This is a genomic window from Colwellia sp. 75C3 (assembly GCF_002836255.1).
GTDB lineage: Bacteria > Pseudomonadota > Gammaproteobacteria > Enterobacterales > Alteromonadaceae > Colwellia.
In genome coordinates this window covers 461,372-576,714 of record NZ_PJAU01000032.1, presented here as the reverse complement: position 1 = coordinate 576,714, position 115,343 = coordinate 461,372, and the positions used below count along the sequence as shown (strand labels likewise).

Here is a 115,343-nt window from a genome sequence, read left to right as displayed (position 1 = left end):
GCATTAGTTGATACTTGTAAAAATTTACGCGGATCAAATTCACTTGGGTTTTCAGCTAAGAATTTACGAATAGAACCCGTAGCAGCAAGACGTAAATCAGTATCTATATTGATTTTACGAACACCGTGTTTAATACCTTGCTGAATTTGCTCAACAGGTACACCGTATGTTTCAGGGATTTTACCGCCAAATTCGTTAATAATCGCTAGCCATTCCTGTGGTACAGATGAAGAGCCGTGCATTACTAAATGAGTCTGTGGAATACGTTGATGAATCGCTTTAATGCGGTCAATCGCTAAAATGTCACCAGTAGGTGGACGAGTAAACTTATAAGCACCGTGAGAAGTACCACAAGCAATAGCTAGTGCATCTACTTGGGTTTTATTAACAAAATCAGCAGCTTCTTCAGGGTCTGTTAACATTTGCTCTTTTGTTAAGATACCTTCAGCACCAACACCGTCTTCTTCACCAGCCATACCGGTTTCAAGAGAGCCTAAACAACCCAATTCGCCTTCAACAGAAACACCACAAGCGTGTGCCATTTCAACAGTGCGACGAGTTACGTCAACATTGTATTCATAACTGCTTGGTGTTTTACCGTCATCCATTAAAGAGCCATCCATCATTACTGATGAAAAACCTAATTGGATTGAACGTTGACAAACCGTAGGAGAAGTACCGTGATCTTGATGCATAACCACTGGAATATGTGGAAACTCTTCAATCGCCGCTAAAATCAAATGACGTAAAAAAGGTGCGCCGGCGTATTTTCTGGCACCAGCAGAAGCTTGCATGATGACAGGGCTATCAGTATCACTAGCGGCAAGCATAATTGCACGTACTTGCTCTAAGTTATTTACATTAAATGCTGGAATACCGTATTCAAATTCTGCCGCATGATCGAGCATTTGGCGCATTGAAATTAAAGCCATTTACTTACTCCTAGATAAGTTTTGTTGCTGAGGGTGAAAGTTTTTATTTTGATTACAAAATTATAGCAAATAGCACCCTTATCTGACAGGTTAATTTGATTAAAGTTGTCTTTTAAACAGAAATATAAATAAATACTGAATTTTGTGCGAATATTACAACATAATTGTGTTTTACTGGCTGAATCAGTACGTTTTTTGAGGTTGTGATTGTAAGTTTACTACAATAACTTTGCAAGAAGTTTCGTTTATATTTCGACTTTGTTTCGTTTTGATGGTTTTATTAGGGTTAGAGTTTCGTTTTTCTTTCTTTTACGTTACATATCTTTAGTTTTCGATATTTTAGATAACAAAAAACGAGTACCTTTGGTAAGGCACTCGTTTTTATTTTATTACTTATTAGCCATTAAGGGCTCATAAGTATATTTATACCTTAGCGCGTTGCTCTAATATTTCTACAGCAGGTAATACTTTACCTTCTAAGAACTCTAAGAAAGCACCACCGCCGGTTGAGATGTAAGATATTTTATCGGCAATATCATACTTATCTACAGCGGCTAACGTATCGCCACCACCAGCAATTGAGAAGGCTGAACTATCAGCAATGGCTTGGGCGATGACCTTAGTGCCTTCACCGAATTGATCAAATTCAAATACGCCTACTGGACCATTCCAAACGATGGTGCCAGCGTTAGCGATAATTTCAGTTAATGCTTTTGCTGTTTCAGGGCCAATGTCAAAAATCATTTCGTCAGCATTAACTTCATTTACTTGTTTTAAAGTCGCTGTCGCTGACGGCGAGAATTCAGTGGCGACAACAACATCAGTAGGAACAGGGATATTGCCGTTGTTAGCTTGCGCTTGTTTAGTTAAACGAGCAGCTTCTTCAACTAAATCTGCTTCAAATAATGATTTTCCAACATTATGTCCATCAGCTGCAATAAACGTATTGGCAATACCACCACCGACTACAAGCTGGTCAACAATACCTGCTAAAGAGTCTAATACGGTTAATTTAGTCGATACTTTTGAGCCACCTACAATAGCAACAAGTGGTCTAGCTGGATTGTCTAAAGCTTTACCTAATGCTTCTAATTCACCCGAGAGTAATGGGCCAGCACAAGCAGTAGTCGCAAATTTTGCTACGCCATGCGTACTTGCATGAGCGCGATGAGCAGTACCGAAAGCATCCATAACAAAAACGTCACATAAAGCGGCTAACTTTTTAGCTAAGCCGTCGTCATTTTTCTTTTCACCAACATTAAAACGAATGTTTTCAAATACCACTAATTCGCCAGCAGCAACTTCAACACCATTTAGGTAATCAGTAACTAAACGAACTGGGTAGTTTAAGGCAGCACTTAAATAATCTGTAACAGGCTTAAGTGAAAATTCTTCTTCTGGTTGGCCTTCTGTTGGGCGACCTAAGTGAGACATAACCATCACTTTTGCACCCGCTTCTAGGGCAAGCTTTAAAGTAGGTAATGCTGCGCGTAGACGGGCATCTGATGTGATTTTACCATCAGCTACAGGTACATTTAAATCTTCACGAATTAACACGCGCTGGTTAGCTAATGTTAGATCAGCCATTTTGATAATAGACATTATTATTTCCTGTTTTCACTGTTGGTGAATTATGTGCAATATTATTAAATATCTACTAAGAATATTTCTTAATAAATATTCGTCTTTAAAGTGTTTTAACTTTCAGCTTGATGCATTGCCATGGCAGTATCTAACATGCGGTTGGCAAAGCCCCATTCATTGTCACACCAAACAAGCATTTTAATTAAGCGCTTATGGCTGACACGGGTTTGGTTACCATCAACGATACAAGAGTGAGGGTCATGATTAAAATCGACCGAAACCAAAGGCTCTTCGGTATACCCTAATACGCCATACAAGTCATGGTTGCTTGTTGCATCTTTTATCGCTTGGTTGATGTCGCTAATGCTGACATCATTATTAACAGTCAGACTTAAATCCATAGCGGTAACATTAATTGTCGGTACACGTACTGCAATCGCTTCAAAGCGGCCTTTAAATTTAGGTAATATTCGCTCGATGCCCGCAGCAAGTTTAGTATCTACTGGAATGATCGATTGACTGGCAGCACGAGAGAGTCGTAGATCTTTATGATAAGCATCAATGACTTGTTGGTCATGCATTGATGAATGAATGGTGGTGATACTACCACTTTCTACGTCGAATGCTTCATCGATTACTTTGATCACAGGTACTATACAGTTCGTTGTACAAGAGCCATTTGAGACAATACGATCATCTGGGGTTAATATCTGATGATTAATACCATAAATGATGGTTGCATCAATATCTTGACTACCAGGATGAGAGAATAATACTTTTTTAGCACCTCGATTAATATGGCTTAAACCATCAGCTCGATTGCCATACTTACCCGTACAATCAAGTACAATATCAATATTTTGTTGTTGCCAAGGTAGGCTATTTAAGTTGCCAATATGCGTTAACGCTATTTCATCGCCATTGATAACTAATTGGTCTTCTTTTTGGCTGACACTGAAAGGAAATCGGCCATGAGTACTATCATATTTTAATAGATGCGCTATGCCAGAAGCAGGTGCTAACTCATTGATTGAAACTAGGGTGAATAAATCTGTCTTGCCACTTTCATATAGCGCTCTAACGACGCTGCGACCGATACGGCCAAAGCCATTAATGGCAATTCTAATTGTCATAATTTTACTGCATTTACGGATGGTTTTAATCGATAAATTAGTACTAACTTATCGGAGTAATGCGGATTAATGCGGACCATAACGCCTGTTTATTAGACGTTGTAGCCCGCTTAATTCATTTACTTATAGCTCGTTTACTGTATTTACAACATTGTCTACAGTGAAACCAAAGTGCTCAAGTAATACATTACCTGGAGCGGATTCACCAAATGTTGTCATACCAACAACTGCGCCATTTAGACCAACATACTTAGCCCAAAAATCAACGTGAGCTGCTTCAATAGCAACACGCTTGATTACGCTAGCAGGTAAGATTGACTCTTTATATTCTTTGCTCTGCTTATCAAACACATTGGTTGATGGCATAGAAACAACACGTACTTTTTTACCTTGCTCAGTTAATGCTGTTGCAGCATTTACTGCTAAAGCTACTTCAGAGCCTGTTGCCATTAAAATAACATCCGCAGTACCGTCACAATCAACCAGTACATAAGCACCTTTTTCAATCGCACTTACTTGCGTTTGAGTACGAGTCATTGCTGGTAAACCTTGACGTGAAAATATTAAGGCAGTTGGTGCCTTTTGACTTTGCACCGCAGCTTTCCAAGCAACAGCAGACTCAGTTGCATCACATGGGCGCCATGTTGTTAAGTTTGGTGTAGTTCTTAAGTTAGTTAACTGCTCAATAGGTTGATGCGTTGGACCATCTTCACCTTGACCAATAGAGTCATGAGTGTAAACAAAGATATTTTGAATGCCCATTAATGCTGACATACGTACAGCGTTACGTGCATATTCCATAAACATCATGAATGTTGCGCCGTAGTTTACAAAACCACCGTGTAGCGAGATACCATTCATAATACTGCTCATACCAAATTCACGTACACCGTAGAAGATGTAGTTACCAGCAGGATCAGTTTCAATACCTTTAGAGCCAGACCATAAAGTTAAGTTAGAACCAGCTAAATCGGCAGAGCCACCTAGCATTTCAGGTAATACTGCACCAAAAGCTTCGATAGCATTTTGTGATGCTTTACGTGAAGCAATGTTTTCACTGCTCTCGTGACACTGTTGAATGAAAGCATTCGCTTTTTCTTCAAATTCAGCAGGTAATTCACCTTTAATTACACGACGTTCATATTCGCTGGCAAGTGCTGGGTGTGCTGCTTGGTAAGCGGCAAATTTATCATTCCAGCTAACTTGGCTTGCTTGGCCTTTTTCTTTTCTGTCCCATTGTGCGTAAACGTCACTTGGAATATCAAAAGGAGCATGAGACCAGTTTAATCTTTCACGTGTTGCAGCAATCTCGTCATCACCTAGTGGTGCGCCGTGACAGTTATGAGTGCCTTCTTTATTTGGTGAACCAAAACCGATGATAGTTTTACAACAAATCATACTTGGCTTATCAGTCACTAATTTAGCCGCTTCAATAGCGTGAGTGATAGCTTGTGGATCATGACCATCAACACAAATAACATGCCAGCCATAAGACTCAAAGCGTGCGGGAGTATTATCAGTAAACCAACCTTCAACGTTACCATCGATTGAAATGCCATTGTCATCCCAAAAGGCAATAAGCTTACCTAAGCCTAAAGTACCAGCAAGTGAACAAGACTCATGAGAAAGACCTTCCATTAAACAACCATCGCCTAAGAAGCAATAAGTGAAATGGTCAACAATCGCGTGATCTTCACGGTTAAACTGTGCTGCTAATGTTTTTTCAGCAATAGCCATACCAACAGCATTAGCAATGCCTGCGCCTAATGGACCTGTAGTTGTTTCAACGCCTGGCGTGTAACCATATTCAGGATGACCAGGTGTTTTTGAATGTAATTGACGAAATTCCTTCAAATCTTCAATAGATAAATCGTAACCCGATAAATGTAATAAAGAATAGATAAGCATTGAACCATGGCCGTTTGATAAAACAAAGCGATCGCGGTCGGCCCAGTTAGGGTCAGTTGGGTTATGCTTTAAAAAATCACGCCATAATACTTCGGCAATATCTGCCATGCCCATAGGGGCACCAGGGTGTCCTGATTTTGCTTTTTGTACGGCATCCATACTTAATACACGGATAGCATTTGCTAGCTCTTGACGCGATGACATAATAGCTCCAGATCTGATAGTCTTGAAAGAATAAAAATTGCGCGTATTTTCGCTTACCAAAGCACGTAGCGCAAACTAAATTGTACAATTTTTTATATTATTTTGTATGGTGGTTAATTATTCGGATACTATAGTTGAAACCTAAGAAGAATATTTACAATTGATTAACGGACTCACAATGCCGATCTTAAATAATTACCTATGATAAAACTTCACCTATCACGCTTTTTTATTTCTGCCATTTTATATATTGCCATTTGTTTTGGTGCGATATGGTTTATTAATCCACAATCACTGGTAAATTTTGTTGGCCCTTCTGCGGCACTTATTAGTGGTTTATTACTGATTTGGGGCATTACGCCACTTATTGCGGTATTACTGATTAGCCCTGTATTGGCATTTGTTTTTGGATATTATTTTCAGTTAGATGCAGATTTAGCTGTGATGACTATTGCCGTGCTCGCCATAATTTTGCAAGGTTTTTGGACTAAGCAGCTTGTTTTTCGGTTTATTCATTATAAAAAATGGCTAACATCAAGAAAGCACCTGTTTTTCTTTTTATTACGTATTGGGCCTATTGCAAGTCTAGTCTCTGCCAGCTCGGTATTGATTATGTCTATGCTGGACAACCAAGTAATACAAGGCACTTTTTTCTATACTTTTATTCACACTTGGTCGACGAGTATGTTAGTGGCAGTCTTTTTTATTCCATTATTATTGTTGGTTAAAAATGCTGAACAGCTTAAATTAGCTAAGCGACTCTTTGTGGGCTTTACGTCTTTATTGGGTGGTTTGGCTATTTTTCTATTACTCAAAGCCTCTCAATATGAACAACAACAATATAGGCAAGCGCTATTTAACCAATCGAAAGTAGAAGTAGAGCGGTTAATTATCGAAGAGGTGAACTCGGTAGTTGATAATGTCAGTAGTCTTTCGGCATTATTTAAAGCCAGTGAGCATGTTTCATTAACAGAGTTTAATTTGTTTAGTAAAAGCATTTTTAATAGAGATTCAAGTGTCAGAGCATTAGAGTGGGCTCCCATTATTTCTTTTGCTCAGCGAGCAAGTTTCGAGCAACAAAGTTCAAAAATACTGGATCAGAATTTTCAAATTAAAGAGCTTACAGCAAACGGAGATATGACCTTAGCTGAGTCACGTAATCAATATGCCCCTTTATATTATATATACCCGCAATATGGTAACCAGGCAGCTTTAGGTTTAGATGTTTATAGCAACCCTAAGCATATATTGTCTATGCAAACCGTTATTGATAGCGAAGAGACTATTGCAAGTGCGCCAATCACCTTAGTGCAAGACCAGCTAGCTATGCCGGGTATGTTATTTAGCAAAGCTATTTTTTCACCGCTTGAAGGGCGTGAATCATCTCAGGCATCAGGGCAACAGAAGTTATCATTAATAAAAGAAGGTAAGTTATTAGGTTTTGTTGTTGCCGTCGTTCAATTTGACCGCTTTTTCGGGCACCTGGCACAACAAAAAAATCAAGAGGTTAGTTTTTTTATTCAGGATATTTCAAACGGTAAAGCCCATATTTTGTTTGGTCAGGCATTACCTACTGCAAACAGGCATATTGATACAATATCTATTGAGGTGTTTTCCCGTCTTTGGCAAATTAATATAGTGGAAAAGCAACCATGGTTTAGTCAGGCTAAAAGTTGGCAAGCATGGGCTGTACTTATTGGTGGCACATTGGGGGCATTGTTATTTCAAATGTTGGTATTGATGATGGCTGCTTACTCAAGTGAATTAGGACAGCAAGTAAACAGTAAAACCAGAGCGCTTATTTTAGCTAAAGAAAGCTCGGAGCAAAAAAGCTTAGCTAAAAGCAACTTTTTAAACAACCTAAACAAAGAGTTACGTGTTCCCTTATTAGCCGTAAAAGCGTTTGTTGAACAATTAAAGAAAAAAGGCATTAATAATAAACAAGTGACAGGAATAAGCCATGCGGGCAACAATGTTGCTCTGCTACTCGATACTATGATGGATTTATCTGATATCGAGTCAGGTAAAATTACCGCCAAAGAAGATTGTTTTGATTTTTATGGTTTTTTACAACGCAGCGAATCGGTACTTAAAGCAAGTAATGTCTATGAAGGGAAGTCAATTTTCTTCCTTATCGATACTACTGTACCTCACTATATAAACAGCGATGAATTGTATATACAAAAGTTACTCAATGCGCTGATTGAAAGTGCCCATCATTTGTTAAAAACAGATGCACTGCGTTTATCAATAAAACTTCATAAGCATAAGTTAGCAGAGGCTAGTTTATTTTTTACGCTGGTATCACAAAATCCTATTAGCACCGATATAAATGATCCAGCTTTTAGCCAGCACAGAGATGATAAGTTAACAGCAGACAGTACTGCATTAGCTATGGCTATTAAATATAGCCAGTTATTACGAGGCGATACTAATTTAGGTGCTTTGAGCTCAGGTGCTGGTGTACTAAATGCTTCGATTCGAGTGACGATATCATCCAGTGACCAACAAGAAGCCCAGCAAGGATTAACATTTGATTTATTGAGCTAATTTTTTTTAGTAAGAGAAAAATATTGTTAATAAACAATATTAAAATACAAATTTAAAAAAACTTGTAAAATAAAGGTTAATGGTTTAGTGTCTTTGTGCCTGTTCACAAATAGTACAAATTAATAATAAATCAAACAGGCTGCTACATAGGTAAAACAATGAATAATTCATCCTCGCGAGGGTTCAAATTAACAAGCGTGATATTTGCAGTAATTATCATGGCAGTGAGTGCAATGCTGAGTGGTAACTCAGTCGCAGATGACATGGATGTAGAAATAACGCAATCTGAAGAATAGCTTCGTATTTGATTGCCATGAAAAATTTAAGCTCCACTACTGAATTATTATAGGTAGTGGGGCTTTTTACTTTTATGTAGTCAGAAATTGGCTACCAGAGTGTTACTGTTTTTTATGTTGAAAATGTTCGAATCTCATGATTTAGAGATTAAATAAAATTTAAGCAGATCATTCTAACCACATTGTCGTTCCTGAAAAACGCATCAATCTAGTTTATAAATGTGTTCACGTTACTGAAAGTTCCTGCACACCTACTCGTAATGTTTTATGGCCTAAAAGCATTTACATATTGAACATCATGTTAACAAAACTATTAGCATTACCATTCGTAGTGTTTAGATTTAACCTACTGTTAATTATATAATTAACAGTAGGTTAAAAAAAACACTATTGGTCACAAAATAAACTTCTAAAAATCATCTCCTATTTGTTGGGTATTTGTCCAAAAGCCGTCTAATATTTCTTAAGCGTTAATGCAATAAATTCTGATTTATTGTTGCATATTAAAACAATTATATTTAATAGGGACTTGTTTCATGCAATACATTTTCAAATATTTGTCTAAAACTATCAATATTTTATTCATAACCTTATCTATTTTTGCTATTTATGGTTGTGGTTCTGACTCTAAAACAGAAGAAAAAAAACCACCTGTTGTTCAACCGGAGCCTATACCTGATCCAGAACCTGAACCAGATCCAGAACCTGTAGAAATAACTATAACAGGGAGTGCAGTGAAAGGTCCTTTAGCTTTTGCCGATGTTAAGGTTTATGCGATAGACTCAACTCAAACAAATTTTGTAGGTGTAACTGTTGGAACGGGTAATACCGATGCAGCTTCACAAATTGAAAACTTATCTTTACCCTTTCCTATATCACCGCCATATATTCTAGAAATTAGCGCAGTTGAAGACACCATTGATATAACTACCGGGCAATACCCTGTTATCGAAGTGATGAAAACTTTGCTTACTGATGAAATGTTATCTGGAGGTAAGCAAGTTTTTGCGACTCCTTTAACTGATATGACAGTTTCATTAATATTTAAAAATGCTGATTCTAATGTACTTCCGTATACCGGTAATTTAGATGGCACAACAACTAATGCAGAAATTTTGGCCGCTATTGCACCGGCCCAAGAACAAGTGAAGTCTACATTAGGTTTTGGTCTTGAAGACAATGTTGATTTATTCAATACTCCTCCCTTAATTAATGAGGATACCAATTCGGCTGATGAGCAAGCATCTACAGCGGCATACCGTAGTGCTGTTGAGGCACTAACTGCGGTTGTTTATGAAATTAAACAGCTGAGTGGTGACAGTGATGTTAGTACTGATAATATTCTTGATGATTTAGCTGCGGATTTATCTGATGGTGTTATTGATGGCACTGCTGATGGTGTTGTTACCGAAAGTTATCCAGAGAATGCGCTAGAAATATTAGAACAAGACCCTTCTACATTACCCATTCCAAATGATCCGGATGGCCGTACCGTTGCTGATGTTAAAGAGTTAATTATTGCTGAAACGGTACAAACGGGCAATACCGCAACAGATACAGCTGCTTTTGTTGCTAGTGAAGAAGTCATTGTTTTAGCCCCAGCAGAACTTTCACCAGATATTGATGGTGATGGTGTATTCAATTCATTAGATGCTTACCCTGAAGATGCTGCAGCTGATAGTGATTTCGATAACGATGGCATGCCCGATGTAGCATACATAGTTGTAGATGATTTAAGGACAGTTGTAGTTGATGCTGAACGTTCAGACAATGATGATGATAACGATGGCGTTATCGATGAAAATGATGCATTTCCATTTGATGCATCAGAAACGACTGATACCGATTCAGATGGTACCGGTAATAATGCTGATACTGATGATGATAACGATACTGTATTAGATACAGCAGATGACTTTCCCTTAGATAGCACACGCTCTAATGCGATAGATCAAGATAATGATGGTTGGCCTGTAGGGCAAGACTCAAATGATAGTGATGTAAATAGTCCTGATATTACTTTTGTCGATACTGATGGTGATGGCCAAGCTGACACAGGAGGTTTAGCCCCTGATAGTGATGATGATAACGATGGTGTTATTGACCTTGATGATGTATTTCCGTTAAATGCTAGTGAAAGCAGTGATTTAGATTTCGATACTATTGGTGATAATACGGATACAGATATTGATGGTGACAATGTTTTAAACGAAGATGATTTATTCCCATATGATGCATTGGAATCAATTGATACTGATGGTGATGGTATTGGTAACTATCGCGATGAAGATGACGACGGTGATAGTTTAAAAGATGAAACTGAAGCCTTACTTGGCACTGATCCACTGAAAAGTGATACGGATGGTGATGGCGTTTTTGATAATGCAGATGCCTTACCGCTTGATTCTTCGGAACGTTTCGATACAGACAAAGATAATATAGGTAACAATTCTGACAATTGTCCGCTAATCGCTAATACATTCCAAATTAATAGTGATAATGATGCATTTGGTGATGCTTGCGATACTGATGACGATAATGATGGTGTATTAGATGATGCCGATGATTTCCCTACCGATGCGACTAAATTTAATGCAGTAGATGCAGATAACGATGGCTGGCCAACAGAGCAAGACTCTGATGACAGTAATGCGGCAGTGCCAAGTGATATTTTTGTAGATACAGATTCTGATGGTCTGGCCGATAGTGGTGGTTTAACACCTGATACAGATGATGATAATGATGGTGTTATTGATAATGATGATGCATTCCCGTTAGATGTAAATGAATGGCTAGATACTGATAGCGATGGTCTTGGTAATAACCACGATTTAGATGATGATAATGATCAATTCTTAGATGTTGATGAAATTGCAGCTAACTCTGACCCATTAGACTCTACCAGTACACCAGCCGATTTTGATGGTGATTTAATTGCTGATGTTAGTGATGCAGATATCGATAATGATGGTGTATTAAACGCGCAAGATGCCTTTGATTATGATGCATCTGAAACCCTTGATACAGATGGTGATGGTGTTGGTAATAATACCGATACTGATATTGATGGCGATGGTGTTGATAATACTAATGACGCATTTCCTAATGATGTTAATGAGTCTGTCGATACCGATGGCGATGGTAAGGGTGATAATGCTGATACGGATTTAGATGGTGATGGTGTAAATAATGCCACAGATGCATTCCCTAGAGATTCGTCTGAAACAACAGATACCGATGGTGACGGTACAGGTGATAACGCCGATGAATTCCCTAATGATGCGACTGAAGTTGTAGATACTGATGGTGATGGCACGGGTGATAATGGCGATGCATTCCCAAGTGATCCGTCTGAAGTAGCAGATAGTGATGGTGATGGTACAGGTGATAACGCCGATGTATTCCCGAATGATGCGACGGAAATTACCGATACTGATGGCGATGGCACTGGTGACAATGGCGATGCATTCCCAAGTGATCCGTCTGAAACTGCAGATAGTGATGCTGATGGTACAGGTGATAACGCCGATGCATTCCCGAATGATGCGACGGAAACTACCGATACTGATGGTGATGGAACGGGTGATGTTGCGGACAACTGTCCAATCGATGCCAATGAAGATCAATTAGACATTAACGGTAATGGTAAAGGTGATATTTGTGAAAATGAATTATTCGAATTTAGTTATACCTTCCTAACTGGCGAAGTATTAACGGGTGTCATTAATGGTGTTGTATTAGCTGATACCGATACGGTTCAAATTAACTCGTTTATCTCTGTAAAATTTGATAATGAAAGCTTCTTAAGTATTGAAAATGATGAAGTAAGAGCAACATTAATTACCGATACTCCTAGCATGAGTTTCTCTGGCAATGTACTCGATTTTTGGGTCTGCCCAGCAGGCTTTACCGCGCAATTCCTTGGTGGCGGTGATTGTAATTTTAAAAATGAAAGCGGCTTCTTATTAACTCACAGTATTGAATTTGCAGTCGATGGCTGGGCAGCAGCAGGCCCTGGTGATAGTGTGAATAAACCATCGGAAATGGGGATAACCACAGCTAACTGGACCTTAGCGCCACTAGATACTGATGATGACACTGTTCTTGATATCGACGATAACTGTCCGCTTATTCCAAACATCGACCAAGCAGATAGTGATGGAAATGATATTGGTGATATTTGTGATAATTACACTTTTGACTTAAATGGTCACTGGTTAATTGAACAAACATATACGCAAACAGGAGTTAACGGACAGTGTCAACCAGAGCCTGTGGAAGCGGACATTATCATTGCAACGATGAGTGCATCTCAATTGCACTTTGTTGGTCATAAGGACGCAGATGTCGAAGATGAAGGTATATATGGCATCATTAAATCTGACGCAACTTTTACTTTCAGTGACGGTACATTTATAGCTGACGATGGCGTATATGAGCCTAGTACTGATTCCTTCACTTTCTCGTTTACTGAATTTGATAACGAAGAAAGCTGTACCGAAGTAGGTAATATTTACGCTACTCGTATAACTCAAGTGAATGAACAAACTTCAATGGTTGGTGGTGTTAGTTGGTACGAAGGTGATATTGAAGGTAATAATGGCCAAATCTCGAGTGTACTCTTTGAGAAAGGCGATGTTACAGATGGTCAATTAGAAGTTTTCTATGAATATGATACACAGTTGAGTCAATGGACTGAAAGCAATGCTGGTAGTTCAGATAAGCTAGTTACTGACATCGGTATAGTCACAGGTACAGATATTTTAACTGCTTCGGGTTATGTTAATACTGGTGAAACATTGATTTTATCTAATTCAGAGGAGATTCTGCACTTAGATTTCCAAGAGATGAATTTAGACGGTTATTCAATTACTGGTATTTTAGGTGACGAGTTTTCGTCGGTGATATCTTCTGATGCTACCTTTACTGCCGCTTCAAAAGCCTTCTTTACAACAATCACACAACAAACAGATTCTTATGAATTTTGGTGTGATGATAATTGGGATGCTTGGTTTGAGGCAAATCTAGAGTGTAATAATGCTATTCCTATTGCTTGGGATCCTGAATTTACACCAGCTGAAACCATGGCTGACATTATTAACCTTTCTAGTAACCCTCTTACCGATCTAATTGGTGGGATTTGGTTAGGTGATAATGGCCAAGTAAATGTACAAGCATATTTAGTTTCAGATAATGGTGATATTGATGGAGCTAACTTTAAAGCTGTGATCATTGAGAATGCGAATAGTCTATGGGAGCCAACGAAGATAGCGGAAGCAGGGCTTATTATTAAAAGTGTTGGCAGTAATATTGTTTATAGCTTTATAGTTCCTGAAAATGTGCATGTAGACTTAGAAAGAGATTCCGACGAAAGATACATATTCTTAGTTGAAGATAGTGAAACTGAGCCAGGTCTGACGATAGTACGTCGTGGTAATTATTTACCTGTAGGACATATAGAATCGGCATTATTGTTTGATGCAACAGCGAAAGCTGAAATTGAAGCTGCGTTCAATTATGTTGATACAGATTTTGATAATATCCCTGATTCACTCGATCCCGACCAAGATAATGATGGTGTTGCTAATGAAGATGATACTTTTCCTCTAGATGTTACCGAGTGGTCAGATTTAGACGGTGACGGTACGGGTGATAATGCAGATATCGACCGTGATGGTGACGGCGTTAATAATGATATAGATGTAGCACCAGATGATGCTGATATTTCAGTAGCACAAACATTTACCAGTGCTGAATTAAAAGCTCAATATATTACTTTACCTTTAAGCCATGGTGATGAACCAAGCTTTAGGTTAGGTGTAGGCGCAGGTACTCAATACATGTTTAATGCTGGTCTTGGCGACATGGTCAGCGGCTCAGGTTCAACGAGCTTTAGTTATTCAATAGTCAATGATGAACTATTGATGAGCGTTGATGCGCCAGTGCAAAGTACAACGTACTTAACACCTTCAGATATGGCCGATATGGGCATTGTGAGCCAACAAGCAGCGGATGACTTTATTAATAGTAACGGTAATTATCAAATAGAAATGTTGAGTACAGTTAATGAACGTCGTTGGCTTTTAGCTGCAAGCGATATCAGTACACAAACATTCTGGCAAACCTCAGTAACGGACTATAGTTTTGTCCAAGTATGGGAGCAAGAGCAGTTAATCGGTTTAGGATCTAATTTAGTAACTATTGAATACTCAGGTAGTCTCTTATTAACTGATATGTCGACTTTAAACGCAACAGCGTTTACTGAAACTGAGTTAATCGCTGGGAACTGGGCAATGCCATCGAATTTGGATGAGTTCAGTACCGATATTCAATTCCGTTTGGCCGCAGATATGGCTACTTTGAACGCCGATTATAGTGGCTCTAATACAATCAGTGGTAGTACGTTTACTTGGTCACTTGATGCGGGAACCTTGGAGTTATTTTACCCCAATGGTGGATATGTGCGCATGACACGTTACCAGGACTTTGCAGAAATTGATGAGGTGTTAGTCGAGACAGATAATGCTGGTATTAAGAGCAGCTCTTATCAGATGGTGGCACCTTTTGTAAATGCTACATTAGATCCACTAATTAATCAGTTTGCGCAAAATAGTTTCTCACTAACTAACCCAGATGCTTACGATAATGAAGGTAACTATGATCTCACGGACGTATTTGGTTACCGCCTACAGGACAATGGCGTAGCAACACGAGTTTGGAGTGGCGATGGCGATTTCAATTTCAACGATTATGGCTCAGGTTGGGATACTTGGCAGTTGAACTGGGGAGATTTTGGAGCCGCTGAAATGACTGCTTATATGGACGGGAATGGCACTTGGCATTCAGATTGTAATCCAGATGACTGGGAATGTAGTCCTGTACGTAAACGTGTATGGGTTCCAATTCAGCAAGTAGGCAATCGTGTTTATGTCATTGAGTATGAAGAACGTAATTCAGAAGCATGGAATTACGGAGCTGATCCGGTTTGGTACATGCAGATCGCCCCACGTATTCAATTCTATGAAGTATTGGATATAGGTTTAGATTCTGATTTTGATGGCACAATTGATAGTCTTGATGATGATATGGATAACGATGGTTTCACCAATGATGTCGATGCATTTGTGCTTGATGCTAATGAATGGCTTGATGGTGATATGGATGGTATAGGTGATAACGCTGATGCCGATCTTGACAACGATGGTGTTGCTAATGAAGATGATGCTTTTCCTCTAGATGTTACAGAGTGGTCAGATTTAGACGGTGACGGTACTGGTGATAATGCAGATATCGACCGTGATGGTGACGGTGTTAATAACGATATAGATGTAGCACCAGATGATGCTGATATTTCAGTAGCACAAACATTTACCAGCGCTGAATTAAAAGCTCAATATATTACTTTACCTTTAAGCCATGGTGATGAGCCAAGCTTTAGATTAGGTGTAGGCGCAGGTACTCAATACATGTTTAATGCTGGTCTTGGCGACATGGTCAGTGGCTCAGGTTCAACGAGCTTTAGTTATTCAATAGTCAATGATGAACTATTGATGAGCGTTGATGTACCAGTGCAAAGTACAACGTACTTAACACCTTTAGATATGGCCGATATGGGTATCGTGAGTCAACAAGTTGCGGATGACTTTGTTAATAGTAACGGTAATTATCAAATAGAAATGTTGAGTACAGTTAATGAGCGTCGTTGGATTTTAGCCGCAAGCGATATCAGTACACAAACATTCTGGCAGAGCTCGGTAACGGATTATAGTTTTGTCCAAGCATGGGAGCAAGAGCAGTTAATCGGTTTAGGGTCTAATTTAGTAACTATTGAAGATTCAAGTAGTCTTTTATTAACTGATATGTCGACCTTAAACGCCACAGCGTTTACTGAAGCAGAGTTAATCGCTGGTAACTGGGCAATGCCATCGAATTTGGATGAGTTCAGTACCGATGTCCAATTCCGTTTGGCCGCAGATATGGCTACTTTGAACGCCGATTATAGTGGCTCTAATACACTCAGTGGTAGTACGTTTACTTGGTCACTTGATGCAGGAACCTTGGAATTATTTTATCCTAATGGTGGATATGTACGCATGACACGTTACCAGGACTTTGCTGAAATCGATGAAGTGTTGGTTGAGGCGGATAATGCTGGTATTAAGAGCAGCTCTTATCAAATGGTGGCGCCTTTTGGTAATGCCACATTCGGCCCATTAATGAATAAATTTGCGCAAAATAGTTTCTCACTAACCAACCCCGATGCCTACGATAATGAAAGTAACTTCGATCTCACGGACGTATTTGGTTACCGCCTGCAAGACAATGGCGTAGCAACACGAGTTTGGAGTGGCGATAGCGATTTCAATTTCAATGTTTATGGCTCAGGTTGGGATACTTGGCAGTTGAACTGGGGAGATTTGGACTCAGCAGTAATGACGTCATATCTCGACGGCGCTAAAAATGGGGCATGGCATTCAAATTGTGATCCTAGCAACTTGGATTGTAGTGAACATCGAAAACGAGTATGGGTTCCCATTCAACAAGTAGGTAATCGTGTTTATGTCATTGAGTATGAAGAACGTAATTCAGAAGCATGGAATTACGGTGCTGATCCGGTTTGGTACATGGAGATTGCCCCACGTATTCAATACTACGAAGTAATGGATATTGGTTTGGACAGCGATTCTGATGGTATTAATGACACTGTTGATAATGATATGGATAACGACGGTTTCACCAATGATGTTGATGCGTTCGTGTTTGATGCTAATGAATGGTTAGACTCCGATGGTGATCTTACCGGTGATAATCAAGATGCATTCCCGTTTGACGCGAATGAACAGTATGATTCAGATGATGATGGTGTCGGCGATAATGCGGATGATTTTCCGTATGATCCAACTCAAACAATAGGTACTCCAGTAAATGGCATTTCATTTATTGATGTAGAATTACAAAACTGTGTTAATGATATTGGTGCTACCTTTGTAGAAGATATTACTAGTCTTGATTGTAGCAACCGAAATCTAAGTGATATTTCAGATATTAGTCAACTTGCAAGCCTTCAAGACGTTAATTTAGTTGGTAATAAAAATATCTCTGACTTTAGTTCATTAGCACTTATTTCTAGTCTGATTCACGTTGATGTATTTGATACAAACTTTGCAGATAGTGACTTTTCAGCTTTTGCAGGGCACAGTACTATTGAACGTATTGCCTTAGACAGTAATTTAGTGACCAGTATTGCTGATGCAGCAAGTATGCCTAATTTACGTGGCTTGCACTTGTGGACGGAGAATATTTACGATTTGAGTGTTCTGACAGGTTTAGCTAATTTTAATGAGTTAGCAATATCGGTAACTCAAGTCGTAGACTTCAGCATATTTACTCAGTTAAACCTTGAGCACCTCTGGTTAAACGGCGAGCTGGAACCATGGCAAGTCGATATCATTTTAGGGTATTCGAACATGCAACAGCTGTCTCTAGGTTGGAATAGTTATTTAAGTAATGATCTATTGTCGCAATTTATTAATAACAATCCAAACTTATCTACATTAGGTATTGAAAATACGCTAATTACTGACTTATCTTCCTTGTTTGTTAATGGTGAATCTTGGAATGAGTTAGTGATCCCTTTAGAGTATATCAATGTAGATAACTTAGCCGTACTTGATGGTATTGACCTTGGTACGCAAGTACAAGAGTTGATGAATAAAGGTGTTCAGGTAGAAGGCGAGTTAGCTTATGGTTGGTTAATTGCTGATGCGTTAGCTGAAATCAATGATGCTGAACTTAAGCAATGTTTACTTGAACATACACAAGGTATGACGGTTACAGGTCAACTTAAAAGTTTAGACTGTGATGGTCGTAATATTCATGACTTATGGGGGCTATGGGTTTTTGATAATTTACGAACACTTATATTAAATAATAACCCTATTATGGATTTAGGTGGTGAGTTAGATAGTATGCAATTCTTACAAGAGCTGCATCTTCATAATGCATTGGTTGCTGACATCAATACCTTGTGGAATAACCCTGAACTTTCTTATCTCGGTGTTAGTAATTTACCGCTAAATGATCCGGAACAAGTGAATAATTTATCAAGTAATATCTTTGTTGATGGAGTAGTGCAAGCCACTGTTGCGTTAAGTAGTATTACTTTTAATGATGTTCAATTACAACAATGTGTTGATGACACACTATTAATCAATATTAGAGAGCTAACCGATTTAGATTGTAATGCTTATGGTATTAGCGATATTTCAGATATTAATCAATTAACCAATTTATTTAACTTAAACCTTAGTGGTAATAGCGGTATTGTTGATTTAAGCCCTTTAACACAACTAGCGAGCTTAACGGTTATAAGGTTAACTGACCTGTTGATAAGCGATGGGCAAATGGGCAATATAGCTAATATTATGCGTCTTGAAGATTTAGACATCTCAAACAATGACACGCTTACTGACTTAGGGCCTTTAAGTAATGCTCGTCAATTAAGAGCTGTCCATTTATGGGGCACTAATAGCTACGATTTAACACCACTTACAGATATGCCTATGTTGCATATGGTGGCGTTAGATTATGCACAACTTAGTAACGGTGTTGAGATATTTACGCAAATGCCAGCGTTAAACGGCTTATATTTGAATGGGGATATTCCATATGTCGATTTTGAAACATTAATGACAAGTGTATCTCTTAGTAATCTAGGTCACCGTGGGAACAGCCTATTTGATGATACCTACTGGCAACTAATTATATCTAACCAGCCAAATCTTAACTTTTTAGAGATTACCAACGTGTCTGTCTCTGGTTTAACAGGTATAGATACATTGCTTAATCTCAATCATTTGGGTATCAACAATACCCAAGTTAATGATATTCAACTGTTAATAGACTTACGTAATGCGCAAGATGTTTTATTTTCCAACGACGTAGATCAATCTCGTTTGAGCTACGTAAATATTGACGCCATTCCTTTAACTGATGCAAACCAAAAAACGACCTTAGAAGGTTTAGGTGTACTAGTTGATGGCATCCCTCAATAAAATAATATTGAGTAAATAAAAAGGGATAGCAATATCCCTTTTTTATAGGAATAAACAATGAAAAAAATAATCTTATCATTAGTCGTTGGTTTAGTTGCAGGATACGGCGTAACTAACGCTCTTGAAAGTGACCAAATATCAAAGTTGCACGCTGAAAACAACAAAGCTAACCAACAACTATCAAAATTGTCTGAGCAGTTACTTGTTTTACAAAAGCAAAAGAAGCAATCACTACGCATAGCTCAGGGCCAAGTAGTGAAACGATCAGCTAAAAGTTTAACGAGTAATTCATTACATAAATCAAAGCCAACGAAACCGAGTCAAGAGCAAATGTATGCTCAGCGTAAGCAAGCTATAGAGCATATAACTACTCAACAAAAGCAGCAAGCGCAACAAAGCAATAATGAATTGAAGGGAAGTCAGGTAAAAACCACTGAAAATGGTACTGTATTATAAAATATGGTGGGTTTTTAATAGAGTAAGTCAAAAAGGTAGAGTATAAAATCTCTGCCTTTTTTTATGAGTTAAAATAATCGCAGTAAACGATTATTTTGAGACGAGCACTGACGTTTCATTAACAAGTTTTTAAGTGCTTAGAGGGATTTAAGTGATAATAAAAAGAGAAGTAAATGTGTAAGAAAAGTCAAAGCTACTTACCTATTTTTTCTAAGTCATCACGTAAAGTATAGTTGGCGTCCCCACCGGGACTCGAACCCAGAGCAGCGGCTTAGGAGGCCGCAGTTTTATCCAGTTAAACTATGGAGACATAGCGCTAACTCCTCTATTTTAAACATACTTTTTATCGTTTGTTAATTTTTTATTCTATTTTTTTGTGTTTTTATAGCCTTAACTCCTTCTTACTATTATTTAATCGCCTGTCACCGCCTAAGTTGATTGTTTTTTGGTCTTTTATTCGACTTTCATTGATCTGTATCCTTGTCTTAAAGGTCAGGGGTTTTACAATGAATTATTTGCTATACCTCACTATTAATGAAAAAGGAGTTCAATTATGAAAGCAGCGGTTAATCATAAATTTAAGGGAAAACTTGAAATTCAGCAACTCGACAAACCAACTATCTCTAGTAAAGAAATTTTAGTTAAGATCCATGCCTGTGGTGTCTGTCATACCGACCTACATGCGTGCCATGGTGATTGGCCTGTTAAACCTAAAATGCCATTGGTACCAGGTCATGAAGGTGTTGGTGAAATAGTTGAAATAGGTGAGCACGTTAAACACTTAAAACTAGGTGACCGTGTTGGTATTCCTTGGTTGTATAGTGCATGTGGTTATTGTGATTATTGTTTGTCAGGCGATGAAAATTTATGTTTATCTCAACAAAACGCGGGTTACTCAGTTGATGGCAGTTATGCTGAGTATTGCAAAGCCGATGGCGATTATGTGGTTAAAATCCCTGATGGTATTGATTATGTTGATGCGGCCCCCTTATTTTGCGCAGGCGTTACTACCTATAAAGCATTAAAGGTTTCTACCGCAAAACCGGGTCAATGGATCGCCATATTTGGCATTGGTGGTTTAGGGCACTTAGCCGTGCAATATGCCGTTGCCATGGGATTAAATGTTATTGCTGTTGATACTGGCGTTGAAAAATTACAGCTTGCTAAAAGCCTTGGTGCGACTCTATGTTTAGACTTTAAAGAAGATGATGTTGTTGCGAGGGTCCTTGCTGAAACTGGCGGCGTGCATGCCAGCATATGTACAGCGGTTAGTAAAAGCGGCTTTGAGCAAAGCTATAAGGTCATTCGTCGTGGCGGTAAGTGTGTCTTAGTTGGTTTGCCTGCTGAAGATATGCCATTACCTATTTTTGACACTGTTCTTAATGGCGTTAGTGTTATTGGCTCTATTGTTGGTACACGTAAAGACTTAATCGAGTGTTTAGACTTTGCCGCTCGTGGGAAAGTAAAAGCGATTACCATTGAAAAGTCACTTGAAGATATTAATGATATTTTTGAAGACATGATTAATGGCGATATAACGGGTCGTGTGGTGATGAAGTTTTAATGCCTGAACACTTTGTTTGTTAGTTATTACTGTTAGCTATAAGCATCAGGTATAACACATAGTTATGAAAAAGCCCTTTACCGTATTATTCGGTAAAGGGCTTTTTTATGCACAGAGTTTAGTTCTACAGGCAGGTAGCTAGACGTTTTGTCTATCTAATGAAAATAAAATTAATTTTTTCAAACTATTTTGCTAACCAACACTACTTTATAGTAGAACCTAAGTAAGAATGAAGCTTATGTTACCGATGATGACATAATCAAAATGCTAATAATAAGTATCACTATAAATATAAATAGGAGCCTTTGTGTTTGAAAAAAGCGATAAAACGCTCATAGCGCTAGCGCTAAAAGGGAAAGAGTCTGCATGGCTAACACTGGTAAAGCGTTATGAGAAAAATCTCTATAACTATGCTTTACGTATGGTAAATAACCCGACAGACGCCATGGACTTGATGCAAGATATTTTTATAGCGTTATTTCGAAGTTTGGACAAATTTCGAGGTGAATGTCCTTTTAAAAATTGGCTGTTTAAAATTGCTCATTATCGTTGTCTTGAGTTTTATCGACGAAAACGGCCGATGCAATCCCTTGATGATGTGCCTGAGCAGGAAGATGCAGACACAGTTTGCCTAGAAAAGGATTTACATATTCAGCAACAAAGTAGCGCCTTGTTAGAGGCTATGCAGAATTTACCGGTAAAGCAAAAGTTAGTGGTGGAACTCAAGTTTTTCCAACAATGTACTTTTGAAGATATTAGTCAGCAGTTAGGCATATCAACTAATACGGCAAAATCACAACTTTATAGCGCACTCGATAAATTAAAAATGCAATTAACAGATGATTCAATTCGTAAAGTAGAGGTGGAGTATGTCTGAAAATAAATCAGTTGATGCTCGAATGAGTGAAAACGACAGAGCATTATTCAGCGAAAGCCTTGCCCATCAAGCAAGCGTTGAGATAGAGCAAGAGGTGCCTGATTGGCATAGATCACAAGCTTTTGAACAGCATTTCAAAACTGAAAAAAGCACAGTACAAGGCCATTCAATTAATTGGCGAATGTGGTTGGGTGTTCCCACATTATCAATGGCGTGTTCAGCCGTTGCTATCACCATAATAATGACATTTATGCAGGGTAAGCCTTTTGATCAACAAGCATTTGATCAGCAAGTAGCTACCTTAATTGACCAACAAGTTCAGCAAAAGGTAGCTGCCCAGTTAACTCGTTCGTTAGGAAACTCATTATCAAACAAAGACAATAAAGATATCGAAACCTTAGTGGATTTAAAATTACGTGAATTTGCCGCTGAGCAACAAGTTATTTTAGCTAATTACCGTGTTGATATGAGTACGCAGCAGCAGAGCAATAACCTTGCCTTAGCTGGTTATGTGATTGGCGCTTCGAGAAAAGAACGTAAAGAAGATATGAGTGACTTTATTAGTTTCTTTAATGCACAACGACAAGATGAACAATTAACACAGAAAATTAAATTCCAGCAACTTGAACGAGAGATTAGTTTTCAAAAAATTGGGCTAAAGCAAAACAGTGACACCAACGCAACTAAGCCAGTTAACTATAAAGGTTAGGTTTAGATAGTTACCACTTAATACCGCTAAATAAGCCTTGAGAAATTTAGGCAAACAAAACAGATATTAGTACTATCCATACAGGGGAATTTAGAATGAAAGTAACAAACTTAATGAAAAAGCCAAATTCGAGCAAAAATATTATGAAAGTAAAAGTAAAAATAGCACTAATAAGTTCTGCATTATTACTCGCGTTTAGTGTTCAAGGCGCTGATCAAAACTACGATAAATTGCATAAGCAATTAGATATCATGAATGACATTATGTTGTCATCGGCTAAAGTCTCACAGAATTCACGTCAATCATTGATTCGCTCAATTGATAGTGTTTATTTGCAAGGGCAGGGAGCTATTTTTACGATACATTCAGCTCATGGTGGATCATCGCATCATCAGTTTTTTCAAATAGTAGCGCCAGTATCGAAATTACCACCATTGCCGCGAGTAGCGCCATTAGCGCCTATTGCTCCCCTTAATGAAGCTGAAAGAATTGTTATTTCGAGTGATGACGATTTTGATCTCTATTTTGAAGAACACAAACTTGAACGCGTTATTGAAGTGTTTGAACAGCAAAGAGAAGGCGCTAGAGAACTTCGTAGTGAGCAACGTGATATTGCCTACGAAATGCGTGATATTGAGCGACAACGTAAAGATATAGAGTACCAGTTACAACATGCAGAGAAAGAGTCTAAAGATGAGTTAACAGCTGAGCTTAACAAGATTAAAGCAAGTACAGTAACTTTGCATAATAATAGAACCAAACTTGAGCAAAAAGTTACTGAGTTAAATAAGGTGAGAGAAGTGCAACAAATGGCTCAAACCAAAGCAAGAAAGGCACATTTTTCTGCGCTAAATAGCGCTTTAGTGGAAACATTATGTTTATACGGTAATGGATTGCGAGAAGTACCAAGTGAAGAGCATGTTAGCTTAATTATTAAAGGTGCGGGCAACCAGCAAAGCCGAGGTTTCAAGGACCAAATTTTGGTATTTAATAAAAAAGATATTAACGCTTGCGCCAACAGTAAATTGACAGCTAAAAAATTATTAGCAAAAGCAGAGCAGTATCAATTTTAGTTTTAGGCTTAGTTCAAGTCGCCAGTGTTATGCTGTTTGAGTAGTACAAATAGAGAAAAGCGATAAATAGCACAATTAATCGTCGCTATTTATCACTTTTATATTGTTTTTATTTCAAGATAGATAAATGAAAAAGGTGTGCTGTTGCTTACCGCGGGCAAAGATAACGGGTCTAGCGGGGGCCTGTAACAACAATATCGTCAATAGCAATGTCTCCTTTCCAGTCACCAGCAGCGACTGTTCTAAAGCGGATAATGATATCACCATAGAATTGAGATAGGTCTATGTTATGCTGGGTAAAAGCATCACTTGAGCTCGAGTGTTGTTGACCATCCAATAATAAATGATCAAGTTTCCAGCTACCTTGATGAAATACATCAACACTTAAGCTGCCAATTTCAACGCCATACATATGGGAATAAAAGCTCAAGCTACGTTGACTTCCACTAATAACGGGACTGTCGAGAGAAGCTGTATCACCGACGTTATAGGCATAGTTACTTGAAGTTTCAACATAACCATATAGCCCTGTAGTTAACGCGCCTTCACTCGGGCCGGTACTGCTTGAAGGGGGTGTGCCCGCTTCACTCTCCCAAACATGATTGGCATCGCTACTGTTGGTCCAACCATTAAATTAACTGAGCGGGCGTTAATACCGCCTATCAATTAACGAAAAAATTGCCTAGTTCTATGGGTAAAGAGTTTAGCGTTATGACCAAGCGAACCTTGATGATATTTATAGTTCGGGGTGCTTTTATCCTTGTGAAGTTACTGCTATAGAAATACAAAGTAGTGCCTTTCGGCAAGCCATTTTTTTTTACCAGAGCAAGCAAACCTTGCATTGATGCATGCCTGATAAAATAAACAGCCGCTACGGATAATATACTTTAAAACTTGCGGCGCAAGAGTCAAGTGATTGCTTGAAAAGTATACAAGACTTACCCTGTCTACAATACAACACACCAATTTTCGAGACATTGTTAAATACTTGATGTGAAAACTAATATAAATTTGTGAAGTAAACTTTCAGCGCTCTAGTTGTTTTTTGATATTTGCTTCTCTACGCTTAAAAGAGTATTAGTATTTTAAGCGTAGAAAAATATGCTGCTAAGCTTTCTATTCCGGATTATTTTTATCATCATTTTATGTACTGGCAGTGCGTTGTTCGTGGCACAGGCTAATATCCAAGTATTGAGTAATGATACAGAAATAGATCCGTTTTCTTTGTCGTTAGAACAGTTACTAAAAATTCAAGTAACTTCAACTTCAAGATCAAATACCGAGGCTAAAACTTCAGAAGGTATCATTACGGTGATTACAGCCGAAGAGATAACGTTATATGGTGCAAAAAACTTAGTTGATGTATTGCAGCGATTACCAGGTACCTTATTGAATGCTGACTCACTCACACCTAGAGATGTGCTATCTGTTCGGGGAGACCGTTCAATAGCAGGCGATCATGTATTGTTTCTAATAAATGGCCGACCTTTTCGTATTAGCGCCTTTTCCTCATCAGCAAGCAGGCTATTACTCTATGGCTTTCCTCTTAAGCAAGTTAAACAAATAGAATTTATTCAAGGCAGTGCGTCAGTATTATATGGCGCTAACGCCTATAGTGCAGTGGTCAATATTATTACTAAAGATGCCAATGAATCAGCAGATTTTATTAGTGGCACTGTGGGTGATAATTCAGCGATGCAATTGCAGTTTAATGGCGGTATTGTGAATAAAGGTTTTTCCGCGAATATGGCTGGCAATTATTTTAAATCACAGGGTTGGGATTCACAATTTCTAGACAGTGACTTAACAACAATTGAGCATAACTTAGTGCATGATAACTTGGCTTTTTGGGCTGAATTGCAAGTGGGCGATAATAGTATTAGTGGTTATAGCAATAAGCTAGCAGGAAACTATTATGGTTTGAAAACTCCTTTTGATACGAATGAAACATTTGAAGATGATGTGCAATATATCGATATGGGTTATCAACTATATAATGCGGATAATTTACAGAGTAAGTTTAGCCTTAGCAATATATGGTATGAAAGTTATAGTTTAAAAAGTAATGAATTGAATTTAGATTTTGAGAATCAATTTCAGTTTACTAATAGTCGGTTACTGATTGGTGCTAACTTAAACCAGATTGTTAATGCGAAGGGCACCTCAAATAATGTCGGCATACAAGTAGATGAGTTCTCATCTGATTTATATTCACTGTTCTCTCACTATAATTATCGCTACCATGATACGAATTTAATCATTGGCGCTATGTGGCTAAAATTTTCAGGTCTAGAGTCGCATTGGGTACCTAGGTTGGGTATTGTTCATCAGTTTAACCCTCAGTGGGTAGCGAAGATACTTTATAATGAGGGCTATCGAGCGCCTAATGCTATTGAAACCAGCTTAAACATTTTTAATGGCTTGGTGATAGGTAATAAATTGCTCGCGCCAGAACACATTAAAACCGTTGAAAGCCAAATAAGTTACAGTAAGAACCAATATCACCTTGCTGTTTCGGCATTTAAAAGTACCCAAGACCAACTAATCAATATTGCTTCCAGCAGTCAAAATATGTATCCACGGAGCTTTTATAATACCGAGCAGCGTGAATTTATTGGCGGCGCAATTGAAGCGCGTTACCGCTATCAAAACTGGGACATACAAAGCTCTTACAGTATACAAAAGAACAAACAAACACAGTTTTTAGCGACACAAACAAATATTGATGATATTACGCAAATGCCACAACATACTTTTAAACTAGGAGTGAGTTATAAGTTTGAAAATTATTCAGTGAGTGTGTTTGATAACTATAGTTCGAAGTATCCCACCAACGCTCTCGATTTAAGTGCAGATGTTAATGAACAAGCTGGCGAGGATCATAATATCAGTTTTAATATGTTATGGAATTTTGACCAGCAATATGAAGGACTGTCACTGTCGCTATATATAAATAATTTACTTGATGAAGCGCTCTACGTGAAGCAATTTGAAACAACAGAAAACTCTATTAATAGTTATCCTCATGAAACATCAAGAGCAGCATATTTAACGTTAGCTTATCAATTTTAGTTCTACTGATGTGGGCACCCCCCTATTTTCATGCTGTTGAAACTGAAACATCTCAGTAAATTCATGTGCAACCTTCGCTAGTAACAAAATGATCGTGGCATCTAGGTGTGTTTTGCTAACTAACCGACGAAAAATAGAATGAATTGGCCTTTTTTTATAAAGGAAATTAAGGTCTTTGAACTGGTAAATTAATGAGAAATTAAGTAGCATGAATTTTTAGTTAAACAACTGTATAAGAGTATTATTAAATGAGTAAGTTTTTATTATTAGCTATTGTTATTGGTCTTTTTGTGTTCTTCATGATGCGACAAAATGGCAACAAAGAAGCAGCCCAACTTAATATAAAATTAGGTCATGAGTTTTTAGCGGCTAATAAAAGTGAGGAAGGCATTATAGAGACAGCTTCAGGCTTACAATATAAAGTGCTTACTCAGGGAACAGGTAGTGATCACCCAAATCGATCTTCGAAAGTTAAAGTGCATTACCATGGCACTTTACTTGATGGCAGTGTATTTGATAGTTCAGTAGACCGAGGGGAGCCAATTAGCTTTGGTTTGAACCAAGTTATCAAAGGTTGGACCGAAGGTGTTCAGCTAATGGTAGTTGGAGAAAAAACACGTTTTTATATTCCATCAAGTTTAGGATACGGTAATAAACCGGCAGGAAAAATAGGCCCAGGTGCATTATTGATATTTGATGTTGAATTGCTGGCGATAAACTAAGTCTAAGTCTAAGTCTAAGCATAAGGCATAAACTATAGCCCAATGCGGATCACCGTAAGCAATAATCAAAAAAGCACATTTAGTAATACTAAATGTGCTTTTTTATTATCTATTAATTAAGTTACTTACATAGATGGATAAGCATAACCGTTAATTGTATCTCAATTCTTGTACCTTGCCCCAAAATACACGATAGGAAAAAATGGTGTAACTAATGATCACAGGCACAACGACTATTGCTCCCCATAGAATAAAGCTAAGTGATTCAGGCGCAGCAGCTGATTCCCAAATAGTTAATTTTCCTGGCACAATATAGGGAAAGAAACTAAAAGCTAAACCAAATAAACACAAGGAAAAAATAACCACAGCAGCAACAAACGGTCGCCAACAGCCTTTATCATCCACGGCTGGCAACTGTTTCAACTGAATTTGACTATAAACAAATAAGGCAAAGCATAATACCGGTAAAGGTAATATATATAAGGTCGTTGGCCAAGCAAACCATTTAGCGTAAACATCAGGGTTTATTAAGGGGTTTACCGCAGAAACAGCTATAACCCCAATAAAACAAATAAGACCGGTCTTTTTAGCCCAGTTAACAGCTTGTACTTGCAATGCCCCTTCGGTTTTCATGATTAACCAACATGCACCAATGTATGCATAAGCAGCAGCTACACCAAAAGCACTGAGAAGACTAAAAGCATAAGCGGCTAAGGTATCTTCAAAGCCCATCACATACATGCCTAACATATAACCTTGGCTCATTGCTGCGAGTAACGAACCCACTTTAAATACTTTATTCCAAGTGGGTTTGTGGCTAAATGCGGCTTTGGCTCTGAAATCAAAAGCTACCCCACGTAATACTAAGCTAATTAATAATACCGCAGTCGGTAAGTAGAGCTCTTTAAAAATATGACTATGCGCTGCTGGAAAAGCAATTAACAGTAAACCAATCGCTAAGACAAGCCAGGTTTCATTGGCATCCCAAAAAGGGCCAATGGAGGCAATCATAGTATCGCTATCATCTTTTTGTTTTAGGGGGAGTAAAATACCCACACCTAAATCATAACCATCTAAAATGGCGTATAACAATAATGAAAAACCCATTAGCGAAACAAAAATTACTGCCAGTGAATCAGCTTCAAACATAATTACTCTCCTTTATTGGCATTGAATGAACCACAGGTTTAACTTTTTCATCATCGGTGATTTCTTCAATTTCAACAGCACGGTTTGCCATAGTAAATATCGTATGTAAATAAGCGGTCATTAACACCACATACAAAATAAGATAAAGAGACAGTGATAAAGCTACATTACCCGGAGCTATATCAGTGGCAGCGTCTTTAACGGTTAAAATACCGGTAACTAGCCAAGGCTGCCTGCCAATTTCAGTAACATACCACCCAGCTAACGTTGCTAGCCAGCCTGAAAAAGACATAGCAACTAATACTCTTAATAACCATGTTGGCAAAGGCTTATTACGCCAAAGCTGTATTCGACTCAGCCAAGAAATAATGAGCATTAACATACCAACACCTACCATAATTCGAAAGGCGAAAAACAATGGTGCTACTGGAGGATGATTACCCTCAAATTCATTTAAGCCTTTAATTTCACCTTCAAGATCATGAGTTAAAATGAAACTTGCCATCTTAGGGATAGCCAGTTCAAAATGATTAGTTTTATTCTGCTCATCAGGAATGGCAAAAAGTAATAGCGGAGCGCCTTTTTCTGTATGCCAAACACCTTCCATTGCAGCAATCTTTTGTGGCTGATGTTCAAGGGTATTTAGCCCGTGCATATCGCCAATAAAAATTTGCAGAGGCGCTAAAACCATTGCTACCGTTAAGGCTATTTTTAAGGTCAATTTAGGTGCTTGTTTATCATCGCCCTTTAGTAATCTATAAGCACTGATGCCAGCGATTAAAAATGCGGCGGTTAAACCTGATGCTACAACCATATGCGATAAACGATAGGGGAATGAAGGGTTAAAAATAATCGCTAACCAATCAACAGGAAAAGCAACACCATCGCGCATTTCATGACCTTGTGGGGTTTGCATCCAAGAGTTAAGCGCTAGAATCCAAAAGGCAGACAAGGTAGTACCAATGGCAACAATAAGGGTCGCTAAAGTATGTACCCTTGCTGAAACTCTATTCATACCAAATAACATAATACCGAGAAAGCCAGCTTCAAGAAAAAATGCAGTTAATACTTCATAACCTAATAACGGGCCAGCAATATTACCAACAGTTTCCATGAACTTAGGCCAGTTAGTGCCAAACTGAAATGACATGGTAATGCCAGTAACCACGCCAATGGCAAAAGTTATCGCGAATATTTTGACCCAAAATCGATAGGCGCGCATCCAAACTGGCTCGCCAGTTTGAACAAAACGTAATTTGAAATAAAACAAAAACCAACTTAGCGCTATGGTTATTGTAGGAAAAAGAATATGAAAACTGATATTAGCTGCAAACTGCATGCGTGACAGCATGAGTGTTTCAAACATAATGGACTCCGTTAGCCTACTACTTAGAGGTGGTTAAATGGTTGGCTGTAAATTGAAAATGTTCAGTGATTTATAAACAAAATGAATTGTTAACTTAGTTTTTGTTAATGAATTTATCTTTAAAATTGATAACTTTACTTACCCCAGAACCCAATTTCATTAGGGTCTTAAGTTTGTCTGGACTCATGCTTTGTAGTTCACTTGCCCAGTGAGTGCCTGTCTCTAGTAAGTCATGAATTTCATGCATTTTCTCTTGCGCATACACTTCCTTTTGATTAGCGGGTTCATCTAATAAATTATCGCGTAACAGTGAGAGCGTTGGATCTACTTCGCGTTTACGGCGCTCTTCAAATACGCGCGTAGCCATCTCCCAAATTGATCCCGCTGGCGAGTAATACTCTTTTCTGTCTTTTGGTTTATGCTGAACCTGCACTAAACGCCAAGACTGTAGTTCTTTAATGCCCATGCTGACATTACCGCGAGAGATATTAAGAGCTTCAGAAATGTCTATCGCAGTTAATGCATCTTCATGAATAATCAGCAAGCCATACATTTGACCAACAGTACGATTAAAGCCCCAACGACTGCCCATTTCGCCGCAATGCATTACGAAGGATTCTATTTTTGTAGTAAGTATCATATGAGTGTTCTGATGTTTCAGTAATTTCTGAAAGTTTAAACCTATATTGATATAGATCAAGTTTTAATTATATTTAACTTAATGTTAAATCGACTTAACGGTGAAAAAGTTATTCATATGAAGATCACAATAGATGTAAGTTGCCGTGGATTAGCTATTAAAAGGGAAGGTCGCGAGGTTGTAGATGAATGAAAGGACAATGACGTTATAAATAACTAAATAAACCCAGAGTCTTAAAATAACCTTATTATCAGGTAAAAAAAAAGCATGTCGAGATGACATGCTTTAAATAACTGTTTAGAGGTAAAGTAAAACCGCTAAACTAATAAGTCTTGAATGTTTGCTAAATCTTTTTTGCCATTGATGATTTCATCAGGTGTTAAACCCGATAATTCATGCGGGAATACTAACCATTCATCAGAAGTATGAACAAAGTAGTCAGGTGCAAAATCAACTTTTGAGTTTTGAGGCTTATACCAAGGACAAGCAACACGAACATCTTCAGGCATATTATTACGCATGTTCTCTTTTAACTGCTTAATTAATGCTTGAATGCTTCGACCGGAGTCAAAAACATCATCAACAATTAATAAGCCATCACCAGAGTTAGCATTTTCAATAATGTAATGTAAGCCATGAACTTTAATTTCTTTACTTTGCTGGTTAATGCCGTAGTAAGACGACGTACGAACAGCAATGTGATCAGTTTCTACTTTTTTAAAGTCGAAATACTCTTGAACAGCGATGCCAATAGGTGCACCACCACGCCAGATACCCACAATAAACTGAGGGCGAAAGCCGTCTTCAAATACTTTAGCGGCTACGCGAAAAGAATCTTCTAATAATTCTTGCGCGGTAATAAAACGTTTTTCCATTGCCGAGGAAACCTTTTCAAAAAATGATAAGCGCTAATTATAACCTGACAAATTAAAATAGTGTACTGGTTGTTTACAATCTCGTGTTCTCGATCATTAAGTTTCTTTGAATGCACTATTAACCTATCAAGTATCCGACCGTGTATTTGTACTTTGTGAAATCAACATTGTCACTCAGTGCTGGTTATATTTCATTATTAGGTAAGCATTAATAACTGTCTGAGATTTGTTAGAAACCAAGCTGAACATCTATGACTGCACTGTGGTGATGTTAACAAACACACTAGCTTGTCAACGATAAGAATAGAATAAGATAAACACGCAGCTCTTAAAAGCTAACAAGTTTTTTGATAAAACTTATAAATACAACGGTATAACTGGTTTCATTGCTGTATTCATTACGGTGTAATGCTCTGTAATGTATTTATTTGTTACAAAAATGTAAAGTCTCTCTGTTGTATTTGTTTTTTAGTGTGTAACCAGGTTTTGTTTACTGGTTGTTTTACAGCTAATAATTGAAGGCTTTTATTTAAGCCTGTAAATTATTAGCTGTTTTTTTTATGTCTGCGAAAGTTATCTTTATCATGGGTACAGAGTCAATTGCTTAGCTTGGTCAACAAACTCCGAAATACAATCTATTAAAATATTAGCAGGATGTTCTAAACCTGTGACACAGTCCATTTTTGATGTTGCTTTAAATCTTTATACACTGCCGAGTTCTTACATCGTAGTCACCTTGCTTATAAATACTACTTTCACCAAGGTATCCTTCGGCATTTTCAGAGCCAAAAAATACAGACTTAGTACAAGGATCTACTTTAGATTTACCTTAAGTATAAAGTACGTTGGGCGGTTAAATCTATGGGGAGTAATCTCACTATTAGTAGCCTCTTTTCTCACAAAGCCGGCAGCCACTCAGTAATATTGTGATGACTTTAAAGTGCGTATTGTTGACGTAACGAACTGAAAAGATTAATGTCTTCAAAGAGAACTGAACAGCAAAGTATGGAATACATTTAATTTAATAATAAGGATATTTATGAAAAATTTTTCATTAATCATTAGCATCTTGGTACTAAGCGCTTGTGGGAGTGATACTGATGAAAAAGCGCTCGACATCAATGGCTCAATAGCTGATACCGGGGGCTTTACCCTACAAAATGTCAGATTTGATTCAAAAGATTATTATGAAGAAGAGCAGGTTACGGTTACAGAAGGTACTAGCTTTGAAGTTCAGTGGGTATCACCAACCTCAGCGTCTTACAAAATAGATTTATATTTATCGACCAACGGTGTAGTACATTCTGACAGAAATAAAATAATAGGGCTTAAATGCGGTAACGCTTCTTTCTCACTTTGTCCTAACGCAACAGGTGAAGTTCAATGTGGAATTGATGACAACAAGTTATCTTGCTCTATTGGTAGTAAGCCCTTTCAGCAAAAAGACCTATCAAGCCTAAGGTTTATTATAAGAGGTTGTGATGTCCTCAATAGCTGTGATGTAAAAACGTTTAATTTGTCGGTACAAAATAATACTGGTAATTAAGAATAACTTTGTAGTAAAAAAATATCCTGAAGTTATCAAGTTATCAAGTTATCAAGTTATCAAGTTATCAAGTTATTAAGTTATTAAGTTATTAAGTAAAGTTATCAGGCAAAGTTATCAGGCCACCCATGATAAGTTGTGCATATTTCAATCACTAAACTAAGCTTAATTTACTTTTATTAAGTTGGTGATTGAAATGCCTAAGCCTCGTTCACAACAAATTAGTTTATTAGATACGCCTTTTTATCATATATGCAGCCGTACAGTTCGAAAGGCTTTTTTGTGTGGCGTAGATAAGGTGACAGGGGTAAGTTTTGAACATAGGCGTACATGGATTGAAAAACGACTATTTCAATTATCTCAAGTGTTTTCTATCGATATCTGTGCACATGCTGTGATGCATAACCACCTACACCTCGTGTTATGCGTAGATGTAGAAAAAGTTAAAAAGTGGTCAACTGGCGAGGTTATTGAGCGTTGGCATCAGTTATTCAAAGGCACACTTCTAACTCAAAAATATTCAAATCAACTGGATAATCAACCGTTGGATAAATATCAACTGGAGATGATTGAAAGCACGGCTGATATTTACAAACAACGATTAATGGATATTAGCTGGTTTATGCGTTCATTAAACGAGCCTATAGCCCGACAAGCAAATAGAGAAGACAACTGCACAGGGCACTTCTGGGAAGGGCGTTTTAAATCACAAGCACTGCTTGATGAAGGGGCTTTACTGTCATGCATGGCATATGTTGATTTAAACCCTGTACGTGCAGGCATTGCACCCACACCAGAGCAGTCAGACTTCACCAGTATTCAATTACGTATACAAGCCGCGATAAAAGGTGAACAACCTACAGCGTTACTACCTTTTACTGGCGATGAACACCAGCATAAACCCTTAGGTATTCGTTTTAGCTTACAAGACTACTTAACCCTCGTTGATGAAACAGGACGCATCCTGCGTGATGACAAACGTGGTGTTATCAACAGTAAAGCTGTAAATATTCTAGCCAGACTACACGTCAGTGATGAAAACTGGTTAAAACTCACTACAGACTTTGAAAGTATATTCACAGGAGCAGTAGGTACTGCCGAACATTTATGTGAATTTAGCGAGCATGTTGGCTTACAACGTACACATGGCATAGCGAATGCTCAGCTCTGCTTAAATAGTGCATAACCACCATTATTAATAAGACGTAAACGCAAGACTATTTTAACGTGGTAGATTTAGCTCGGCCAAAATTTGGTGTTTTGAGAAACTAATGATGATAAGGGCTAAAATAGCTTGTTTATTTTATCTATAGGTATTTTTCATAAGCTAAAAAGATATCAACTGACTTGCTACTATTACTTATAGTTATCATGGGTGGCATAGTTAATTTTTCGTTCATTAAACGAGCCTATAGCCCGACAAGCAAATAGAGAAGACAACTGCACAGGGCACTTCTGGGAAGGGCGTTTTAAATCACAAGCACTGCTTGATGAAGGGGCTTTACTGTCATGCATGGCATATGTTGATTTAAACCCTGTACGTGCAGGCATTGCACCCACACCAGAGCAGTCAGACTTCACCAGTATTCAATTACGTATACAAGCCGCGATAAAAGGTGAACAACCTACAGCGTTACTACCTTTTACTGGCGATGAACACCAGCATAAACCCTTAGGTATTCGTTTTAGCTTACAAGACTACTTAACCCTCGTTGATGAAACAGGACGCATCCTGCGTGATGACAAACGTGGTGTTATCAACAGTAAAGCTGTAAATATTCTAGCCAGACTACACGTCAGTGATGAAAACTGGTTAAAACTCACTACAGACTTTGAAAGTATATTCACAGGAGCAGTAGGTACTGCCGAACATTTATGTGAATTTAGCGAGCATGTTGGCTTACAACGTACACATGGCATAGCGAATGCTCAGCTCTGCTTAAATAGTGCATAACCAGTGTTATTAATAAGGCGTAAACTTAATACTATTTTAACGTGGTAGGATTAACACGGCTAAAATTTGATGTCTTGAGAAATAATGATGATAAGGACTAAAAATAGCTTGTTTATTTTATCTATAGGTATTTTTCATAAGCTAAAAAGATATCAACTGACTTGTTATTATTACTTATAGTTATTATGGGTGGCATAGTTAATTACTATGACTAATGCCGAAAGGTCTAAAAAAGCACGTGATAAAAAGGCAGCTAATAAGCTTGTTACTATCAATACAACGCTTAATAAACGTGATTCTGAGCTTTATAATCTAATGATTGCTAGTGGCTTTGATTTAAATAAAATCGTTGATATGGCTTACACCTATTCGTTGACGTTAGATTCTGATTAATCCTATGCGAAGCATGCAAGCGGAGCGAAACATAAAACATCGTTTTATTAGAGATAGAACAACCAGATAAATCTGCTTGTTCGTTTCTACAGTCTTTCAACAAGTAAAAATGTCCATTTCGCCTCCTGCAAAACTTCCCTTATTACTTTTTACTCACTTAAATCGAGCGTTCGAGGACGAGGGCGAAGCCTGAGCAACGAGGACGAAGCCTGAGCAACGAGGACGAAGCCTGAGCAACGAGGACGAATAGCGAAGATTAAGTGTGTTTTAGTTTATTCTTGTTTGATGATGGCAGCATATTAATGAAATTTTACTCCCGTTTAGTAATACGGGGGTAAAGTTTTTTCGGAGTGCCTCTGCAAGCGTTATATACCAACACCTACAGCGATTTGTCAGTTTTACGGTTGTTCTTTTTTTAGCGAAGCGTTAAGAAAAAATAACAACCTGTACTAAGCGAGCGAAGCGATTCATTTAATTTCTAGTCTCTAATGTCTTCTGCACTTCTTCGCGTAGCGAGTGCACTAACTCCCCCGTTATGTATTACGAGGGTAGAATCCACTAAAATATGCGGCTTTGGCTAAATGTTTCTATATTTTTTGTTTGTTCGTATATTTTTAATCAGTTTTCGCATTCCTTTGACTAGTTTTTTTTGTGATTCTTCAATAGTTTCTCTCTCAGAATTTGTTGAGTCACTAGATTCACTGATATGGTTAATTATATGGTCACACAATTCTTTTTTGTGTACATCTACATAATAAGCTGTCTTACGGAGACGTATTTTTATCGAAACATTTTTGCAGTTGGTGTACCATGTCGCATAGTCTTTAATTAATTCTTTTTCAGCATAATCAACTAGGTACAGTTCAAATATTAACTTACATTTGTCAACGAATTCAGGGGTTGAGAATTCTACATACTTTTCATTTTCCACTAAATCTATAACTTCAATTTTATCTATACTTTCATCTTTGCTAATTTTTGATTCAACCATAAATAATTGGTCTGTGTATTTTACGTAATGATTTTCAAACACATTGCCATTAATTAGGTCGTAAAACTCTTCTGTTTTCTCTAATAGTTTTTTTGCAGACCATAAATTTAACTCTGCCTTTTGTTTAGAGTCTAACATTCTGTTCTCTATCTCTATGAGCTCTTCAATTTTGCTTAGCTTGGCGGAGATTTCAGTTATTACCTTTGCTTCAGTTTTAACTTTGGTTCTAACGTATATTGAAATTAGACCTGTTAGGTACCCAAGTGCGGCAATTGAGTAAAAGAGAATGTCATACATTTTATATAAATCCTTTTAAAATTTGATGTTATTAACAGGTTCGAATAAAAAACATGTATTTTTATAAGTAACAAATATCAGACATAAAAAAACCGCAATTAAGCGGCTTCTATTTTCTATTTTTTATGTATTCCCATATACGCTAGGGACGTAAATGGGACATCGATAAATTATTCTTCTGTAACCTATTGAGTTACAGATGGTTTTTTTGGTGGAGCGGGGGGGAATCGAACCCCCGTCCAAAAAGCCTACATCCTCGGTACTACATGCTTAGTCGCTTATTTATTTAACCAATTAGACGCCAAGCGACAGGCTTCGTCATGGTGAGCTTAATACTATTTCGCGGTTCAGCCTTAAGCGTGCTTCCCTCGCTATCCTATTTGGGGTGACCATCGATCCTCTAACCAATAGGAGAGATTTCAAGGCGATGGCTAGCCTAAGCGGCTAGTGCGAACGTATCGTCGTTAGCAATTATAGTTTTTACGGCTTTTTACCAGGCAAACCGCCCCTGGGCATGCACCTTGGGTTTCATGAATCTTGTCGAATCCTAGATCCGCCCCAAAGTTTACTTTTTGCATTTTCTATTCTTTTTTACTAATACTATTTCTAATATTTTCATAGACTCGATATGCCTATGACTTGCATTATACAACGCTTAACTTAAATAGACAACGTGGTATTTTTTAACCACTTACCTAGCAAGCAACCTAACAAACAGCGAAAAATTAACGATCTAAGTTTTTATTTTTCATTAAGCGGCCTTTATCAACTGCCCACTCTCTGTCTTTTATGTCTGAACGTTTGTCATGATCTTTCTTACCTTTACCCAAATAAAATTCGAGTTTCACCCAACAGGCTTTCCAGTACATAGCCGTGGCAATCAAAGAGTAACCGTCACGTTCAACAGCAGCAGTGATTTTCTCTAGCTCTCTACGGTTAAGTAATAATTTTCTATCACGGTTTGGATCACATACAACGTGACTAGAGGCTGAATTAAGAGGCGATATTTCAGCACCTAATAAATAAGCTTCACCGTCTTTAATATGTACGTAACAGTCAGAAATGTTTACTTTGCCACTTCTAATACTCTTAATTTCCCAACCTTGTAAGCTCATGCCGCCTTCAAACTTGTCTGTTAAGCTATAGTTGTGCCTCGCTTTTTTATTTAAAGCGATAGTATTGCTGTTAGATTTATTTTTAGATTTTTTCTTAGCCATCTTTATCATCCATTCCTTTGCCACAATAAGCAGCAAACGCGGTGATTATACTGAGAATAAATTGCTTTTACATGATAATTTTTTTTTAAGGATAAAAATTAGCATAATAATGCGCTTTTTCTCTTGTTTTGCTATCATGTCGGCCATTGAATGGGGGCAACTTGCGGAGTAATAATGCCAACCATAAGTCGTAGTGCTTTAGTTATGTATAGTGTTGACCAGATGTATCAGTTAATAAATGATATTCCAGCGTACCCAGAGTTTTTGCCTGATTGTAATGACAGTAAGGTGATAAGCCAAGATGATAAATCGGTTACGGCAGCGCTACTGGTATCAAAAGGCGGGTTAAGTAAGTGGTTCACTACTAAAAACACGCTAATATCCAATGAAAAGATTCATTTGTCCCTTGTTGATGGCCCTTTTAAAAAACTAGAAGGCTATTGGTTACTCACTGCATTATCAGATGATGCGTGTAAGGTGAGCTTAGAGCTGGATTATGAATTTTCAAATAAACTGGTTTCTTTAGCTTTTGGTAAAGTGTTCGGTCACTTTAGTAATAGCTTAGTGCAAGTTTTTACCCAGCGAGCAAAAGAAATTTACGGAGTTAATGTTTAATTATGGCTTTAGATAGTAGTGAGTTAACTAATCTCGATGATTCAGTAAACGAGGATAAAGTATCCATAGAAGTTGTTTATGGCGTACCACAAAAGCAACAGATATTAACATTGTTAGTTGATACTGGCTCTACCGTAGAGCAAGCAATTATCGACTCTGGAATTATTACTTTATTTCCTGAAATTGATTTAAGTATCAATAAAGTTGGTGTGTGGAATCGGGCAGTTAAGCTATCTGAAGAAGTAAATGATCTTGATAGAATTGAAGTTTACCGTCCACTTATTGCTGATCCTAAAGACGTAAGAAAGCGTCGAGCGGAAAAAGCAAAGCTAGAAGGTCGTGCCGATAAAACAACAGGCGGACGAGTAAATCCGTTGAGAGTTGATGCGAAAAAATAGTTAAGTCTGTAGCTAAAAGCAGATACAAAAAAACGGCATTTATGCCGTTTTTTTATTTGAAGTTCAATTTCTATTTACTCACTATTTACCATCAGTCGCTTTATTTTTAACTGAAGTGTTTTCCTCAGCAGTAAATTTATTGTTATTGACTGGCTTTTCAACTGCAACAGGTGCATTGAATGGCGTATTAAATTTATCAGATAGTGGGAAATCACCTGAGGCAGAGATTAATTTATCTGCAGAAAAGTTAATGATAAATTGTTTTCTGATATCAAAATCCTTATTTCGACCAGACTTTAATTTGTAAACATAACTCCAAGTATCGTTATTGAAAGTGTCTACAACAACGGGGCTACCCAAAATAAATTTAACTTGTTCCTTGGTCATACCTACTTGTAATTTATCAATACTCTTTTGTTCAAGGTAATTACCTTGGGGGACGTCATAGCGAAAAACCCAGCTAGAACAAGAGGATAAGGTTAGTGCAGTAACAATAATGGCAACACGAAAATACATAAAATTTATTTACCTTTAAGTAGCTCAAAAAATCAGGCTAAAAGTGTGAGCAGGGATAATACCCAAGCCCAGCATGGATTCAAAGCTATTTATTTTATCAGTTAACAAATTCTATTTTCATCTATCAAATGAAAGTATGTAGATCACCTGTTGTCAGGGCGAAATTCTTACTTAAATCGATAAGATGTATATGAACTTAGCTGGCCAATAGCTCTTGCGCATTAGCTAAGCTGTGTTGTGATATTTTATCACCAGCTAACAAACGAGCAATTTCTTTGACACGATTTGACTCACTTAGTTCCGTTACTTTCGTTTCGGTGAGTTCTCCATCTGTCATTTTGCTAACAAAAAGTTGTTGATGTCCCTTACAAGCCACTTGTGGCAAATGGGTAACACAAATTACTTGGGTATTTTGAGACAGCTGTTGTAGCTTTTTACCTACCATTGCGGCTGTTGGTCCACTTATCCCTACATCGACTTCATCAAATATCAACGTTGGTGTGACCACTTTATCCGCTAATATAACCTGCATTGCTAGACTGATACGCGATAGTTCACCACCTGATGCAACCTTATGCATTGCCTCAAGCGCCTGACCTGGATTGATACTGACTTGAAAGTTAATGGTGTCTATACCATTGGTATTGATTACTTCTTTGCCATTGTCTTGTTTTCTATTATCTTCGATAGCAATAAAGAACTGACCATGGGGCATATTGAGTTCTTGCATACTTTTACTGATTAACTTACTAAGCATTTTCCCATATTTTTTTCTTGAGGATGACAACGCTTCGGCGCTTTCAATATAGTTAACTTTAGTCTGCTCTAGTTCTTCAATAATAGTATCGATACGTGTTTCATCACCCGATATTGAAACAAGTTGTTGTTTTAATTCGCAATGAAAGTTAACTAAGTTTTCTGGTGATAGCTGGTGTTTCTTCGCTAAGAGTAAGGCGGTGGAATAACGTTCTTCGATAATGGCGTAATTTTGTGGGTCTAATTCTAATTGCTGGTAATAATGCTGTAGATCGTTATTCGCTTCATCTAATTGAATGAGTGAATTAGACAAAATAGCGGCAACATCGACAAGTTGATTATCAACGCGCGCAATTGAATTGATGTTTTCGCTACACTCTCTTAATGAATCTAATATATTAAAATTATCATTTTCAGATAAAATTTGTAATGAACTGAGGGTAGAATCAAGTAAATCTTGGGCATTACTGTGTCGTTTATAGTCTTGTTCTAAGGTAGAAAACTCATCTGGCTGTAATGAAAACTCGTCAAGTTCAGTGACTTGATATTGAATGAGTTGTTGCTCAGCCTCTCGCTGTTGCTTACTTTTCTGCAGCATTTCTAGCTCTTTATTGAGCTTATTCCATTGTTGCGAATAATGTTTTACCGCACTGAGTAAAGGTAAGTGATTGGCATAGTTATCGAGTAAGCGACATTGTTGATTGGCCTTAACAATAAGCTGGTGATCATGTTGACCATGAATATTAATTAATAGCTGTCCAATCTCTTTTAATTGCACTAACGGGACTTGGCTACCATTGATATAGGACTTAGATCGCCCTTCAGCAGAGATGACACGGCGTAGTATGCATTCGCTATCATGCTCAGCAACCAGCTCATGTAGTTTAAGCCAAGCGCGGGCCATTTTATTTTTCTTTGTTTCGAACGTAGCCGCTAGGTCGGCTTTTTTGCAGTTTGGTCTAACAACATTGGTTGTTGCTCTATCACCTAAACATAAACCTAGCGCGTCAATAGCAATTGATTTTCCCGCGCCAGTTTCACCGGTAATTGTCGTCATGCCTGATTGCCAATCAATATCTAATGAACGGACAATGGCAAAGTTTTGAATGTTAAGTTGCAATAGCATAGTTAAGCCTTAAGCATGAGTATAAAACCAGTACCTGTTAATTTATACAGGTATTGGTTTTTATTCAAGCTTATTTGAAACTATTTGCTTATTTTTGGAGGGTCATGCTAACTCTTTTTTTATAGAATAAAGAGTAGGGGACTAATAAAGCTTGTTACCCCAGCTTAATTTATTTCGTAAAACGTTAAAGTAATCATGATCTAAGGGGTGAATCAAACGAATACTGCATTCACTCTTTTTGATAATAACTTCATCACCAGGCATTACTGTTAAAATAACGTGGCCGTCACAACTCACTTGCAAGTTTTCGTGATTATCATTAGCCAGTATCAGTTTAATTTCACTATTACCATCAACAACAATCGGTCGACTTGTTAATGTGTGCGGGAACATAGGTACTAATGTTAGTGCATTTAAGTTAGGCGTTAAAATAGGTCCACCAGCAGACATTGAATAAGCGGTTGATCCCGTAGGCGTTGATACAATTAGACCATCAGAGCGCTGGCTAAACATAAAGCTACCATCGATATAGACTTCAAATTCAATCATGCTGGCGACTTTACCGGCATGCAGTACGGCTTCATTAACCGCGCTATTAGAACTTTTCAGTTTTCCGTGACGATAAACTTCAGCTTCAATAATAAAACGTTGTTCACTGCGAGACTTACCCGCTAATATTTGCTTTAGCGGTTCAATGAGTTCAGCGGGGGAAAGATCGGTTAAAAAACCTAAGTTACCGCGGTTTACCCCAATAACGCCAATATCAAAACAAGCAAGGACGCGTGCTGCGCCGAGCATGTAACCATCACCACCGACAACAATAGCGAGATCTGCCTGCTCGCCAATATCGGTTAAGGTGCCGGTTTTCATATTTTTAATATCGAGTGATTGCGCTACCGAGAGTTCAACAATGACTTGATACTCATTTGCTAATAAATAGTCATGTAACGTTTGTATTGTGTCACTGGCGCCATCATGGTTAGGTTTGCCAATAAGCCCAATAGTTTTATAGTGTTGAGACATACGATAATTTACTTAGTTTGCTAGGGTTAAGAGCAGTTTCGCTGGATTTTGCTCACTTGTAAAGTTCACTTTTTACAAAATGTTTTTAAATGAAGCTTGAATCATTTTAGAGAGCCCCCATAATGTCACCAATAGTTATAAAATTAAGGTTTTTCCATGACAACAGAATCAACAAATAATAAAGAAGAGTTAACTGCTGAGCAATTAGCTGATGACATCGTTAAACAAGCTGAAGAGCAAGTAGAAGAACAACACGAACATGCTCATGAAGTAATTAGTGCAGAGCAAGAAAAAATTAACGAGTTAGAGTTATCGTTAGTTGCGGCGCAATCTACGGTTGTTGACCAAAAAGACTCAGTTATTCGCGCTAAAGCAGAAGTAGACAACATTCGTCGTCGCGCTGCTCAAGATGTAGAGAAAGCACGTAAGTTCGCGCTAGAGAAGTTTGCTGGTGAAATGCTAACAAGCGTAGATAACTTGGAGCGCGCGCTTCAAAATATCGATAAAGACGATGAGAGTAATAAAGGTGTTATTGAAGGCGTTGAATTAACGTTACAAGGTTTAATTGCTTCGTTAGAGAAATTTGGTGTTAAAGCTGTTGATCCACAAGATCAACCTTTCAATCCTGAACTTCATCAAGCAATGTCTATGCAAGAAGTACCTGGTGTAGCGCCAAACACTGTTATTGCTGTAATGCAAAAAGGTTATGAGTTAAATGGTCGTTTAATTCGCCCAGCGATGGTGATGGTATCTAAAGCGGCACCAAGTGTTGATGCTACTGCGTAATACGTAGCCTATATCAAACTTAAAGTAGTCGTACAAAAAAGCAAAGGGATTTTCTCTTTGCTTTTTTTTTGCCTTTTATTTGAAGATAAATTTATTTTTAGCTGTAATTTTACCTGTAAATGAAATGTTTTTGAGAAAACTAGGTCTTTTACAATACAACTCATTTATTACCCAATATTCACTATGAATCATATTTTAAGAAACATACTTTTTGTTTTGGTGACTTTATTTACCACGGTAAGTTTTAGTTCTCATGCAAATGAAACAGCAAAACCGTGGCAATTAAAAACTCAAAAGGGTGATGTTATTAGTTTAGCCCAGTATAAGAACAAACCGGTCATCCTTCACTTCTGGGCAACCTGGTGCCCTTATTGTAAAAAACTACAACCCACCTTAGTTGAATTACAGAAAAAATATCAAGCAGAAGGTGTAGAGCTTATCTCAATAAGTTTTAATGAAGATGAAGGGGCATTACCTCAAGATGAAATTAAACGCAGAGGTTATTCTTTTTTAACCGCTGTAATGGGTGAAGAGGTTGCTAAGCTTTATGGTGTGCGAGGTACGCCAACAACATTTTTTATTAATAGAAAAAATGAGATTATTTGGAAATCATCTACGTCAGACAAAACAGACCCTCGTTTTGAATTAGCGTTACAAGAAATAATTAAAAAATAGCCATTCGAAGTATTCCAGCTATTTAATTATCGATTTTATGGGCTACTGCGATATAAGTAATCGTCTTTTTCCTTCAGTCAAAATTTTACTAAAGGTAATGTTCGCTAAGAACATTACCTTTTTCCCACTACTTTTCACTTTATCTGCACAAAAAAGCGATTTTTTTAAATTTATCTATTGAAAAGCATTTTGCTGACCCCACTTATTATTCAACAAACAATTTAATCAAAATTACTTTATCTATTTAGATAAAGACTTAATGAATAGGAGCTCCCAAGATGGGCAAAATTATCGGTATTGACCTAGGAACAACTAACTCATGTGTTGCTGTATTAGACGGCGGCACTGTACGTGTTATTGAAAATGCAGAAGGCGATCGCACAACTCCTTCAATCATTGGTTATACAGCTGAAGGCGAAACATTAGTAGGTCAACCTGCTAAGCGTCAATCTGTTACTAACCCAGAAAATACTTTATATGCAATTAAGCGTTTAATCGGTCGTCGTTTCGAAGATAAAGAAACACAACGTGACATCGATATTATGCCATTTGGTATTGTTAAAGCTGACAACGGTGATGCTTGGGTTCAAGTAAAGGGCGAGAAAATTGCTCCACCACAAGTTTCAGCTGAAGTTCTTAAGAAAATGAAAAAGACTGCTGAAGACTTCTTAGGCGAAACAGTAACTGAAGCTGTTATTACTGTTCCTGCTTACTTTAACGATTCACAGCGTCAAGCAACGAAAGATGCTGGTCGTATAGCTGGTCTTGAAGTTAAACGTATTATCAACGAACCTACTGCTGCTGCACTTGCTTACGGCATGGACAAGCAAGAAGGCGATAAAGTTGTAGCTGTATACGATTTAGGTGGTGGTACATTCGATATTTCAATCATTGAAATTGATGAAATGGATGGCGAGCATACTTTTGAAGTACTAGCGACTAACGGTGATACTCACTTAGGTGGTGAAGATTTTGATAACCGTCTAATCAACTACCTAGTAGCTGAATTCAAGAAAGACCAAGGCATGGACTTAACGTCTGATCCTTTAGCAATGCAACGCTTAAAAGAAGCTGCAGAAAAAGCTAAATGTGAGCTTTCTTCAGCACAACAAACAGATGTTAACTTACCTTACATCACTGCTGATGCTTCAGGTCCTAAGCACATGAACATCAAAGTGACTCGTGCTAAATTAGAGTCATTAGTTGAAGATATGGTTCAAGCAACATTAGTGCCGCTTAAACAAGCACTTAAAGATGCAGACTTATCAGTAAGTAAAATTGATGATGTTATCTTAGTTGGTGGTCAATCTCGTATGCCACTAGTTCAAAAAGCTGTTACTGATTTCTTCGGTAAAGAGCCACGTAAAGACGTTAACCCTGATGAAGCAGTAGCTGCAGGCGCGGCGATTCAAGCGGGTGTTCTTTCTGGTGATGTAACTGACGTACTTCTTTTAGATGTTACGCCATTATCATTAGGTATTGAGACTATGGGCGGCGTGATGACGAAAGTTATCGACAAAAACACCACTATCCCTACTAAGCAATCTCAAACGTTCTCTACAGCTGACGATAACCAATCAGCGGTAACTGTTCATGTTTGTCAAGGTGAGCGTAAGCAAGCTTCTGCAAACAAATCTTTAGGTCAATTTAACCTTGAAGGTATTGATGCTGCACCACGTGGAACACCACAAATCGAAGTTACTTTCGATATCGATGCTGATGGTATCTTGCACGTAACGGCTAAAGATAAAAACACAGGTAAAGAGCAAAAAATCACTATCAAAGCGTCTTCAGGTTTGTCTGATGAAGAAGTAGAGCAAATGGTACGTGATGCAGAAGCTAACGCTGATGAAGATGCTAAATTTGAAGAACTAGTTACTGCACGTAACCAAGCTGATGGCATGATTCACGCTACTCGCAAGCAAGTTGAAGAAGCTGGCGAAGAGTTACCAAGCGAAGATAAAGAGAAAATTGAAGCAGCATTAACTGAGCTTGAAGAAGCTGTTAAGGGTGATGATAAAGAAGCAATTGATACTAAAACTCAAGCGCTTATGGAAGCATCAGCTAAGTTAATGGAAATTGCTCAAGCTAAAGAACAAGCGCAAAGTGCTCCAGAAGGCGCGGCTCAAGAAGCTGACGCTGCTCCTGCAGACGATGTTGTAGACGCTGAGTTTGAAGAAGTTAAAGACGACAAATAAGTGTTTTTTGAATCGTTAAGCTGTCGTTATATCGCTTAATTTCTACGTCGAAGGTACTCACGTATAGTCATACGCTACGTGCCTTCTTCTTGAACTTAAACAATTTAACTTAATCTTAGCGTTCAAAAGAGTTAAACTATGTCATCTTATGAAAGCGTCGATATTACTCGGCGCTTTTTGTGTATATAAAATCAGATATTAATTTTTATAATTGGTGCTGATTTTCTTGATTTTTTCATTGTGAATATTCAAAAAAAATGAAGAAAATTAGTCTCAATCAACTTGAAGTAAAGAAACCGATTTATGTCAAAACGTGATTATTATGAAACCTTAGGTGTTAGCCAAGATGCCTCTGAGAAAGAAGTAAAAAAAGCCTATAAAAAGTTAGCAATGAAGTATCACCCAGATCGTACTCAAGGTGATAAGGTTAAAGAAGAAACGTTTAAAGAAGTTAAAGAGGCTTACGAGATCCTTAATGACGACCAAAAACGTGCTGCTTACGACCAATATGGTCATGCTGCTTTTGAACAAGGTGGTCACGGTGGTGGCGGTGGTCAAGGTGGCGGTTTTGGTCAAGACTTCGGCGATATATTCGGTGATATTTTTGGCGGAGGCGGCGGTGGTCGTGGACGTCAGCGTCAGCAACGTGGCAGCGATTTACGTTATAACGTAGAGTTATCACTTGAAGATGCGGTTAAAGGTAAAAGCTTAGAAATTAAAGTACCTACCTATGTAAGCTGTGATCCTTGTGACGGCTCAGGTGCTAAACCAGGCACTTCGGCTAAAACCTGTAGCACTTGTCATGGCCATGGCCAAGTTCAAATGCGTCAAGGTTTATTCGCAGTACAACAAACCTGTCCTACGTGTAGTGGCAAAGGTAAAGTGATTAGCGATAAGTGTACTTCATGTCGTGGTCAAGGACGTGTTGAGAAAACTAAAACGTTATCAGTTAAAATTCCTGCGGGCGTTGATACTGGCGATAGAATTCGTTTATCTGGCGAAGGTGAAGCCGGAGAACATGGCGCCGGAGCGGGTGATTTATACGTACAAGTAAACGTACGTGATCATGAGATATTTGTTCGTGATGAAAACCACTTGTATTGTGAAGTACCTATTAGTTTTGTTACTGCAGCCTTAGGTGGTGATATTGAAGTACCAACACTTGGTGGTAAAGTTAAGCTGAAGGTTCCTAAAGAAACACAAACGGGCAAAATGTTCCGTTTACGTGGTAAAGGCGTTAAGTCAGTACGTAGTTCTACTACCGGCGACCTAATGTGTAAAGTGGTTATTGAAACGCCAGTGAACTTATCAGGCGATCAAGCTGACTTATTACGTCAATTAGAAGAGAAAATGGCGAGTAGTAGCAAAAAGCATAGCCCTAAAGAAAGTGGCTTCTTTGACGGTGTTAAGAAGTTTTTTGATGACCTTAAAAGCTAATAGCTTTACCAAGAAAAATTAGCTAATACTTTAGGTATTAGCTATCAAAAAAATCCCGCGTTATGTTAATTTTTTATTAACAAGTAATGCGGGATTTTTTATGTCTTATTTCGAATGATTTATACAAAATTCAACGGTAATATTTTACTCGTCGAAATTGGGTAAAATACCACTACGGCTGTGTTCAAAAATGAGTGATGTTTCTACAGTAGTTACTGCTTCGCGCGAGGTGATGTTTTTGAAAACAAATTGACGTAGGTGCTCACTGTCTTTTACTGACATATGGATATAGTAGTCATAACTGCCACCCATGTGATAAAGGTTTAATATTTCTGGGAACATCAGTAAATCATCGCGCAGGTTGTTCACAATTTCCTCTGAATAAGGTTGTAAGCGAATTGCTGCGATTGCTTCTATATTACCGCCGATAGTTTTTAAGTTAACATCGATAAACGCACCTTTAATGACACCACTTAATTTTAAGCGTTTAACGCGCTCTAAACAGGTAGAGGGAGCAATGCCTATTTTGGCTGCAAGTTCTTTGTTTGTAATATCTGCATCGTCATAAAGTATGGTTAATACCTGTAAATCTATGCTATCTAGCTTCTTCATTGGTCACCTGTAAACTAATTACTGCTTTATTAAGCTAAATACTACACTTAATGTGGGTAACGAGACCAGTGTTATAGCGTTTATTTTGAATTTTTGACGTGAAAATCTATATTATCCGAATTATTTTTATATTTTGGCTACTATTTCTGTGATTTATCGTGAAAAGAGCGTTACAAACTTTCACAGTGATAATGTTTGCTAGTGTTATGTAATTTGACATATTATGTCTATATCACTCGATATCATTACTTCTCGTTAAAAATATAAAAGGTTTACGCTATGACTTTGCTTTGGATACCCTTGTTATCCTTATTTGGCAGTATTATTTCTTCAATGACGGGGAAGTTAACACGTAATCAAGCGACTGGTTTGACGATGTTAATGCCTATCATCGCATTATGCATGACGATAAGCTTAGCGCCCGCAGTGTTCTCTGGCGAGGTTATTCGTGACACCTTTTCGTGGATCCCTTTACTCGGTATCGATATCGCCTTTCGTTTAGATGGCTTAGCGCTGCTGTTTGTTTTTATGATTTTAGGCATTGGCATATTAGTTATCTTTTATGCCCGTTATTATCTAAGTAATAATGACTCTATGCCGAAGCTTTATGCTTATTTAATGTTATTTATGACGGCGATGCTTGGTCTTGTCATGTCGAATAATATTATCCAACTCTGGTTTTTTTGGGAGCTGACTAGCATTAGTTCGTTTTTATTAATTAGCTATTGGTGGCATAAACCCGAAGCACGTAAAGGCGCAATAATGGCCTTAACTGTCACGGGCGGAGGAGGCCTAGCATTACTTGCTGGCTTGCTGTTATTGGGGAATATTGTTGGTAGCTATAATTTAGATGTTATTTTAGCTAGCAAAGAGATTATTCAAGCCCATGATTGGTACGAAGTCACCTTAATATTAATTCTACTGGGTGCGTTTACTAAGTCCGCACAGTTTCCTTTTCATTTTTGGTTACCCCATGCAATGGCAGCGCCAACACCGGTAAGTGCTTATTTGCATTCTGCCACTATGGTAAAGGCGGGCATCTTCTTATTAGCGCGCTTTTATCCCGCTTTAGCGGGTACTGACATATGGTTTATTATTGTTAGTTTAACTGGCTTGGCGACACTATTATTTGGCGCTTACGTGGCGTTATTTAAACATGATTTAAAAGGTTTATTAGCCTATTCGACTATCAGTCATTTAGGTTTGATCACCTTATTATTCGGTTTGGATACAAAGCTTGCGGCAGTAGCTGCTATTTTCCATATTATTAATCACGCAATCTTTAAAGCCTCTTTATTTATGGCGACGGGTATTATCGACCATGAAACGGGTACCCGTGATATGAGAAAGCTTAATGGTATGTGGAAATTTATGCCTTATACGGCAACGCTTGCTATGGTTGCGGCGGCGTCGATGGCAGGTGTGCCACTATTAAATGGTTTCTTGTCCAAAGAAATGTTTTTTACTGAGACCTTAGATCAACAACTGCTTGGCTCAATGTCTTGGCTAATTCCTATATTGGCAACCGTTGCAGGTGCTTTAGCGGTAGCGTATTCAGCCCGCTTTATTCATGACGTTTTCTTTAATGGTGATCCGGTTGATTTACCTAAACAACCCAGTGAGGCACCTCGTTATATGCGCGTGCCAATTGAGATACTTGTGGCTTTATGTTTACTTGTGGGCATATTTCCAGGAATTGTCATTGATGATATTTTAAAAGCGGCGTCCTTTGCTGTATTGGGTGGTTATGTTCCTGAGTTTGAAGTTGCCCTTTGGCATGGTTTTAACTTACCACTGTTAATGAGTGGCATAGCGGTAGCGGGTGGTTTATTGCTGTATACACAGCGCCGTTACCTTTTCCAATTTCAAGCGTCATTACCGACATTGGACGCCAAATACGTATTCGATGCCTCAATTAATGCGATTACAAAGTGGTGCCAAGTTCAGGTAAACGTTATAGAGAATGGCTCATTACAACGCTATTTAATGCTGATATTTGTAGTGGTGTTACTTTTTGCAGGTTGGCCCTTATTTGAAATGAACCAATTGAGCGGGCAAAAACAACTCACGCCAATTGATGTTCATAATGCTATGGGTGCAGCGTTGTTAATGGTTGGTGCAATTAGTACTGTGATTTGGTATCGCTCACGTGTGGTATCATTATTGATGCTCTCAGTTGTGGGTTTAATGGTGTCAGTTGCCTTTACTCGATTCTCTGCACCCGATCTAGCCTTAACGCAATTAACCGTTGAAGTAGTCACCATCATTTTACTGATGCTGGCATTATTTTTCTTACCACAACACTCACCAAAAGAGTCAAGCTCTGTACGAGTGGTACGTGATGTAGGGATTTCTGCTGCTTTGGGTATTGTTGTTGCGAGTATTTGCTATGCATTAATTACCCGTCCACTTGAGTCTATTTCAGACTTTTTCTTAGCTAATGCTAAAACAGGTGGCGGTGGTACTAACGTTGTTAATGTTATTTTGGTCGATTTTCGTGGCTTTGATACTTTAGGTGAAATTTGTGTACTGGGTATTGCCGCGTTAGGTATTTATAAGTTATTAGTCAACTTACCCTTGTTGATGCCTACTAGTGATAGTGAAGGGCGTCCATGGGCGAAAGAGCGTTATCCTCTTTTATTAGCCAGTATTTCTCAGTCGTTACTGCCGTTGGCATTAATGGTGTCGTTTTATATTTTCCTACGTGGACATAATTTGCCAGGCGGCGGATTTATCGCTGGTTTAGTGACAGCGGTTGCCTTTATTTTACAATATATAGCCCATGGCTCAGACTGGATTGCTGAGCGCTTAACCATTAATTACCGCAAGATTATTGCCTCAGGCATTGCTATCGCGTTATTCACTGGGGTAGGTAGTTGGTTCTTTGAAAGGCCTTTCATGACAACTTGGTTTGATTACTTTGATATTCCTTTTATTGGTGAAATTGAACTCGCCAGTGCCTTGATATTTGATGTAGGTGTTTATATTACGGTGGTTGGTGCGACATTAATGATTTTGGCAAGTCTTGGTCGATTAACCGTTAATGCGCAGAAAGAAGAGGTGAATGTTTAATGGAATTACTTTACGCATCCTGCGTTGGGCTTTTAGTGTCTTGTGGCGTATTTTTAATACTACGCGCTAGAACGTTCACCGTGGTATTAGGGTTAACGATGCTTTCTTATGCAGTTAATTTATTTTTGTTCTCTTCTGGACGACTTAGCCTAAATCAGGCCGCAGTACTTGGTTACAGTTCAGAATATGCTGATCCACTGCCACAGGCTTTGGTGTTAACCGCGATTGTTATCGGTTTTGCTATGACTGCTTTTGTGGTTATTTTAGCCATTAGAGGCCGTTCAGATTTAGGTAGTGACCATGTAGATGGCGAGCTTCCTGACAAAAATAAAAAGGTCAAAGTATGATCCAGAATTTGACATTTTTACCTATTTTATTACCTATGTTGGCCGGTGTTCTTTTATTAATGCCACCTTTAGGCAGTAAAACAACGAGCAGAAGAATTACTTCTGTTGTACTTAGTGCCATTACCTTTTTAGCTTCAGTGGTTTTATTACTGAAAGTGCAAGCTGACGGTATTCAAGTTTATGCTATTGGTGATTGGAGCGCGCCTTTTGGTATTGTTTTAGTCGCCGATCAATTATCTACATTACTCGTTTGTTTAACCACGTTACTCGGTTTTGTCTGTACTTTATATGCAAGTGCGGGAGATGATGAAAAAGGAAGCTTTTTTCATCCATTGGTACACTTTTTAATTTTAGGGGTTAACGGCGCATTTTTAACCGGTGATGCTTTTAATCTGTTTGTATTTTTCGAAGTATTGTTGATTGCCTCGTATTCATTGTTAATGCACGGTGGTGACAAAAAAAATACCCGCGCTGCTTTACACTATGTAATTTTGAACCTTGTTGGCTCTGCTGTTTTCTTGATTGCTTTAGGCATTTTATATGGTGTGCTAGGTACACTGAATATGGCTGATATGGCGCAAAAAGTAGCACTTCTACAAGGTGACGATGTTTACCTCGCTAAAATTGGTGGGTTATTGTTGCTGGTGGTGTTTGCTTTAAAGGGCGCCTTGTTACCGTTACATTTATGGTTACCCAATACTTATTCGTCTGCGATGCCTGTTGTCGCTGCATTGTTTGCGATTATGACAAAAGTAGGCGTGTACTCAATGATGCGTGTTTATACGCTAATTTTTGGTGATGAAGCGGGTGAGTTGAGTCATATGGCGCAAAGTTGGTTGTGGTGGTCAGCACTGGCCACTATTGCTTTGGGCGTAATGGGTGTTTTAGCAAGTAAAGATTTAAGAAAATTAACGGCTAATTTGGTGATTATATCGGTCGGAACTCTAGTTGCACTCGTTGCGGTACAGAGCGTCGAAGCAAGCTCTGCAGCTATATATTACTTAGTTCACTCAACCTTGGTCACCGCGGCACTATTCCTACTAGCTGATTTAATTGGCCGTCAACGCGGTAATGTTGCTGACAGTATTACTGCAGGTCCTCCAGTCTCTCAGCCGAGATTACTTGGGGTTTGTTTTTTGATTGCAGGTATCGCTGTAATAGGTATGCCGCCACTGTCTGGCTTTATTGGTAAAGTGTGGCTGCTTAAAGCGACATTAAATGCCGAGTATAGCATGGTGTTTTGGCCACTCTATTTATTGGCAAGCCTAGCGATAATGGTTGGTGTGACTAAAGCCGGTAGCACTATTTTTTGGCATCATCAAGATAAGGTCACAGAAAGTGTTGAGCAAACACGTGTACATCCAGCGCAGCTAGCGGCATTAATTATTCTTGTTTCTGGTGCGCCATTGATGACTATTTTTGCCGGACCATTAAGTGAGTATGCTATCGGTGCAGCGACCCAGCTACATGATTTTAATAACACTATTAAAATCATCCTGTCAGGAGGCAAGTAATGCGCATAGAAGCAAAATTTAAATGGCTACCTACGCCTTTAAGAAGCCTTTTATTATTCCTAGTATGGTTGTTGTTAAATAACAGCGTATCAGCTGGGCATATTGTTTTGGCTGTTATTTTAGCCATCGTGATCCCTTTAGCTACTAGCCCCTTTAGAACTAAGCAGCCATTAATTTTAAAGCCGGGTTTAGCGTTACGTCATTTAATGTTGGTTTTATATGACATTATTACGGCGAATGTTCAGGTGGCTATTTTGATATTAGGACCGAATAATAAACTAACCCCAGGCTTCGTTAAGGTACCGCTTGATTTAACGCAAAGTCTGCCAATTACTATCTTGGCCAGTACGGTGTCATTAACACCGGGTACCGTCAGTGCTGAAGTATATCCTTGGGCAGAGTCTTTAACTGAAGGTGAAGAACCAGAAGAGCGATTTTTACTGATACATGTGTTAGATCTTAAAGATGAACAGGCCTTAATAAACACAATTAAGCAGCGTTATGAAGCGCCTCTTAAGGAGATATTTCAATGTTAGAAACGGTGATTTTAATTGTCTTTGCAATGATAGGTGTGTCGTTGTTATTAAATATATGGCGCTTATTAATCGGGCCTTCAGTACCCGATAGAATACTGGCACTCGATACTATGTATATCAATACCATTGCCTTGATCATCTTGTACGGCATGAGTTCGGGAACTACGTTGTATTTTGAGGCGGCATTGTTGATCGCTATGTTAGGTTTTGTAAGTACCGTTGCAGTATGTAAGTACTTGCTACGCGGCGACATCATAGAATAAAGGATAGATTATGACTGAATGGATTATTTCAATACTATTATTAATTGGCGGATCTTTTGTACTCGTTGGCTCTATTGGTTTAGTGAAAATGCCTGATTTTTATATGCGGCTTCATGGGCCAACTAAAGCAACCACATTGGGCATGGCTTCCTTGTTAACTGCTGCCATGGTCTTTTTTAGCACCACACAAGCAGGCTTTAGCGTAAAAGAAATACTCATTTCGCTATTTCTATTACTAACGGCACCGGTTAGTGGTTATATGATGATTAAGTCGGCTATTCATCATAAGCTTGAAAGTATAGAGCGCACTCAAGGCAAAGATAACATCGAAGATGATGTTTAATGTTTTGTTAATATTTGTTCGAATATAAAAAATCCCTAACGGTTTTAATCGTTAGGGATTTTTTTAAAGCTAATGTTAATTTATCCCCGGCTAACCTTCAGCTAAATAACGCTTAGAAGTTAACTGTTACTTCATTTGAACAAGCTGATGTTGCATCACAGACTTGGTAAATGAATTGGCTAGCTTCAGTGCGACGTTCGCGGTCACGGTAAATACCGGCATTTTCAACGGTATCAATTTTTACACCATTACGGAAGATATCTACCATATCTGCTGTAGTACCATCCCAAGTAATATCTACACGTAAACGACCTAAGCGAGATTTGTAAGCACGTTTAACCGTTGCTTCAATGCTGGTTGATGAAACACTTACCAACATTGTTTCGCTGCTGGTTAAACCTTCACTATCAGTCACTGTCAGCGTAACGTCGTAGTTACCCGTTTCAGCGAAAACGTGTACAGGGTTTTGCTCAGTCGATATTGCTTCGTCACCAAAGTTCCAATCCCAGCTAACGATATCGTCATTTCTATCTGAACTACTATCAGTAAACGTTGCGCTTAGTTGGTCTGCTTCATAAGTGAAACTTGCCTCTGGTGCACTAGGTAGTGCTTCACCAATACCGGTAATGGTAATTGCCCAGTTGTTTAATGAGCCGGTATCACCCGCAGCATCATCAGTAACGCTCAATACCCAGTCACCAGTGGCTACTTCGCCATTGAATGCAGCTGAACTAAAGGTGCTATCAATGTTATCGTCGCTGCCACCTGAAGCATTGTGTAATGTTGCCGAAGTTCCCGCTGGAGAGGTTAACATTACGGTTAAGTCACCTATCCAAGTATGGGTGATATTTACATAAACATCAGAGGCAAACACCGTAATATCATCTGCAATATTAATGACTGAAGTAATACCAGCACCATCGTTATCTGGAATATTAACGACGGTATCATTACTGTAGGTAAATTCGTTTAAACCTTGTGGATTAACCATTAAGCGAACGGTCGCTGTTTTAACTAAGTCACCACTGGTTGCTGTTACTTCAAAAGTATAATCGCCCCATTGTGTTTCGTCTGTGGTTGGTACGGTTAGTTCAAATGTAGCACCAGGGGTTGCCGTATCTGTTGATAGTGTTGCTCCACCTAAAGAGTCAACTAAAGTTAACATAACTTCGCCATCCCATTCGGCAACTGAACCGACATCAAAACTGTAAGTTGCCGTTTCGCCTGCGACAACAGTGCTTGAGCTTGGTGTTGCTTTAAGAGTAAATCCTGGTGTGGGATCAGCATCGTCTAGCGCATTTTTAACGTTTAAGCGTTTACCTGATGCCGTTTTTCCGGCAAGTGCGGCATTGTCATCACCTGAGTTCATCAATAACGCTTTCATTTCAATAGCGCTGAGTTCAGGGTTCACTGACCATGCTAATGCAGCGGCACCCGTAACATGTGGCGTGGCCATTGAAGTACCTGAGTATGATGCATAACTACCACCGGGTACTGTCGATAAAATGTCTGAGCCTGGAGCACCTAAATCAACGGTGGTTAAACCCCATTGTGAGAAACCAGACATGCTATCAGTATGCGTTGTACTTGCTACAGATAACACTGAATCATGTGGGTAACCAGAAGGGTAGCTGCTTTGTGCATCGTTATCATAGGCATCGTTACCGGCTGCTGCGACAAATAATATGTCAGCTTCTTCAGAAGAGGTGATAGCGTCAGAAAGTGCTTGGCTGAATCCACCTCCACCCCAACTGTTGTTTGTGGCACGTACATTTACGCCATTATTTTTCAAATCAACAAAGTAATCAATACAGGTTAATGCATCCGAAAGGCTACCTGAACCAGATGAATCAAGGAACTTACAGCCAATAATTGAAACATTGTGGTTAACACCTACCACGCCTAAAGCATTGTTACCTGTTGCCCCGATAGTCCCTGAAACATGACTACCATGTCCTTGATCATCCATCGGATCACCAGCACCGGTAATAGCATTGATACCATGAATATCATCAACAAAGCCATTGCCGTCGTTATCAATACCATCGCCAGCTATTTCTGCTGAGTTCGTCCAGATATTTGCCATTAAATCGGGGTGAGTATGATCAACACCGGTATCAATTATACCAACAATTACATCATGACTACCGGTTGAAATATCCCATGCTTCAGGTGCGTCGATATCAGCATCAGCAACACCACCGGTTTGTCCGGTATTGTTCATGCCCCAAAGATCGGCGAAGCTGCTATCGTCTGGCATCACGCTGGCATTAACAATGTAGTCAGGCTCTGCATATAAAACCGCTGGATTTTTACGTAATTTTTCAAGAGCATTTTTTACAGAAACACCATTAAGGCTAAATTTAGCAATACGGCCTTTTTTCAAGTTACGATATTTATCATCGACTTCATCATTGTTTAAATCAGAAATTCTCGCTTGAACAATGTTACGCGCATTGCGACGGTCAAGTTTAGATGCGCCATCTTTATAGACGACAATAACAGAGTCTGATTTATAACTAGGGCTTTGGGCTGAGCTGAGCGCTATTGATGCATTCGCCAATACGGGGATTAGCGCTAATGTTAAGGCTGATAATTTTGCTTTCATTTTTTTGCTCCATGTTTTATTTAATATCATGTGTAAAGTATTTTTAACCTAGTGGTATTTACTAGGCGGTATTTTTATATTTTAACTTTTCTACTTACTATGGATTTTTGCAACCTTATTACTTTAATCACAAAAATAGGGTGGTGACTATAGAAAGAGAATAAACACGACTTTTTCATGACTTTAAATATACATTTAACGCGTTTTTACTACTTTTTTACTACTTTTTTACTACTTTTTTATCGTTTGTTATTATTGGGTTTTAACTAGTCCTTTTGTATTGCTTTTTTGAGTGTGACATTGATTTTATTATTGTCTTTATCGGATTTTAGGTTTTAAGTGTGTGTTTTTATTGTTTTTGTTGTTAATACTAAAATAGGGTGATTTTTATTATTAAGAAAATGTTGTAGAGTTTTTAGCGCAACGTACTAAAGCTAACTAAAATTATGTTTGGAAAGTTTAGGTTTGTGGGAGCAATCTAAGCGAAGTGCTTATTTATCATTGTTTAGTGGTGGTAATAAGTTGAAGTAAGACGAGTTAAATTAGTTTTACATCCATCGATAAGCGCAGTTAGCGTAGTGATCTAGTAGAGGCATTTACCGTTAAGCCTTTAAATAGCGCTACAACATTATTTTAATAATACTACTGGTTTTTTAAATCATACTATTCGTTATTGTTTCTAAAACTACTATGGAAAGACGAAAGCACCATAAGCAGGTAATACAATAAACTGCTTATCTATTAATAATAATATTTGTGAGTTAACTTTTACTTACATAAAACAAAAAGATAGGGATATATTATGAAATTTAATAAATCAATAATAACTTGTGCTGTTGTTATGGCACTCGGTTTAAGTCAAACAGCTTTCGCAGCTGAAGAAACTAAAGAAGAAAAAGCAGAAGTTGTTATTCAGTCTGATCTGATGATTAATGCAATAGGCAATGTGATTATGCTGTCACAAACGTCTACCGAAGGGACTAATGTTGGTAATGAAACGACTATCTTCCAAGAAGGTGATGTAAACGGTGCTGGTTTTACTGTCGTCGGTGAAGGCAATGTCGCTGAGATAATCCAAGTAGGTTCAGAGAATGTAGCTGTTGGTACTTATATTGGCAATAATAATGCGCTGTACGTTGAACAAGATGGTGAAATTAACGAAACAGAAAACAACGTAACAGGTGATGAAAATAGTATTGAAGTGACCCAAATTGGTGCCGGCTATTTAGGTATTGGTAGTCGTGCGATCAATGACGTTGTTGGTGATGGTAACGAAATTATTATCGACCAAGGTGAAGGCGGTCATTGGGCCATTAATGCTGAAGTAATAGGTGCTGATAATACTATTGAGGTTGTGCAAGATGGCCTATGGAATGAAAGTTACTTAAATAGTATTACCGGTGATAACAATGCCATTGAAGTTACTCAAGATGGTTATTGGAATGTTGCGACTATCACTGCCATTGAAGGTGACGCTAACGAATTGTCTATTGATCAGGACGGTGACCGTAACAAGGTGACTATTGCTGAAATTTCAGGTGATGAAAACGAAATCTCTATCGATCAAGAAGGTAATACCAATATTGTAGAGTCTGCAATTTATACGGGTATGGCTAATTCGGTCGATGTCATGCAAAACGGTAATGATAACAATGCTAGTTTTGATGCTATCGGTGATGATAACGAGTTTAACTTTACCCAAGTTGGTGACAATAACAGTAGTTATATTGCCACTATTGGTATGAATAATGAATACAGCTCTGTGCAAGTGGGTGACTTAAATGAAAGCCACGTGATCAACTTTAACGGTAATGATAATGACATTGACGTGATGCAATCTGGATCTGAAAACGTTGTTGTTTTGCAAGCTTCAGATGATAACAATGAACTGATTACCAGTGAAAATGACATTGATATTTCTCAAACTGGTTTTGCTAACGACGCTGTTATTATGTTGAGTACTATTCTTGATAGCAACGCAAATACTATTGATATTGCACAAAACGGTGAGTTGAACGCATTAGATATTTTAGTTGAAGGCAGTAATCATCAAATTGGTATTGAGCAAATTGGTGATGAAAACTTAATCACAGGTGAAGGTGGTGACACTATGCTTATTGGTGGAGATAGTATTGCATTCAACGTAAGCCAAATTGGTAACGGTAACATTGTTGAAGGATCATTTATTAGTGATTCGGGCGCTGTTTCTATTACACAAGTAGGTGATTGGAATACTGCCGTTATTGTTCAGCAATAATTACTTGTTATAACGTTTGAATAAGGGGCTTAAGGCCCCTTTTTATCTAAGATTATATGCCTAAATATATATGCCTATGCGTAGTAACCCTCACCTTATTATTTACTCCTTTGTGCCAAGGTACCAGCGAAGTAGAAATAGGAGGCTTGCTACTTGATAATACCAAGAGTCGTTTAGGTCATGATTTTTATCATGAGTTCAGTCAATTATGGCGAGATATTCCAAATACCGAAGGTATCAATGTTCAAATAATTGAACAAATTGTACCCAGGGCAGGTACTCGCCTTAGTCTACGTCTGAACGGTCGAATCATTTATTTTACCCATTTTGGCCGACGCCAATCATCCGTTAAAAAAAAAGTAGAACAAGCGATATTTATATTGATTGATGCCATGAAAAAGTCTCAATACCATCAAGACAACATTGATATGGTAGGAGATGGTTGGTAGTAATAAATAGATTAATGCGTTTGGTATAATTAAGGGAGTCATAATGAAAAGATTAATTTTAGCATTAGTGGTGCAAGTGAGTATCAGTGGTTATGCACTGGGCTCTGAGCTCGTTTACAAACCAATAAATCCAAGTTTTGGTGGTAACCCGCTAAATGGCAATTTTTTGTTAGGTAAAGCACAGGGACAAAATAAACATAAAGCGCCTCAAAGTACCAAAAGTTTTGAAGAAAAAGTTGCTAATGCCATTGAACGAGCAACCATCAGCGATATTGTTCGTAAGTATAAAGAGTCGGTATTAGGCGAAAGTGCGGCAGTAAATCCCCCTGAAGATAGCACTTTTATTAGTGGCGATTATCAAATTGATATTTTATCGTCTAATAGTGACACCATCACGATTGAAATAATTGATTTATTAACAGAAAAAGTGACCATAATTGAAATACCTAAGTTTGGATAAGCCAATGAAGATAATTATGGCCATGGGCCTTATCAGCCTGTTGTCGGCCTGCAGTGCGCTTAATTCACCAAGCAATCTATTTCCGCCAGACAAGTCGTTAGCAACGAAAATGATGCCACTAGAAAGCTTTAAAGAACTCAAGGCATTACCTAAACCTAAAGGTGCAATACCTGTTTCTGTTTATGCTTATCGAGACCAAACAGGGCAATACAAACCGCAAGCGAATGTAAGTTCATTTTCTACTGCGGTAACACAGGGGGCAACGTCTATTCTGATGCAAGCATTAAGTGATTCTGACTGGTTTTTACCCGTTGAACGCGAAGGTTTACAAAATGTATTAACGGAGCGAAAAATTACCCGTGCGGCTAATCAAGCCAATAAAGCCACAGAAAATATTGAATTACCACCACTGACAACAGCAAAGATATTACTTGAAGGTGGCATTATCAGTTATGACTCTAATACCAAAACCGGTGGTTTTGGTGCGGAATATTTTGGTATTGGTGCTTCAGAACTTTATCGTGAAGATCAAATTACTGTATATATGCGCGCGGTGGACGTACGTACAGGGCAAGTATTGGTGTCAGTATCAACCAATAAAAAAGTATTGAGCCAAGAACTAAGGGCTGGCTTTTTTCGTTATGTTAGCTTCAAACGTTTAGCTGAAGTTGAAGGGGGCTTTAGTGACAATGAACCTATGCATGTTTGTGTGCAACAAGCGATTGAAAAGGCCATTACTGAATTAGTGAAAAAAGGCATAAAGAAAAAAGTTTGGCGTGCTGATACTTAATCCGCAGGGGTCTATTTTAGTGTAGGCTACCTCCCATTTTATAATTTACCTAAGTAATATAAATTATAAAAAAATCAATAAAAAAGCCAGTGAGTAATCACTGGCTTTTTTGTATTTTATTTTTGTATTTTACATTATATTAATTGATACTAACGGCATAATTTTGTGTCCAACTAATCAGCTCTATACGGTTTCGAGAACTGGTTTTTCGAAAAATACTGTAGAGATGGGTTTTTACTGTATTAGGACTGATGTGAAGCTGGTCGGCAATTTCTTGATTTTTTGCACCACAGGAAACTAAGCCTATAATAGTGTTTTCTCGCCGTGTAAGGCTAGGTACGTTTATTGCTCGCTGATTTGGGCGGGCGGGCAGTCGGTTTGCTCTGTTCTCTTTAATAAGCAGGTCATTCAATGCACTATCCATTGTTTCTCTTTTAAACCATCGTTCATTTTTTTGTAATTTTGTGATACCACGTAAGATTATATCAAGGCCTTCATTTAGATAAAAAATACCAGCAAGACCTGATAATAACAGCTGCTTTTCATCGTATTTATTCTTTTGAGCATTAAAAAATACAGTACGTGCGTTACAGACTATTTTCTGAATTGCTAAGGGAATTTCATTACCCCAGTTGCTATTATATAAATCAATAAAAATTAAATTATAACTCTTGCTTTGGGCAACATCGGGCATTGTTTTTTCTACTGTTGTATCAATATCACAGGTTTGAACTAAGCCAGTAAAGTGGCTAATAGAATGGTGAAGTTCTCCTGTGGAGATATTATTTTCTCCGCCACTTATTAAAAAAAATGCTTTGAGTTTAGCGTTATTAATTAAGCCCATATATTATATCTTCCTTGATGATAATTTTTATCTTTTTTAGAAACTGACACTAGTGTTAATTAGTACCATGATACATTCATCATAAGCTATTTATATTTACATAAATTTAACAAGTTTTGTGGGTTAGGCTATGAAACAGTGTTTTTCGCGTTAATGTAGTGTTGCTGAACGGCTTCGGTGAGACTAATTGGAATATGCTATTTCTCGACAAGTGCTTTTATAAAAATAGCCAGTGCATGCACCCAGCCTTTTAGTTAGAATACGTTTTTCATTTTTACTGCACTGCGCATGTCCTATCAATATCAAGATTTAATCCGTATTTTTAATCACACCTTTAGTACCAGCATGAATACTCAGTTGGTAAAAGGGGATGATGAGCCTTTATATGCTCCTATAAGTGAAACGTGTGAATATCATCGCATTATTTTTGCTCATGGATTTTTTGCTAGCGCTTTACATGAAGTGGCACATTGGTGCCTGGCTGGGGATTCTCGGCGTTTATTGGAAGATTTTGGTTATTGGTATATTCCAGATGGTCGTGATCAAGCTCAGCAGCTTAAATTTGAACAAGTAGAAATTAAACCACAAGCAATAGAGTGGGCACTGTGTGTTGCGGTCGGGAAAAAATTTGAAGTTTCGGTAGATAACTTATCTGGCACAGGAAATACCTGTCGTGCTGCATTTAGATTGGCGGTTTATCAGCAAGTAGAAATCTATTTAAGCACCGGCTTCCCCCGTGATGCACAAGTATTTATCGCAGCGTTGGCCGATTTTTATCAAACGCCATTACCATTAAACCGTATGCACTTTACGTTATAGTAAAAAACAGAGACAGACCATGAAAAAATTTAAACTCGGTTTTATAATCAACCCTATTGCGGGCATAGGTGGCAGTGTTGCGCTCAAAGGTAGTGATGGCATGGTAATGCATGCGTTAGCATTAGGCGCTAAACCACAAGCTAATACGCGGGCGAAGTTGGCCCTTGAGGTCTTATTACCTTACCAAGATGACATCGTTATCTATACTGCCAATGCGCTGATGGGAGAGCAATGTGCCCGTGAGTTAGGTTTTAAGGTCGAAGTGCTTTATCAAGCAAAAAATAAGCACACCCAAAGTGATGACAGTCAATTAGCAGCAGAAGCTTTATTAGTCCATGGCGTGGACATTATATTATTTGCTGGCGGTGATGGTACCGCTCGAGATATTGCCAATGTAGTTGCCAGTGATGATGATTATCAACCGGTTCCTGTGTTAGGTATACCAGCAGGTTGTAAGATTCATTCGGGTGTTTATGCGATTACACCAAAAGCCGCAGGTCGCATTATTGAATTGATGGTCACTAAGGAATTAGTGACCTTAACGACTGGTGATGTCATGGATATAGACGAGAGTCTATTTAGGCAAGGTATCGTCAAAGCAAAGCGCTATAGCGAGATGAAAATTCCGAGTGAACTGCGTTATGTGCAAGCCGTTAAATCAGGCGGAAAAGAAAGTGATGAACTTGTACTACAAGATATCGCAGCTAATGTTATCGAAGAAATGAACGACCATGAAGATAGACAATTTATTATTGGATCTGGATCTACTACCGCATTTTTAATGAGTGAGTTAGCCTTAGATAATACCTTACTCGGTGTCGATATTGTCAGCGAGCAATCACTGGTAGCTTCAGATGTCACCGAAGTAGAACTCTATAAAGCAATTATCAATTACCAAGGTATCAGTAAGCTTGTCATTACCTTAATAGGTGGGCAAGGACATGTATTTGGTCGTGGTAATCAGCAATTAAGTCCTCGTATTATTCGTACAATCTTAGCGCAGCCAGGAGGTAGTGATAATATTACTATTTTGGCAACTAAGGCTAAATTAGAAGCTTTAGCAAATAAACCATTGATTAGTGATACCGGTGATAGTGAGCTTGACCAACAGCTTTCTGGATTTATGCCAATAACTACTGGCTATAAAGACCAAGTGCTTTACCCACTTGCTAGCCCTCAATAATATTAATTCGTAGATTAACTTTAACTTAACTTTCTCAAGTGAAAATATATGCCAACTAACTCAAGTAACACCACCCTTTCAAACAAACAGCTGACTACCGTGGCTGACTTTTACCAGTATCTAGATGGTTTATTCGACCTTGATGATACTGACAGTGATACTTTATTTGCCAGCGGTTATATGCGCGGATTTCTTTCTTTAGTTGCGACAGAATTTGGTGATGAGAATCAGCTTGTTTCTGCTGATTTGGTGAAGGCCGTTACTCAGAAGGCGATGCAAGCTAAAGCTGAATTATCACCGCAAGATTACGCTATAGTCTCCAACTTTTGGTTGGAAATTCAAAAGAAGTTTGTGCTTTAATCTTAGGATAATACTTTAGCTATTGTCCTGTATTAATGAGGGCTATATTAACGGTACTTCCTAAACCTTTTAGGAAGTACGCTTGTTTTTATTTAATTTGCAGGTCTTATCCAGCTAGAGTATTTAGTTTGCGCAATACTTTCTACCTCATATAACGACGTTATATTATTCATGTCTTTTAGCATTGACTCACTGACAACTTTAATGGTTTTGGGGGAGAAGCGTCCCTTGTTAGCGCCATTAAATTTAGTTTTATAAAAACTCCATTGATTATTCACTTCTTGTAAGGCTTCTTTAATTTCGGCATTGTTTTCTTTCGCTGATATTAATTGCGTTAATGCTTGGCCAAATTGTCTTGATGTTTTGTGCATCTCTTGTTGGAATACTTTTTCTTGTACACCAGAATGACTCGCAAAATAGAGCATCGCTAGACGTTGAGAAAGCATACGTTGTCGACCCGATACATTAATCAGGTGATCGCTATGAGAACGAGAGTTTTTCTCTAAACTCAACACTAAAGCATGTGCAGATTTTAGTAACAAAGTACTCCTATCAACAACTTGCGCTGTTTGCTCTTTATTTGCATCGCTTAAGACAAATTGACGAAAGGCATACCAGTTATTTTTTAACTTTTTCAGCGCTAATTTTGATTCAGGATGAGTAATTGAATGATTCAGCTTAAATAAGTTTTCTTCAAAGAGTGCTGAGCTTTCATCAAGCTCATCAGCAGCGGCTTGTGCATCAATATCTTGACTGAGTAAGATATAATTTTTAGCCATACGTTGAGATAACATGCGCTGTAAGCCAGCTTGGTTTATCGATTGAGAGAGGTTTAGTTGTTGGGCGATTACTATTTTTGAACTACTGATAAACAGTAAGGTTGATGCGATTAAAATACTGGGTAATAAAGTGACTTTCATGTCAAAAACTCCTATTAGTAAATATAGGAGTACCATAGTGAAATTATAGAAGTCAGGGGTTGATTTAGCTCAAGCTTGTTTGAATAATATCAATATTAATCAATATTAATCAATATTAATCAATATTTATAAATAAGAGGTTAGTAGTTGATAATGCTTTAGTTTTAATGAGACTTGTCTAGTATTTCTAATATGCTGAATGAGGTTAAGCTGTCATTGTTTTGATAAAGTAGTGCTAGTTTCTTAAAACTCACTTGAGAAAGCCTATCAGTTTGAAGCAGTTTAATATGGTGGCTGATATTTTTCTGAGTAATCAGAGAAAGCTCAAAACTATTATGCTGTCCATTAACAAAAATATTATGACTGATACCCTGTTCTTCATTATAAATGGCTATTATCGCTAGAGCGCCCATCATGAAATGGCCCCCTATACTGGCTGATAATTTTTTATTGTAGATGCTATTTATTCCTTTTGGGGTCCAATCGAAACCACCAATAAGAATATCAACACCCACCTTTTTACCACTGTCCTCAATAGCTTTGACTGCACCTAACGCCATATGATCAGAAGCACACCAAATAATATTTATGTTTGGGTAGCGTTGCAGGAGTTTATGTGTTTTTTTATAGGCATCTTCATAAGACCATCCAGCATGAACAATTTGTGTTAAGTGGGCACCACTTTCGTAAATAGCCTTTTGTAAACCACTATTGCGCAAAGATGATTCTGAACCATGGTGACCGCTGATACCAGCGACGATAGGTTTTTTGTTAGCCTTTTTAGCTAGATTAATGAGTCCCTTTGCTAAAAGGTATCCTGCGCTGGCGTTATCAAAGTATATCTCCCCTAGCCAGTTTTTATATATTTCACCTGGATCCCCAATGATATTCTTTTCTTCTTTAGTTATGGTTTGCTCTAGGGTGATTACTTTTACTTTTACTTTTACTTTATGCTGCTGCATGAAATCCATACTGACTTTGGCATTACCTGGATAATTTATTAAGATAATGTAGTCGGGGGCTGGGTTTTTATTAAAATATTTTTTGAGCTCTTCTAATTGAAAAAATCGCGTGCCGTGGCCGTGAATTATCGTTAAATTAATATCTAGCTCAACGGCTGCTTGCTCAGTGATTACTTCTATTTTTTGCCAGAAAGGATCATTTTCAATTGATGGGTTGACTAATAAAACGTGAATTTTATCGGGGGCGTTGTTTATGGTGATATCTGCTTTATTTGCCCAAGTCATATGACAAAAAAAGCTAGTTATAAATACAAATATTAACAAAGCGTTTTGAGCGAATCGGCTAATACTTGTGTTTAGTATGTTGAGGATTTTGACCATCATGAGCGATAAAAACCGAGTGAGTCTTATCTACAGAATAGACCATCTTTATAGTAACCGGATTCATTCTCGCTAAGGGATCGAAAATTAATTCGATCGGCCTTACTGAGGAATTTTCCTTTTGATAATATCTCTGATGATGAAACGGTTCGGACTTAAGTTAAATATCATTTGATTGTCCATGGGGTAAGGGGTGTTGCATAACTCGGCTGTTAAAATGTCTGCAGCCAATGGCGCTGAACACAAACCTCGGGCACCAAGCCCTAGCAGTACGTAGAGATTATCTATACACGGCGGCGCTTCGCTATATTTCCAATTCTTATCTTTGCCTAAATGAGAGTAAGTTTGGATATGTTCATTAATTTTGGGTACTGCTCCTACCAGAGGTAAGTGGTCTTGTGACATGCAACGCAGTCTCGCTTTACTCGACGAAATATCTTCTTCTTGCCAAGCAATAGTTGACGATAACTCAGGCAAGCATTTAGCTAACATATTTAAGTTGTAGTGATCGTCCGCTGTGTCAGTGTTTAAATTAGTATCATTTTTTTGAAATGTTGCGCCTATGCAGTGAATGCCTTTATTTTCAGGCGTTAAGTAACCCTTATGGCAAATAACAGTCGATAGCTTATTTATCTGTTTATTACTTGTCATACTTGTTATCTGGCCACGTGTAGCTGTAAGCGGTAGCGGTTTAAGCTGTTCAATTTCAATCGAATCAGCACCACCACATATAACCAGTACACTCGCGTCAAATTCACCTTGGTTACTGTATATACGCCATGATTTATTGTGTTCACTTGGGCTTGTGTTGGGACTAGTGTTTGAACTGGTCTTAACACTAGTATTAGTGACCTGCTGTATTTTAGTGATATGCGTATCGGTTAGTATAGTTAAGCGGTTAGTCGCTTGAGCGGCTTTAAAAATGTTTTTTACTAACTCTTGCGGCGATATCCAGCCCGCATTGGGCATGAAAAGACCACCGTACGGTAAGTTTATATTTGCATGGTCGCTGGCTTGTTTAGCATTGACGCCATGGATGAGGTCCCTAGGCCAGGTATTAAGTTGTTCAAATGCTTGTTGCCTATTAACTAATGCTTCTTTGTAAGATACTTCTAATAAACCACACCACTGATGCGCAAATGAAAAACCTTGCTCTGCAATCTCAGTATATAACGCTTTAGCACGCCAAAATGCTTGCTGGTAAAAAGAACTTATATCATCTTTTTGTTGGTGCAATAACGGATATAAAGCGCCAATCGCATTACTTGAACCGCCCTGAGCGAGTGAGGCATCTTTACAATATAGCGTAACGTCTATTCCTTGTTTTGTTAATGCATAAGCGGCACAAGCCGAAGCGATGCCGCCGCCAAGAATACTGACATGCTGGGGTTTGATGATGGCAGGTCTTAAACGGTAGCCCTTAGTTGTTAGCGGGTTACTTTGCATTATCGCAAAAACAAACTCGGTCTTTTTATCTTGCGCTGATCGTTGTTCAAGTCTAAAGCCGATATCGCGTAATTGTTTTTTAATAATGTCCGTAGCGGATAATGTAGTCAGTGTTGCTTGTTCTTTTGAAAGCCTATTTATTTGAGACAATACATCCTTATAGCACTGTGCATTATTTATTGCAGAGTTTAGCTCAGAGCTCTTTTCAGGGGAAATACCATTTAGGTACCAAGCATCCACTAAGCCGCTCTTTGAACTTCTTAGTGAAGATAAGCCATTGACGGGATCATCAAATAGTAGCGTTAAACGTACCTGGTCATTTAAGAATGTTGCTTGAAACTCTTGACCAAACTGCTCAACAGGACATTGGGGATAGTCATTAGTCAGTACTAAGGCCAATTCTTGTAGTTGCGGCAATAACGACAGCGATTGAACTAATTGCTCTTTTGATAACGGGCACTGCTCAACACTAATGTAATGTAACGGCGCTAGCTGAGTAACAGAGGTTTGTTGTGCATTTTGGTACGCCTGTAAGGTTAATAAAAAATTTAACCCTGTTCCAAAAGCTGTTTCAGCCACCGTAAATGTTTGCTTAGCATCTTGTAAACGGTGTTTTATTTGATTATTGTGAATAAATACTAAATCATTCTGTTGATAGTTTGACTCGCTATCCAAATATGTCTCATCAAAACGCGGGCAATCAGAAATACGCTCTTCTTGGTTGGCTAATTTATTGCTATTATCTGTTTTATCTGGTTTTTTCATGAAATAATCTTTAAGTAGAATGACAGTGCTGGTGAATGATTTAGATAGGTTACCTCAGTTATTTTACCCGAAATATTGATATTGATCAGAAAATAACGATAGTTTAATAAAAATGTCATAGATATATAAGAATGGATGTCATATTATAGTGTACAAGTGTACGCTGGTTTATGTTGTGGTAATACCAAACGGATTAATTAATTGACCAACTTAGAGCTTTAGTAGCGAGCTTAGAACAAACAAAATGGGTTAAACATAGTTATTCTATATTTAATGCATTTTGTGATGTTATCAGTTTGCTACTGAACTCCCAAAGGGCGAGTTTAAAAGGTTTATATGCGGCGTTATTGATTTTGACAAGGGAATAACCATTCTCTTCAATCAAGGCCTTGCCTCTAAACCTTTTCATTCTCGCTAAGTGACCAATAAATTAGTCCGATTGGTATAAACAACTAGTAATACCAGTTCAATGGCTATTACCTGTATAATAGCGCAAAATTTTACAATTATAGATGGTTAGTTAAATGAAACGTGTCGTAATAACAGGCTTAGGTATAGTCTCAAGTATTGGTAACAATGCTGATGAAGTATTAGCCTCATTAAAAGCTGGTAAATCAGGTATTTCTCATTCTGAAAGTTTTGCAGAGCAAGGTCTACGTAGTCAAGTTTGGGGTAAGCCTGAGATTGAAACTAAAGATTTCATTGACCGTAAAGCCATCCGTTTTATGGGTGATGCTGCAGGTTATGCTTATATTGCAATGGATCAAGCTGTTAAAGATGCAAAATTAACTGAAGATCAAGTATCAAACTTCCGTACTGGTATTGTTGCTGGCTCTGGTGGCGCTTCATCTGAAAACATCGTTGCTTCAACTGATACGCTTCGTAACCGTGGTATTCGTCGTGTTGGTCCTTATGCAGTACCAAAAACTATGGGAAGCACAGTATCTGCTTGTTTAGCAACGCCTTTTAAAATTAAAGGTGTTAACTACTCAATAAGTTCAGCTTGTGCAACAAGTGCTCATTGTATTGGTAATGCGATGGAGCTTATTCAATTAGGCAAACAAGATATCGTTTTTGCTGGTGGTGGTGAAGAAGTTCATTGGTCACTTGCTATGATGTTTGATGGTATGGGGGCTTTATCAGCGGGTCGTAATGATACGCCTGAATTAGCTTCACGTACCTATGATGCAGACCGAGACGGTTTTGTTATTTCTGGCGGCGGCGGTATGGTTGTTGTTGAAGAATTAGAGCATGCTCTTGCACGTGGCGCTCACATATACGCTGAACTTGTAGGCTATGGCGCAACCTCTGATGGTTATGACATGGTAGCTCCAAGTGGTGAAGGCGCAGTTCGTTGTATGCAACAAGCAATGCAAGGTGTTGAAGGTAAACTTGATTACTTAAATACTCACGGAACTTCTACACCGGTTGGTGATGTTAAAGAATTAGGCGCAATTCAAGAGTTATTTGGTGAAGATTCACCAGCAATTAGTGCGACTAAAGCAATGACAGGTCATGCATTAGGTGCCGCTGGCGTTCACGAAGCTATTTACTCAATATTAATGATGGAAAACAACTTTGTTGCTCCTTCAATTAACATTGATAATTTAGATGAGAAAGCACAAGGCTTAGATATTGTTACTGAAAAACGTGATGTTGAGCTAAACCTTGTTATGTCGAATAGCTTTGGTTTTGGCGGTACTAATGCCACATTAGTAATGCAAAAATATAAATAAACGTAGATTATTAAGATCTACTGACTACTTAGACGTAATTTCTAAGTAATAAAAAACCACGTTAATTAAAGTTAACGTGGTTTTTTTATTTATACAATGTAACTAGCTTTACAACTCTAGCAGGCTTGAACTGGTACTCAAGCGTAAAATGAGCGTATAATCTGCAGCCTTAATGTCTTTAGTCAAACTTTAAAAACTAATGAAAATATATTTTGATGAGAATATGCCATTTGCTAAAGAGTTTTTTAGTGAAATCTGTCACGTTCATATTGGTAATGATGGCAGTATTGATGGTGAGCAGGGCGAATTAATCCCTTTTTCGGGACGTACGTTGACCGCAGAACAAGTTGCCGATGCTGATGTACTTTTGGTACGTTCAATCACTCAGGTTAATGAGCAATTACTTCACCTTAACGATAAAATTTCTTTTGTTGGCAGTGCCACTATTGGTACCGATCATATTGATTTAAGTTACCTCGCCAAACGAAATATTAGTTTCCATTCTGCGCCAGGTTGCAACGCGATTTCAGTTGCTGAATATGTATTAAGTGCATTAGTCGTTTTAGCTGAGCGCTATTTACTCAATTTATCATCACTAACTGTTGGTATTGTTGGTGGCGGTAATACCGGTACTCGGTTAAGCGAAAAGCTCACTGCATTAGGTATTACGCATAAAATATGTGATCCGCTGCTAGAAAGACAACAAACCCAGAAGCACGTAGAAGATAAAACGTGCAAACTAACCGATACAAGAAATTATGTATCATTGACTGAGGTATTAGCTTGTGACGTTATTTCCTTGCATGTACCTAAAATTGTTGGTGGAGATCATCCAACCGACAAATTGATAAATGCAGATAATCTTGCCTTGTTACGTGAAGATCAAATATTGATCAGTGCATGTCGTGGTGATGTTATTGATAACCACGCCTTGCTAGCGCTTAAAGAGTCCGGTCATGCTCTAAAAGTTGTACTCGATGTTTGGCAAGGCGAACCTGAAGTACTTGAAGCCTTAATTCCCTATACCGAAATAGCCACAGCACACATTGCGGGTTATAGCTTAGAAGGAAAAGCTCGTGGTAGTGAAATGCTCTATCAGGCATTATGTCAACAGTTAGAAATTACGCCTAAATATCAGCTAAAAAACTTTTTACCGCCGGCGAGTATCCCTAGAGTTGAAATTAATCAAGATTTTAGCCAAATACTACTAAGCCAGTTAGTTAAAATGGTTTACGATGTCAGGCGAGACGATGCAATATTTCGTCAACAATTATCTGTACAAGGTTTTGACAGTTTACGGAAGAATTATCCCGTTCGCAGAGAGTTCTCCGCTGTTACAGTTACCTCGTCAGCAAAGACCCTAAGTGATGTGCCACATCATTTAGGTTTTAATAAAACGTTCAACTAGAAGAGAGAGGATCATGGCACAGAAATTTGATGTATGCATACTTGGCGCAACTGGATTAGTTGGCAAAACAATTATGGAAATCTTAGAAGAAAGAGATTTCCCAATTAATAAACTCTACCCATTAGCAAGCGCTCGCTCTGCTGGTGAAATTATTGAGTTTAAAGGCGAAAGTATTGAAGTACTTGATGCTGAACATTTTGATTGGAGCCTAGCACAAATTGGCTTCTTTTCTGCAGGTGGTGCAACTTCTGCTAAGTTCGCCCCGCTAGCCGGTGATGCAGGTTGTATCGTTATCGATAATACCTCTGAATTTCGTTATGACGATGATATCCCTCTTATCGTTCCAGAAGTTAATCCTGAAGCGCTAGGTGAGTATCGTAATCGTAATATTATTGCCAACCCTAACTGCTCAACCATTCAAATGTTAGTGGCGTTAAAGCCTATTTATGATGCCGTAGGTATTAGTCGTGTGAATGTTTGTACTTACCAATCAGTCTCTGGCGGTGGTAAAGAAGCGATGGATGAATTAGCAAAGCAAACTGCTAATTTATTAAGTGGTAAGCCAGTTGAGAGTAAAAACTTTTCACGCCAAATAGCTTTTAATGTTATTCCTCAGATTGATGTCTTCTTAGAAAATGGTTACACCAAAGAAGAAATGAAAATGGTCTGGGAAACTAAGAAGATTTTGGGTGATGATAACGTGCTTGTTAACCCTACAGCAGTACGTGTTCCTGTATTCTTTGGTCATGGCGAGTCTTTGCACATTGAAACAAATTCACATATTTCAGCTGAAGCCGTTAAAGACTTATTAGAGCAAGCACCAGGTATTGTTGTTTGCCGTAATGATGAAGACTTCCCTACACAAATAGGTGATGCTAGCGGTAAAGATGATACCTATGTTGGCCGTATTCGTGAAGATATCAGTCACCATAGCGGTATTAATATGTGGATTGTTGCGGATAATGTCCGTAAAGGCGCGGCAACGAATAGCGTTCAAATTGCCGAGTTATTGGTAAAAGATCACTTAAGCTAACTTTATTGCATTAACTGTATTAATTGCAATAAAAAGTAAGTAAGCAAAAACTCGTCATTAACGGTAGTAATACTGTTAATGACGAGTTTTTTAGTTTCAAAACCTTTATTTTTAATATGACTACAAGCTATAACGGGCTCACTTCTACAAGGATATTTGTAATACAGATAATGTGAGGAGGATAATCCCTGCATAAGTCTAGGCCTCAGGGTAGAGTATTGATTTACTCTAGAGTTACAAAAATAGAAGACTTATTGAAAGAATTTGCTATTATCTTGTTAGTTAATGGTTTTTTGGAATAAACATTGCATTTCATCTTTCAGACCCGCTTATCTCTTAGTTAGATACAGCAATGTGGTATTTTTTTGGCGCCATAAATACGATGACGCCAACACTTAAATTAGTTTAATTAGGACATCTCTATGCAACATTTATTGCGCCTGTGCCTATGGCAGGCGATTGTTATTGGCATACTCACTGCTCATTTCCCTGCTAGTGCTGAAGAAGAACGTGGCATTCGTATGCGTGGACCTAAAAGTACTGATGTTTTTCCTTATGATCGATATGGCCCAATTCTCTCTAAAGATACTTTATGGAATATTGCCACTCGAATTCGTCCTAATGCTCGCTTGAGTGTTTATCAAGTGATGCAGGCTTTATATCAAGAAAATCCTCAAGCCTTTGTTGATAGCAACATTAACCATTTAGTTGAAGGACAATATTTAAAAATTCCATCGTTTAACAAAATGATGGCAATAAATACTAATAGTGCGAAGAAAAAGTCTGACGATGACAGTAAATCTTGGCAACAATCACAGCCTAAAGTGGCTAAAAAATCGGTCGTGACAGAGCCTACCGTTAAGAAAAAAGATTTAGAGACAGTAAAAACTGAAATTAATGACCAACTGCAAAAGATCGATGGTCAGCAGCAAAAACGCTTAGAGAATATTCAGAATGATATCTCAGATTCAATTGATGGTTTACAAGCCATTTTAAAAGAAAATGATGATTTGCGTCAGCGACTTACTTCTTTTAATGACAAGCTTGGCATCATGCAAGACGAAGTGGCAAAAGGTAAAGAAATAAAGTTGCAGATGGACGATATGATAAAACTGCAACAGGCCCTTTTAGCAAAAGCTGAGGCCAGAGAAAAAGAACTTTTATTAGCTAAGCAGCTAGCTGAACTTGCAGAGCAAGATATTAGCTCAAGTTTGTGGTTCAAAATCGTCATGGGTACTCTGCCGGCTATCTTAATCTTGGGATTATTGGCCTTTTTGTTTAATCGTCGGAAACAAGCCTCCGATGAAGTTTTTTTCAACGAATTAGAGAGTAAAAAGAAAGCGCCTAAAGCTGAAAAAGAAAACGTTGCTGAAGAATTATCACTTGATGATGAGTTGTCATTAGACGATGAACTTGATTTATCTCTTGATGATGAGCTGAACTTAGACGATGAACTTGATTTGTCACTTGATGAGTTGAACTTAGACGATGAACTCGATTTGTCACTTGATGATGAACTAGGTTTAGACGATGATCTTTCTATCGACTTGATTGATGACGATGATAGTTTAGACGATCTTGAAGACATCTTATTAGACGATGATAGTGACAATGACGTTCTTGATGGTGGTGAGTTAGATCAAGGTGATTTAGATTCATTATTATCAGGCTTAGATGATGAGTTAGATAGTATTGATGAAGCCGAAAGTGAGGAGCTTGAAGGTGGAGAGTTAAACCAAGATGATTTAAATGATCTACTTGGCGGTTTGGGCGATCTTGATGATGAAGACTTAACAGTTGAAGAACCCGCAGAAGAAAAAGCTGAAGCAGCAGATGTAACAGACCCTGATGATATTGATGCGTTACTTGCTTCAGCAGCAGGTTCAGCTCCCGCAAAGGAAGAAAAAGCTGAAGCAGCAGATGTAACAGACCCTGATGATATTGATGCGTTACTTGCTTCAGCAGCAAGTTCAGCTCCCGCAGAGGAAGAAAAAGCAGAAGCAGTAGATGTAACAGATCCTGATGATATTGATGCGTTACTTGCTTCAGCAGCAAGTTCAGCTCCCGCAGAGGAAGAAAAATCTGAAGCAGCAGATGTAACAGACCCTGATGATATTGATGCGTTACTTGCTTCAGCAGTGAGTTCAGATCCCGCAGAGGAAGAAAAAGCAGAAGCAGCAGATGTAACAGACCCTGATGATATTGATGCGTTACTTGATTCGGTAAGTGACTCAGTGTCTGCACCTGTTGCTGAAAAACCAGCCGAAGAAGAAATCGAAGATGTTGATGTCACAGATCCAGATGACATTGATGCATTACTTGAATCAATGTCGGCTAATGCGCCGGTAGTTGAAGAGCCTGTAAAAGAAGAAGTCGAAGATGTTGATGTCACAGACCCAGATGACATTGATGCATTACTTGAATCAATGTCGGCTAATTCGCCAGCAGTTGAAGAGCCTGTAAAAGAAGAAGTCGAAGATGTTGATGTCACAGACCCAGATGACATTGATGCATTACTTGAATCAATGTCGGCTAATGCGCCAGCAGTTGAAGAGCCTGTAAAAGAAGAAGTCGAAGATGTTGATGTCACAGATCCAGATGACATTGATGCATTACTTGAATCAATGTCGGGCAATGCGCCAATAGTTGAAGAGCCTGTAAAAGAAGAAATCGAAGATGTTGATGTAACAGACCCTGATGATATTGATGCATTACTTGAATCAATGTCGGCTAATGCGCCTGTAGATGAAGAGCCTGTAAAAGAAGAGGTCGAAGATGTTGATGTAACAGACCCCGATGATATTGAAGCATTACTTGAATCAATGTCGGCTAATGCGCCGGTAGATGAAGAGCCTGTAAAAGCAGAGGTCGAAGATGTTGATGTCACAGACCCCGATGATATTGATGCATTACTTGAATCAATGTCGGCTAATGCGCCGGTAGATGAAGAGCCTGTAAAAGCAGAGGTCGAAGATGTTGATGTAACAGATCCTGATGATATTGATGCCTTACTTGAGTCGATGTCGGGTAATGTACCTGCTCTTCAAAAAACGGTTAAAGAAGATTTATCAGATACAATGAATCAACCAAATTCTGATGAGGCAGCGGGACAAGATAGTCAGTTAAGTGCTGAAGAGCAGAAGATTGAAGAAGAAATAGCAGAAAATGAAGCGAAAATTGCTGAATTTACTGCTGAATATGTAACCCCATTTCTGACGGCTGATTTTAGCGATATTATGGCTAAGGAAAGTGACGTTGAGTTAGTGGCTGAAACATTAGACAATAATGAAGCTGACGATATAGCTGACGATTTAGATATAGACGCACTTATTGCTGATACCAATAACACAAATGAAGTTGATGAATTAGGTGACGATTTAGACATTGATGCACTTATTGCTGAGACCAATAGCATAGATGAAGCTGATGAGTTAATAGACTCTTCTATTGATGAGACACTTAATAATCCAGTTAGTGATGTTTTTAGTGAATCTGAGCTAACTCAGTTATTAGCCGAAGAATCACTTGAGGGGGATGTGGAACAGCCAGCAGATGCATCACCTGAGGCTATAGTCTTATCACCTGATTTTAACGATGAAGATATTTTAGCTGAATTATTAGCTGAAACAGCAGATTCAGATGATGAACAACTTGAAAATATCAATGAGTTAGACGTTATTGGAGAGTTAGATGATGTTGATTTTGATGAGCTCTTAGCTAATATTGAAGAGGAGTCAGCGTCTACACCTGCAGAGGATGATGAAGTTGAGCTAACGCTTGATGACATTGGAGACGATTTAATTGATGAAAGTCCGGTTGCAGAGAGTCTTCAAAGCACTGAGAAAAAAGAGCCCACAGAAGATTATGTTTCTGTTGACGATCTGCTTTCGGAAAGTTTAGGTGAGGTGGATAATTCAGAGCCTTACGAAAAAACTAATATTGACGTTGGCCTAGGGCAGTTTGCTCAAAATGAGAGTGGTGTTGATGTTGATGCAGATGGCTCAATGTCGAGTCAATTAGATTTGGCAAAAATGTATATAGAGATGAATGATAACGAAAATGCTCAAGTGATCTTACAGGAGGTGATTACAAAAGGCGATGTTATCCAGAAAGTTGAAGCACAAGAATTATTAGATTCATTGTAAGGTTTTTAATATAAACGAACAGCAATAGCCTAACTGCATAAAATAAAGGATAATACGCAGCGAAAATAATCTCCTCACTAGAAAAGGCGGGTTTGCATGCGTTATGCGTTAGGCATTGAGTACGATGGTAAGAATTATTGTGGTTGGCAACGCCAAAACAATGTTATTACGGTACAAGAAAAGTTAGAAAAGGCATTATCAATAATTGCCGATGAACCAATAGCAGTTGTTTGTGCAGGGCGCACCGATACGGGTGTTAATGCGACCAACCAAGTTATTCATTTTGACACTTCAAAAACACGCAAAGATACGGCCTGGACATTAGGCGTAAATACGCATTTACCTGCTGACATTGCTGTCGCCTGGGTAAAAGAAGTAGATGACGAGTTTCATGCTCGCTTTAGTGCAACTGCCCGTAACTACCGTTATATCATTTACAACAAACCACTTCGATCTGCAATATTAAGTCATGGTATAAGTCATTGTCACTATGCCTTAGATGAAAGTCTTATGCAGCTAGGCGCCGATTTTCTTCTCGGAGAGCATGATTTTACCTCCTTTAGAACAGTGCACTGCCAGTCTCACTCTGCTATTCGTACGGTGAAACATTGTCGAGTGACACGACAGGGTGATTATCTTGTGGTCGATATTAAAGCTAATGCTTTTTTACACCATATGGTACGAAATGTTGTTGGTAGCCTAATGCGGGTTGGTCAATCACAAGAGACGCCTCAGTGGATGCAAGAGGTGTTATTAGCTAAAAATCGCTGTGTTGCAGGGGTTACTGCTCCGCCAGAAGGGCTCTACTTTGTTGATGTAGATTATCCGGAGAAATTCGACTTACCAAAAAGCCGATTAGGCCCATTATTTCTATAAGTATGAGTTTTATAGACAAAGTTTCTATAAATAGAAACTTTAATTTAATTACTACTATTTACTGAGCAGACCAGTTTTTTATATATTGTATGGGTTATAGTATGGTTTAATAAGCGGTTTACAATTAGTACTAGTTTGAAATAGAGTTTGGTGGGATCTTTCCATCAATAAACCGACAGATATTTCGTTGCAACAGGCCAAAATAAAATTATGAGCTGGATAGAAAAAATTCTCCCGAAAGCAAAAGCTACACAAAAAAGTAACATTCCTGAAGGTGTATGGAGTAAATGTTCTTCATGTAACGCAGTGCTTTATAAAGCCGAATTAGAGCGTCAAATCTCAGTATGCCCTAAATGTGATCATCATATGCGTATCAGTGCACGTAAACGTATTGATAGCTTTCTTGACCAAGACAATCGCATGGAATTAGGTGAAGAGTTTGAAGCACAAGATATCTTAAAGTTTAAAGATTCGAAAAAATATAAAGACCGTCTTAGTGCAGCTCAAAAAAATACCGGAGAAAAAGACGCTCTTGTAGTAATGAAGGGTGAATTACACGGTATGCCAGTAGTTGTTGCTGCATTTGAGTTTGGCTTTCTAGGTGGATCAATGGCTTCTGTCGTTGGAGCTCGTTTTGTCAAGGGCGCAGAATATTGTTTAGAGCATAAAATACCATTGATATGTTTCTCTGCTAGTGGCGGTGCTCGCATGCAAGAAGCACTATTCTCTTTAATGCAAATGGCAAAGACCAGTGCAGCGTTAGCTAAATTAAGTGAAAACGGTTTACCTTACGTATCAGTATTAACCGATCCGACGATGGGCGGTGTATCAGCTAGTTTGGCTATGTTAGGTGACATCAATGTTGCTGAGCCTAAAGCACTAATTGGTTTTGCTGGTCCACGTGTTATTGAGCAAACTGTTAGAGAAAAATTGCCTGAAGGCTTTCAACGTAGTGAATTTTTATTAGAAAAAGGCGCTATTGATATGATTATTGATCGCCGTGAAATGAAAGTTACTCTAGCGCGTATGTTGGGTAAGTTTATGGGTCAACCTAGCGTTGTTTCGTAACTAATACCTTTTACTCAAATCACTTGTTGATCGAATAAATGTCAAAATACAATTCAAGCCACTATCAAGATTTTACTCATCTCGATCAGTGGCTTTATTATTTAGAAAACCTACATAGCAGTGAGATAGATCTTGGATTATCTCGAATTGGCTCCGTCGCAGAGCGTTTAGCGATTGATTTAAGTTTTGCTAAGGTTATTACTGTAGCTGGCACTAATGGTAAAGGCACCACCTGTGCTTTCATCGAAAACGCCTTACTTAGCCACGATAATATTGGATCACAGCAAGGTGTAGCTGTTTATTCCTCTCCCCATATTGAGCGCTTTAATGAGCGACTTCGGATAAATAAGCAAGATGTAGAAGATAAAGCACTCATTGACGCTTTTAAACGAATTGAAGATGCTCGAAAAGAAATTTCTCTAAGTTATTATGAATATACAACGTTAGCTGCACTACTTGTGTTAATGCATATTAAGCCAAGTTATATCATTCTTGAAGTGGGTCTTGGTGGACGTTTAGATGCGACAAATATAATTGATGCAGATATTGCTGTTATCACTACCATTGATCTCGACCATCAAAGTTATCTAGGTAATGACCGAGAAACTATTGGTTTTGAAAAAGCGGGTATCATGCGACAAGGGCAAAATATTGTCATTGGTGATACTAATGCACCTAAGTCAGTATTAGCTCATGCTAATAAGTTGCAGGCAAGTCATGGAGAAAGCTTATTTTTACGAGATGAAGATTTTGTTGTCAATAATGAGTTATTAAAGTGGGACTGGCGCACGAAACAGACACAGTTAACAGGATTAAAGCCAACGTCTATCCCACGAGACAATGTCGCGACAGCGTTGATGGTATTAGAAAAGCTTAATCTGACGCTTACTACTGAGTTTGTTAATGATATTATTTGTAAAACCAAGGTTGCCGGACGAACAGAGTTAATAAAAAAAACAGGTCATTGTGATGTTATTCTTGATGTAGGGCATAATCCCCAAGCCACTCGTTACCTCGCTACTTATCTTAAGCAAATAAAAAAGCAAGCTAACTATCAAAAAATTTATGCAGTGGTTTCTATGTTAGGTGATAAAGACATTGGTGCGAGTTTACAGCCACTAAAAGGTGATGTTGACTTTTGGTATACCGGAGCGCTAAGTGTGCCAAGGGCTGCCACAATAGAAACAATGGCCAGTAAGTTAGCTGTGTTCACTGATTCGGCAAATATTTTTGACAATGTCGATGAGGCATTTAAAATGGCAGATAAGCAAGCGAGTGATAATGATTTAATTCTTGTTTTTGGTTCGTTTTTTACTGTTGCTAAAATCAGATCTCAGCTAATTATTTGTTAGTTGTGTTGTTTTCATTTACCGAATAAATTAGTCCGATTGGTATTAGTTATATTTAATTAGGAGTGTCTCTTGTCTACACCGTTTCAAAATCGCCTTGTAGGTACTATTATTGTTGCAGCCGTGGTTATCATCTTCTTACCAGACTTACTTGATGGTGAAAAAAAATTACACCAAGATGATTTTGAAGCCATTCCAAAAGCGGAGGTTTTTTCAGGTAAATTGACTAATAAACCATTTCCTGAAGATAAATTGGAACAAAAAACGGCTACGGTAATCTCAAATGAAAAAGCTATTGATGAGAAAGTTAGTGGATACTCTGCGCCAGAATCAAGCAAAAAAACGGCTAAAGTAAAAGAGACGTTAGTAAAAACTACAGTAACACCCACAGCATTACCTACAGTAAAACCACCTGTAAAAATAGCTAGTAAAGCTAATAAGCCTTTGCCAGAACAAGCTATTGCTAAAGAAGCCTGGGTTATCCATTTAGGCAGCTTCAAAAATAAAGACAATGTTGCGCAGTTATTAAAAAAATTAAAAGCGAAAGGTTATATAGCCTTTACTAAACCTATAAAAACCAAGCAAGGTACATTAACTAAAGTCATGATAGGACCTGAGTTGATAAAATCATCACTGGATAAAAAGTTACCGGCATTGAATAAGCTCACCGGTATTCAAGGTAAAGTTGCGTATTTTAAGCCAAATAAATAACAGACTTTTATAAAATGTTAGGCATTATTTAGCTAATTCTGGTAGAATGCGCGCCTCTAATTTAGAGAAACACAACGAGACATTCACCGAGACACTCAAGTTATGGTTTGGATAGATTACACCATTTTGGCCATTATAGGCTTATCAACACTGGTTAGTTTGATACGAGGCTTTGTAAAGGAAGCGGTATCTTTAGTGATTTGGATCAGTGCTTTTTTCATTGCCAGCACATTTTATGCAAACCTCGCCAATCTATTAACGAATATTTCTGATCAATTCTTGCGTAATGCCGCAGCCGTTGCCATTCTTTTCATATCAACTCTTGTGCTTGGCGCTTTAGTTAATTATCTCATTGGGCAATTGGTCAGTAAAACAGGTCTTTCCGGTACAGACCGTATGTTAGGGCTCGTTTTTGGTGCACTGCGTGGCGTACTTATTATTAGTGCCGTAATATTTTTTATCGATGCTTTTACTGGCGCTGAAAATACACTGTGGTGGAAAAGCTCTGAATTAATTCCTGAGTTCAAATTAGTCGTAGAATGGTTTTTTGAATACCTAAAAGGGTCATCAAGTTATATAACGTAGTTGTTGTTAGTAATGACTAAGTTCATGCGGAGTCATTCCGTATACAGTAATTTTATAAGATATTATTTCAATATCCTCTAATTCAATATTTATAAGTTGGTTAACGCCATCCTAAGTAAACTCTTAGGATAATAAGTATTGTCAGTATTTTTTTTGTGGAGAGAATTTTATGTGTGGCATTGTTGGTATTGTCGGTAAAACCCCTGTTAGTCAGCATATATATGACGGACTAACTGTACTTCAGCATCGTGGTCAAGATGCTGCAGGTATTGTAACAATTCATAATAATACCTTTAGGTTGAGAAAAGGCAACGGCTTGGTGAAAGATGTTTTTCATACTCGCCATATGCTTCGTTTGCAAGGTAACATCGGTATTGGTCATATTCGCTATCCTACCGCAGGTACTTCTAGCTCGTCAGAAGCACAACCATTTTATGCAAACTCACCATTTGGATTATCATTAGCGCACAATGGTAACTTAACCAATGCTGAAGAATTAAGAACATGGTTATTTAACGAAGCACGTCGTCATGTTAATACCACTTCAGATTCTGAAGTTTTACTCAACATTTTGGCACATGAATTACAGCAAAGTAAAAATATCACGCTTACACCAGATGACATTTTTACAGCCGTAGCAAAAGTTCATAAACGTGTTCGTGGCGCATATGCGAGTGTAGCGCTAATTGTTGGCCACGGTATGATTGCTTTTCGTGACCCTAACGGCATTCGTCCTTTAGTTTTTGGTAAAAGAGAAACTGAGCTAGGCGTTGAGTATATGGTTGCTTCAGAATCAGTTGCGCTAGATGCCTGCTCTTTTGATTTTGTCCGTGACGTTGCTCCAGGTGAAACAATTTTCTTCTCAGAAAATGGCCAGATCCACAGCCAGCAATGTGCTGATAACCCGGTTTACAGCCCATGTATTTTTGAGTTTGTTTATTTTGCACGTCCAGATTCAACGATGGACAAAATGTCTGTTTATGCATCACGTGTAGAAATGGGAACTAAGTTAGGCGAGAAGATCGCCATAGAATGGCAAGATGTCGATATTGATGTTGTTATTCCAATTCCTGAAACATCATGCGATATTGCTTTACAGATAGCACATCATCTTGACTTACCTTACCGTCAAGGTTTTGTTAAAAACCGTTATATTGGCCGTACTTTTATTATGCCAGGTCAAGAACAGCGTAAAAAATCTGTACGTCAGAAGCTGAACGCTATTACCACTGAATTTAAAGGTAAAAATGTTTTACTTGTAGATGATTCTATCGTTCGCGGCACAACTTCTGAACAAATCATTAATATGGCGCGTACTGCAGGTGCTAATAAAGTTTATTTTGCTTCAGCGGCACCAGAAGTAAGATTTCCTAATGTTTATGGTATTGATATGCCAAGTGCTAATGAATTAATTGCACATGGTCGTGAATTAGATGATATTTGTAATTTAATTGGCGCAGACAAGTTAATCTACCAATCTATCGGCGATTTAATCGCTGCAGTTGGTAAAGGTAACCCAGAAATAAAAACGTTTGATACTTCTGTATTTGATGGTAACTATGTAACTAATGATATTAATCATGAGTATTTAGAACGGTTAGATGCGTTACGTAACAATACGAGCAAAGAAGAGTCAGATAAAGATGCTGATTCTATTATTGATATGCATAACGAAGGTGCCGAGTAGTATTTATAGTTAAATAATTGAGTAATGACTTAGGTGTTTTTACTCGTTGTTTCAAATATATATCGCACATAAAAAAAGCCTTATTTCTATTGTAGAAATAGGGCTTTTTAATTTTAAGTGACAGTTAAGTAAATAACAATCGATTTAGTTAGGCACCTATTTAAGCGCTTAACTATTTAGGAATACTAAGAAACAAACTCAGGGCCAAATCCCATCGTCCACATCATTGCAGTAAATGCCATTAAAGTAACTAATAAGACTAAACCGGCTGTTACTACCGAGCTTGAGTAGATAAAGCCTTTTTCCTCAGGGATATTCATCATAATAGGTACGCCTGAATATAACAGGTAGATTGAATAAGCTACTGCAGCAATACCTGCTAAGGCAACAAACCATAATACTGGAAACAAAGCAGTAATACCTACCATCAGTAATGGTGTTGCAGTATATGCAGCAAGTTCAAGGGCTTGTACGAAATCAGGTTTTGAGTCGAAAGTCTTCGCCATCCATTGGATAAGGTAAGCTAAAGCGAATACACCAATAACTAAGCCAAAGTACATGCTAACAGCCATTATTTGAGCACTCCCAACACTTATCTTTATCGGGTCACCTACGCCAATAGTCCAGCCAATATAAGCCGCGGCATAATAACAGCATATTGCTGGAATCAACGCTATGGTCAATATGTGCATCAAACTATAACTTAAGCTTTCATGTCGTTTTTCAATAACATGCCATTCTTCTTTAGGGTGGGCATATAGCCCCCAAATGTGGTTTAGTATCATAATTAATCCTCTCGCACGTAAGTATTCGACCAGTACTTTGTAGTTAAAATAAACAACTCGAAGTATTTAAGCTATTAGCACTATTATTATTACTCCCTTATTTATGAAAGATATAAGGTGATCAGTCAAGTGTTGATTGAAAATTAAACAATAAAGCTCTATAGAATGTGTTTTTAATAATTTTATGCGATAAGGAGGCTTGTTCAACTTAGTTAACGTTAACTGACTTTTATTCGTACCACTGACATCACTTCAATACTATACCCGTTCCACTTAAATATGCAGGTTTCAGCTGGAATTATAAACGCTTTTAGGCAAGGCATTGATTGAAGAGAATAGTTATTCTATTGTCGAAATCAATAACGTAGCATAAAGCGTTTATAAACCAGCCCTTTGGGGGAAGCCTGAGCAAACCATACTCATCGTTACATTTATTTTTAAGGGAATGACCCTTAACAAAAAAATGTGCCTTGATTATTATTCGCTCAAGTTTCCTGAAGCGCGCATCTTCAAGTGGAACGGGTATATGCCTGCGATAGTTTCCGTTTCAGCATAATAAGTTAAGTTAACTCTTTGACCTTGTAAGCTTTGGTACCGTTTTTTACGTTTGTATTTGAAAGGGACGTCGAGGTTATCTAACATGAGTGTATTGATTATCCAATCATCATTATCCCTCTGTACATGTGACGTCACTTTCATATGTTCACTATGTATCAACTTATCGTGTTTTTTAATAAGTTTCTGAGCGGCATTCTTACTTGTAAGCTTTTTTTTTATAATTGAGGGCATTTATTTGACCTATGTCAGGTAAAAAACCGATTTTGCTAGTATCTCAATAAATAGACTTTTAAAATAGCGTAATAATTAAAATTCACTTAAACGAATTCCCTAGCTATTGCTGAGATAAAAAGATGACCGAAGCAGAACGATTACTAATACCGATATTAAATTTTTTATCTTGCGAAACACCTGATTCCTGGATAGATGAAGCAAAGAAAAAAGAAAACTTACCGATTATCCTACGAGACCATCTTGCCTGTGAACTTAAAGCAGGGCAAACCGCTATGTATCTCATTCGAAAATATGCCGTTGATAAAGACAGTACTAACGTCTTGCTTGAATGGTTTGAACCTTATGAAGATTTTTTATATCGGAAGAAGGGCGATTTAGCGTCACTTGCCAATAAAAACAATCTTTCTAAAGCTATTTTACCGAAAAGTAGTAATGCTCAGGCAAAGTCGCCATTTAGCCAGAACTTGATTGATAAAATGGTGCTTTTAATAAAAGAAGAGTTACATCACTTTTATCAAGTACTAGAGATAATGGTCAAGCGAGATATTCCTTTTGATGGCATCACTGCAGGTCGTTATGCTAAAGGCATGCTAAAACATGTAAAGACCTTTGAACCTGATGCTTTGGTTGATAAATTAATTATCGGTGCTTTTATAGAAGCGCGTTCGTGTGAGCGTTTTGCTAAATTAGCTCCACACTTAGATGATGACTTGAATAAGTTTTATATCTCGTTATTACGCTCAGAAGCGCGTCATTATCAAGATTATTTGACCTTAGCCGGACAAGTAGCAGGAAAAGATATTAGTGAGCGGATAGCTTATTTTGCAAAAGTTGAAGCTGAGTTAATTACATCGCCAGATGAGGACTTTAAATTTCACTCTGGAAGTCCTATTTAATAGTGGAGCACTTTTTTATTGTAATATAACGGCTAACTTGTGTTGTCCGTTATATTTCAGTAAGAATGAAGAGTTAAGAATAAATACTAGGTTAACGGTTGGTTTAGTAACTCAATAGAATCAGGTGTGACTTTTAACCATGCACCTTGTTCATACCAATCACCTAAGACTATACGTTCGGCGTTTGCGCCATTTGCAGACACTTTATGTACAGCAGGTCTGTGTGTATGACCGTGAATTAATAACTGACTATTATATTTTTCAAGACAGTCAATTACTTCACTTTCAGTAACATCCATAATCTCTTGCGATTTCATTGCCGTAGCAGCGGTACTTTTTTTTCTGTAATCAGCAGCCATTTTTTTACGAATAAATAAAGGCAGGCTTTTCACTGCTGCTTGCCACCACCAAGAACGTGATTTTTTTCTAAACACCTGGTAGTCGATATCACGTGTGCATAACGTATCACCATGCATTATAACCACATGTTGACCATAAAGATCGATCGTATCTATTTCAGGTAAAAGCTGCATATTTGCTTGTTTAGCAAAACGCTGACCTAAGAGGAAGTCCCTATTACCATGAATGTAATAGATTTTTGTCCCTGACTTACTTAGCGCAGTCAGTGCATCCGCTATTGTTTTAAGGTAGGGGCTATCATCATCATCGCCAACCCAAGCTTCAAATAAGTCGCCAAGGATATAAAGCTTTTCAGCTTCAATAGCATCATTTTTTAAAAAACGTAAAAAACAGGCACTGATATCAGGCCTGTTTTCAGTTAGGTGTAAATCAGCAATAAAATAACTTATTGCTGTTCTAGTATTGTCAATCATCGCGTGTTGCTAGGATTATTCAACAATAGCCGATTCAATTAAGATATCGTCTTTTGGAACGTCACCGTGGCCATGTAGATTGCCCGTTTCAACTAATGCCATTTTATCAACGATGTCCATACCTTCAATAACGTTACCAAAAACGCAATATCCCCAGCCTTGTACAGATTCGCTAGTGAAATCTAAGAAGTTATTATCCGTTAGGTTAATAAAGAACTGCGCAGATGCTGAATGCGGCTCTTGAGTTCTCGCCATTGCTAGGCTACCAAGTTTATTACTTAAACCATTGTTTGCTTCATTTTTAATGCTAGCGCGTGTTTCTTTTTCTTCTAAACCTGGAGCAAAACCACCGCCTTGCGCCATAAAACCTTTAATTACACGATGAAAAACGGTGCCGTTATAATGACCTTCTTCAACATATTGTTGAAAGTTCGCGGCAGTAACCGGCGCGTTTTCGAAGTCTAATTCAATTTTAATATCGCCAAGATTTGTTTTAAATATGATCATAATTGTCTCTTCTTAAGTGTTAATAAATAATATGTAAATTAATTGCGATAATTGTACGCTAACTTGCTATAAAGTGCATTAGTATTGATGATCCTTTAGATTTGTTCAGGTACAATTGATAACTTATTCAATAGAAACTACTCAGTAGGAGTCATAAAATATCATGTTGCAAATTTACAACACGTTAAGTCGTCAAAAAGAAACCTTTACACCAATTAATCCAGGTAAAGTAGGCTTATATGTTTGTGGTTGCACCGTTTATGACTTATGCCATATAGGCCATGGTCGCACCTATATTAGCTTTGACAATATTGCCCGTTATTTACGCTTTTCTGGTTATGATGTTAACTATGTTCGTAACATCACTGATGTTGAAGACAAAATTATCAACCGCGCCAATGAAAATAATGAAACACCGGAAGCGCTAACAGAAAGAACAATTGCAGCTATGCATCAGGATTTTGATGCACTCAATATGGCCAGACCCGATTTAGAGCCAAGAGTAACCACGCACATGGATGAGATCATTGCGATGATTAAAACCTTAGTGGCTAAAGAACATGCTTATGTAGCAGGCGATAACGCTAAATCTACCGGGCAGGGCGATGTATTATTTAATGTTTCTAGTTATGCTGATTACGGTAAGCTTAGTGGACAAAACCTTGAGCAATTACAAGCAGGTTCACGAGTAGAAATTGATCAAAATAAAAACAATCCGCTTGATTTTGTTTTATGGAAATCGGCTAAGCCGGGTGAGCCAAGCTGGTCATCTCCTTGGGGTGAAGGCCGTCCTGGATGGCATATTGAATGTTCAGCAATGAATGCTAAAGAGCTAGGTCACCATTTTGATATTCACGGCGGCGGCTCTGATTTAACCTTTCCTCATCATGAAAATGAAATAGCCCAGAGCTGTTGTGCCCTAGATACTCCCTATGTGAATTACTGGATGCATACCGGTATGGTGCAAGTTGATCAAGAGAAAATGTCTAAATCATTAGGCAACTTTTTCACTATACGAGATGTATTAGCGCAATATGATGCTGAAACAGTACGTTTTTTCTTAACGACAGGTCACTATCGTAGCCAGCTAAACTATTCAATTGATAACTTAACGCAAGCGAGAGCATCGGTAGAACGTATTTATACTTCGTTACGTGATGTAGAAATACAAAGTGATTATACTTTAGATAAAGATTCAAGTTTTGTTAAACAGTTTTGCCAAGCAATGGATGATGATTTTAATACGCCACAAGCATTAGCCGTGTTTTTTGAAATATCAAAAGAATTAAATGTTGCCAAGACTGACAACAATAATGTTTTAGCAAGTGATTTAGCTTCAACGTTAGTTGCATTGGGTAAAGTTATCGGTTTATTACAGCTTGACCCAGCGGCTTTTTTGCAAGGCGATAATGATAATAATGAAGTAGCTATAATTGAAGCACTTATTGTTCAACGTAACCAAGCACGTATTGATAAAAACTGGGCACTTGCTGATGATGCTCGTGACAAACTTAATGCTATGAAAATAGTGCTAGAGGATAGCGCGGGTAAAACAACCTGGCGTAAAGCTTAAAGCATTGTCAGATAGTTTTAAATGATGACTTAGCTGCAGATAACTAGCGTTATACGTAACTTAGATTCAAATAAAAAGGGTGAACACTATTAGTGTTCACCCTTTTTGATTCCTGAACTTAAAATTCTTTAAGCTCAGATTTCTGTTATAGCGCTACTACTGAGTTGCTTGCTGACAAGCGATTAGTGTATTTTCAATAAGACTAGCTACTGTCATTGGGCCAACACCACCAGGTACAGGAGTGATAAATGAGGCTCTTTCTTTAGCGACATCAAAATCTACATCACCTACCAATTTACCATTATCTAAGCGGTTAATGCCTACATCAATGACTATAGCGCCTTCTTTAATCCATTCACCTGGAATAAATCCAGGTTTGCCAACGGCTACCACGATAATGTCTGCATTTCTCACTTTACCTTCTAAGTCCTGAGTAAAGCGATGCGTTGTTGTTACTGTGCATTTAGCGAGTAAAAGTTCTAAGCCCATAGGTCGACCAACAATGTTAGAGGCACCAATCACAAGTGCATCTAAGCCTTTAGGGTCAACACCCGTTGACTCAATGAGTGTAATTATACCTTTAGGCGTACAAGGTCTTAAACCTGGTTGGCGTAATACTAATTTGCCAACGTTAGATGGATGAAAGCCATCAACATCTTTAAGGGGATTAATGTGCTCGATAATTAAATCGGAATTTAAACCAGCAGGTAAAGGTAGTTGTACTAAGATACCGTCGATAGAGTCATCGTTATTTAATTCATTAACTAAAGCTAATAGCTCTTGCTCAGAGGCTGTTATCGGTAAATCATAAGAGCGTGAAACAAAACCAACTTCCTCACATGCTTTACGCTTACTACCTACATATACTTGTGAAGCAGGATCGCAGCCTACCAGAATAACGGCTAAACCAGGTACTCTTTGGCCATTACTAATACGTAAGTTCACTTCTTCTTTAACTGAATTTCTAAGCTGTTTGGCAATTGCTTTGCCATCGATCAATGATGCTGTCATAACTCTAATGTTGACCTTGGTTTAAGTAATAATAAAAACACCGTCATTTTGCCACAAACTAAACGTGTATTGTAGATTTACTTTACTTAGCATCACCTCTAGATAGGTCACATAGCTTAGCAAGGCACTTTTAGGTTCAAATACTCAGTTATTGTATACAATAGTCAGCAGTTATATGTACCTTAGCGTGTTTATCAAATAAAAGGTTATCCAACATTACCTACTCAATAGCTTTACCGCGGACTGATTATTTATTAAATAGCTTGTACTACTTAAAATGTATCACTCTTGAACATGATTATAATAAATATCCTAAACAGTGATAATTTAGTAACTGAATAGCTTTTTATATAACCCTGAAATAATCATAATTACATCTTGATTAAATAAACCACTAAATAATAGTTTGTAGCAGAAGAATACAGCGACTTGTGTTAAAAGTAACCGAACAGATATTTATTTATAAAAAAGGTTTGACTGATGTTAAGCAACTCGGTAATATCCGCATCCGTTGAAACGAGGCAATTTATTGTTAGTTACAACAGTATATATCGGTGATTAGCGCAGCTTGGTAGCGCACTTGGTTTGGGTCCAAGGGGTCGCAAGTTCGAATCTTGCATCACCGACCACTTTTTATTCGCAGTCTATCTGTGGTAAGAATCTGGTTTGGGTATCATCAAGTTCAGTCGTAAGTTTGAATTTGTACCTCCAATCACTTTTTTATTTTGAAGTGGATATATCTTTGTAGGGAATTGCGCCCTTAGCTCAGCTGGATAGAGCAACGCCCTTCTAAGGCGTGGGTCGCAGGTTCGAATCCTGCAGGGCGCACCATATTTAGATATGGAAAATGTTATGGTGGCTATAGCTCAGTTGGTAGAGCCCCGGATTGTGATTCCGGTTGTCGAGGGTTCAAGTCCCTTTAGCCACCCCATCTTTACTTTGTTAGTGTAAACTAATAAATTATTGAAAAAGAATATGTCGGTGATTAGCGCAGCTTGGTAGCGCACTTGGTTTGGGTCCAAGGGGTCGCAAGTTCGAATCTTGCATCACCGACCACTTTCTTTTTTAAATAAGTATCAACCTCCTTAATACTTATCAATTTCAAATATATCTTCTATATCTTCTATATCTTCTATATTTTATTTTAATCTTTATTAAATCTACTAAAAAAAACTTATCTGAACGTTTTGTCTCATTGTGTATTTCTCTTATACAAGCACAGTAATGACTACTACCTCTTTAAAAATCATGCTTATATCAAACCTTTTCATTATCGTTAAATGATCAATAAACTACTCCTAGCTGTATTACCAGTAAAGTTCTAATCTACTCAAAGGTTATCCAACGTAACTGAATAGTTAATAATTTATTGCTGGGTTAAACTTACACCTTGCAACTTTTTTCCCCCCTCGCTATAATTTGGCGTCATATTTTTGTAACAGGGCATCATTTTGTCACAAATTTGGTAATTTTTTATCAAAAGTGTTGATTATTAATTTGATGCGTATAAAGCGTAATACGCTAAGTTTTTGAGGTATTTAAATGCAAGTTTCAGTTGAGACTACACAAGGTTTGGAACGTCGTCTGACTATTTCTGTTCCAGCCGAAAAAGTAGATGTAGAAGTAAAGAATCGTCTTCGTCAAATCAGTAAAACACAGCGTATTAACGGTTTCCGTCCAGGTAAAGTACCACCGTCAGAAATTCAAAAACGTTTCGGCAAATCAGTACGTCAAGAAGTTGCTGGTGAAATCATGCAGCGTAACTTTGTTGATGCTATTGTTGCAGAAAAAATCAATCCCGCTGGCCGCCCTTCATTTGTAGCTAAAAGCAATGAAGATGGTAAAGCATTAGAGTTTGAAGCAACTTTTGAAATCTACCCTGTAGTTGAATTAAAAGATTTAGAAAAAATCGCTATTGAACGTCCACAAGTAGACGTGACTGATGCCGATTTAGATGAAATGTTTGTTACGCTACAAAAGCAGCACCAAACATGGAAAGAAAACAAACGCAAAACTAAAGCAGGCGATAAGTTAACACTTGATTTCACTGGTCGTGTAGACGGTGAAGAGTTTGAAGGTGGTAAAGCTGAAGGTTTTGAACTTGAACTAGGCGCTGGTCGTATGATCCCTGGTTTTGAGAAAGAAGTTACTGGTATGAAAGCTGGTGATGAAGCAACTATCAAGGTAACTTTCCCTGAAGATTACCATGCTGAAAACCTTAAAGGTAAAGACGCTGAGTTTGATATTGTTATTCATAAAACTGAAGGTCCAATTTTACCTGAGATTGATGAAGAGTTTGCAAAACTTTTTGGCATTGAAGAAGGTGGCGTTGAAGCTCTACGTGTTGAAGTAACTAAAAATATGGCACGTGAATTAACGCAAGCAGTAAAAGCTAAAGTTAAAACACAAGTCATTGATGGTTTATTAGCTGGACATGAAGTTGGTTTACCAGCAGCACTTGTTACGCAAGAAGTTGATGTTTTACGTCAACAAGCTATGCAACGTTTCAAAGGCCAAATGGACCCTGCAAACTTACCACAACTACCTGCTGAAATGTTTACAGAGCAAGCAGAACGTCGTGTTAAGATCGGTTTACTTCTAGGTGAAGTGATTAAAGTGAATGAGCTTAAAGTTGATGAAACTAAAGTGAATGAGCTAATTGCTTCTGCGGCTTCTGCTTATGAAGACCCTAAAGAAGTAATCGAATACTATGCTAACAATAAAGAACTTATGCAGCAGATGCAAAACGTTGCTTTAGAAGAGCAAGCTGTTGAACTTTTAGTTGAAAAAGCTAAAGTTTCTGACAAAAAAGCTAGTTTCAATGAAATAATGAACCCTGAAGCTAAGTAAAGCTTACTTTTCATTAGTTTTACATTGACAACTAACTAAGCAATCGCTTAAATTTAATGGCTTGTATGGCAACATACAGGCCATTACTATTTATTAAGGGAAGGTATACTCTTGTTTAACTCTCAAATTACATCTCAAAGATCATCTCAAGTGTCATCACAAAGCAGTGCTACAGGTATTGAAAGCGCATTAGTACCTATGGTTGTTGAGCAAACAGCTAAAGGTGAACGTTCATATGATATATATTCTAGACTGCTAAAAGAGCGTGTAATCTTCCTTTGTGGTCAAGTTGAAGATCATATGGCTAATCTGATCATCGCGCAGTTATTATTCTTAGAATCTGAAAGTCCTGATAAAGATATTTATCTATACATAAATTCGCCTGGTGGCTCAGTAACTGCTGGTATGGCAATTTATGACACCATGAAGTTTATCAAACCTAACATTAGCACTGTTTGTATTGGCCAAGCGGCAAGTATGGGCGCGTTTTTATTATCAGGTGGCGAAAAAGGCAAACGTTATTGTTTACCTAATGCTCGAGTAATGATTCATCAGCCTCTTGGTGGTTTCCAAGGGCAAGCTTCAGACTTTGAAATTCATGCTAAAGAAATATTATTTATAAAAGATAAACTTAACAAATTAATGGCTGAGCACACTGGTCAAACATTAGAGCAACTTTCTCAAGATACAGACCGAGATAATTTTTTAAGTGCAGAAGCAGCGGTTGAATATGGCTTAGTTGACTCCATATTAGAACAACGTAACGATAAATAGGATTTCGGTGTATACTTAACGGTGTAGATTGAGTAATAAATGGATTTATTGGTATTAAATTTTAGAGGTAGGGCATGACTGATATTAAAAGTGGTGGCGATAATGGTAAATTACTTTACTGCTCATTTTGTGGTAAAAGCCAACATGAAGTACGTAAATTAATTGCTGGCCCATCAGTATTTGTTTGTGATGAATGTGTAGAACTGTGTAACGATATAATTCGTGAAGAAATTTCTGAAATTTCGCCAAAAGAAAGTAAAGAGGCATTGCCTTCTCCTATGGAGATACGTGAAAGCCTAGATGAATACGTTATTGGTCAAGATCATGCTAAAAAAGTATTAGCAGTTGCCGTTTATAATCACTATAAACGCCTACGTAATGGCGATACTCATAATGGTGTTGAGCTGGGTAAAAGTAATATTTTACTTATTGGACCAACGGGTAGTGGTAAAACATTATTAGCGCAGACCCTTGCACGGTTATTAGACGTACCATTTACTATGGCTGATGCAACAACATTAACTGAAGCCGGTTATGTTGGTGAAGATGTAGAAAACATCATTCAAAAGTTATTACAAAAATGTGATTACGATGTAGAGAAAGCTCAACGTGGTATTGTTTACATTGATGAAATTGATAAAATTTCACGCAAATCAGACAATCCTTCTATAACTCGTGATGTTTCAGGTGAAGGTGTTCAACAAGCGTTATTAAAGCTTATTGAAGGCACTGTTGCTTCAGTACCACCTCAAGGTGGTCGTAAACACCCACAGCAAGAGTTTTTACAAGTAGATACTTCTAAAATACTCTTTATATGTGGTGGAGCGTTTGCAGGTTTAGATAAAGTTGTTGAACAACGTAATCATACTGGTACCGGTATAGGTTTTGGCGCGGAAGTTCGTGGCAAAGATCAAGAGAAGTCTTTAACAGATAGTTTGGCTGAAGTTGAACCTCAAGATTTAGTTAAGTATGGTTTGATTCCTGAGTTTATTGGCCGTTTGCCTGTTTTGGCAACGCTACGTGAACTTGATGAAGATGCGCTTATTCAAATATTGCAAGAACCTAAGAATGCTTTAACTAAGCAGTTCACTGCGCTATTTGATATGGAGAGTGTTGAGCTAGAGTTCAGAACTGATGCTTTACATGCTATAGCACGTAAAGCTATGGACAGAAAAACGGGTGCTCGTGGTTTACGTTCTATTGTAGAAGCTGTGTTGCTTGATACTATGTATGAATTACCATCAATGGAAAATGTAAGTAAAATTGTTGTTGATGAAAATACAATTAAAGGCGAAAGCAAGCCGATTGTTATTTATGACAGTAAGCAAGAAAAAGCTGTTTCTGAGTAACGTTACCTTTTAGGCATAAAGTTTCGGCTTTAGTATATTAGCCTCAAGTAGTAAGTAATTATTATAGATAATAATTACTTACTACTTGAGGCTTTTTTGATCTAAGACTAATATTAAGGCGTTAAAATAATAAGTTTTTCTCTTTATTTTTTATCTCTTGTTGAAAGTTAACAGCCTAGCCCCATATAGATTCTATAGCTTTATTTTATTTATACCAAATGCACTAATTTATTGGTCAACTTAGAGTTATATTAGCGAGCTTAGAACAAACAAAATTTGTTAAACATAGTTATTCTATATTTCATAAATTTTGTGCCGTTATCAGTTTGCTAATAAGCTCCCAAGGGCGAGCTTAAAAGGCTATATGCAGCGTTATTTATTTTGACAAGGGAATAACCATTCTCTTCAATCAATGCCTTGCCTCTAAGCCTTTTAATTCTCGCTAAGTGGTCAATAAATTAATGCACTTGGTATTATTAATTAAAACAATTCCCAAAAAGAGTAGCCAATGAGTAAAGAATTATCTGGTGTCGTTGAGATCCCCGTTTTAGCCTTAAGAGATGTTGTTGTTTACCCACAAATGGTTATCCCACTTTTTGTTGGTCGTGAAAAGTCAATTCGCTGTCTAGATCTAGCCATGGAAAACGATAAGCAGGTATTTCTTGTTGCGCAAAAAGATGCTGCTATTGATGATCCCCAAGCTGATGACGTATACACCACGGGTACAGTAGCAACTATTTTACAGATGTTAAAACTTCCTGATGGCACCGTTAAAGTATTAGTGGAAGGTGCACAACGAGCAACGATAAAGAAGTTTGTTGAGACAGAAGAGTATTTTAGCGCTGAAATTGAGTATGTAAGCCCTAGCGCAGAGATTAATGAAGATATCGAAGTCTTGATTCGTTCTGCTATTTCTCAGTTTGAAGGTTATGTAAAGCTTAATAAAAAAATCCCACCTGAAGTGCTTACTTCAGTATCTGGTATAGATGAAGCTGAACAGCTTGCTGATACGATGGCAGCACATATGCCTCTAAAACTAGCTGACAAGCAAAAAGTATTAGAAATTATTGATGTCAATGTACGTTTAGAACATTTGATGGCATTAATGGAAGGCGAAATTGATTTACTTCAAGTTGAAAAGAAAATTCGTACTCGTGTTAAAAAGCAAATGGAAAAAAGTCAGCGTGATTATTATTTGAATGAGCAAATGAAAGCTATTCAAAAAGAGCTAAATGAGGGGGAAGACACTCCTGATGAGCTTGAACAAATGGCTAAGCGTATTGAAGAAGCCCAAATGCCGAGTGAAGCTAAAGAAAAGACCTTAGGTGAGTTTCAGAAGCTTAAAATGATGTCACCTATGTCTGCGGAAGCTACAGTAGTGCGCAGTTACATCGAATGCATGATCAATGTGCCTTGGAAAAAACGTAGCAAATTAAAACGTAACCTTGCCCTTGCTCAAGAAGTGCTTGATGAAGATCATTATGGACTAGATAAAGTTAAAGAACGTATTTTAGAATATCTAGCCGTACAACAACGCGTAAGCCAGTTAAAAGGGCCTATATTATGTTTAGTTGGTCCACCTGGTGTTGGTAAAACGTCACTTGGTCAATCTATTGCTAAATCTACGGGGCGAAAATACGTCCGTATGGCCTTGGGTGGAGTTCGTGATGAAGCTGAAATTCGTGGCCATAGACGTACTTATATTGGTTCACTGCCGGGTAAGTTAATTCAAAAAATATCAAAAGTCGGTGTTAAAAACCCACTTTTCTTATTGGATGAAATTGATAAAATGGCGTCAGACATGCGTGGAGATCCTGCTTCTGCGTTACTTGAAGTTTTAGATCCAGAACAAAACACCACCTTTAATGATCACTACCTTGAAGTTGATTATGATTTATCAGACGTTATGTTTGTTGCAACTTCAAATAGTATGGATATTCCTGGACCATTATTAGACCGTATGGAAGTGATACGTTTATCGGGTTATACCGAAGATGAAAAACTTAATATTGCGCGTAAGCACCTTGTTGATAAGCAAATTCAGCGAAATGGTTTAAAAGCTAAAGAAATCGACATTGATGACAGTGCACTCATGGGCATTATTCGCTATTACACTCGTGAAGCGGGTGTACGTAGTTTAGAGCGTGAAATATCTAAATTATGTCGTAAAGCAGTGAAGTCTATTTTACTTGATAAAAAAGTGAAGAAAGTGACCATTAACCAAGATAACCTTAACGAGTTCCTTGGTGTGCAACGCTTTGATTACGGTAAAGCTGATGATAAGAACCGAGTAGGCTTAGTAACTGGTTTGGCTTGGACTCAAGTTGGTGGAGAGTTACTTACCATTGAAACTGCCTCGGTACCAGGTAAAGGTAAGCTGACTTATACCGGTTCATTAGGTGACGTCATGCAAGAATCTATTCAAGCAGCGATGACTGTTGTAAGAAGTCGTACTGAGAAACTTCGTATTAATGAAGATTTCTATGAAAAGCGTGATATCCATGTCCATGTTCCTGAAGGAGCAACACCCAAAGATGGGCCGAGTGCTGGTGTTGGTATGTGTACCGCTCTTGTCTCAAGTCTTACGGGGAATCCGGTAAAAGCTGATGTAGCTATGACAGGTGAAATTACCCTTCGCGGTGAAGTTCTAGCCATCGGTGGTTTGAAAGAGAAGTTACTTGCGGCTCATCGTGGTGGTATAAAAACAGTAATTATTCCGCATGAGAACGAGCGCGATTTAAAAGAAATCCCTGAAAATGTTAAAGCTGAATTGTCTATTCACCCAGTGAAATGGATTGATGAAGTGCTTGCACTTGCGCTTGAACAGCCTGTAGAACAATGGAAAGTTGAAAAGTAACTTGCTCAAAGCTTGGCCTTTTTTGATGATTTATATCAAAAAAGGCCAAAAAAGTTAAAAAAATAGTAAAAAAAAGCAATTATCGCTTTTCAAACGCTGAAACTGTGGTAAGTTAACTACGCTTTTATCGCTAGACCCCTTACTCACTATGTTATATAGATGAATTGGAGGAATCTAGAGAGCATAATATTTTCTAAACTCAACGCTACAAGTTATCAATAAAAATAAAATTTAGATTGATAACAGTTATAAAATGGATAGCGTTGCATAATAACAATTGAAGGGGTATACACTGTGAATAAATCTCAACTAATCGAGAAAATTGCTGCTGGTGCAGACATTTCAAAAGCTGCTGCGGGTCGTGCATTAGATTCATTTATTGGCGCTGTAACTGATGAATTAAAAGATGGCGAGCAAGTAGCTCTTGTTGGTTTTGGTACTTTCTCAGTACGTGACCGTGCTGCACGTACTGGTCGTAACCCACAAACGGGTGCGACTATTCAAATCGCTGCTGCTAAAATTCCATCTTTCAAAGCTGGTAAAGCATTAAAAGATGCATGTAACTAGTCACTAATTTAGACTAAGTTATACTGCGTATTAGAAACCACCTTTTTAGGTGGTTTTTTACTTTGTACCCCGCGTAAAAATAAATATTCATAATAAATATTCATAATAAATTTGCATTTAGCGCATGTTGTGCTTCAAGCAATGCTTATGATCTGCTAAAATCGCGAGCAACTTGAATTTAAAGATACTTAAGTCTAGATTTTTTAGGCATAAAAAAAGAGAAATTAATGTTAGAAGATATTCGTGAAAAATCGCAGGGATTGACTGCCAAAATTATTCTTGGTTTGATTATCCTTACCTTCGCTGTCGCCGGTGTTGGAAGTTATAGCAACTCAGTAGATACTTCTGTTGCTACGGTTAATGGTCAGGCCATTAGCCAACAAGCATTTAATAAAGCGTATCAAGCACAACGTGGTCGTATGGCACAACAGTTTGGTGAGATGTTTGATACCTTATCAAATGATGCAAATTATATGGCTAACTTTCGCCAAGGTGTTTTAGATAACCTTATTAATGAAACGTTAATAGATCAAAATAGTGAAGCCCTTGCTATTCGTGTTTCGGATCTGCGTTTAAAAGATACTATCCGCACTATGCCTGAATTCCAAGTAGACGGTTCTTTTGATAACAATCGTTATTTAGCTATTATCAATCAAGCTGGTTTCTTTCAATCATCAGACTTTCGTGATTATTTACGCGTAGAGATGACTCGTCGTCAATTGAGCCAAGCATTAGTTGCTACTGAGTTTAATTTACCTTATCAAGAGAAGTTACAACTTGCGTTACAAAACCAAACGCGTGATATTCGATTCGCAACAATTTCTGCAGAGCAGTTTAAAGCAGCGATAACGTTAACTGATGAAGACGTTAATAATTACTATGTAGCCAATCAAGCTCGTTTTGAAAATAAAGAACAGGTTAAAGTTGATTTTATTAGCTTAAATGTTGCTGATATTGCTAAAGGCATCAACGTTACTGATGATGAGTTATCTAGTTATTACCAAGAGAACTTAACAAGCTTTACTGAAACAGCACAACGACGTATATCACATATCCTTATCGAGTTTACTGATGGAAATGCAGATGATGAAGCTGCCAAATTACAAGCACAAGTCGTATTAACCCGACTTGAGCAAGGTGAAGACTTTGCCGCGTTAGCAAAAGAAGTTTCTAATGATACTTTCAGTGGTGAAAACGGTGGTGATTTAGAATGGCTTGAGCCAGGCGTGATGGAAGAGAGTTTTGATGAAGCCGCTTTAGCATTACTTACTGTTGGCGAGATTAGTTCATTAGTTAAAACAAGCTTTGGTTACCATGTATTAAAATTAACAGACTATAAAAAAGAGTCTGTGCAAGCTTTTGCTGATGTGAAAACGGAGTTAAGTGCTAAATTAAGTAATGACCAAGCACAAGACAAGTTCTTTACGCTACAGCAAGAAATGGCACGTATCAGTTTTGAATTTCCAGATAGCCTAGATGATGCTGCGGCAGAAGTTAATGTTGCCATACAAACATCTCCTTGGTTATTACGTAGTGGAAACAGTGCTCCTTTTGATCAAAGTAAAGTTATAGAAGCTGCTTTCTCCGAAATGGTTTTACAAGACAATATGAACTCAGACCTTATTGAAGTTAATGATAGTGTTGTACTTGTTTTACGTCTTAATACTTTGCAAGAAGCAAATGTTAAACCTTTAGTGGAAGTCGAAGCGCAAATTAAAGATATTTTAGTTAATCAAAAAGCAACCGAGAAAGCTCAGCAGACTGTTGATTTATTATTGGCTGACTTTAATGCTGGTGTTGATATAACAGCTCAACTAACAGCACTTAATACGAGTTTTGTTAGTAAAGAAAAAGTTGCTCGTTATAGTCCAGATGTTGATCAAAGTATCAGTCGTGCTGCTTTTGTACTACCACACCCGGTAGACGGTACTGTTTCGGCCTCAACTGTTGCGTTAAGTAATGGTGCGCTTGCCTTAGTTGAAGTTACTACGGTAGGTGTAAGTGCAACAGCTGCTAACCCTAACTTAGGTCAGCAACAAACGTCTCAGTTGGCACAGTCGGCCTATCAGAGTTTTGTTAACTCGTTAAAGGTTGGTGCGGAAATTACACGTAAACAAGTTGTAGAGCCTGTTACTACTTATTAAATTCCAATAGGATAGTCGTTTCGGCGACTAAAAAAGCCAATAGTAGTAATCTACTATTGGCTTTTTTTATGTCTTACTTTTAGGGAGATTGAAGTATTATCTAGTTATTTATTTAAGCTGAAAGTTCTGACTCATCATTAATTTTTGAGTTACTTTATGTTGAGGGTTACGCATTACCTCAATGGTTTTTCCAGACTCAACTACCTCACCATGTGACATCACCATTACATCATCACTAAAGTGGCGGACAATACCTAAATTATGAGAAATGAGAATATAGGCTAAGCCCATTTGTTGTTGTAAATCGAGCAGTAAGTTAATCATCTGCGAGCGTAATGAGGGGTCTAAAGCCGCTAACGCTTCATCTAGGATGATAACTTGGGGTTGTAGGATAATGGCTCTAGCCAGTGAGATCCTTTGTTTCTGTCCACCTGAGAACATATGAGGGTAAAAATTCATATGATCGCCAAGCAGGCCAACTTTTTGTAAAGTCGTGCGAATAAGCTGTTGGCGTTGTTTTTCATTCAACTCAGTATTAAGTATTAATGGCTCATCGAGTAATTCTTGAATGGTTAAGCTAGGGTTTAAAGTCGTTCCTGAGTCTTGAAATATCATCCGGATATGCTGACACCTTTGTTTGAAACGTTGGTTCTGCAATAGCTGACCATTCAAATATATCTTACCCGTCGTTGGGCTTTCTGCACCTACTAATATCTTTGCTAACGTTGATTTTCCTGAACCCGTTTCACCAACAATCGCTAGCGTTTTTTTTGCTTCAATAGCAAAAGATAGTGGTGATAATGCCGTAAATTTACGCTTGTGATACCAATGACCTTTAAGCTTAAATGATTTTGTTATTTCTTTAACATCTAATAAAACACTCATCTTAAATTGTTCCCTTAACTACTTCGTGTTTTACCGAATGTTTTTTAGCGGTCTCCCTAATCAACGGGAAATGGCAACTGACTTTATGGCCATGAAAATTACTGACCTTTGGCGCCTCGACACAAGTTTGTTGCGCTCTTGGGCAACGAGGGCCTAATCTACAACCAATGGGCAAATGTTGTAAAATAGGGATACTACCCGGTAAGGTCATCAGTCGCGATTTAGTCGGTAACTGCAAATTAGCCTTAGTACTACTATCAACTAAAGCTCGAGTATAAGGATGCATAGGTTTATTAAATATTTGCTCTGTACTACCTGCTTCAACAAATTGGCCGCTATACATTACTGTAATGGTACTGGTCCAGTGAGTTAAGTTCTCTAAATCATGGCTTATCAATAATATTGACATGTTTTTTAATTGATTTAAGTTAGCAAGTAATCTAAATATCTGTCCCTGATTAGTACTTTCCATTGCGGCTGTTGGTTCATCGGCAATTAACAAAATGGGTCGACCTGCGAGGGCTATCGCTATCATAACGCGTTGGCAGATTGCTTCAGTAAGTTGATGAGGGTAACTGTTAATACATTGGCTATGTTTCTTAATACCAACTTTGTGAAGTAATTTGACTACCGCTTCTTTACGCTGTTTTTTACGCTGCCAAAAGTGACCTGATAGCTGTGAAGAATCAATAGCTTCGCTTAACTGCTCTCCGATTAAAGTGGTTGGATCTAAACAGCTCATTGGCTCTTGAAATATCATTGCAATATCACGGCATAATAATGCTCTACGCTCATCAATAGTTAGGCGTAATAAATCGATACCTCGCCAATGAAACCTGTCTGCATGCACATGCCACTTATCGTTTAAAACACCTATGATTGCTTGTGCCAAGAGTGACTTACCTGAGCCTGATTCGCCTACTAAACCACGAAACTCACCTTCTTTAATCGATAAACTTACTTTATCTACCGCGAGTACGCGACCATTTGGTGTATCGAGCTCAATGGATAAATTTCTGATGTCGAGTAAATTCATAAGTGCTACTTACACGCTTTTTTAGGTGGAGAAGTTAATAATATAGACAGTAAAATAAAGATTTTGGTTACGGTCGTTATAATTTTTATTGTCACTGTGTGGGGAAATACCATTAGTTTTCCTTACGCAGTTTAAGCGCATGGCGAATACCTTCACCAACCAGGTTAGTGGCAACAACAGCGAATAAAATGGCTAAACCTGGTAAGTATACTGTCCAAGGCGCAATATAAAAGTGTTCAAGACCATTGGCTAAAATAGCGCCCCATTCAGGTAAGGGAATTTGCGCCCCTAATCCTAAAAAACCTAAGGTAGCGATATCTAAGATGGCGGCAGACTGTGCTAGCGTGGCCTGACTCATTAAGCGCTCAACAATATTAGGAAATACTGAGTAGTACAAAATACGGAAATTACTGGCGCCATCAAGACGCGAAGCAAGTACATAGTCTTTTCTAAACTCTTCCTTTACTGCATACCGAGTTATGTGGATAAATTGCGGGATAAATACAATGGCAATTGCCCATACTGTGTTGCTAATACCAGGACCTAAAATAGCAACAATAATAATAGCGAGTAACAATGATGGTATAGATAATATAACATCGAGAAAATGATTTAAAAAGCTCGATTTAATGCCCCTAGTTAAGGCAGATAGCGAGCCAATAACCACGCCGATGACTAAAGAGAAGATCACCACAATAAAGCTCAAACCAAAAGTCAGAGATGTTCCATACATCAGCCTAGACAACATATCTCGTCCAAGCTCATCAGTACCTAGTAGGTAACTGACATTACCATCAGGATGCCAAGCTGGTGGCAGTAATATCATATCCAGATGGCCCTCTACAGGAGAGTAGGGGGATATAATTGGCGCAAAAATAGCGAGTATAACGAGGAAAATGAAACAACAAAAGCCAACCATAGCTACGGGGGTTTTACGGAAAATTCCCCATAACTGCATAAAAGGAGAGGGAAATACTTCTTCAAGGTATATTTTTTCACGAGCCATGATGATTACCTCGCGCTAATGGATTAAGGGCAGCATAAATAAAGTCGGTCAATATGTGAACGATAAAGATGAAGCAGGAAAGTACTAATAGCCCGCTTTGAATCGCGGTATAATCACGCTGTGAAATACTCTCTATTAGCCAACGACCAATACCTGGCCAACTAAAAATAACTTCAGTAACCATAGCGAGAGTAACCAAGTTGGCAAACTGCAAACCCACGTGGCGTATTATTTGAATTAATGCATTTCGAATTGCGTGTCTAAATATTATCTGTTGAAAGCTCAAACCTTTAGCTTTAGCTGCTCTGATATAACTGGCGGCTAATACTTCAATCATAGCGGCACGCGATAAGCGAATAAAAATAGTAGCTGGAGCCAATGCAATAACGCATGCGGGTAAAATTATATGAGAGCTAGCATTGCTAAATGCTTGCCACTTATAGGGGCTCTCGCTGAGTAAAATATCAATAAATTGAATACCAGTTACAAATTCAATTTCAAACAGCAAGCTAATTTTTCCTGCGGAAGGCAACCAGCCAAGGCCGATTGAGAAAAAAAGTATAGCCAACAGGCCCAGCCAAAAAACAGGAATGGAATAGCCAAGCATGGCAAACGACAAAATGGCATTGTCGCTGGCTTTATTGTGATTGATGGCAGCAATAAAACCTAATGGAATGCCAACTAACATCGCAATAAGTAAAGCAACTAGGCTGAGCTCTATCGTGGCCGGCAGTAATTCTAATACTTCATTACTAATCGGTGATTGGCTTGCCATAGACTGCCCCAAATCACCATTAAGGATATGTGTTAAGTAAGCTCCATACTGAGTGAAAATGCTTTTATCCATTTGGTAAGCTTCATTGAGTTGTGCTAATTCTGTCGCCGTAGCATTAATCTGACCAGAATGATTAATGACAGTGTCACCAGGAAATAAAAAACTCAAGCTAAACGATATAAGCGTTAATACCAACATGGTAAAAAGGAATAAGCTCAATCGGCGTAAGGTAAAAGTAAGCATATTAATTACTTGCCTTATCAGCTATCTCAGGTTGAGCTAAGGTATTCACATCGTTATTTATCGACCTTTTAGCAACGTCATAAAAACTTATACCACCAAAGTTTTCTAATATTTTGCCTTCTACGTCAACACCTCTGGCTTGAAATCGTTTTGAATGAGCAATAGGTAACAAGGGGATCTCTTCGTTAATAATTGCCATAGCCTTAGCATAATAGCTTTTTCGTTTAGTCATATTTGTTGTACTTAGCGCACTTTGTAGTAGTTGGTCATACTCTTTATTACACCAAAATGTGCGGTTACTGCCTTTTTCGCTAGAAGAGCAGCTGAGCATTGGCGTGAAAAAATTATCAGGGTCAGGATGATCTGCAGTCCAGCCTAATAAAAAGCTTTGATGTTCACCTTGTGATAAGCGACGTAAAAAAGTACTCCATTCATAGGTAATAATCTTAACTTCTACGCCAATTTTCTTTAAGTCAGCTTGAATCAATTTTGCCATTGTTACTGCATTTGGATTATATGCTCTTTGAACGGGCATTGCCCAGATGTCCATGGTAAACCCTTGGGCATAACCCGCTACTTCTAGTAATGATTTAGCTCTAACTGGATCATAAGTTAGTTCAGGTGTTTCGCTATCATAAGCCCATGATGTTTCGGGTAATATAGACTTTGCCCGTGCAGCTTGCCCTTGGTAAACCGTATCAATTAAGGCTTGCTTGTTAATGGCTAAGCTAATTGCCTGGCGTACCAACTTATTATCAAAAGGCTCCTTTTTTGTATTAAAGCCGAAGTATCCAACATTCAATGAAGTCATTGATTCTAATGTTAAATCGCTTCTTTCAGTAATCTTCTTATGTGCTATTGGATAGCTACTGACATCACATTCTTTAGCTAAAAGTTTAGTTAAACGTGTTGTTTTACTGGGTGATATATCAAAAACAAGTTGTTCAATTTTAGCTTTTTCCTGCCAATATTCATCATGACGATAAAAGCGGATTAATGAGCCAACACGGTAATCTTTTAGTTTAAAAGGACCTGTACCAATCGGCAGTATATCAATTTCATGTGGTTTTTTTTTCTTTTGCAATGATTGCCCATATTCTTCGGACAAAATTATTGCATAATCGGTCGCTAAATTAGCTAAGAAGGAGCTATCGTTACGTTTTAAAATAAAACGCACAGTAAAGTCATTAATTTTCTCTACTTTTTCAACCAGCTCTGTAAATTTTACACTTTGGAAAAAGGGGTACTGGCCCCCTGACACATGATGAAAAGCATGGTTTTTATCTAACACTCTATTAAAGCTAAATAGCACATCATCAGCATTAAATAATCTTGTCGGGGTAAAATAGCTTGTTTGATGAAAGTTTACATCTTTACGTAAATAGAAGGTGATTTTTTTACCATCACGGGTTACATGCCATGATCTTGCTAAAGCAGGACCTAAGGTGTTCTTTTTACCTTTATAAACAATCAGACTGTTATAGAGCTGCTTAGCGCTGGCATCAGACGTGGTACCTGACGTGCTGAGTTGTGGATTGAATGACTCCGGAGATCCTTCAGAGCAATAGATAATACTACGCTCACTTAAAGATAGCTTATTACCTTCGTTACAGCCTGTTAAAATACTAACAAGGCTCGCTAATGTTAAGGAGAATATAGATTTAAAGTTCATCGTTAATACTGCCATCAAGCAAGTTATATTTTTTTAGGTAACCCCTTAATTGATGATAAGTTAATTCGAGTGCTTCTGCGGTTTTCTTTTGATTAAATTGGCAATGGGCTAAAGCAGATTGTATTAATTCTATTTCATAGTCTTGTGATAATGTTTTTAATGACTGAGGAAATTGTTGCGTCAACACTTTAGGTATCGCGGTAGTTGCTATTGTCGATGTTAGATTAATATTGTCTAACGTTATTGATGTTTCTGCTGAGGCCTGATCAACTGTATTACCATTTTCGGAAGCGATATTTTTATTGAGTTCATTGACCCTATCGTGGGTTTTAATTCGTTGATTTGGTCTAAAAGGAGATTCGAATGGATCAATGATCAGTTCATGGACAGGTAAGTGCGGGTTATTACTGCGATAAACACTTCGTTCAACAACATTTTTTAATTCACGAATATTACCCGGCCAGTGATATTCAAGCAGGCTGCGCTTAGCTTTTTCGGTAAAACCACTAAATAATTCAAATTCAAGCTCGCGGGCCATGTTAATAGCAAAGTGTTCTGCGAGCATTATTATATCGTCTAAACGTTCTCGTAATGGTGGCAGGGTTATAACGTCAAAGGCTAAGCGATCTAATAGATCTGCTCTAAATTGACCTGACGCAGCTAAGGTAGGTAAATCTTCATTGGTTGCCGCAACTAAACGAACATCACTTTGAATTGTTCTTGAGCCACCGACACGTTCGAATTCGCCGTATTCAACAACACGTAATAATTTTTCTTGAATGAGACCTGAGGTATTGGCAATTTCATCTAAAAATAACGTACCTTTATCAGCACGTTCAAAGCGTCCTTCATGACGTTTACTGGCCCCAGTAAAAGCTCCACTATCGTAGCCAAATAACTCAGTTTCAAGTAAATTTTCATTTAATGCTGCACAGTTGAGTTTTAAATAGCTTTGTTCCCAACGTTTTGACAAGAAGTGTAAACGGGCGGCAACAAGTTCTTTACCGGTACCGCGCTCACCAATAATAAGTACGGGTTTGCTTAAGGTGGCTACTTGGGATATTTGTTCTAGTACTTCTAAAAAGCAATTTGATTGGCCAAGAAGATTATCTTGTTGGTTAAAACGCGCCATAGTAAACTCAAATGTTGGTTTATTTCACTAACAAATAGTGTATTTTATTACTTAAGCGGTTTAAAGTCTTTTTTGAATAAATAATAAAGTTATATAAAACATATGTTTAGTGTTGTTTTAAAAGTTGGCGTAAAACATGAATGTATATAAATAGTAATTCAGCGCTAAGTTAATGCTTAGTTTATGTAAAGTAAGCATGATTTAGCCATCAGTTGAGGAAGTTGTTATGGGTATTTTTTCAAGATTCACAGATATAATTAATTCTAATATTAATAATTTATTAGACAAAGCCGAAGATCCAGCAAAAATGGTACGTTTGATCATTCAGGAAATGGAAGATACCTTAGTTGAAGTACGTTCTAGCTCAGCAAAAACACTGGCAGATAAAAAAGAATTATCTCGCCAAGTGATCCGCCTTGAGCAAGATGCACAACAATGGCAAGAAAAAGCTGAATTGGCTTTAAATAAAGACCGTGAAGATTTAGCGCGTGCTGCTTTGATGGAAAAGAAAAAGAGTAGTGAAAGTGCACAGGCGTTAGTCGATGAGTTAGCACATACCGATGAACACCTTAGTAAGCTTCAAGATGAAATATCACAACTACAAGATAAGCTTAGCGATGCAAAGGTTCGTCAAAAGGCTATTGTTATTCGTGAAAAATCTGCGAGCTCTCGTTTAAAAGTAAAAGAAAATATTCACAGTACACGCGTTAATGATGCTTTAAATCGTTTTGATCATTATGAACGTAAAGTTGATGATATCGAGGCTGCCGTTGAATCATATGATTTAGGCAGTAAATCATTAGCAGATGAGATTGCGGGTCTTGCATCCGATGAAAAAGTTGATGATGAATTAGCGCAGTTAAAGGCTAAGATGAAAAGTAAACAAAAATAATAAATAAAACTATCGGTAGAATAGGATAAAGGAGAAGTATTGTGGAAGAGATCATCGTTGCGCCCGTTATTATTTTTATGATTATTGTTGCTCCAATATGGCTGGTTTTGCATTACCGCAGTAAAAAGCAAGTTAGCCAAGGCTTGAGCCAAGAAGAGTATATTCAATTATCAGAATTATCAGAAGTTGCAGATACCATGGCTGATAGGATTCAAACCCTCGAAGCGATTTTAGATGTGGAGACCCCAAACTGGAGAACCAAATTATGAATCGAAAAAGAGGAGAATTATATCGCAACGCCGAGCAAGGTAAGATAGCTGGTGTTTGCGCGGGCATAGCCGATTACTTTGGTTGGGAAACTTGGTTAGTTCGAATACTAGTGGTTTCAGGTGTGTTGTTTGGTATGCCGTTTCTTATCCTAGGCTATATAGCCGGTTGGTTTATTCTAGATAAAACGCCAGAGAAAATAACTAACAGCAATCATGAATCAAGTGAAAGCCAATATGCGAAGCGTGACCAGCAAGGAAAGCAAAAGGTTGATGTAAGCAATGAGTCAATTAAGGTGAAAGCTCGAATTTGGCAAGCAGGTGAACCACCTAAACAAGCACTTTATGATATTCGCCGTAAGTTTCGTTCGCTAGAAGGAAAGGTACAAGCGATGGAGCAATATGTTACATCGGCTGAGTTTACCGTTTCTAGAGAAATTAATAAGCTGTAATATTAAACGGATCAATAAATAAGTCCGAGTGCAATAATATCAAGTTGTCAAAAAAGCTGTCAGTTGACAGCTTTTTTATTTATTCGTAATAAAAAGTATATTTACTTCTAATCGCTTAGTTTTAATTTATATAGTAAAAATCAATTAATGAGGTGTAATTATTATTAAAAGTCCTTATTATCAAATTAGATCTAATCAGATGAAATTTATAAGTTATCAATTCGTTATGGCATTAACTTTATGGCAATAATAAGTAAATCGATACTATCAAAACGTGGCTTAGATAAGCTAAAAAATAAAGCCAATGAGTTACTCAGTCGTACTATCGATCAGCATGTGACATTGGCCGTTACTGGCTTAAGCCGTAGCGGTAAAACAGCATTTATCACTTCATTGGTGAATCAATTGATTAATGAAGGTAATGGCACCAAGCTCAGTTTTTTCGATCCCGTACATCATGGTAATTTCATTGCCGCTAAGCGAGTGCCACAACAGCACTACCATGTACCAAGGTTTGATTATGATGCAGCGATTTCTGCGTTAACATCGGAGCCAGCAACTTGGCCAGAGCCTACTCATGGTATCAGCGAATTACGTTTGGCTATTCGGTATCAACCGAAGAATTCAATACTTAAATATGCCACTGACATGGCAACGTTAACATTAGATATTACTGATTATCCAGGTGAGTGGTTACTTGACTTACCTATGCTCAAGCAAACATATCAAGAATGGTCGCAGCAAACACATGCATTAATGACAAGTTCGCCAAGGGCAGAACAGAGTAAAGGTTTTCTGACTAAGCTTACACAGTTAGATCCCTTCGCTTGTGCAAGTGAAGAGCTTCTAGCGGAGTTAGCACAGGAATATACCGCGTTATTGCATACTTTCCGCTACGAACTAGGTTTATCAGTTATCCAACCGGGCCGGTTTATATTACCTGGTGATTTAGCGGGGGCACCCATTTTAGAGTTTTTCCCTTTCCCTGGTCTAGATAGCCTTGATGGTAATGATTATCAAAATGCACCTGATGATAGCTTGATTGGCATGCTGCGTTTACGTTACCTCGAATATAAAGAGCAGGTGGTTCGTAAATTCTACCGCGAACACTTTCTTCGCTTTGACCGACAAATAGTACTGGCAGATTGTTTAAAACCTTTAAATAAAGGCAAAGAAAGTTTTGCTGATTTAGAGTTAGCGATGTCGATGATTTTAGAAAGTTATCATTATGGTAAGTCAGGAATATTTTCTCGGTTATTTTCACCTAAGATTGACAAACTACTTTTTGGCGCAACAAAAGCTGACCATGTAACTCCAGAGCAACATGCACCTATGGTAGCATTGCTAAATCAGTTGATTCATCAAAACAAACATCATTTAAACTATGAAGCAGTGCAAGTTAAAACGTTAGCGATAGCTTCTGTTAAATCGACCAACTCAGGTGTCAGTAAGCATAAAGGTAAAGATGTTCCCGTTATTCAAGGAAAAACTATAGCTCAGCCAAATGCAACAGAGTCATCAGGTATCTTTGGCCAAAAAATTACCGTGTTTCCAGGCGCGGTACCGAGTCAGTTACCCAATGATGATTATTGGCAATCGAATAATTTCAATTTTATAGAGTTTGCACCCTTAAGTGGACTTAACAAACAGCAATGTTTACCACATGTGCGAATGGATCAAGTCTTACAGTTCTTACTAGCAGATAAAATGATATGACCACTAAAGACAATGAAAACTCACAACAGCAACAAATAATTTTTAACGAAAGTGACACTGTGACATCAGCTGATAAAGTAACTTTTAAAAACGAGGACGGCAGTACGACTTTTACCGAACAAGTTGTTTTTGATAATGATGCTTATTTACCTATGTCTCTTGATGAAAGTAGCCTTGATGAGGTAAGGGAAACTGAACTTAATGCTGAGCAACTTCATCAAGATGCCAATAGTTTAAAGGGCGATAAAGCTTCATGGTTATGGCGAACAATCACCGCCTTGTTTGTCACGTTACTAGCTATTGAAGCGGTAGATTTCTTTATTGCTGGTTTTGAACAGTCGCCACTAATTACTAGCCTATATGCGCTGTTATTAGCAGCCTTGACCTTAGTCAGTGGGAATTATCTATGGCGTGAGTTTATTGGGCTTAAGCAGTTTAAAAAACGTCAAGAAATGAAGCAGCAAGCTACTGAAATTTTATTAATAGACACGGAACAATTAACAGAAAAATCTAATAAACGTGGTAAAGCGTTTTGTGACAAAATAACCGAAAACCTGCCTTGTGACCTTGTCTTTGATTGCCCGAAAGAACAGCAGGTTTGGCATGATGCATTAGCGGCAGATTATACTTCGACTGAATTAGTTCAGCTCTATTCTCGCGTGGTGTTAACTAAGGTTGATGATAAAGCCTTAAACGAAGTCGCAAAATTCTCTACTGAAGCGGTTGTTTTAGTCGCTCTAAGCCCGGTTGCTTTAATCGATATGTTAATTATGTTGTCACGTAATTTACGTATGATAAATAAAATTTCCGGACTTTATGGCTTGAAATTAGGCTATTGGAGCCGTATTAAGTTAATAAAGCAGGTTTTTGTCAATATGGCTTATGCTGGTGCGAGTGAGTTAGTCGCTGATTTTGGTAGTGATATGTTAGGTGCTGAGTTACTCGGGAAATTATCGGCTCGATTTGCGCAAGGATTAGGTGCTGGCATGCTAACGGCTCGTTTAGGTGCAAAAACAATGGAGTTATGTCGTCCTATCCCTTTTGAAGAGAAACCTAAATTAACGCATGTTCGTAAAAAAATAGCTCAGCAAATTAAATCTTTGCTTAGTCCTGCTAAGAAATAGTTGTAGAAACCGCCATACTTTAAACCGTCATGTTATCGCTCATGTAACCTTTCATGTACAACAAAAGACTTTGTTTGTTTTTTAACCGTTCTGTGTTGCTTTATTTTATCTGTCCTGATGTCTTAAGATGAATACAGCAACATAATAAAAATTATTACATTAAAAACGTTAACTTTAAAAAAACAAACAAAGTCGCTTAGAAATAAAGGTCAATAACATGTCGAAAGGAACAAAGTATGTTTCAAAAGTCCCTGATGAAGAGGGCTTCATACACTGGTCAGCAGAAGAAAATTTAATTTGGCAAGAGCTATTCACTCGTCAATTAGCATGTATTAAAGATAAAGCTTGTGATGAATATCATGACGGCTTAGAAAAATTAAACTTATCGACAGACCGCATCCCTCAGTTGGGTGATGTCAGTAAAGTACTGAAGGCAACGACAGGCTGGGAATGTTATCCGGTGCCGGCACTGATAGGTTTTGGTGAATTTTTTAGATTACTTTCTGAAAAGAAATTTCCAGTAGCAACCTTTATTCGAAGTCGTGAGGAAATGGACTATTTACAAGAGCCTGATATTTTTCATGAGATATTTGGTCATTGCCCATTATTAACCAATCCATCATTTGCGAATTACACCGAAGCTTATGGGAAAATGGGCTTAAACGCGACGAAAGAACAGCGCGTGTTTTTAGCTCGCTTATATTGGTTTACCATAGAATTTGGTTTACTTGATACACCTAAAGGCCTACGTATTTATGGTGGTGGTGTACTTTCTTCTCCGGGTGAAACTGACTTTGCTATCAATAGCAAAGACGCCGTTCGACAGAATTTTGATGTACTCGATATTTTAAGAACCCCTTACCGCATAGATATTATGCAGCCTATTTATTATATGCTGACAAAAGTATCTGACTTGGATGAAATTAGAAAATTTGAGGTAGATGACATCATGGAGCTTGTAGCTAAAGCACAAATGTTAGGTCTACATGAAGCAAGGTTTCCAGCTAAGCAAGCCAGTTAATTACTTTGTGACTGCAATAAAAAATACTATGGCAACCCATAGACTAAAATAAAGAATAATATAAGGATTAAGAATGACAACACAATCAAGTAATAAATTGGCAAGTCAGGTCTGTGAAGCCTGCCACGTAGATGCGCCAAAAGTATCAGACGAAGAACTAAAAGAACTGATTGGAGTAATTCCTGATTGGGTTCCACAAGTACGTGATAATGTGATGATGCTTGAGCGTGAATTCAAGTTTAAAAACTACAAGCTAGCATGGGCATTTGCTAATAAAGTTTCTGAATTGGCGGAAAGTGAATTCCATCACCCTTCGATTTTACTTGAATGGGGCAAAGTAACCGTGACTTGGTGGACACACTCGATAGGTGGTTTGCATAAAAATGATTTCATTTGTGCCGCAAAAACAGATCAACTAGGCGAATAATTCATTCCAAGTAGATGATAAGTTAATAAAGTACAATATTCATCAAAGTGGTGTTTGGTGATGTTGTGCTTTATTATCGTAAAAATTAGTTTACAATAGCCCTTTTCTTGAATTCTAAATTAAGGGCTTGTGTAATGCGTTTGGAAATTACTTGTCATGACCGTGTTGGTATGGGGCAAAAAGTATTAGGTATATTTGTCGAACACGGCATAAATGTACGTGGTATTGAGTTAATGCAGCCAGGGCGTATTTATATAAATATCCCCGATTTAGATTTTTCTGATTTGCAAACATTTATGCCACAATTACGCTTGATTGAAGGGGTAGGTGATGTAAAAACTGCTCCTTACATGCCATCTGAGCGTGAAAGAAATGAACTTGCGACGTTAATAAAAACCTTCCCCGACCCTTTTATCTCTATCGATAGAAAAGGTAATATCCGCATTGTGAACACTATCGCCTCTAGTATTATTGGTGAAAGTGAAGAGTCTCTTATTGGTCAACATATCAGTTTATGGCTAAAAGGTTTTAACTTTAATCGCTGGTTAGATGCCAGTGATGTACTTGCTCAAACCCGCCGTTTAAAATTCCAAGGTGATGATTTTGTCGCAGATATCATGCCAATTCACGTCGCAGGCGAAGAAGATAATCAAGTACTTGCTGGTGCAGTGTTAATTCTGAAATCTGAAGCACGTCTTGGTCAACAGATGAATGCATTCAAACAGCCTAGCGAAAATACCTTTTCAGGCATTCAAGCAAGTTCAAGCGCAATGCGAAAAGTTATTCGTGAAGCTAAACGCATGTCATCACTCGATTCTTCCATTTTAATTATGGGTGAAACAGGCACTGGTAAAGAATTACTTGCCAGAGCGTGTCATGGAGCTAGTGAACGCGCAGAACGTCCTTTTATGACATTAAATTGTGCAGCCTTACCTGATGATGTAGCAGAGTCTGAATTATTTGGTGTCGGTGAAAAAGCGCAAGAATTAAGTAAGCGTGGCATTTTTGAATTAGCCGATGGTGGCACGGTATTTCTTGATGAAATTGGCGAGATGTCAGCCAAACTGCAAAGTAAGTTATTACGCGTCATTCAACACGGCAGTTTTAGGCGTGTAGATTCTGAGCAAGAAGTCACCGTTAATGTACGGATTATTAGCTCTACCAACAAGGATCTACTTAATCTTGTTTCAATAGGTGATTTTAGAGAAGATCTGTATTACCGATTAAACGTATTTGGCCTCACGTTACCTGCACTTAGAGAGCGTCGCAGTGACATTTTACCACTTGCCGAGTTTTTCATAGTTAAGGCCGCACAGCAAATTGGCCGTACTCACCTGAAAGTCAGTGATGATTGTCGTGATTTTATTGAGCACTATCCATGGCCAGGTAATATTCGTCAATTAGAAAATGTACTCACACGTGCTGCTTCGTTACTAGAAGGTGATGAAATAGAAACGACTCACCTACAATTACCTGCTTATACCCGAGAACATGGCTACTTAGAGCAAGAGTTTGAAGGTACATTAGATGCCGCAGTAAAAAGCTTTGAAGCAAACTTATTACGTAAATTGTATCCTGCTTACCCAAGCACTAGACAACTCGCTAAAAAACTTGGTCTTAGCCATACTGCGATTGCTAACAAGTTACGTGAATACGATATTAATAAAAAAACAGTTAAAATTTAAATTATCCAAGGTTGAACTTAGCAAGCAGTGTAATAAAAGCCGTAAAGATAATTTTCCGACTTGTTTTTACTAAGCTGAAGCTATTGCTTGGTTGTCAGTGAAAATATTTGTACCATACTTTTATGCTTTAAATGTATCGATAACTATTATAGTTATAATTAAAAAGGTTTAAGAATGAAATTAGCAACACTTAAAAATAATACACGCGATGGTCAACTCGTTGTTGTTAGCCGCGCTCTTGATAAAGCTGTAGTGGTAAGTGATATTGCCGCAACTTTACAAGCTGCCATTGATAACTGGAGCGAGATCTCACCAAAATTGGCTGAAGTGTATCAATCGTTAAATAATAATGAAATTAGTGATACGTTAGCTTTTGAACAAGCTGAATGTGAATCACCTTTGCCACGCGCTTATCAATGGGCTGATGGCAGCGCTTATGTAAATCATGTTGA

Annotated in this window: 89 protein-coding genes, 5 tRNA genes, 1 other RNA gene and 2 pseudogenes (2 of these 97 running past the window's edge); 64 read left to right on the top strand and 33 right to left on the bottom strand. The window is 38.0% G+C overall.

Annotated features, from left to right (window positions below):
- The 4 genes from fba to tkt form a co-directional block, all read right to left on the bottom strand.
- A protein-coding gene (gene fba, locus CXF85_RS04370) for a class II fructose-bisphosphate aldolase (RefSeq protein WP_101227278.1) crosses the window boundary here: on the bottom strand, positions 1-932 show its 5' portion. The gene continues 133 nt to the left of window position 1, outside the view; 932 of the gene's 1,065 nt are visible here — the first part of the coding sequence; its start codon is at positions 930-932; its stop codon lies beyond the left edge, outside the window.
- Positions 933-1,355: 423 nt separating this feature from the next.
- A complete protein-coding gene (locus CXF85_RS04365; protein ID WP_101227277.1) occupies positions 1,356-2,534 on the bottom strand; it encodes a phosphoglycerate kinase in 1,179 nt (392 codons plus the stop codon).
- A 95-nt stretch (positions 2,535-2,629) separates the two neighbouring features.
- On the bottom strand, positions 2,630-3,649 hold the full coding sequence (epd, locus tag CXF85_RS04360) for an erythrose-4-phosphate dehydrogenase (RefSeq protein WP_101227276.1): 1,020 nt from the start codon (positions 3,647-3,649) through the stop codon (positions 2,630-2,632).
- 123 nt (positions 3,650-3,772) lie between these two features.
- Positions 3,773-5,761 (bottom strand): transketolase, encoded by a 1,989-nt coding sequence (tkt, locus tag CXF85_RS04355; RefSeq protein ID WP_101227275.1) that lies wholly within the window; start codon positions 5,759-5,761, stop codon positions 3,773-3,775.
- A 201-nt stretch (positions 5,762-5,962) separates the two neighbouring features.
- Here tkt and CXF85_RS04350 point away from each other — a divergent pair, with 201 nt between their 5' ends.
- The 4 genes from CXF85_RS04350 (at position 5,963) to CXF85_RS04340 (ending at position 20,117) form a co-directional block, all read left to right on the top strand.
- Complete coding sequence (locus CXF85_RS04350) at positions 5,963-8,311, top strand: CHASE domain-containing protein (RefSeq protein ID WP_101227274.1); 2,349 nt, start codon at positions 5,963-5,965, stop codon at positions 8,309-8,311.
- Between the two features lie 158 nt (positions 8,312-8,469).
- Positions 8,470-8,607 carry a hypothetical protein gene (locus CXF85_RS22740; RefSeq protein WP_157829018.1) on the top strand — a complete coding sequence of 46 codons (138 nt, stop codon included), beginning with the start codon at positions 8,470-8,472 and terminating at the stop codon, positions 8,605-8,607.
- Between the two features lie 536 nt (positions 8,608-9,143).
- A complete protein-coding gene (locus CXF85_RS04345) occupies positions 9,144-19,661 on the top strand; it encodes a thrombospondin type 3 repeat-containing protein (protein WP_101227273.1) in 10,518 nt (3,505 codons plus the stop codon).
- Between the two features lie 57 nt (positions 19,662-19,718).
- The gene (locus CXF85_RS04340; protein ID WP_101227272.1) at positions 19,719-20,117 is read left to right on the top strand and encodes a hypothetical protein; all 399 of its coding nucleotides are present in this window, start codon (positions 19,719-19,721) and stop codon (positions 20,115-20,117) included.
- A gap of 234 nt (positions 20,118-20,351) precedes the next feature.
- On the opposite strand, the gene CXF85_RS04335 is transcribed toward CXF85_RS04340, so the two are convergent.
- Positions 20,352-20,427 (bottom strand) — tRNA-Arg (locus CXF85_RS04335).
- A 243-nt stretch (positions 20,428-20,670) separates the two neighbouring features.
- On the opposite strand from CXF85_RS04335, the gene adhP reads away from it, so the two are divergent.
- The 4 genes from adhP to CXF85_RS04315 all read left to right on the top strand — a co-directional run bounded on the left by adhP (position 20,671) and on the right by CXF85_RS04315 (position 24,340).
- The gene (gene adhP, locus CXF85_RS04330; RefSeq protein WP_101227271.1) at positions 20,671-21,681 is read left to right on the top strand and encodes an alcohol dehydrogenase AdhP; all 1,011 of its coding nucleotides are present in this window, start codon (positions 20,671-20,673) and stop codon (positions 21,679-21,681) included.
- A 307-nt stretch (positions 21,682-21,988) separates the two neighbouring features.
- Entirely contained in the window at positions 21,989-22,558 is a 570-nt protein-coding gene (locus CXF85_RS04325; RefSeq protein ID WP_101227270.1) for an RNA polymerase sigma factor, read from the top strand.
- A complete protein-coding gene (locus tag CXF85_RS04320; protein ID WP_101227269.1) occupies positions 22,551-23,267 on the top strand; it encodes a hypothetical protein in 717 nt (238 codons plus the stop codon). The genes CXF85_RS04325 and CXF85_RS04320 overlap by 8 nt, the downstream gene beginning before the upstream one ends.
- A 95-nt stretch (positions 23,268-23,362) precedes the next feature.
- On the top strand, positions 23,363-24,340 hold the full coding sequence (locus CXF85_RS04315; protein ID WP_101227268.1) for a hypothetical protein: 978 nt from the start codon (positions 23,363-23,365) through the stop codon (positions 24,338-24,340).
- Between the two features lie 172 nt (positions 24,341-24,512).
- On the opposite strand, the pseudogene CXF85_RS22735 reads toward CXF85_RS04315, so the two are convergent.
- Positions 24,513-24,956 (bottom strand): annotated as a pseudogene (locus CXF85_RS22735) (hypothetical protein); the annotation flags it as partial.
- Positions 24,957-25,507: 551 nt separating this feature from the next.
- On the opposite strand from CXF85_RS22735, the gene CXF85_RS04305 reads away from it, so the two are divergent.
- Both CXF85_RS04305 and CXF85_RS04295 read left to right on the top strand, forming a co-directional pair.
- Positions 25,508-27,412, top strand: coding sequence for a TonB-dependent receptor plug domain-containing protein (locus tag CXF85_RS04305; RefSeq protein ID WP_198555481.1), 1,905 nt, complete (start codon positions 25,508-25,510; stop codon positions 27,410-27,412).
- A 299-nt stretch (positions 27,413-27,711) separates the two neighbouring features.
- Positions 27,712-28,134, top strand: coding sequence for an FKBP-type peptidyl-prolyl cis-trans isomerase (locus CXF85_RS04295; protein ID WP_442871861.1), 423 nt, complete (start codon positions 27,712-27,714; stop codon positions 28,132-28,134).
- Positions 28,135-28,284: 150 nt separating this feature from the next.
- Here CXF85_RS04295 and cydB read toward each other — a convergent pair whose 3' ends face one another.
- The 4 genes from cydB to CXF85_RS04275 all read right to left on the bottom strand — a co-directional run bounded on the left by cydB (position 28,285) and on the right by CXF85_RS04275 (position 32,164).
- Positions 28,285-29,283, bottom strand: coding sequence for a cytochrome d ubiquinol oxidase subunit II (cydB, locus tag CXF85_RS04290; protein ID WP_101227263.1), 999 nt, complete (start codon positions 29,281-29,283; stop codon positions 28,285-28,287).
- Positions 29,276-30,649, bottom strand: coding sequence for a cytochrome ubiquinol oxidase subunit I (locus CXF85_RS04285; protein WP_101227262.1), 1,374 nt, complete (start codon positions 30,647-30,649; stop codon positions 29,276-29,278). Before CXF85_RS04285 ends, cydB begins: the two co-directional genes overlap by 8 nt.
- A gap of 94 nt (positions 30,650-30,743) precedes the next feature.
- Entirely contained in the window at positions 30,744-31,289 is a 546-nt protein-coding gene (locus CXF85_RS04280; RefSeq protein ID WP_101227261.1) for a GbsR/MarR family transcriptional regulator, read from the bottom strand.
- A 317-nt stretch (positions 31,290-31,606) separates the two neighbouring features.
- Complete coding sequence (locus tag CXF85_RS04275) at positions 31,607-32,164, bottom strand: phosphoribosyltransferase (RefSeq protein WP_101227260.1); 558 nt, start codon at positions 32,162-32,164, stop codon at positions 31,607-31,609.
- A gap of 1,039 nt (positions 32,165-33,203) precedes the next feature.
- Here CXF85_RS04275 and CXF85_RS04270 point away from each other — a divergent pair.
- From CXF85_RS04270 to CXF85_RS04255, 4 genes and pseudogenes are all read left to right on the top strand, one after another.
- Positions 33,204-33,710: a hypothetical protein gene (locus CXF85_RS04270; RefSeq protein ID WP_101227259.1), complete on the top strand. Its 507-nt coding sequence runs from the start codon at positions 33,204-33,206 to the stop codon at positions 33,708-33,710.
- A 196-nt stretch (positions 33,711-33,906) separates the two neighbouring features.
- Positions 33,907-34,896, top strand: a complete 990-nt coding sequence (locus tag CXF85_RS04265) for a transposase (RefSeq protein ID WP_101227258.1) — start codon at positions 33,907-33,909, stop codon at positions 34,894-34,896.
- A 207-nt stretch (positions 34,897-35,103) separates the two neighbouring features.
- Positions 35,104-35,664: pseudogene (locus CXF85_RS04260) on the top strand (transposase); the annotation flags it as partial.
- A gap of 207 nt (positions 35,665-35,871) precedes the next feature.
- Positions 35,872-36,057 carry a hypothetical protein gene (locus CXF85_RS04255; protein ID WP_101227257.1) on the top strand — a complete coding sequence of 62 codons (186 nt, stop codon included), beginning with the start codon at positions 35,872-35,874 and terminating at the stop codon, positions 36,055-36,057.
- A gap of 577 nt (positions 36,058-36,634) precedes the next feature.
- On the opposite strand, the gene CXF85_RS04250 is transcribed toward CXF85_RS04255, so the two are convergent.
- The 3 genes from CXF85_RS04250 to smpB form a co-directional block, all read right to left on the bottom strand.
- Entirely contained in the window at positions 36,635-37,345 is a 711-nt protein-coding gene (locus CXF85_RS04250; protein WP_101227256.1) for a hypothetical protein, read from the bottom strand.
- 209 nt (positions 37,346-37,554) lie between these two features.
- Positions 37,555-37,905: a transfer-messenger RNA gene (gene ssrA / locus CXF85_RS04245) on the bottom strand.
- Between the two features lie 165 nt (positions 37,906-38,070).
- Positions 38,071-38,562, bottom strand: coding sequence for an SsrA-binding protein SmpB (gene smpB / locus CXF85_RS04240; RefSeq protein ID WP_101227255.1), 492 nt, complete (start codon positions 38,560-38,562; stop codon positions 38,071-38,073).
- A gap of 174 nt (positions 38,563-38,736) precedes the next feature.
- Here smpB and CXF85_RS04235 point away from each other — a divergent pair, with 174 nt between their 5' ends.
- The gene (locus CXF85_RS04235; protein WP_101227254.1) at positions 38,737-39,177 is read left to right on the top strand and encodes a type II toxin-antitoxin system RatA family toxin; all 441 of its coding nucleotides are present in this window, start codon (positions 38,737-38,739) and stop codon (positions 39,175-39,177) included.
- 2 nt (positions 39,178-39,179) lie between these two features.
- On the top strand, positions 39,180-39,575 hold the full coding sequence (locus CXF85_RS04230) for an RnfH family protein (protein WP_101227253.1): 396 nt from the start codon (positions 39,180-39,182) through the stop codon (positions 39,573-39,575).
- 81 nt (positions 39,576-39,656) lie between these two features.
- On the opposite strand, the gene CXF85_RS04225 is transcribed toward CXF85_RS04230, so the two are convergent.
- The 3 genes from CXF85_RS04225 to nadK form a co-directional block, all read right to left on the bottom strand.
- Entirely contained in the window at positions 39,657-40,091 is a 435-nt protein-coding gene (locus CXF85_RS04225; RefSeq protein WP_101227252.1) for an outer membrane protein assembly factor BamE, read from the bottom strand.
- A gap of 196 nt (positions 40,092-40,287) precedes the next feature.
- On the bottom strand, positions 40,288-41,973 hold the full coding sequence (gene recN / locus CXF85_RS04220) for a DNA repair protein RecN (RefSeq protein ID WP_101227251.1): 1,686 nt from the start codon (positions 41,971-41,973) through the stop codon (positions 40,288-40,290).
- Between the two features lie 141 nt (positions 41,974-42,114).
- Positions 42,115-42,996 carry an NAD(+) kinase gene (nadK, locus tag CXF85_RS04215; protein ID WP_101227250.1) on the bottom strand — a complete coding sequence of 294 codons (882 nt, stop codon included), beginning with the start codon at positions 42,994-42,996 and terminating at the stop codon, positions 42,115-42,117.
- 156 nt (positions 42,997-43,152) lie between these two features.
- Between nadK and grpE the strand changes: the two genes are divergently transcribed.
- The 4 genes from grpE to dnaJ all read left to right on the top strand — a co-directional run bounded on the left by grpE (position 43,153) and on the right by dnaJ (position 48,092).
- The gene (gene grpE, locus CXF85_RS04210; protein WP_101227249.1) at positions 43,153-43,782 is read left to right on the top strand and encodes a nucleotide exchange factor GrpE; all 630 of its coding nucleotides are present in this window, start codon (positions 43,153-43,155) and stop codon (positions 43,780-43,782) included.
- A gap of 183 nt (positions 43,783-43,965) precedes the next feature.
- Positions 43,966-44,457 carry a peroxiredoxin family protein gene (locus tag CXF85_RS04205; protein WP_101227248.1) on the top strand — a complete coding sequence of 164 codons (492 nt, stop codon included), beginning with the start codon at positions 43,966-43,968 and terminating at the stop codon, positions 44,455-44,457.
- A 278-nt stretch (positions 44,458-44,735) separates the two neighbouring features.
- Positions 44,736-46,655: a molecular chaperone DnaK gene (gene dnaK / locus CXF85_RS04200; RefSeq protein ID WP_101227247.1), complete on the top strand. Its 1,920-nt coding sequence runs from the start codon at positions 44,736-44,738 to the stop codon at positions 46,653-46,655.
- Positions 46,656-46,958: 303 nt separating this feature from the next.
- Positions 46,959-48,092 (top strand): molecular chaperone DnaJ, encoded by a 1,134-nt coding sequence (gene dnaJ, locus CXF85_RS04195; protein WP_101227246.1) that lies wholly within the window; start codon positions 46,959-46,961, stop codon positions 48,090-48,092.
- A gap of 144 nt (positions 48,093-48,236) precedes the next feature.
- On the opposite strand, the gene CXF85_RS04190 is transcribed toward dnaJ, so the two are convergent.
- Positions 48,237-48,704 (bottom strand): Lrp/AsnC family transcriptional regulator, encoded by a 468-nt coding sequence (locus tag CXF85_RS04190; RefSeq protein ID WP_101227245.1) that lies wholly within the window; start codon positions 48,702-48,704, stop codon positions 48,237-48,239.
- A gap of 279 nt (positions 48,705-48,983) precedes the next feature.
- Here CXF85_RS04190 and CXF85_RS04185 point away from each other — a divergent pair, with 279 nt between their 5' ends.
- The 6 genes from CXF85_RS04185 to CXF85_RS04160 are packed head-to-tail and all read left to right on the top strand — an operon-like array spanning position 48,984 to position 54,779.
- Positions 48,984-51,776, top strand: coding sequence for a monovalent cation/H+ antiporter subunit A (locus CXF85_RS04185; RefSeq protein WP_101227244.1), 2,793 nt, complete (start codon positions 48,984-48,986; stop codon positions 51,774-51,776).
- Positions 51,776-52,123, top strand: a complete 348-nt coding sequence (locus CXF85_RS04180) for a Na+/H+ antiporter subunit C (protein WP_101227243.1) — start codon at positions 51,776-51,778, stop codon at positions 52,121-52,123. Before CXF85_RS04185 ends, CXF85_RS04180 begins: the two co-directional genes overlap by 1 nt.
- Positions 52,120-53,637: a monovalent cation/H+ antiporter subunit D gene (locus CXF85_RS04175; RefSeq protein ID WP_101227242.1), complete on the top strand. Its 1,518-nt coding sequence runs from the start codon at positions 52,120-52,122 to the stop codon at positions 53,635-53,637. Before CXF85_RS04180 ends, CXF85_RS04175 begins: the two co-directional genes overlap by 4 nt.
- The gene (locus tag CXF85_RS04170) at positions 53,637-54,173 is read left to right on the top strand and encodes a Na+/H+ antiporter subunit E (protein ID WP_101227241.1); all 537 of its coding nucleotides are present in this window, start codon (positions 53,637-53,639) and stop codon (positions 54,171-54,173) included. The genes CXF85_RS04175 and CXF85_RS04170 overlap by 1 nt, the downstream gene beginning before the upstream one ends.
- Positions 54,167-54,436, top strand: coding sequence for a K+/H+ antiporter subunit F (locus CXF85_RS04165; protein WP_101227240.1), 270 nt, complete (start codon positions 54,167-54,169; stop codon positions 54,434-54,436). The genes CXF85_RS04170 and CXF85_RS04165 overlap by 7 nt, the downstream gene beginning before the upstream one ends.
- Positions 54,437-54,446: 10 nt before the next feature.
- On the top strand, positions 54,447-54,779 hold the full coding sequence (locus CXF85_RS04160) for a Na+/H+ antiporter subunit G (RefSeq protein ID WP_101227239.1): 333 nt from the start codon (positions 54,447-54,449) through the stop codon (positions 54,777-54,779).
- Between the two features lie 112 nt (positions 54,780-54,891).
- Here the strand turns inward: CXF85_RS04160 and CXF85_RS04155 are convergent, their stop codons facing one another.
- Positions 54,892-57,387, bottom strand: a complete 2,496-nt coding sequence (locus CXF85_RS04155; protein WP_101227238.1) for a S8 family serine peptidase — start codon at positions 57,385-57,387, stop codon at positions 54,892-54,894.
- Positions 57,388-58,189: 802 nt separating this feature from the next.
- Here CXF85_RS04155 and CXF85_RS04150 point away from each other — a divergent pair.
- The 4 genes from CXF85_RS04150 to CXF85_RS04135 are packed head-to-tail and all read left to right on the top strand — an operon-like array spanning position 58,190 to position 61,343.
- Positions 58,190-59,644: a curlin repeat-containing protein gene (locus tag CXF85_RS04150; protein ID WP_101227237.1), complete on the top strand. Its 1,455-nt coding sequence runs from the start codon at positions 58,190-58,192 to the stop codon at positions 59,642-59,644.
- A gap of 56 nt (positions 59,645-59,700) precedes the next feature.
- Positions 59,701-60,093 (top strand): CsgE family curli-type amyloid fiber assembly protein, encoded by a 393-nt coding sequence (locus CXF85_RS04145; protein ID WP_101227236.1) that lies wholly within the window; start codon positions 59,701-59,703, stop codon positions 60,091-60,093.
- 43 nt (positions 60,094-60,136) lie between these two features.
- The gene (locus CXF85_RS04140; protein WP_101227235.1) at positions 60,137-60,553 is read left to right on the top strand and encodes a curli assembly protein CsgF; all 417 of its coding nucleotides are present in this window, start codon (positions 60,137-60,139) and stop codon (positions 60,551-60,553) included.
- A gap of 4 nt (positions 60,554-60,557) precedes the next feature.
- On the top strand, positions 60,558-61,343 hold the full coding sequence (locus CXF85_RS04135) for a CsgG/HfaB family protein (RefSeq protein WP_101227234.1): 786 nt from the start codon (positions 60,558-60,560) through the stop codon (positions 61,341-61,343).
- 139 nt (positions 61,344-61,482) lie between these two features.
- On the opposite strand, the gene CXF85_RS04130 is transcribed toward CXF85_RS04135, so the two are convergent.
- On the bottom strand, positions 61,483-62,187 hold the full coding sequence (locus tag CXF85_RS04130; RefSeq protein ID WP_101227233.1) for a helix-turn-helix transcriptional regulator: 705 nt from the start codon (positions 62,185-62,187) through the stop codon (positions 61,483-61,485).
- A 288-nt stretch (positions 62,188-62,475) separates the two neighbouring features.
- Here CXF85_RS04130 and CXF85_RS04125 point away from each other — a divergent pair, with 288 nt between their 5' ends.
- Genes CXF85_RS04125 through CXF85_RS04115 form a run of 3 tightly spaced genes read left to right on the top strand, consistent with a single transcriptional unit; the run spans position 62,476 to position 64,549 of the window.
- On the top strand, positions 62,476-63,006 hold the full coding sequence (locus tag CXF85_RS04125; protein WP_101227232.1) for an elongation factor P hydroxylase: 531 nt from the start codon (positions 62,476-62,478) through the stop codon (positions 63,004-63,006).
- Positions 63,007-63,025: 19 nt separating this feature from the next.
- On the top strand, positions 63,026-64,189 hold the full coding sequence (locus CXF85_RS04120; RefSeq protein ID WP_101227231.1) for an ATP-NAD kinase family protein: 1,164 nt from the start codon (positions 63,026-63,028) through the stop codon (positions 64,187-64,189).
- A 48-nt stretch (positions 64,190-64,237) separates the two neighbouring features.
- Entirely contained in the window at positions 64,238-64,549 is a 312-nt protein-coding gene (locus tag CXF85_RS04115) for a YfcL family protein (protein ID WP_101227230.1), read from the top strand.
- A 92-nt stretch (positions 64,550-64,641) separates the two neighbouring features.
- Here CXF85_RS04115 and CXF85_RS04110 read toward each other — a convergent pair whose 3' ends face one another.
- The 3 genes from CXF85_RS04110 to mnmC form a co-directional block, all read right to left on the bottom strand.
- Positions 64,642-65,469, bottom strand: coding sequence for a type IV pili methyl-accepting chemotaxis transducer N-terminal domain-containing protein (locus CXF85_RS04110; RefSeq protein WP_198555479.1), 828 nt, complete (start codon positions 65,467-65,469; stop codon positions 64,642-64,644).
- Between the two features lie 164 nt (positions 65,470-65,633).
- The gene (locus tag CXF85_RS04105; RefSeq protein WP_157829017.1) at positions 65,634-66,716 is read right to left on the bottom strand and encodes an ABC transporter substrate-binding protein; all 1,083 of its coding nucleotides are present in this window, start codon (positions 66,714-66,716) and stop codon (positions 65,634-65,636) included.
- A gap of 198 nt (positions 66,717-66,914) precedes the next feature.
- Complete coding sequence (gene mnmC / locus CXF85_RS04100) at positions 66,915-69,023, bottom strand: FAD-dependent 5-carboxymethylaminomethyl-2-thiouridine(34) oxidoreductase MnmC (protein WP_101227227.1); 2,109 nt, start codon at positions 69,021-69,023, stop codon at positions 66,915-66,917.
- Between the two features lie 524 nt (positions 69,024-69,547).
- Between mnmC and fabB the strand changes: the two genes are divergently transcribed.
- From fabB to purF, 10 genes are all read left to right on the top strand, one after another.
- A complete protein-coding gene (fabB, locus tag CXF85_RS04095; protein ID WP_101227226.1) occupies positions 69,548-70,759 on the top strand; it encodes a beta-ketoacyl-ACP synthase I in 1,212 nt (403 codons plus the stop codon).
- Positions 70,760-70,958: 199 nt separating this feature from the next.
- The gene (locus tag CXF85_RS04090; protein WP_101227225.1) at positions 70,959-72,167 is read left to right on the top strand and encodes a 4-phosphoerythronate dehydrogenase; all 1,209 of its coding nucleotides are present in this window, start codon (positions 70,959-70,961) and stop codon (positions 72,165-72,167) included.
- A gap of 13 nt (positions 72,168-72,180) precedes the next feature.
- Positions 72,181-73,200, top strand: a complete 1,020-nt coding sequence (locus CXF85_RS04085) for an aspartate-semialdehyde dehydrogenase (RefSeq protein ID WP_101227224.1) — start codon at positions 72,181-72,183, stop codon at positions 73,198-73,200.
- A 422-nt stretch (positions 73,201-73,622) separates the two neighbouring features.
- Positions 73,623-77,345 (top strand): FimV/HubP family polar landmark protein, encoded by a 3,723-nt coding sequence (locus CXF85_RS04080; RefSeq protein WP_101227223.1) that lies wholly within the window; start codon positions 73,623-73,625, stop codon positions 77,343-77,345.
- 96 nt (positions 77,346-77,441) lie between these two features.
- Complete coding sequence (gene truA / locus CXF85_RS04075; protein WP_101227222.1) at positions 77,442-78,221, top strand: tRNA pseudouridine(38-40) synthase TruA; 780 nt, start codon at positions 77,442-77,444, stop codon at positions 78,219-78,221.
- 210 nt (positions 78,222-78,431) lie between these two features.
- Complete coding sequence (gene accD / locus CXF85_RS04070) at positions 78,432-79,289, top strand: acetyl-CoA carboxylase, carboxyltransferase subunit beta (protein WP_101227221.1); 858 nt, start codon at positions 78,432-78,434, stop codon at positions 79,287-79,289.
- Between the two features lie 38 nt (positions 79,290-79,327).
- Entirely contained in the window at positions 79,328-80,641 is a 1,314-nt protein-coding gene (gene folC / locus CXF85_RS04065; RefSeq protein WP_101227220.1) for a bifunctional tetrahydrofolate synthase/dihydrofolate synthase, read from the top strand.
- 69 nt (positions 80,642-80,710) lie between these two features.
- On the top strand, positions 80,711-81,349 hold the full coding sequence (locus tag CXF85_RS04060; RefSeq protein WP_101227219.1) for an SPOR domain-containing protein: 639 nt from the start codon (positions 80,711-80,713) through the stop codon (positions 81,347-81,349).
- 102 nt (positions 81,350-81,451) lie between these two features.
- On the top strand, positions 81,452-81,934 hold the full coding sequence (locus tag CXF85_RS04055) for a CvpA family protein (protein ID WP_101227218.1): 483 nt from the start codon (positions 81,452-81,454) through the stop codon (positions 81,932-81,934).
- Between the two features lie 169 nt (positions 81,935-82,103).
- Entirely contained in the window at positions 82,104-83,621 is a 1,518-nt protein-coding gene (gene purF, locus CXF85_RS04050; protein ID WP_101227217.1) for an amidophosphoribosyltransferase, read from the top strand.
- Between the two features lie 185 nt (positions 83,622-83,806).
- Here purF and CXF85_RS04045 read toward each other — a convergent pair whose 3' ends face one another.
- Both CXF85_RS04045 and CXF85_RS23050 read right to left on the bottom strand, forming a co-directional pair.
- Positions 83,807-84,406: a Yip1 family protein gene (locus CXF85_RS04045; protein ID WP_101227216.1), complete on the bottom strand. Its 600-nt coding sequence runs from the start codon at positions 84,404-84,406 to the stop codon at positions 83,807-83,809.
- A gap of 477 nt (positions 84,407-84,883) precedes the next feature.
- Complete coding sequence (locus tag CXF85_RS23050) at positions 84,884-85,195, bottom strand: hypothetical protein (protein WP_101227215.1); 312 nt, start codon at positions 85,193-85,195, stop codon at positions 84,884-84,886.
- Between the two features lie 122 nt (positions 85,196-85,317).
- Here CXF85_RS23050 and miaE point away from each other — a divergent pair, with 122 nt between their 5' ends.
- Positions 85,318-86,094, top strand: coding sequence for a tRNA isopentenyl-2-thiomethyl-A-37 hydroxylase MiaE (gene miaE, locus CXF85_RS04035; protein ID WP_101227214.1), 777 nt, complete (start codon positions 85,318-85,320; stop codon positions 86,092-86,094).
- 86 nt (positions 86,095-86,180) lie between these two features.
- Here miaE and CXF85_RS04030 read toward each other — a convergent pair whose 3' ends face one another.
- Positions 86,181-86,927, bottom strand: coding sequence for a UDP-2,3-diacylglucosamine diphosphatase (locus tag CXF85_RS04030; RefSeq protein ID WP_101227213.1), 747 nt, complete (start codon positions 86,925-86,927; stop codon positions 86,181-86,183).
- Positions 86,928-86,942: 15 nt separating this feature from the next.
- Positions 86,943-87,434: a peptidylprolyl isomerase gene (locus tag CXF85_RS04025; RefSeq protein WP_101227212.1), complete on the bottom strand. Its 492-nt coding sequence runs from the start codon at positions 87,432-87,434 to the stop codon at positions 86,943-86,945.
- 163 nt (positions 87,435-87,597) lie between these two features.
- On the opposite strand from CXF85_RS04025, the gene cysS reads away from it, so the two are divergent.
- Positions 87,598-89,007 carry a cysteine--tRNA ligase gene (gene cysS / locus CXF85_RS04020; protein ID WP_101227211.1) on the top strand — a complete coding sequence of 470 codons (1,410 nt, stop codon included), beginning with the start codon at positions 87,598-87,600 and terminating at the stop codon, positions 89,005-89,007.
- A 156-nt stretch (positions 89,008-89,163) separates the two neighbouring features.
- Here the strand turns inward: cysS and folD are convergent, their stop codons facing one another.
- Positions 89,164-90,018, bottom strand: coding sequence for a bifunctional methylenetetrahydrofolate dehydrogenase/methenyltetrahydrofolate cyclohydrolase FolD (gene folD / locus CXF85_RS04015; protein WP_101227210.1), 855 nt, complete (start codon positions 90,016-90,018; stop codon positions 89,164-89,166).
- Positions 90,019-90,570: 552 nt separating this feature from the next.
- Here folD and CXF85_RS04010 point away from each other — a divergent pair.
- The 10 genes from CXF85_RS04010 (at position 90,571) to CXF85_RS03965 (ending at position 100,559) form a co-directional block, all read left to right on the top strand.
- Positions 90,571-90,647: transfer RNA gene (locus tag CXF85_RS04010), tRNA-Pro, on the top strand.
- Positions 90,648-90,772: 125 nt separating this feature from the next.
- A tRNA-Arg gene (locus CXF85_RS04005) sits at positions 90,773-90,849 on the top strand.
- 24 nt (positions 90,850-90,873) lie between these two features.
- Positions 90,874-90,949 (top strand) — tRNA-His (locus tag CXF85_RS04000).
- Positions 90,950-90,997: 48 nt separating this feature from the next.
- Positions 90,998-91,074: transfer RNA gene (locus tag CXF85_RS03995), tRNA-Pro, on the top strand.
- A gap of 486 nt (positions 91,075-91,560) precedes the next feature.
- Complete coding sequence (gene tig, locus CXF85_RS03990) at positions 91,561-92,868, top strand: trigger factor (protein ID WP_101227209.1); 1,308 nt, start codon at positions 91,561-91,563, stop codon at positions 92,866-92,868.
- Positions 92,869-93,018: 150 nt separating this feature from the next.
- A complete protein-coding gene (gene clpP / locus CXF85_RS03985) occupies positions 93,019-93,642 on the top strand; it encodes an ATP-dependent Clp endopeptidase proteolytic subunit ClpP (RefSeq protein WP_269801150.1) in 624 nt (207 codons plus the stop codon).
- A gap of 74 nt (positions 93,643-93,716) precedes the next feature.
- Positions 93,717-94,991 carry an ATP-dependent protease ATP-binding subunit ClpX gene (clpX, locus tag CXF85_RS03980; RefSeq protein ID WP_101227207.1) on the top strand — a complete coding sequence of 425 codons (1,275 nt, stop codon included), beginning with the start codon at positions 93,717-93,719 and terminating at the stop codon, positions 94,989-94,991.
- A gap of 508 nt (positions 94,992-95,499) precedes the next feature.
- Positions 95,500-97,848 (top strand): endopeptidase La, encoded by a 2,349-nt coding sequence (lon, locus tag CXF85_RS03975; protein ID WP_101227206.1) that lies wholly within the window; start codon positions 95,500-95,502, stop codon positions 97,846-97,848.
- 294 nt (positions 97,849-98,142) lie between these two features.
- Positions 98,143-98,415, top strand: a complete 273-nt coding sequence (gene hupB / locus CXF85_RS03970) for a nucleoid-associated protein HU-beta (protein ID WP_011044534.1) — start codon at positions 98,143-98,145, stop codon at positions 98,413-98,415.
- 227 nt (positions 98,416-98,642) lie between these two features.
- Positions 98,643-100,559, top strand: a complete 1,917-nt coding sequence (locus CXF85_RS03965) for a SurA N-terminal domain-containing protein (RefSeq protein WP_101227205.1) — start codon at positions 98,643-98,645, stop codon at positions 100,557-100,559.
- A 108-nt stretch (positions 100,560-100,667) separates the two neighbouring features.
- Here the strand turns inward: CXF85_RS03965 and CXF85_RS03960 are convergent, their stop codons facing one another.
- The 6 genes from CXF85_RS03960 to pspF form a co-directional block, all read right to left on the bottom strand.
- Positions 100,668-101,444 carry a peptide ABC transporter ATP-binding protein gene (locus tag CXF85_RS03960; RefSeq protein WP_101227204.1) on the bottom strand — a complete coding sequence of 259 codons (777 nt, stop codon included), beginning with the start codon at positions 101,442-101,444 and terminating at the stop codon, positions 100,668-100,670.
- A 1-nt stretch (position 101,445) separates the two neighbouring features.
- Positions 101,446-102,480, bottom strand: a complete 1,035-nt coding sequence (locus tag CXF85_RS03955; protein ID WP_101227203.1) for a peptide ABC transporter ATP-binding protein — start codon at positions 102,478-102,480, stop codon at positions 101,446-101,448.
- A 112-nt stretch (positions 102,481-102,592) separates the two neighbouring features.
- On the bottom strand, positions 102,593-103,486 hold the full coding sequence (locus tag CXF85_RS03950; protein ID WP_101227202.1) for an ABC transporter permease subunit: 894 nt from the start codon (positions 103,484-103,486) through the stop codon (positions 102,593-102,595).
- On the bottom strand, positions 103,476-104,504 hold the full coding sequence (locus CXF85_RS03945) for an ABC transporter permease (RefSeq protein ID WP_101227201.1): 1,029 nt from the start codon (positions 104,502-104,504) through the stop codon (positions 103,476-103,478). Before CXF85_RS03945 ends, CXF85_RS03950 begins: the two co-directional genes overlap by 11 nt.
- Position 104,505: 1 nt before the next feature.
- Entirely contained in the window at positions 104,506-106,176 is a 1,671-nt protein-coding gene (locus CXF85_RS03940) for an ABC transporter substrate-binding protein (RefSeq protein WP_101227342.1), read from the bottom strand.
- Complete coding sequence (gene pspF / locus CXF85_RS03935) at positions 106,166-107,308, bottom strand: phage shock protein operon transcriptional activator (protein WP_101227200.1); 1,143 nt, start codon at positions 107,306-107,308, stop codon at positions 106,166-106,168. Before pspF ends, CXF85_RS03940 begins: the two co-directional genes overlap by 11 nt.
- Before the next feature lie 226 nt (positions 107,309-107,534).
- Between pspF and pspA the strand changes: the two genes are divergently transcribed.
- The 9 genes from pspA to CXF85_RS03890 all read left to right on the top strand — a co-directional run.
- Positions 107,535-108,200 carry a phage shock protein PspA gene (gene pspA, locus CXF85_RS03930; protein WP_101227199.1) on the top strand — a complete coding sequence of 222 codons (666 nt, stop codon included), beginning with the start codon at positions 107,535-107,537 and terminating at the stop codon, positions 108,198-108,200.
- Positions 108,201-108,241: 41 nt separating this feature from the next.
- Positions 108,242-108,469, top strand: coding sequence for an envelope stress response membrane protein PspB (gene pspB / locus CXF85_RS03925; RefSeq protein ID WP_011044524.1), 228 nt, complete (start codon positions 108,242-108,244; stop codon positions 108,467-108,469).
- Positions 108,466-108,918: an envelope stress response membrane protein PspC gene (gene pspC / locus CXF85_RS03920; protein WP_101227198.1), complete on the top strand. Its 453-nt coding sequence runs from the start codon at positions 108,466-108,468 to the stop codon at positions 108,916-108,918. The genes pspB and pspC overlap by 4 nt, the downstream gene beginning before the upstream one ends.
- Positions 108,919-109,158: 240 nt before the next feature.
- On the top strand, positions 109,159-110,634 hold the full coding sequence (locus tag CXF85_RS03915; protein ID WP_101227197.1) for a YcjX family protein: 1,476 nt from the start codon (positions 109,159-109,161) through the stop codon (positions 110,632-110,634).
- Positions 110,631-111,758, top strand: a complete 1,128-nt coding sequence (locus CXF85_RS03910) for a YcjF family protein (RefSeq protein ID WP_101227196.1) — start codon at positions 110,631-110,633, stop codon at positions 111,756-111,758. Before CXF85_RS03915 ends, CXF85_RS03910 begins: the two co-directional genes overlap by 4 nt.
- 217 nt (positions 111,759-111,975) lie before the next feature.
- Positions 111,976-112,779 carry a phenylalanine 4-monooxygenase gene (gene phhA / locus CXF85_RS03905; protein ID WP_101227195.1) on the top strand — a complete coding sequence of 268 codons (804 nt, stop codon included), beginning with the start codon at positions 111,976-111,978 and terminating at the stop codon, positions 112,777-112,779.
- Positions 112,780-112,852: 73 nt separating this feature from the next.
- Positions 112,853-113,206 carry a 4a-hydroxytetrahydrobiopterin dehydratase gene (locus CXF85_RS03900; RefSeq protein ID WP_101227194.1) on the top strand — a complete coding sequence of 118 codons (354 nt, stop codon included), beginning with the start codon at positions 112,853-112,855 and terminating at the stop codon, positions 113,204-113,206.
- Positions 113,207-113,340: 134 nt separating this feature from the next.
- A complete protein-coding gene (tyrR, locus tag CXF85_RS03895) occupies positions 113,341-114,891 on the top strand; it encodes a transcriptional regulator TyrR (RefSeq protein WP_101227193.1) in 1,551 nt (516 codons plus the stop codon).
- 174 nt (positions 114,892-115,065) lie between these two features.
- Positions 115,066-115,343 carry the 5' portion of a fumarylacetoacetate hydrolase family protein gene (locus CXF85_RS03890; protein WP_101227192.1) on the top strand. 712 nt of this gene lie beyond the right edge of the window, so the window shows 278 of its 990 coding nt (coding positions 1-278); the start codon lies at positions 115,066-115,068; its stop codon lies beyond the right edge, outside the window.

Coding starts and splice junctions, on each gene's coding strand:
- CXF85_RS22740 (WP_157829018.1), top strand. CDS start 8,470: ATGAATAATTCATCCTCGCGAGGGTTCAAATTAACAAGCGTGATATTT.
- dnaK (WP_101227247.1), top strand. CDS start 44,736: ATGGGCAAAATTATCGGTATTGACCTAGGAACAACTAACTCATGTGTT.
- CXF85_RS03960 (WP_101227204.1), bottom strand. CDS start 101,444: ATGAGTGTTTTATTAGATGTTAAAGAAATAACAAAATCATTTAAGCTT.
- mnmC (WP_101227227.1), bottom strand. CDS start 69,023: ATGAAAAAACCAGATAAAACAGATAATAGCAATAAATTAGCCAACCAA.
- pspA (WP_101227199.1), top strand. CDS start 107,535: ATGGGTATTTTTTCAAGATTCACAGATATAATTAATTCTAATATTAAT.
- dnaJ (WP_101227246.1), top strand. CDS start 46,959: ATGTCAAAACGTGATTATTATGAAACCTTAGGTGTTAGCCAAGATGCC.
- fabB (WP_101227226.1), top strand. CDS start 69,548: ATGAAACGTGTCGTAATAACAGGCTTAGGTATAGTCTCAAGTATTGGT.
- epd (WP_101227276.1), bottom strand. CDS start 3,649: ATGACAATTAGAATTGCCATTAATGGCTTTGGCCGTATCGGTCGCAGC.
- accD (WP_101227221.1), top strand. CDS start 78,432: ATGAGCTGGATAGAAAAAATTCTCCCGAAAGCAAAAGCTACACAAAAA.
- folD (WP_101227210.1), bottom strand. CDS start 90,018: ATGACAGCATCATTGATCGATGGCAAAGCAATTGCCAAACAGCTTAGA.
- CXF85_RS04275 (WP_101227260.1), bottom strand. CDS start 32,164: ATGGAAAAACGTTTTATTACCGCGCAAGAATTATTAGAAGATTCTTTT.
- pspC (WP_101227198.1), top strand. CDS start 108,466: ATGAATCGAAAAAGAGGAGAATTATATCGCAACGCCGAGCAAGGTAAG.
- smpB (WP_101227255.1), bottom strand. CDS start 38,562: ATGGCTAAGAAAAAATCTAAAAATAAATCTAACAGCAATACTATCGCT.
- CXF85_RS04270 (WP_101227259.1), top strand. CDS start 33,204: ATGAAAAATTTTTCATTAATCATTAGCATCTTGGTACTAAGCGCTTGT.
- tig (WP_101227209.1), top strand. CDS start 91,561: ATGCAAGTTTCAGTTGAGACTACACAAGGTTTGGAACGTCGTCTGACT.
- CXF85_RS04140 (WP_101227235.1), top strand. CDS start 60,137: ATGAAAAGATTAATTTTAGCATTAGTGGTGCAAGTGAGTATCAGTGGT.
- CXF85_RS04250 (WP_101227256.1), bottom strand. CDS start 37,345: ATGTATGACATTCTCTTTTACTCAATTGCCGCACTTGGGTACCTAACA.
- CXF85_RS04230 (WP_101227253.1), top strand. CDS start 39,180: ATGGCTTTAGATAGTAGTGAGTTAACTAATCTCGATGATTCAGTAAAC.
- CXF85_RS04160 (WP_101227239.1), top strand. CDS start 54,447: ATGACTGAATGGATTATTTCAATACTATTATTAATTGGCGGATCTTTT.
- CXF85_RS03910 (WP_101227196.1), top strand. CDS start 110,631: ATGACCACTAAAGACAATGAAAACTCACAACAGCAACAAATAATTTTT.
- CXF85_RS04280 (WP_101227261.1), bottom strand. CDS start 31,289: ATGATACTTACTACAAAAATAGAATCCTTCGTAATGCATTGCGGCGAA.
- CXF85_RS04175 (WP_101227242.1), top strand. CDS start 52,120: ATGATCCAGAATTTGACATTTTTACCTATTTTATTACCTATGTTGGCC.
- adhP (WP_101227271.1), top strand. CDS start 20,671: ATGAAAGCAGCGGTTAATCATAAATTTAAGGGAAAACTTGAAATTCAG.
- lon (WP_101227206.1), top strand. CDS start 95,500: ATGAGTAAAGAATTATCTGGTGTCGTTGAGATCCCCGTTTTAGCCTTA.
- tyrR (WP_101227193.1), top strand. CDS start 113,341: ATGCGTTTGGAAATTACTTGTCATGACCGTGTTGGTATGGGGCAAAAA.
- recN (WP_101227251.1), bottom strand. CDS start 41,973: ATGCTATTGCAACTTAACATTCAAAACTTTGCCATTGTCCGTTCATTA.
- cysS (WP_101227211.1), top strand. CDS start 87,598: ATGTTGCAAATTTACAACACGTTAAGTCGTCAAAAAGAAACCTTTACA.
- CXF85_RS04185 (WP_101227244.1), top strand. CDS start 48,984: ATGACTTTGCTTTGGATACCCTTGTTATCCTTATTTGGCAGTATTATT.
- CXF85_RS04115 (WP_101227230.1), top strand. CDS start 64,238: ATGCCAACTAACTCAAGTAACACCACCCTTTCAAACAAACAGCTGACT.
- pspF (WP_101227200.1), bottom strand. CDS start 107,308: ATGGCGCGTTTTAACCAACAAGATAATCTTCTTGGCCAATCAAATTGC.
- CXF85_RS04165 (WP_101227240.1), top strand. CDS start 54,167: ATGTTAGAAACGGTGATTTTAATTGTCTTTGCAATGATAGGTGTGTCG.
- CXF85_RS04345 (WP_101227273.1), top strand. CDS start 9,144: ATGCAATACATTTTCAAATATTTGTCTAAAACTATCAATATTTTATTC.
- CXF85_RS04255 (WP_101227257.1), top strand. CDS start 35,872: ATGACTAATGCCGAAAGGTCTAAAAAAGCACGTGATAAAAAGGCAGCT.
- CXF85_RS04130 (WP_101227233.1), bottom strand. CDS start 62,187: ATGGGCTTAATTAATAACGCTAAACTCAAAGCATTTTTTTTAATAAGT.
- CXF85_RS04045 (WP_101227216.1), bottom strand. CDS start 84,406: ATGATACTAAACCACATTTGGGGGCTATATGCCCACCCTAAAGAAGAA.
- CXF85_RS04340 (WP_101227272.1), top strand. CDS start 19,719: ATGAAAAAAATAATCTTATCATTAGTCGTTGGTTTAGTTGCAGGATAC.
- CXF85_RS04235 (WP_101227254.1), top strand. CDS start 38,737: ATGCCAACCATAAGTCGTAGTGCTTTAGTTATGTATAGTGTTGACCAG.
- CXF85_RS04350 (WP_101227274.1), top strand. CDS start 5,963: ATGATAAAACTTCACCTATCACGCTTTTTTATTTCTGCCATTTTATAT.
- cydB (WP_101227263.1), bottom strand. CDS start 29,283: ATGTTTGAAGCTGATTCACTGGCAGTAATTTTTGTTTCGCTAATGGGT.
- CXF85_RS04365 (WP_101227277.1), bottom strand. CDS start 2,534: ATGTCTATTATCAAAATGGCTGATCTAACATTAGCTAACCAGCGCGTG.
- CXF85_RS04090 (WP_101227225.1), top strand. CDS start 70,959: ATGAAAATATATTTTGATGAGAATATGCCATTTGCTAAAGAGTTTTTT.
- CXF85_RS03940 (WP_101227342.1), bottom strand. CDS start 106,176: ATGAACTTTAAATCTATATTCTCCTTAACATTAGCGAGCCTTGTTAGT.
- CXF85_RS03900 (WP_101227194.1), top strand. CDS start 112,853: ATGACAACACAATCAAGTAATAAATTGGCAAGTCAGGTCTGTGAAGCC.
- CXF85_RS04120 (WP_101227231.1), top strand. CDS start 63,026: ATGAAAAAATTTAAACTCGGTTTTATAATCAACCCTATTGCGGGCATA.
- CXF85_RS03965 (WP_101227205.1), top strand. CDS start 98,643: ATGTTAGAAGATATTCGTGAAAAATCGCAGGGATTGACTGCCAAAATT.
- tkt (WP_101227275.1), bottom strand. CDS start 5,761: ATGTCATCGCGTCAAGAGCTAGCAAATGCTATCCGTGTATTAAGTATG.
- clpX (WP_101227207.1), top strand. CDS start 93,717: ATGACTGATATTAAAAGTGGTGGCGATAATGGTAAATTACTTTACTGC.
- CXF85_RS04315 (WP_101227268.1), top strand. CDS start 23,363: ATGAAAGTAACAAACTTAATGAAAAAGCCAAATTCGAGCAAAAATATT.
- CXF85_RS03915 (WP_101227197.1), top strand. CDS start 109,159: ATGGCAATAATAAGTAAATCGATACTATCAAAACGTGGCTTAGATAAG.
- CXF85_RS03945 (WP_101227201.1), bottom strand. CDS start 104,504: ATGCTTACTTTTACCTTACGCCGATTGAGCTTATTCCTTTTTACCATG.
- CXF85_RS04285 (WP_101227262.1), bottom strand. CDS start 30,649: ATGTTTGAAACACTCATGCTGTCACGCATGCAGTTTGCAGCTAATATC.
- CXF85_RS04030 (WP_101227213.1), bottom strand. CDS start 86,927: ATGATTGACAATACTAGAACAGCAATAAGTTATTTTATTGCTGATTTA.
- CXF85_RS04155 (WP_101227238.1), bottom strand. CDS start 57,387: ATGAAAGCAAAATTATCAGCCTTAACATTAGCGCTAATCCCCGTATTG.
- CXF85_RS03955 (WP_101227203.1), bottom strand. CDS start 102,480: ATGAATTTACTCGACATCAGAAATTTATCCATTGAGCTCGATACACCA.
- CXF85_RS04205 (WP_101227248.1), top strand. CDS start 43,966: ATGAATCATATTTTAAGAAACATACTTTTTGTTTTGGTGACTTTATTT.
- CXF85_RS04190 (WP_101227245.1), bottom strand. CDS start 48,704: ATGAAGAAGCTAGATAGCATAGATTTACAGGTATTAACCATACTTTAT.
- CXF85_RS04170 (WP_101227241.1), top strand. CDS start 53,637: ATGCGCATAGAAGCAAAATTTAAATGGCTACCTACGCCTTTAAGAAGC.
- CXF85_RS04180 (WP_101227243.1), top strand. CDS start 51,776: ATGGAATTACTTTACGCATCCTGCGTTGGGCTTTTAGTGTCTTGTGGC.
- CXF85_RS04225 (WP_101227252.1), bottom strand. CDS start 40,091: ATGTATTTTCGTGTTGCCATTATTGTTACTGCACTAACCTTATCCTCT.
- CXF85_RS04110 (WP_198555479.1), bottom strand. CDS start 65,469: ATGAAAGTCACTTTATTACCCAGTATTTTAATCGCATCAACCTTACTG.
- CXF85_RS04105 (WP_157829017.1), bottom strand. CDS start 66,716: ATGACTTGGGCAAATAAAGCAGATATCACCATAAACAACGCCCCCGAT.
- folC (WP_101227220.1), top strand. CDS start 79,328: ATGTCAAAATACAATTCAAGCCACTATCAAGATTTTACTCATCTCGAT.
- CXF85_RS04150 (WP_101227237.1), top strand. CDS start 58,190: ATGAAATTTAATAAATCAATAATAACTTGTGCTGTTGTTATGGCACTC.
- CXF85_RS04295 (WP_442871861.1), top strand. CDS start 27,712: ATGATGCGACAAAATGGCAACAAAGAAGCAGCCCAACTTAATATAAAA.
- CXF85_RS04320 (WP_101227269.1), top strand. CDS start 22,551: ATGTCTGAAAATAAATCAGTTGATGCTCGAATGAGTGAAAACGACAGA.
- CXF85_RS04025 (WP_101227212.1), bottom strand. CDS start 87,434: ATGATCATATTTAAAACAAATCTTGGCGATATTAAAATTGAATTAGAC.
- CXF85_RS04085 (WP_101227224.1), top strand. CDS start 72,181: ATGGCACAGAAATTTGATGTATGCATACTTGGCGCAACTGGATTAGTT.
- CXF85_RS04135 (WP_101227234.1), top strand. CDS start 60,558: ATGAAGATAATTATGGCCATGGGCCTTATCAGCCTGTTGTCGGCCTGC.
- miaE (WP_101227214.1), top strand. CDS start 85,318: ATGACCGAAGCAGAACGATTACTAATACCGATATTAAATTTTTTATCT.
- purF (WP_101227217.1), top strand. CDS start 82,104: ATGTGTGGCATTGTTGGTATTGTCGGTAAAACCCCTGTTAGTCAGCAT.
- CXF85_RS03950 (WP_101227202.1), bottom strand. CDS start 103,486: ATGGCTCGTGAAAAAATATACCTTGAAGAAGTATTTCCCTCTCCTTTT.
- CXF85_RS04125 (WP_101227232.1), top strand. CDS start 62,476: ATGTCCTATCAATATCAAGATTTAATCCGTATTTTTAATCACACCTTT.
- nadK (WP_101227250.1), bottom strand. CDS start 42,996: ATGTCTCAACACTATAAAACTATTGGGCTTATTGGCAAACCTAACCAT.
- phhA (WP_101227195.1), top strand. CDS start 111,976: ATGTCGAAAGGAACAAAGTATGTTTCAAAAGTCCCTGATGAAGAGGGC.
- grpE (WP_101227249.1), top strand. CDS start 43,153: ATGACAACAGAATCAACAAATAATAAAGAAGAGTTAACTGCTGAGCAA.
- CXF85_RS23050 (WP_101227215.1), bottom strand. CDS start 85,195: ATGCCCTCAATTATAAAAAAAAAGCTTACAAGTAAGAATGCCGCTCAG.
- CXF85_RS04055 (WP_101227218.1), top strand. CDS start 81,452: ATGGTTTGGATAGATTACACCATTTTGGCCATTATAGGCTTATCAACA.
- CXF85_RS04145 (WP_101227236.1), top strand. CDS start 59,701: ATGCCTAAATATATATGCCTATGCGTAGTAACCCTCACCTTATTATTT.
- CXF85_RS04080 (WP_101227223.1), top strand. CDS start 73,623: ATGCAACATTTATTGCGCCTGTGCCTATGGCAGGCGATTGTTATTGGC.
- truA (WP_101227222.1), top strand. CDS start 77,442: ATGCGTTATGCGTTAGGCATTGAGTACGATGGTAAGAATTATTGTGGT.
- CXF85_RS04265 (WP_101227258.1), top strand. CDS start 33,907: ATGCCTAAGCCTCGTTCACAACAAATTAGTTTATTAGATACGCCTTTT.